The 113,509-nt window shown below is 59.2% G+C and carries 111 protein-coding genes and 11 pseudogenes (1 of these 122 only partly in view); 63 read left to right on the top strand and 59 right to left on the bottom strand.

Annotated features, from left to right (window positions below):
• Positions 1-42: 42 nt before the first annotated feature.
• Positions 43-837, bottom strand: a complete 795-nt coding sequence (locus tag MUN84_RS15950; protein WP_244695021.1) for a DUF3050 domain-containing protein — start codon at positions 835-837, stop codon at positions 43-45.
• Positions 838-1,011: 174 nt separating this feature from the next.
• The gene (msrB, locus tag MUN84_RS15945; RefSeq protein WP_244695019.1) at positions 1,012-1,584 is read right to left on the bottom strand and encodes a peptide-methionine (R)-S-oxide reductase MsrB; all 573 of its coding nucleotides are present in this window, start codon (positions 1,582-1,584) and stop codon (positions 1,012-1,014) included.
• Between the two features lie 252 nt (positions 1,585-1,836).
• On the opposite strand from msrB, the gene typA reads away from it, so the two are divergent.
• Both typA and MUN84_RS15935 read left to right on the top strand, forming a co-directional pair.
• Positions 1,837-3,645, top strand: coding sequence for a translational GTPase TypA (typA, locus tag MUN84_RS15940; RefSeq protein ID WP_244695018.1), 1,809 nt, complete (start codon positions 1,837-1,839; stop codon positions 3,643-3,645).
• A gap of 164 nt (positions 3,646-3,809) precedes the next feature.
• A complete protein-coding gene (locus tag MUN84_RS15935) occupies positions 3,810-4,190 on the top strand; it encodes a hypothetical protein (RefSeq protein ID WP_244695017.1) in 381 nt (126 codons plus the stop codon).
• A 123-nt stretch (positions 4,191-4,313) separates the two neighbouring features.
• Here MUN84_RS15935 and MUN84_RS15930 read toward each other — a convergent pair.
• Positions 4,314-4,645 (bottom strand): annotated as a pseudogene (locus MUN84_RS15930) (DMT family transporter).
• A gap of 2 nt (positions 4,646-4,647) precedes the next feature.
• A complete protein-coding gene (locus MUN84_RS15925) occupies positions 4,648-4,929 on the bottom strand; it encodes an acylphosphatase (RefSeq protein ID WP_244695016.1) in 282 nt (93 codons plus the stop codon).
• 365 nt (positions 4,930-5,294) lie between these two features.
• Here MUN84_RS15925 and nagA point away from each other — a divergent pair, with 365 nt between their 5' ends.
• Both nagA and MUN84_RS15915 read left to right on the top strand, forming a co-directional pair.
• Positions 5,295-6,425 carry an N-acetylglucosamine-6-phosphate deacetylase gene (nagA, locus tag MUN84_RS15920; RefSeq protein ID WP_244695015.1) on the top strand — a complete coding sequence of 377 codons (1,131 nt, stop codon included), beginning with the start codon at positions 5,295-5,297 and terminating at the stop codon, positions 6,423-6,425.
• A 249-nt stretch (positions 6,426-6,674) separates the two neighbouring features.
• Positions 6,675-7,241 (top strand): hypothetical protein, encoded by a 567-nt coding sequence (locus MUN84_RS15915; protein WP_244695014.1) that lies wholly within the window; start codon positions 6,675-6,677, stop codon positions 7,239-7,241.
• Here the strand turns inward: MUN84_RS15915 and MUN84_RS15910 are convergent.
• Together MUN84_RS15910 and MUN84_RS15905 are read right to left on the bottom strand one after the other, a co-directional pair.
• The gene (locus MUN84_RS15910; RefSeq protein ID WP_244695013.1) at positions 7,207-7,758 is read right to left on the bottom strand and encodes an RNA methyltransferase; all 552 of its coding nucleotides are present in this window, start codon (positions 7,756-7,758) and stop codon (positions 7,207-7,209) included. The genes MUN84_RS15915 and MUN84_RS15910 overlap by 35 nt on opposite strands.
• Entirely contained in the window at positions 7,743-8,012 is a 270-nt protein-coding gene (locus tag MUN84_RS15905; protein ID WP_244695012.1) for a hypothetical protein, read from the bottom strand. Before MUN84_RS15905 ends, MUN84_RS15910 begins: the two co-directional genes overlap by 16 nt.
• 147 nt (positions 8,013-8,159) lie before the next feature.
• Between MUN84_RS15905 and MUN84_RS15900 the strand changes: the two genes are divergently transcribed.
• The 15 genes from MUN84_RS15900 (at position 8,160) to MUN84_RS15830 (ending at position 18,242) form a co-directional block, all read left to right on the top strand.
• Entirely contained in the window at positions 8,160-9,644 is a 1,485-nt protein-coding gene (locus tag MUN84_RS15900; RefSeq protein ID WP_244695010.1) for a sensor histidine kinase, read from the top strand.
• Between the two features lie 250 nt (positions 9,645-9,894).
• Positions 9,895-10,305, top strand: a complete 411-nt coding sequence (locus MUN84_RS15895) for a response regulator (protein WP_244695009.1) — start codon at positions 9,895-9,897, stop codon at positions 10,303-10,305.
• A gap of 29 nt (positions 10,306-10,334) precedes the next feature.
• Entirely contained in the window at positions 10,335-10,736 is a 402-nt protein-coding gene (locus tag MUN84_RS15890; protein ID WP_244695007.1) for a hypothetical protein, read from the top strand.
• A gap of 294 nt (positions 10,737-11,030) precedes the next feature.
• Positions 11,031-11,672 carry a hypothetical protein gene (locus MUN84_RS15885; protein ID WP_244699113.1) on the top strand — a complete coding sequence of 214 codons (642 nt, stop codon included), beginning with the start codon at positions 11,031-11,033 and terminating at the stop codon, positions 11,670-11,672.
• Positions 11,624-11,950: a hypothetical protein gene (locus MUN84_RS15880; protein ID WP_244695005.1), complete on the top strand. Its 327-nt coding sequence runs from the start codon at positions 11,624-11,626 to the stop codon at positions 11,948-11,950. The genes MUN84_RS15885 and MUN84_RS15880 overlap by 49 nt, the downstream gene beginning before the upstream one ends.
• 326 nt (positions 11,951-12,276) lie before the next feature.
• The gene (locus tag MUN84_RS15875) at positions 12,277-12,792 is read left to right on the top strand and encodes an endonuclease III domain-containing protein (protein ID WP_244695004.1); all 516 of its coding nucleotides are present in this window, start codon (positions 12,277-12,279) and stop codon (positions 12,790-12,792) included.
• 95 nt (positions 12,793-12,887) lie between these two features.
• Positions 12,888-13,055 carry a hypothetical protein gene (locus tag MUN84_RS15870; protein ID WP_244695003.1) on the top strand — a complete coding sequence of 56 codons (168 nt, stop codon included), beginning with the start codon at positions 12,888-12,890 and terminating at the stop codon, positions 13,053-13,055.
• Between the two features lie 36 nt (positions 13,056-13,091).
• Positions 13,092-13,370: a DUF167 domain-containing protein gene (locus MUN84_RS15865; RefSeq protein WP_244695002.1), complete on the top strand. Its 279-nt coding sequence runs from the start codon at positions 13,092-13,094 to the stop codon at positions 13,368-13,370.
• 106 nt (positions 13,371-13,476) lie between these two features.
• Complete coding sequence (locus MUN84_RS15860) at positions 13,477-14,277, top strand: ZIP family metal transporter (RefSeq protein ID WP_244695001.1); 801 nt, start codon at positions 13,477-13,479, stop codon at positions 14,275-14,277.
• 92 nt (positions 14,278-14,369) lie between these two features.
• Positions 14,370-14,582 (top strand): tetratricopeptide repeat protein, encoded by a 213-nt coding sequence (locus tag MUN84_RS15855; protein WP_244695000.1) that lies wholly within the window; start codon positions 14,370-14,372, stop codon positions 14,580-14,582.
• Complete coding sequence (locus MUN84_RS15850; protein WP_244694999.1) at positions 14,546-14,962, top strand: tetratricopeptide repeat protein; 417 nt, start codon at positions 14,546-14,548, stop codon at positions 14,960-14,962. The genes MUN84_RS15855 and MUN84_RS15850 overlap by 37 nt, the downstream gene beginning before the upstream one ends.
• Positions 14,932-15,480, top strand: coding sequence for an ATP-binding protein (locus MUN84_RS15845; protein WP_244698957.1), 549 nt, complete (start codon positions 14,932-14,934; stop codon positions 15,478-15,480). Before MUN84_RS15850 ends, MUN84_RS15845 begins: the two co-directional genes overlap by 31 nt.
• Positions 15,447-15,767, top strand: a complete 321-nt coding sequence (locus MUN84_RS15840; RefSeq protein WP_244694998.1) for a hypothetical protein — start codon at positions 15,447-15,449, stop codon at positions 15,765-15,767. The genes MUN84_RS15845 and MUN84_RS15840 overlap by 34 nt, the downstream gene beginning before the upstream one ends.
• Positions 15,768-15,785: 18 nt before the next feature.
• Positions 15,786-16,991, top strand: coding sequence for a tetratricopeptide repeat protein (locus MUN84_RS15835; RefSeq protein ID WP_244694997.1), 1,206 nt, complete (start codon positions 15,786-15,788; stop codon positions 16,989-16,991).
• 42 nt (positions 16,992-17,033) lie between these two features.
• On the top strand, positions 17,034-18,242 hold the full coding sequence (locus MUN84_RS15830; protein ID WP_244694996.1) for a tetratricopeptide repeat protein: 1,209 nt from the start codon (positions 17,034-17,036) through the stop codon (positions 18,240-18,242).
• A gap of 144 nt (positions 18,243-18,386) precedes the next feature.
• Here the strand turns inward: MUN84_RS15830 and MUN84_RS15825 are convergent, their stop codons facing one another.
• From MUN84_RS15825 to MUN84_RS15815, 4 genes are all read right to left on the bottom strand, one after another.
• Positions 18,387-19,559 (bottom strand): ammonium transporter, encoded by a 1,173-nt coding sequence (locus MUN84_RS15825; protein WP_317238971.1) that lies wholly within the window; start codon positions 19,557-19,559, stop codon positions 18,387-18,389.
• On the bottom strand, positions 19,475-19,768 hold the full coding sequence (locus MUN84_RS24015; RefSeq protein WP_317238970.1) for a hypothetical protein: 294 nt from the start codon (positions 19,766-19,768) through the stop codon (positions 19,475-19,477). The genes MUN84_RS15825 and MUN84_RS24015 overlap by 85 nt, the downstream gene beginning before the upstream one ends.
• Positions 19,769-20,252: 484 nt before the next feature.
• Positions 20,253-21,398, bottom strand: a complete 1,146-nt coding sequence (locus tag MUN84_RS15820; protein ID WP_244694994.1) for a threonine synthase — start codon at positions 21,396-21,398, stop codon at positions 20,253-20,255.
• A 65-nt stretch (positions 21,399-21,463) separates the two neighbouring features.
• A complete protein-coding gene (locus MUN84_RS15815) occupies positions 21,464-22,369 on the bottom strand; it encodes a LysR family transcriptional regulator (protein WP_244694992.1) in 906 nt (301 codons plus the stop codon).
• Between the two features lie 260 nt (positions 22,370-22,629).
• Between MUN84_RS15815 and MUN84_RS15810 the strand changes: the two genes are divergently transcribed.
• A complete protein-coding gene (locus tag MUN84_RS15810) occupies positions 22,630-22,935 on the top strand; it encodes a hypothetical protein (RefSeq protein ID WP_244694990.1) in 306 nt (101 codons plus the stop codon).
• Between the two features lie 240 nt (positions 22,936-23,175).
• On the opposite strand, the gene MUN84_RS24660 is transcribed toward MUN84_RS15810, so the two are convergent.
• Complete coding sequence (locus tag MUN84_RS24660; RefSeq protein ID WP_410780106.1) at positions 23,176-23,256, bottom strand: hypothetical protein; 81 nt, start codon at positions 23,254-23,256, stop codon at positions 23,176-23,178.
• Between the two features lie 56 nt (positions 23,257-23,312).
• On the opposite strand from MUN84_RS24660, the gene MUN84_RS15805 reads away from it, so the two are divergent.
• Entirely contained in the window at positions 23,313-27,134 is a 3,822-nt protein-coding gene (locus MUN84_RS15805) for a DUF2339 domain-containing protein (RefSeq protein ID WP_244699110.1), read from the top strand.
• 325 nt (positions 27,135-27,459) lie between these two features.
• On the top strand, positions 27,460-27,762 hold the full coding sequence (locus MUN84_RS15800) for a hypothetical protein (protein WP_244694989.1): 303 nt from the start codon (positions 27,460-27,462) through the stop codon (positions 27,760-27,762).
• 122 nt (positions 27,763-27,884) lie between these two features.
• Here the strand turns inward: MUN84_RS15800 and MUN84_RS15795 are convergent, their stop codons facing one another.
• Complete coding sequence (locus MUN84_RS15795; protein ID WP_244694987.1) at positions 27,885-28,865, bottom strand: M28 family peptidase; 981 nt, start codon at positions 28,863-28,865, stop codon at positions 27,885-27,887.
• Positions 28,866-28,957: 92 nt separating this feature from the next.
• A pseudogene (locus MUN84_RS15790) lies at positions 28,958-29,481 on the bottom strand (RBBP9/YdeN family alpha/beta hydrolase).
• A gap of 62 nt (positions 29,482-29,543) precedes the next feature.
• Between MUN84_RS15790 and MUN84_RS23115 the strand changes: the two are divergent.
• Positions 29,544-29,672 carry a hypothetical protein gene (locus tag MUN84_RS23115; RefSeq protein ID WP_262920546.1) on the top strand — a complete coding sequence of 43 codons (129 nt, stop codon included), beginning with the start codon at positions 29,544-29,546 and terminating at the stop codon, positions 29,670-29,672.
• A gap of 3 nt (positions 29,673-29,675) precedes the next feature.
• Here the strand turns inward: MUN84_RS23115 and MUN84_RS15785 are convergent, their stop codons facing one another.
• Positions 29,676-30,125, bottom strand: coding sequence for a hypothetical protein (locus MUN84_RS15785; protein ID WP_244694985.1), 450 nt, complete (start codon positions 30,123-30,125; stop codon positions 29,676-29,678).
• Positions 30,126-30,270: 145 nt separating this feature from the next.
• On the opposite strand from MUN84_RS15785, the gene MUN84_RS15780 reads away from it, so the two are divergent.
• The 4 genes from MUN84_RS15780 to MUN84_RS15765 all read left to right on the top strand — a co-directional run bounded on the left by MUN84_RS15780 (position 30,271) and on the right by MUN84_RS15765 (position 36,807).
• Complete coding sequence (locus tag MUN84_RS15780; RefSeq protein ID WP_244694983.1) at positions 30,271-30,879, top strand: hypothetical protein; 609 nt, start codon at positions 30,271-30,273, stop codon at positions 30,877-30,879.
• 2 nt (positions 30,880-30,881) lie between these two features.
• Positions 30,882-32,228, top strand: coding sequence for an MG2 domain-containing protein (locus tag MUN84_RS15775; RefSeq protein ID WP_244694982.1), 1,347 nt, complete (start codon positions 30,882-30,884; stop codon positions 32,226-32,228).
• A complete protein-coding gene (locus tag MUN84_RS15770) occupies positions 32,228-35,806 on the top strand; it encodes an alpha-2-macroglobulin family protein (RefSeq protein WP_244698955.1) in 3,579 nt (1,192 codons plus the stop codon). Before MUN84_RS15775 ends, MUN84_RS15770 begins: the two co-directional genes overlap by 1 nt.
• A gap of 224 nt (positions 35,807-36,030) precedes the next feature.
• Positions 36,031-36,807, top strand: a complete 777-nt coding sequence (locus tag MUN84_RS15765; RefSeq protein ID WP_244694980.1) for a protease inhibitor I42 family protein — start codon at positions 36,031-36,033, stop codon at positions 36,805-36,807.
• 98 nt (positions 36,808-36,905) lie between these two features.
• On the opposite strand, the gene MUN84_RS15760 is transcribed toward MUN84_RS15765, so the two are convergent.
• Entirely contained in the window at positions 36,906-39,653 is a 2,748-nt protein-coding gene (locus MUN84_RS15760; RefSeq protein WP_244694979.1) for a S8 family serine peptidase, read from the bottom strand.
• A gap of 392 nt (positions 39,654-40,045) precedes the next feature.
• On the opposite strand from MUN84_RS15760, the gene pbpC reads away from it, so the two are divergent.
• The 11 genes and pseudogenes from pbpC to MUN84_RS15715 all read left to right on the top strand — a co-directional run bounded on the left by pbpC (position 40,046) and on the right by MUN84_RS15715 (position 53,084).
• Positions 40,046-41,410 carry a penicillin-binding protein 1C gene (gene pbpC / locus MUN84_RS24010; protein ID WP_317239224.1) on the top strand — a complete coding sequence of 455 codons (1,365 nt, stop codon included), beginning with the start codon at positions 40,046-40,048 and terminating at the stop codon, positions 41,408-41,410.
• A gap of 81 nt (positions 41,411-41,491) precedes the next feature.
• Positions 41,492-42,175 carry a hypothetical protein gene (locus MUN84_RS24005; RefSeq protein ID WP_317238969.1) on the top strand — a complete coding sequence of 228 codons (684 nt, stop codon included), beginning with the start codon at positions 41,492-41,494 and terminating at the stop codon, positions 42,173-42,175.
• A 10-nt stretch (positions 42,176-42,185) separates the two neighbouring features.
• The gene (locus MUN84_RS24000) at positions 42,186-42,311 is read left to right on the top strand and encodes a hypothetical protein (RefSeq protein WP_317238968.1); all 126 of its coding nucleotides are present in this window, start codon (positions 42,186-42,188) and stop codon (positions 42,309-42,311) included.
• A gap of 356 nt (positions 42,312-42,667) precedes the next feature.
• Positions 42,668-44,020 (top strand): TolC family protein, encoded by a 1,353-nt coding sequence (locus MUN84_RS15750; protein ID WP_244694977.1) that lies wholly within the window; start codon positions 42,668-42,670, stop codon positions 44,018-44,020.
• 119 nt (positions 44,021-44,139) lie between these two features.
• A complete protein-coding gene (locus MUN84_RS15745; protein ID WP_244694975.1) occupies positions 44,140-45,291 on the top strand; it encodes an efflux RND transporter periplasmic adaptor subunit in 1,152 nt (383 codons plus the stop codon).
• Between the two features lie 170 nt (positions 45,292-45,461).
• Positions 45,462-48,681, top strand: a pseudogene (locus tag MUN84_RS15740) (efflux RND transporter permease subunit).
• Between the two features lie 119 nt (positions 48,682-48,800).
• A complete protein-coding gene (locus MUN84_RS15735) occupies positions 48,801-49,796 on the top strand; it encodes an alpha/beta hydrolase (protein WP_244694973.1) in 996 nt (331 codons plus the stop codon).
• A 420-nt stretch (positions 49,797-50,216) separates the two neighbouring features.
• Positions 50,217-50,747, top strand: coding sequence for a glycine zipper 2TM domain-containing protein (locus tag MUN84_RS15730; protein ID WP_244694971.1), 531 nt, complete (start codon positions 50,217-50,219; stop codon positions 50,745-50,747).
• Between the two features lie 97 nt (positions 50,748-50,844).
• Positions 50,845-51,321, top strand: a complete 477-nt coding sequence (locus MUN84_RS15725) for a DUF4440 domain-containing protein (protein ID WP_244694970.1) — start codon at positions 50,845-50,847, stop codon at positions 51,319-51,321.
• Between the two features lie 528 nt (positions 51,322-51,849).
• Entirely contained in the window at positions 51,850-52,644 is a 795-nt protein-coding gene (locus MUN84_RS15720) for an MFS transporter (protein ID WP_244694968.1), read from the top strand.
• Complete coding sequence (locus tag MUN84_RS15715) at positions 52,599-53,084, top strand: hypothetical protein (RefSeq protein WP_244694967.1); 486 nt, start codon at positions 52,599-52,601, stop codon at positions 53,082-53,084. Before MUN84_RS15720 ends, MUN84_RS15715 begins: the two co-directional genes overlap by 46 nt.
• 162 nt (positions 53,085-53,246) lie before the next feature.
• Here the strand turns inward: MUN84_RS15715 and rfbD are convergent, their stop codons facing one another.
• The 5 genes from rfbD to MUN84_RS15690 all read right to left on the bottom strand — a co-directional run bounded on the left by rfbD (position 53,247) and on the right by MUN84_RS15690 (position 57,773).
• Complete coding sequence (gene rfbD, locus MUN84_RS15710) at positions 53,247-54,107, bottom strand: dTDP-4-dehydrorhamnose reductase (protein ID WP_244694965.1); 861 nt, start codon at positions 54,105-54,107, stop codon at positions 53,247-53,249.
• Between the two features lie 79 nt (positions 54,108-54,186).
• Positions 54,187-55,155, bottom strand: a complete 969-nt coding sequence (locus MUN84_RS15705) for a TIGR03915 family putative DNA repair protein (protein ID WP_244694963.1) — start codon at positions 55,153-55,155, stop codon at positions 54,187-54,189.
• A 147-nt stretch (positions 55,156-55,302) separates the two neighbouring features.
• Entirely contained in the window at positions 55,303-56,169 is an 867-nt protein-coding gene (locus MUN84_RS15700; RefSeq protein ID WP_244694962.1) for an alpha/beta fold hydrolase, read from the bottom strand.
• Between the two features lie 56 nt (positions 56,170-56,225).
• Positions 56,226-56,411 (bottom strand): hypothetical protein, encoded by a 186-nt coding sequence (locus MUN84_RS15695; RefSeq protein WP_244694960.1) that lies wholly within the window; start codon positions 56,409-56,411, stop codon positions 56,226-56,228.
• Between the two features lie 93 nt (positions 56,412-56,504).
• On the bottom strand, positions 56,505-57,773 hold the full coding sequence (locus MUN84_RS15690; protein ID WP_244694959.1) for a putative DNA modification/repair radical SAM protein: 1,269 nt from the start codon (positions 57,771-57,773) through the stop codon (positions 56,505-56,507).
• Between the two features lie 271 nt (positions 57,774-58,044).
• Between MUN84_RS15690 and MUN84_RS15685 the strand changes: the two genes are divergently transcribed.
• From MUN84_RS15685 to MUN84_RS15665, 5 genes are all read left to right on the top strand, one after another.
• Positions 58,045-59,562, top strand: a complete 1,518-nt coding sequence (locus tag MUN84_RS15685; RefSeq protein WP_244694957.1) for a hypothetical protein — start codon at positions 58,045-58,047, stop codon at positions 59,560-59,562.
• Complete coding sequence (locus MUN84_RS15680; protein WP_244694956.1) at positions 59,559-59,888, top strand: hypothetical protein; 330 nt, start codon at positions 59,559-59,561, stop codon at positions 59,886-59,888. The genes MUN84_RS15685 and MUN84_RS15680 overlap by 4 nt, the downstream gene beginning before the upstream one ends.
• Before the next feature lie 279 nt (positions 59,889-60,167).
• Positions 60,168-61,001 carry a S1 RNA-binding domain-containing protein gene (locus MUN84_RS15675; protein ID WP_244694954.1) on the top strand — a complete coding sequence of 278 codons (834 nt, stop codon included), beginning with the start codon at positions 60,168-60,170 and terminating at the stop codon, positions 60,999-61,001.
• A gap of 251 nt (positions 61,002-61,252) precedes the next feature.
• A complete protein-coding gene (locus MUN84_RS15670) occupies positions 61,253-61,924 on the top strand; it encodes an NAD-dependent epimerase/dehydratase family protein (RefSeq protein ID WP_244694952.1) in 672 nt (223 codons plus the stop codon).
• A gap of 58 nt (positions 61,925-61,982) precedes the next feature.
• Positions 61,983-62,552 carry a hypothetical protein gene (locus MUN84_RS15665; RefSeq protein WP_244694950.1) on the top strand — a complete coding sequence of 190 codons (570 nt, stop codon included), beginning with the start codon at positions 61,983-61,985 and terminating at the stop codon, positions 62,550-62,552.
• Positions 62,553-62,717: 165 nt separating this feature from the next.
• Here MUN84_RS15665 and MUN84_RS15660 read toward each other — a convergent pair whose 3' ends face one another.
• The 8 genes from MUN84_RS15660 to MUN84_RS15625 form a co-directional block, all read right to left on the bottom strand.
• Positions 62,718-63,002, bottom strand: a complete 285-nt coding sequence (locus MUN84_RS15660; RefSeq protein ID WP_244694948.1) for a hypothetical protein — start codon at positions 63,000-63,002, stop codon at positions 62,718-62,720.
• Positions 63,003-63,357: 355 nt separating this feature from the next.
• Positions 63,358-63,840: an OmpH family outer membrane protein gene (locus MUN84_RS15655; RefSeq protein ID WP_244694947.1), complete on the bottom strand. Its 483-nt coding sequence runs from the start codon at positions 63,838-63,840 to the stop codon at positions 63,358-63,360.
• Positions 63,834-64,013, bottom strand: coding sequence for a hypothetical protein (locus tag MUN84_RS15650; protein WP_244694945.1), 180 nt, complete (start codon positions 64,011-64,013; stop codon positions 63,834-63,836). Before MUN84_RS15650 ends, MUN84_RS15655 begins: the two co-directional genes overlap by 7 nt.
• Before the next feature lie 116 nt (positions 64,014-64,129).
• A complete protein-coding gene (locus tag MUN84_RS15645) occupies positions 64,130-65,212 on the bottom strand; it encodes a succinylglutamate desuccinylase/aspartoacylase family protein (protein ID WP_244694943.1) in 1,083 nt (360 codons plus the stop codon).
• 174 nt (positions 65,213-65,386) lie between these two features.
• Positions 65,387-66,331: a 30S ribosomal protein S6--L-glutamate ligase gene (gene rimK / locus MUN84_RS15640; protein WP_244694942.1), complete on the bottom strand. Its 945-nt coding sequence runs from the start codon at positions 66,329-66,331 to the stop codon at positions 65,387-65,389.
• Between the two features lie 80 nt (positions 66,332-66,411).
• Positions 66,412-66,873, bottom strand: coding sequence for an ATP-dependent zinc protease (locus MUN84_RS15635; protein WP_244694941.1), 462 nt, complete (start codon positions 66,871-66,873; stop codon positions 66,412-66,414).
• Positions 66,874-66,997: 124 nt separating this feature from the next.
• The gene (locus tag MUN84_RS15630; RefSeq protein ID WP_244694939.1) at positions 66,998-68,125 is read right to left on the bottom strand and encodes a PQQ-dependent sugar dehydrogenase; all 1,128 of its coding nucleotides are present in this window, start codon (positions 68,123-68,125) and stop codon (positions 66,998-67,000) included.
• 62 nt (positions 68,126-68,187) lie between these two features.
• The gene (locus MUN84_RS15625) at positions 68,188-68,472 is read right to left on the bottom strand and encodes a 2TM domain-containing protein (RefSeq protein ID WP_244694938.1); all 285 of its coding nucleotides are present in this window, start codon (positions 68,470-68,472) and stop codon (positions 68,188-68,190) included.
• A 211-nt stretch (positions 68,473-68,683) separates the two neighbouring features.
• Here MUN84_RS15625 and MUN84_RS24655 point away from each other — a divergent pair.
• Positions 68,684-69,252 (top strand): annotated as a pseudogene (locus tag MUN84_RS24655) (O-acetyl-ADP-ribose deacetylase).
• Here MUN84_RS24655 and MUN84_RS15615 read toward each other — a convergent pair.
• From MUN84_RS15615 to MUN84_RS15590, 6 genes and pseudogenes are all read right to left on the bottom strand, one after another.
• Positions 69,244-70,038 (bottom strand): alpha/beta fold hydrolase, encoded by a 795-nt coding sequence (locus MUN84_RS15615; protein ID WP_244694936.1) that lies wholly within the window; start codon positions 70,036-70,038, stop codon positions 69,244-69,246. The pseudogene MUN84_RS24655 and the gene MUN84_RS15615 overlap by 9 nt on opposite strands.
• Before the next feature lie 155 nt (positions 70,039-70,193).
• Positions 70,194-70,748, bottom strand: coding sequence for a DUF502 domain-containing protein (locus MUN84_RS15610; protein ID WP_244694934.1), 555 nt, complete (start codon positions 70,746-70,748; stop codon positions 70,194-70,196).
• 145 nt (positions 70,749-70,893) lie between these two features.
• Positions 70,894-71,778 carry a 4-hydroxy-3-methylbut-2-enyl diphosphate reductase gene (locus MUN84_RS15605; protein WP_244698953.1) on the bottom strand — a complete coding sequence of 295 codons (885 nt, stop codon included), beginning with the start codon at positions 71,776-71,778 and terminating at the stop codon, positions 70,894-70,896.
• A gap of 135 nt (positions 71,779-71,913) precedes the next feature.
• Positions 71,914-72,628 (bottom strand): annotated as a pseudogene (cmk, locus tag MUN84_RS15600) ((d)CMP kinase).
• Positions 72,629-72,669: 41 nt separating this feature from the next.
• Entirely contained in the window at positions 72,670-73,062 is a 393-nt protein-coding gene (locus MUN84_RS15595; RefSeq protein ID WP_244694933.1) for a hypothetical protein, read from the bottom strand.
• Between the two features lie 10 nt (positions 73,063-73,072).
• A complete protein-coding gene (locus tag MUN84_RS15590) occupies positions 73,073-73,525 on the bottom strand; it encodes a hypothetical protein (RefSeq protein WP_244694931.1) in 453 nt (150 codons plus the stop codon).
• A 494-nt stretch (positions 73,526-74,019) separates the two neighbouring features.
• Between MUN84_RS15590 and ade the strand changes: the two are divergent.
• Positions 74,020-75,673, top strand: a pseudogene (gene ade, locus MUN84_RS15585) (adenine deaminase).
• Positions 75,674-75,901: 228 nt separating this feature from the next.
• On the opposite strand, the gene MUN84_RS15580 reads toward ade, so the two are convergent.
• From MUN84_RS15580 to MUN84_RS15570, 3 genes and pseudogenes are all read right to left on the bottom strand, one after another.
• On the bottom strand, positions 75,902-76,132 hold the full coding sequence (locus tag MUN84_RS15580; protein WP_244698950.1) for a response regulator: 231 nt from the start codon (positions 76,130-76,132) through the stop codon (positions 75,902-75,904).
• Positions 76,117-76,320 carry a hypothetical protein gene (locus tag MUN84_RS15575; protein ID WP_244694930.1) on the bottom strand — a complete coding sequence of 68 codons (204 nt, stop codon included), beginning with the start codon at positions 76,318-76,320 and terminating at the stop codon, positions 76,117-76,119. The genes MUN84_RS15580 and MUN84_RS15575 overlap by 16 nt, the downstream gene beginning before the upstream one ends.
• A gap of 52 nt (positions 76,321-76,372) precedes the next feature.
• Positions 76,373-77,347 (bottom strand): annotated as a pseudogene (locus MUN84_RS15570) (PLP-dependent cysteine synthase family protein); the annotation flags it as partial.
• 488 nt (positions 77,348-77,835) lie between these two features.
• On the opposite strand from MUN84_RS15570, the gene sucD reads away from it, so the two are divergent.
• Positions 77,836-78,717, top strand: a complete 882-nt coding sequence (gene sucD / locus MUN84_RS15565; protein WP_244694929.1) for a succinate--CoA ligase subunit alpha — start codon at positions 77,836-77,838, stop codon at positions 78,715-78,717.
• Positions 78,718-78,890: 173 nt separating this feature from the next.
• On the opposite strand, the gene MUN84_RS15560 is transcribed toward sucD, so the two are convergent.
• Positions 78,891-79,508, bottom strand: coding sequence for a hypothetical protein (locus MUN84_RS15560; protein ID WP_244694928.1), 618 nt, complete (start codon positions 79,506-79,508; stop codon positions 78,891-78,893).
• A gap of 251 nt (positions 79,509-79,759) precedes the next feature.
• Here MUN84_RS15560 and MUN84_RS15555 point away from each other — a divergent pair, with 251 nt between their 5' ends.
• On the top strand, positions 79,760-80,254 hold the full coding sequence (locus MUN84_RS15555) for an FAD-dependent oxidoreductase (protein WP_244694927.1): 495 nt from the start codon (positions 79,760-79,762) through the stop codon (positions 80,252-80,254).
• An 85-nt stretch (positions 80,255-80,339) separates the two neighbouring features.
• Complete coding sequence (locus MUN84_RS15550; protein WP_244694926.1) at positions 80,340-81,158, top strand: FAD-dependent oxidoreductase; 819 nt, start codon at positions 80,340-80,342, stop codon at positions 81,156-81,158.
• 9 nt (positions 81,159-81,167) lie between these two features.
• On the opposite strand, the gene MUN84_RS15545 is transcribed toward MUN84_RS15550, so the two are convergent.
• From MUN84_RS15545 to radC, 8 genes and pseudogenes are all read right to left on the bottom strand, one after another.
• A complete protein-coding gene (locus MUN84_RS15545) occupies positions 81,168-81,371 on the bottom strand; it encodes a hypothetical protein (RefSeq protein WP_244694925.1) in 204 nt (67 codons plus the stop codon).
• 227 nt (positions 81,372-81,598) lie between these two features.
• The gene (locus tag MUN84_RS15540; protein ID WP_244694924.1) at positions 81,599-81,850 is read right to left on the bottom strand and encodes a hypothetical protein; all 252 of its coding nucleotides are present in this window, start codon (positions 81,848-81,850) and stop codon (positions 81,599-81,601) included.
• Positions 81,851-82,061: 211 nt separating this feature from the next.
• On the bottom strand, positions 82,062-83,759 hold the full coding sequence (gene rny / locus MUN84_RS15535; RefSeq protein ID WP_244694923.1) for a ribonuclease Y: 1,698 nt from the start codon (positions 83,757-83,759) through the stop codon (positions 82,062-82,064).
• Between the two features lie 134 nt (positions 83,760-83,893).
• A complete protein-coding gene (locus tag MUN84_RS15530; protein WP_244698949.1) occupies positions 83,894-84,073 on the bottom strand; it encodes a cell division protein ZapA in 180 nt (59 codons plus the stop codon).
• Positions 84,074-84,215: 142 nt separating this feature from the next.
• Complete coding sequence (locus tag MUN84_RS15525) at positions 84,216-84,515, bottom strand: hypothetical protein (RefSeq protein WP_139924494.1); 300 nt, start codon at positions 84,513-84,515, stop codon at positions 84,216-84,218.
• Positions 84,516-84,629: 114 nt separating this feature from the next.
• Positions 84,630-87,050: pseudogene (gene pheT, locus MUN84_RS15520) on the bottom strand (phenylalanine--tRNA ligase subunit beta).
• A gap of 145 nt (positions 87,051-87,195) precedes the next feature.
• Positions 87,196-87,837, bottom strand: coding sequence for a DUF1684 domain-containing protein (locus MUN84_RS15515; RefSeq protein WP_244694921.1), 642 nt, complete (start codon positions 87,835-87,837; stop codon positions 87,196-87,198).
• Between the two features lie 47 nt (positions 87,838-87,884).
• A pseudogene (radC, locus tag MUN84_RS15510) lies at positions 87,885-88,636 on the bottom strand (RadC family protein).
• Between the two features lie 113 nt (positions 88,637-88,749).
• Between radC and MUN84_RS15505 the strand changes: the two are divergent.
• The 6 genes from MUN84_RS15505 (at position 88,750) to MUN84_RS15480 (ending at position 93,084) form a co-directional block, all read left to right on the top strand.
• Positions 88,750-89,784, top strand: a complete 1,035-nt coding sequence (locus MUN84_RS15505; protein WP_244694920.1) for a metallophosphoesterase — start codon at positions 88,750-88,752, stop codon at positions 89,782-89,784.
• Positions 89,706-89,996, top strand: coding sequence for a metallophosphoesterase (locus MUN84_RS15500; RefSeq protein ID WP_244694918.1), 291 nt, complete (start codon positions 89,706-89,708; stop codon positions 89,994-89,996). The genes MUN84_RS15505 and MUN84_RS15500 overlap by 79 nt, the downstream gene beginning before the upstream one ends.
• Positions 89,997-90,158: 162 nt before the next feature.
• On the top strand, positions 90,159-90,824 hold the full coding sequence (locus MUN84_RS15495; RefSeq protein ID WP_244694917.1) for a hypothetical protein: 666 nt from the start codon (positions 90,159-90,161) through the stop codon (positions 90,822-90,824).
• Between the two features lie 152 nt (positions 90,825-90,976).
• Complete coding sequence (locus tag MUN84_RS15490; RefSeq protein ID WP_244694915.1) at positions 90,977-91,648, top strand: carboxypeptidase-like regulatory domain-containing protein; 672 nt, start codon at positions 90,977-90,979, stop codon at positions 91,646-91,648.
• A gap of 152 nt (positions 91,649-91,800) precedes the next feature.
• On the top strand, positions 91,801-92,709 hold the full coding sequence (gene uvsE, locus MUN84_RS15485; RefSeq protein ID WP_244694913.1) for a UV DNA damage repair endonuclease UvsE: 909 nt from the start codon (positions 91,801-91,803) through the stop codon (positions 92,707-92,709).
• Between the two features lie 24 nt (positions 92,710-92,733).
• Positions 92,734-93,084: a hypothetical protein gene (locus MUN84_RS15480; protein ID WP_244694912.1), complete on the top strand. Its 351-nt coding sequence runs from the start codon at positions 92,734-92,736 to the stop codon at positions 93,082-93,084.
• Between the two features lie 69 nt (positions 93,085-93,153).
• On the opposite strand, the gene MUN84_RS15475 is transcribed toward MUN84_RS15480, so the two are convergent.
• The 9 genes and pseudogenes from MUN84_RS15475 to MUN84_RS15440 form a co-directional block, all read right to left on the bottom strand.
• Complete coding sequence (locus MUN84_RS15475) at positions 93,154-93,531, bottom strand: hypothetical protein (RefSeq protein WP_244694910.1); 378 nt, start codon at positions 93,529-93,531, stop codon at positions 93,154-93,156.
• Between the two features lie 337 nt (positions 93,532-93,868).
• Entirely contained in the window at positions 93,869-94,540 is a 672-nt protein-coding gene (locus MUN84_RS24650; protein WP_410780105.1) for an aldose epimerase family protein, read from the bottom strand.
• Between the two features lie 41 nt (positions 94,541-94,581).
• Positions 94,582-95,082, bottom strand: coding sequence for a hypothetical protein (locus tag MUN84_RS24645; RefSeq protein WP_410780054.1), 501 nt, complete (start codon positions 95,080-95,082; stop codon positions 94,582-94,584).
• Between the two features lie 72 nt (positions 95,083-95,154).
• Positions 95,155-96,810, bottom strand: coding sequence for a family 43 glycosylhydrolase (locus MUN84_RS15465; protein WP_244694908.1), 1,656 nt, complete (start codon positions 96,808-96,810; stop codon positions 95,155-95,157).
• A gap of 53 nt (positions 96,811-96,863) precedes the next feature.
• Positions 96,864-97,928, bottom strand: a complete 1,065-nt coding sequence (locus MUN84_RS15460) for a family 43 glycosylhydrolase (protein ID WP_244694907.1) — start codon at positions 97,926-97,928, stop codon at positions 96,864-96,866.
• Positions 97,929-98,137: 209 nt separating this feature from the next.
• Entirely contained in the window at positions 98,138-99,691 is a 1,554-nt protein-coding gene (locus MUN84_RS15455) for a RagB/SusD family nutrient uptake outer membrane protein (RefSeq protein WP_244694906.1), read from the bottom strand.
• Between the two features lie 36 nt (positions 99,692-99,727).
• Positions 99,728-101,785: pseudogene (locus tag MUN84_RS15450) on the bottom strand (SusC/RagA family TonB-linked outer membrane protein); the annotation flags it as partial.
• 36 nt (positions 101,786-101,821) lie between these two features.
• Complete coding sequence (locus MUN84_RS15445) at positions 101,822-102,700, bottom strand: TonB-dependent receptor plug domain-containing protein (protein ID WP_244694904.1); 879 nt, start codon at positions 102,698-102,700, stop codon at positions 101,822-101,824.
• A complete protein-coding gene (locus tag MUN84_RS15440; protein ID WP_244694903.1) occupies positions 102,619-102,882 on the bottom strand; it encodes a hypothetical protein in 264 nt (87 codons plus the stop codon). Before MUN84_RS15440 ends, MUN84_RS15445 begins: the two co-directional genes overlap by 82 nt.
• Positions 102,883-103,349: 467 nt before the next feature.
• On the opposite strand from MUN84_RS15440, the pseudogene MUN84_RS15435 reads away from it, so the two are divergent.
• Positions 103,350-103,820: pseudogene (locus MUN84_RS15435) on the top strand (galactokinase); the annotation flags it as partial.
• Positions 103,821-103,918: 98 nt separating this feature from the next.
• Here the strand turns inward: MUN84_RS15435 and MUN84_RS15430 are convergent.
• On the bottom strand, positions 103,919-104,056 hold the full coding sequence (locus tag MUN84_RS15430; protein WP_244694902.1) for a hypothetical protein: 138 nt from the start codon (positions 104,054-104,056) through the stop codon (positions 103,919-103,921).
• Between the two features lie 41 nt (positions 104,057-104,097).
• Between MUN84_RS15430 and MUN84_RS15425 the strand changes: the two genes are divergently transcribed.
• Together MUN84_RS15425 and MUN84_RS15420 are read left to right on the top strand one after the other, a co-directional pair.
• Positions 104,098-104,514 (top strand): hypothetical protein, encoded by a 417-nt coding sequence (locus tag MUN84_RS15425; protein WP_244694901.1) that lies wholly within the window; start codon positions 104,098-104,100, stop codon positions 104,512-104,514.
• Positions 104,515-104,717: 203 nt separating this feature from the next.
• On the top strand, positions 104,718-105,761 hold the full coding sequence (locus MUN84_RS15420) for a UDP-glucose--hexose-1-phosphate uridylyltransferase (RefSeq protein ID WP_244694900.1): 1,044 nt from the start codon (positions 104,718-104,720) through the stop codon (positions 105,759-105,761).
• 173 nt (positions 105,762-105,934) lie between these two features.
• Here MUN84_RS15420 and MUN84_RS15415 read toward each other — a convergent pair whose 3' ends face one another.
• The 3 genes from MUN84_RS15415 to MUN84_RS15405 all read right to left on the bottom strand — a co-directional run bounded on the left by MUN84_RS15415 (position 105,935) and on the right by MUN84_RS15405 (position 108,116).
• Entirely contained in the window at positions 105,935-107,062 is a 1,128-nt protein-coding gene (locus tag MUN84_RS15415) for a family 43 glycosylhydrolase (RefSeq protein WP_244694899.1), read from the bottom strand.
• A gap of 167 nt (positions 107,063-107,229) precedes the next feature.
• Positions 107,230-107,466, bottom strand: coding sequence for a hypothetical protein (locus MUN84_RS15410; RefSeq protein WP_244694898.1), 237 nt, complete (start codon positions 107,464-107,466; stop codon positions 107,230-107,232).
• Positions 107,436-108,116: a cellulase family glycosylhydrolase gene (locus tag MUN84_RS15405; RefSeq protein WP_244694897.1), complete on the bottom strand. Its 681-nt coding sequence runs from the start codon at positions 108,114-108,116 to the stop codon at positions 107,436-107,438. The genes MUN84_RS15410 and MUN84_RS15405 overlap by 31 nt, the downstream gene beginning before the upstream one ends.
• A 1,063-nt stretch (positions 108,117-109,179) precedes the next feature.
• On the opposite strand from MUN84_RS15405, the gene MUN84_RS15400 reads away from it, so the two are divergent.
• From MUN84_RS15400 to MUN84_RS15375, 6 genes are all read left to right on the top strand, one after another.
• A complete protein-coding gene (locus tag MUN84_RS15400) occupies positions 109,180-109,338 on the top strand; it encodes a hypothetical protein (protein ID WP_244694896.1) in 159 nt (52 codons plus the stop codon).
• Between the two features lie 297 nt (positions 109,339-109,635).
• Positions 109,636-110,418, top strand: coding sequence for a family 43 glycosylhydrolase (locus tag MUN84_RS15395; RefSeq protein ID WP_244694894.1), 783 nt, complete (start codon positions 109,636-109,638; stop codon positions 110,416-110,418).
• Positions 110,364-110,708 (top strand): family 43 glycosylhydrolase, encoded by a 345-nt coding sequence (locus MUN84_RS15390; protein ID WP_244694893.1) that lies wholly within the window; start codon positions 110,364-110,366, stop codon positions 110,706-110,708. The genes MUN84_RS15395 and MUN84_RS15390 overlap by 55 nt, the downstream gene beginning before the upstream one ends.
• Before the next feature lie 84 nt (positions 110,709-110,792).
• Positions 110,793-111,152: a LacI family DNA-binding transcriptional regulator gene (locus MUN84_RS15385; RefSeq protein WP_244694891.1), complete on the top strand. Its 360-nt coding sequence runs from the start codon at positions 110,793-110,795 to the stop codon at positions 111,150-111,152.
• Positions 111,104-111,970, top strand: a complete 867-nt coding sequence (locus MUN84_RS15380; protein WP_244694890.1) for a substrate-binding domain-containing protein — start codon at positions 111,104-111,106, stop codon at positions 111,968-111,970. Before MUN84_RS15385 ends, MUN84_RS15380 begins: the two co-directional genes overlap by 49 nt.
• 168 nt (positions 111,971-112,138) lie before the next feature.
• A protein-coding gene (locus MUN84_RS15375; protein ID WP_244694889.1) for a PAS domain-containing protein crosses the window boundary here: on the top strand, positions 112,139-113,509 show its 5' portion. Its footprint extends 1,218 nt past the window's final position; the window shows 1,371 of its 2,589 coding nt (coding positions 1-1,371); it begins with the start codon at positions 112,139-112,141; the stop codon falls past the right edge of the window.

Genomic DNA, 113,509 nt, shown 5'->3' with positions numbered 1-113,509 from the left:
GGGCTTCTTTGCTAACGAACTAGCGGCCGGGAAGTTGACCCGCTACCCCTGAGTTGCCGCCAAGTCGGCCTGAATTCCGTTCCAGAGGGCCACGCGGGCCTGCATACAGCGCGTAGCCACCGTGGCAGCCTCCTGCCAGCGTTGGGCATCATCACCGCACAGCTCGCGCACCATCTGTTGGGCCAGTGGAGTGTGCACTTCCTCGTCAAGCTGAATATGACGGTCGAGGTAGTAGGTGAAGGTATCGAGCTGACCGGGGAAGCGCTGGCGCAAATCGTGCACGAGATGACGGAACATATCCGGAATTACATCCTCGCGGCCAAACGTGAAGGCGGCCGCCACCGCGTGAGGCTGGCCCGAACTGATAATGCGGAAAGTGTCCAGCACAAACTCCCGAACCGAAGAGGGCGCCTGAGCCTGCTCTAGGGCCGCCGCCACGGAAGCTCCCTGGGCCAACGCCGCCAGCAGCCGTTCAATTGGGGCCATATCGGCGCCACATTCACGCATGGAGCGCAAGTACAGCTCAAAGTGGCTGGCCGGGTTGCCCTCGGGGTCCACGTCAGTTTCTTCCTCCAATACAATGTCGTTGATCAGCCGACGGGTAGCGGGGTTGCCGCGCGGTACCCACGGCACGTCCACGCAGGTCAGCTCCCGCTGCAGGGCCTTCAGTAACGACATGAAATCCCACACGGCAAATACGTGGTGCTGCATAAACACGCGCAAGTCGCTTAGGGAGTGCAGCGACTGGTAGACGCCGTGTGCAACAAGCTGCGCGCGGACCGGGGCCAAAGTCTGCTGCAAATCAGCAATGGAATCAGAGGAAAGTTGAGTTGACATGCGTAGAAGAAATTGGGCGGAGCTGCCGCCTTGGCGCCCAAACAAACGAAATGGCCCGCTGGCTTGGATTGCCAACGGGCCACTACAAAAGTACCGGAAGCGGCAGCTTTGTGATATAAGGATGGGTAGTCGGCCGTTCTGCAGTCTTGCCGACTGCCAGCCCGGGTTCATTTTTTACTTCGTCTTTTCGAACACCATGCCGTCGGAGTCCATGCAGTAGCGCTGGCCGGTGGGCTTAGGGCCGTCGTCGAACACGTGGCCTAGGTGGCCGCCGCACTTGGCGCATACCAACTCGTCGCGGCTCATGCCCAGGGTGTTATCGGCGGTTACTTTCAGGCTATTTTCGGTGGCGGGGGCCCAGAAGCTCGGCCAGCCCGTGCCCGATTCGAACTTGGTTTCTGACGAGAACAGCAGGTTGTGGTCGGCGGCGCAGTAGTAGTTGCCCTTCTCGTGGTTGTTGGCATACTTATTCACGAACGGCCGCTCCGTACCCTGCTGGCGCAGAATAAAGTATTGGGCCGGCGTGAGTTGGGCCTTCCACTGTGCATCGGTTTTCCGAATGGGAAACTCATCGGGCTTGCCGGTTACGAGCCGAGGTTTGGGGTAGGCTTTACCGGCTGCGGAGGCCGTGGTAACGGGCCGAGAAGAGTCAGCTAAGTCCATTTTCGCGTCGCGGCTTTTTTTCTGGGAACAAGCCGAGTTCAGCGTCAGGAAGGACAACAGCACAATTAAAAGGGAGGAGCGCATTGGCAAAACAAAGTGAGGTATAAGCAAGCCGCCTACCCCCGTGGGCAGGCTGACAACACAACATACGCAGCTAGCCTACGGTTCGGTCTTACGGCTGGGGCAAGCGGATGAAGTAAGCCGGGGCGGAACCTCAGCAGCCCAAGGAGTTGTCTGTCTTCTCACCACCAGTTTCTTCCCCTCTCAGTAACAATTAATTACTGTCAGTTTTTTGCGCTAAACATTCCGTACCTTTGCGCCCGGAAAAACCTTTGTATGCAGAACATTCGGAATATCGCCATCATCGCGCACGTTGACCACGGCAAGACTACGCTCGTGGACAAGATCATTCACGCCTCGAAGCTTTTCGACGAGCACCAGCAGTTCGACGACCTGATCCTCGACAACAATGATCTGGAGCGTGAGCGGGGCATTACTATCGTTTCCAAGAACGTATCCGTACGTTACAAGGACGTAAAAATCAACATCATCGACACGCCTGGTCACGCCGACTTCGGCGGTGAGGTGGAGCGGGTACTGAAGATGGCCGACGGCGTATTGCTGCTCGTTGACGCCTTCGAAGGTGCCATGCCCCAGACCCGCTTCGTACTGGGCAAAGCCATTGACCTGGGCCTGAAGCCCATCGTGGTAGTCAACAAGGTAGACAAGGAAAACTGCCGCCCCGACGAGGTGCACGAGCAGGTGTTCGACCTTATGTTCAACCTGGGCGCTAACGAAGACCAGCTGGACTTTGTGACCCTGTACGGCTCCTCGAAGCAGGGCTGGATGAGCACCGACTGGAAGGAAAAAACCGACAGCATTATTCCGCTGCTCGACGCTGTAGTGGCTTCCATTCCGCCCGCTCCCCAGCTGGAAGGCACCCCGCAAATGCAGGTTACCTCCCTGGACTACTCCTCGTTCGTAGGTCGTATCGCCATCGGCCGTGTGCACCGCGGTACGCTGAAGGAAGGCGCCAACATGAGCTTGATTAAGCGCGACGGCACCATCAAGAAGGTGAAGATCAAGGAGCTGCAGGTGTTCGAAGGCCTCGGTAAAAACAAGGTTTCGGAGGTTAGCTCCGGCGAAATCTGCGCCGTAACCGGCATCGAAGGCTTCGACATTGGCGACACCCTCGCCGACGCCGAAAACCCCGAGGCGCTGGCTACCATCAGCATCGATGAGCCGACGATGAACATGCTGTTCACCATCAACAACTCGCCCTTCTTCGGTAAGGAAGGCAAGTTCGTGACCTCGCGCCACCTGCGCGACCGTCTGTTCAAGGAAACTGAGAAAAACCTAGCCCTGCGCGTAAAGGAAACTGACCGTGAAGACACCTTCCTGGTGTACGGCCGCGGCATTCTGCACTTGTCGGTACTCATCGAGACCATGCGTCGCGAAGGGTTCGAGTTGCAGGTAGGCCAACCCCAGGTTCTGTTCCGCGAAGACGAGAACGGCAACCGTCTGGAGCCCATTGAGCACTTGGTAGTTGACGTGCCGGAGGAAACGGCTGGTAAGGTTATCGAGCTGGTGACCATGCGCAAGGGTGAGCTGACCATCATGGAGCCCAAGGGCGACCTGCAGCACCTGGAGTTCAACATCCCGGCCCGCGGCCTGATCGGCCTGCGCAACAACGTGCTGACCGCCACCGCTGGTGAGGCCATCATGAACCACCGCTTCTCGGCCTACGAGCCCTACAAAGGCGTGATTCCGGGCCGTATCTCTGGTTCGCTGATTTCGATGGACACCGGTGCCGGTACCGCCTACACCATCGACAAGATGCAGGACCGCGGCGAGTTCTTCGTGGATCCGGGCGAGGAAGTGTACGCTGGCCAGGTTATCGGCGAGCACACCCGTCCTAATGACCTGACCATCAACATCCAGAAGGGCAAGAAACTGACAAACATGCGCGCTTCGGGCTCGGATGAGAACGTGAAGATTGTGCCCAAGCGTCAGTTCTCGCTGGAGGAAGCCATGGAATACATCCAGAAGGATGAGTACCTGGAAGTAACCCCGAAATCGGTGCGGATGCGCAAGATCCTACTCGACGAAAACGAGCGTCTGCGCTCAGCCAAGAAAGTCGACTAAACTCGCGGATGCTAACGGGTGGCTCGCCGCTTAAAATGGGAGCCATTTGTCGAATCACGTACGGAAAAAGGCGCGGCCCCAGGGTCGCGCCTTTTTGCTTATGGGCCTCATCGAATGCTAAGCCGGTTCCGTATCTTCGCTAACTGACTATCTATCTACTCCCTATGGATTCTGAAAACCGCAATAAGCGCGACATACCCGAAGTAGTAGCCGACATCCTGATTACGTTGGACAAGATTTCCGTGCGTCAGGATAGAATGGAACAAGAACTAGGCGGCCTGCGCCAAGAAGTGGGCGGTCTGCGCCAGGAAGTAGGCGGCTTGCGCCAGGAAGTGGGTGGCCTGCGCCAAGAGATGAACCACGGCTTCACGCGCATGGAGAGTGCCTTCAACAACATGACGACGGCCGTGCTGGATGCCATGAACCGGCAGACCGACCGTTACGACCAAGTGCAGACCACGCAGGGCACCCAAGAGGCCGAGGTACGGGAGTTGCGGCAGCGGTTAGAAAACCTGGAAAAGGTGGTATACAATAAAGCTAGATAGAGGAACAATTACCGAATTCAATGAGCAGGGCGCGGTGCAAGCTGCGCCTTTGTGCTTTTGGCCAGTATCGGATGACAAGTAACGCTAAATTGCCAGGCGCCCGATGTGGTAGGGGTAGTACAACTAGTGCGCCGAGGTTTTGGAGAAGAGGTTGATTATAATAACGCCAGCTAAAATCAGCCCGAGCCCTAACAGGGCGGGGCATCCGGAATCTGCTTATAAAATACTACCCCGGCTAGAGTAATCAGCACGACACCAATACCTGACCACACGGCGTAAGCAACGCCCACCGGAATGCTTTTCAACGTCAGGCTCAGAAAGTAGAATGCTACCCCATACCCTACCACAACCACTACGCTCGGCCAGAACTTCGTGAATTGGGCCGAGGCCTTAAGCGCCGTAGTAGCTGCCGTTTCAGCCAAGATAGCCAACAACAGAAAACCCCAGTATTTCATGGCTAGCCGCGTTGAATAGCAAATTCCTGATAGCCCTGCACCGAGCCGGTGCTGACTACTACCTGCTCCACCCGCGCTGCTGGCGGCCCCTGTCGGCACCACGCTTCCAGCGCATCTAAGGCGGCGGCTGGCCCTTCGGCTTCGATGGTTACGGTGCCGTCCTTGTTGTTACGGACGCAGCCCGTCAGTCCTAGCCGGCAGGCTTCTGTGTAAGTACTTTGCCGGTAAAAAACGCCCTGTACTACCCCAGAAACTTGAAAAGTTCGGTGTTCACTAGCTGACATAGAAGAGTACGGTTGTAAGGTTTGGCAGCAGATTTCAATGTCCCACGCCGGGCAGTTTTATCAGGCCCCTCCTGCATACGCCCGCCTTTGGTAGGCGTTGCTGCTAACGGCTGGTTAGGCCCTATAAGCGAGAAGATAACGGCGGCACTCTGCCCTACTCATCATTGCCCAGGTCAGGGTAGCAAAATGGGGTAGCACTACAAACAAAACTGCCTCGCAGGTGGCCGCCGGGGCAACTTGTACCAGCAGGCAGGGTCTAAGCCGCTTCTGCAGGTGCTTACGACAACAGAAGTCGGTGTGCGTACCCTGAGCGGGCCAGCTGCCGTACCTTAGCGTCCTTTCACGCCTCATTACTCCCCTGCTTCGTGCGTTATCTGCTCCGCAATTGCATTATCCACACCGGTCTTACCTTGTTGCGTCATCATGCACTACTCGTGGCCGATGGCCGTATTGAAGCCGTTGTCCCTGAAGTAGTTGCTCCCGACGATGTGCCCGTTGTAGATGGAAAGGGACTGAACGTGGCGCCGGGGCTGCTGGATCTGCAGGTGTATGGGACCGCCGGTAAGCTTTTTTCGGTAGAGCCCAGTCTGGAAGCCCTGCACGCCCTGACGGACCACGCGTTTCGGCAAGGTACCACGGGCATACTGGCCACCATGCCAACTAACTCCCTCGGCATGATGCGGGCCGCTTTGGAGGCGGGCCGGGAGTTTCAGCGGCAGCGGCCGGGCCTGCTGGGCATTCACCTGGAAGGCCCCTACATCAACCCCGCCAAGAAAGGGGCGCACCAGCAGGAGTTTATTCACGCGCCCTCGGTAGCGGAGATTGACACACTGCTTAAGGTGGCCGATGGGGTGTTGAAAATGATGACGCTGGCTCCCGAGGTAGCCACGCCCGCTGTGGTAGCGCGGCTGCGCGAGGCGGGCGTGGTGCTGTCGGCGGGGCACTCCAACGCTACCTACTCGCAGGCAGCCGAAGGTTTCCGCGGGGGCTTCGCGGCGGCAACCCATTTGTTTAACGCTATGTCGGCGCTGCAGGGGCGCGAGCCGGGCCTAGTAGGCGCCATTTACGACGATTCAGCGGCCCAGGCCAGCATTATTGCCGATGGCGTGCACTGCAGTTTTGCCGCCGTGCGCATCAGCAAAAAGCTGCTGGCGGAACGGCTGTTTCTGATTACGGATGCCGTAACGGAAAGCCAGCAGGGCGCCTACCAGTTCCGACGGCAAGACAACCATTTCGTGGACGAGCAGGGCACGTTGGCGGGCTCGGCTCTTACCCTACCCCTGGCTGTGCGTAACTGCGTGGAGCAGGTGGGAATTCCTTTAGCCGAGGCCCTACGCATGGCCTCCCTCTACCCCGCCCGCGTGCTAGGCCTTGACGACCAACTGGGGTACTTGGAAGCCGGCTACACGGCTGATTTCTGGCTGTTTGATGACCACCTAACCCCAATGGCTACGGCTCGGGCCGGGGAACTAGTTTGGCACCTGGAAGGCCAATAATTATTGGCAGCCTCCTCAGGTTCAGCCCAGCATCCACATGCTTCCTACTCTTACCTACTACCCAATTTTTACGGTTTGCAGAGTGGCCCTACCCCAACTTCAGCTTCTTGGCCAGTTGGTGACATGCTGAGTTGACGAGCATATTGTACAACAGCAAGCAGTCTGGTACTTTTGAAGGAAGAGTTCGGTTCAGCAGTCCACGAGGAAGCTGGCTGAACTCACTTTTTTATACCTACTACTGAATTGCCGGTGCTACAACGTGTACTCGCTAGTGCTACCCTTAGCTTTCTAATCAGCCTGACGGCCGCTCAGGCCCAAGATGCCGCTGCTACGGCCGCGGCCATGACGGACAAACCTGGACAGTACGAATATCGGCTTTCGGAGCTGGGTTTCGAGGAAACCTTTGGCTTCAACGATACGGCCCGGGCGGTTATTCGACTCTACTACGCCAAGTGGAAAACCGGCCGCCAGATTATGCAGTTTGCTGGCGCGCCGATACCCATTGTAAGCGTGCTGGGCAAGCACTACAACCCCGATCCGCGCACGGGCGGCGTGGCCCCCAACTACAGCTCCTACTACTACGACCCCTGGGTAGCGCCGGTAGCGTACAGCCTGTTGGGCGTATCGGCTTTTGGGCTGGTGAAGGCTACCGTCTGGAACCGCAAGCAACTCTACCACACCATTCGCCAGTACCGGGCCAGCCGGCAGCTACCCTCGCAGGTGACGCCCGCTTTGCTCGCGCCCTACCTACGGGCCGTAGCTGAGGAAGATAACCGCCGCCTTACGCCTCCCGTTGCCGTACCGCCTCAAAAGTAAGAATGGCTGTGGCCGTGCTTACGTTCAGTGAGTCAATGGCCCCGCGCATGGGAATAATGATGGTTTGGTCGCAGGCCTGCAGCAGGGCGGGAGTCAGCCCATCGGCCTCGGTGCCCATTACCAGCGCGGTAGGCCCCCGGAAGTCGCAGGTGGTGTAGGCCACGGCCCGCTCAGTCAGAGCCGCAGCGTAGGTCCGGATACCGTGGCGGCGGCACCAGCCCAATAGCTCGTCGCGGGTGGTGGCAATGGTAGGCACCGTAAACGAGCAGCCAATACTGCTGCGAATGGCATTGGGGTTGAACAGGTCCGTACGCGGGTCGCAGACGATAACGGCCGTAGCCTGGGCCGCGTCGGCAGTGCGTAGAATGGCGCCCAGGTTGCCAGGTTTCTCCACGGCCTCCAGCACCAGCAAAAGGGGAGCGGCGGGCAGGGGTAGCTCTTCCAGGGTCAGGCGCGGGGGCACGGCCAAGGCCAATACTCCGTCGGAACCTTCGCGGTAAGCTACCTTCTCGAACACGGCCTTCGATACCTCAAACCACTCCGTAGCCCCGCCCCAAACAAGGTGCGCAGCTCCTGCTGCCGCCCGGCGCCGGCTAGCTCGGGGCACACAAACAGCGCCGGCACGGCTACCCCCGCACCGTGGGCAATGGTCAGCTCCCGCAGGCCTTCAATAATGGTCAGCCCCTGCGCGCGCCGCTCCGAGGATTTTTGCTGGAGCTTAAGCAGGTTTTTGATGCGCGGATTCTGGGGGCTGGTTATCAGGTCGGGCATGAGTGCAGGGTAAGGACGAGCGGAAAGCTGGGCCCACCGGGGAACCGGTCTTTCGCCGCGAAGATACGCACCGAACCCACCGCGGGCTGCGTACCGGCAGAGCCCGTACCTTGCAAGCCCCTACCCTTCCCCGCCGAATCAGTCTTTATGAGGCTTAAGCTAAATACCAAAATTGTTCTGGGCTTTATCATTGCCGTGGGCGTGCTGCTGCTCACCTCCGCTGCCTCCTGGTACTGTATCCAGCAGCTGGCTTACTACACCCAGCGCGTAGAGCATACCTACCAGGTGCTGCAGGGCACGGCCAACATGCGCTCCAACATCCGCGACGCGCAGAGCCACATCCGCAGCTACCTGCTGCTTAACGATACGGCCGCCCTAACCAGCTTCCGCAGGACGTTGCCCGAAATTCATACCAACTTCGAGTTGCTGCGGCAGCTTACCCTCGACAACCTCAACCAGCAAAGTCGCCTCGATACGCTGGAGCTGGCCACGGAAAACGAAATTGCCTACCTCACTACCTGGACGAAGCGCCTGCCCGGCACGGCGGCGGTGCGGGAGTTGATTCTCGGCGACCGGGACCGGCAGTTGCAAGTACGGGCCCTGCTAGAGCGGGTGCGCCAGGAGGAAGAAACGCTGCTGCTGGAACGGCGCCGCCGCCAGGATTTCTTTGAAACCACTACCCCGGCCGCCATAGTGGTATCGGCGGTGCTAGCGGCTATTATTGTGCTGTGGCTGTTCACCAAAATCACGCGGGAAGTGCGGGCCAACGAGGAGTTGCAGCGCGAGCTGGCCTACAACAACGAGCAGGTCGCGCACCGCATCCGCATCATTGAGTCGTTGGCTAATAAGGTAGTGCAGGGCGACTACACGGTGAAAATATCTGACCAGGAGCAGGACAGCCTGGGCAACCTGGCTACGGCGCTCAACCACATGACCCAAACCCTAGACACCAGCTTCACGGCCCTGGAAAACCGCAACCGGGAGCTTGACCAGTTCGCTTACGTGGCTTCCCACGATTTGAAAGCGCCCCTGCGCGGGGTTGTTACGGTGGTTAAATGGATTGAGGACGAGCTCAGCCAGGAGCTCAGCCCCCAGATGCGCCAGTACTTGGAAATGATTAAGGGCCGGCTGAACCGACTCGAGGACCTGATTAATGGCCTGCTGGCCTACGCCCGCGCCGGTCGCACAGAGCAAAAGCTGGAAGAAGTGTCCGTCGGTCAGCTGGTGCAGGACATCACGGAGCTGGTTGTGCCGCCTACCTTCCGGGTAGAAACGCCTACTCCACTGCCCACCTTTGTTACCGACCGCCTGAGCCTGCAGCAGGTATTCACGAACCTGATGGGCAATGCCGCCAAGTACCACCACCGCCCCGACGGCCTGCTGCGCATCAGCTGCCGCGACTTGGGTGAGTGCTACGAGTTTCGGGTGCAGGACGATGGCCCGGGCATTGCGCCCCAGTTTCACCAAAAGGTGTTTCTGATGTTCCAGACCTTGCGCGACCGAAACTCGGCCGAGAGCACCGGTATTGGGCTCAGCATCGTAAAGCGAATCGTCGAAGAAAAGAAAGGCACCATTCACATCGAGTCTGAGGAAGGCAAAGGAGCCGCCTTCATCTTCACCTGGCCCAAGTAAGTGAATGAGTAATTGAGTGAATGAGCGAGGGGTTATAGCGAGGTGAAGTGTAGGCCATGCTTCTTTTCTTTTGCCTCAACGCTCACTAACCCAACACGCCCTTACGCCAGCACGGACGGTAAAGGCGTGTCACATGCCAGAGGGTAGCACGTTGGTCAGGAAGGATGGCGGCGTGCCTCCTCACTATGACAGTTCACTCAATCCGTCATCCACCAACTCACTAGTTCACCGTCTTACCATTACCTTCCTTATGCGTTCTGTACTGCTCGTTGAAGACGACTTTTTTGATACCATGACGGCCCAGAAGGCTTTCGAGAAATTCAGTGTGCCACACAAGCTCTACACGGCCTTTAATGGGCTAGAGGCGCTGGATTTGCTGCTGGGCACGAATGGTGTGGAGCCCATTCGGCCGCTGCCCGAAGTGATTCTGCTGGATTTGAACATGCCCAAGATGAACGGCCACGAGTTTCTGGCCGAAATCCAGAATTTCCCCGAGCTACGCGCAATTCCCGTGTTCGTCACAACCACCTCGGGCATGGACGTCGACCGGCTGAATGTCCAGCATTTGGGCGTGCGCGGCTACATTCTCAAGCCCCTGGACTTTGAAACCAGCCCGGATATGGTAGACAGCATGAATCTGCTGGAGAAGCTTTTGCGTTAGCTTTCTTTTACTACCCCTTGAGCTTGCGCATGGAACTGGCTTTTGAGAATCCTTACTGCCACATCTATTTTGATCCGGCCGGTCCCATGCTGGTCCAGACCTGGAAGGGCTTTGTGGCGGGGGAGCCCCTGCGGGAAGCGCACGAGGCCACGCTCCGGCTACTCCAGCAGCACGGGGTCGGGAAGGTGCTGGCCGATACCCGGCTCATGCGCGTCATTCCGCCCGCCGACCAGCGCTGGATTGCCGACAGCTTTCTGCCACGGGCCCGGGCGCTGGGGTATCGGCTGGTGGCCGTAGTACTTTCCGCGGACATGTTTAACCAGATTTCTGTGCAGAACATCCTGGCCCCGCTGGCCGAGGAAAACACCCTAACAGTGGAATATTTCGGCAACCTGGAAACGGCCCGCGCCTGGTTGCTTAAGGCGCGGTAGCGTAGTGGTTGCTTGGGGGCGTGCAACCAAAAATAAGCGGGCGGAATCAACAGTAGTAGCGCAAGACTTTTCCCTTCCCGTGGCAGCCCAGAGCCGATCTATACGGGCGAAACGGATTATTTCGTTTGCTTAGCAGGCCGGGCACCTTCAGGGGGTTTCCCCTGTTGGCAAATCCGGGCACTACCCGGCGCGAGACGGACCTTTCACGGCCTGCTCACGCCCAGAAACTGCTCTTCCCGACCACTCTGCTTTACTAGCCTATATGCTGATTCGTTCTCTCTCCCTTTTTCTACTTTGCGCGGTAGCCGCTCCCAGTCTGGCCCAACAAACGCCGCGGGAGCTAAACACCCTGCCCGGCGCACCTGCTCCCACACCGGCGCCCGCTCCTGCTACCCCCCCGCCCCGGCCGCGGTAGTACCTGCCAGCCCTGCCGATACTACCCGGCGCGCGCCCCGGGCCCTGGCCGCCCCGCCTACCGTCCCTGACTCAGCCCGACGGCGGCCGGCGCAAGCCCAGCTGCCACCCGCCAACACCACCCGCTATGCCGTGGGCCTGAAAAGCGGCCAGGTAGTGCGCGGCTACGATGTGGAGCTGAAGCAGCCCCTGCTGGGGCGCACCTTTGTGCTGGTAGATGGGCAGCAGCGCTTCGAGCTAAACGACGTGCGGTACTACGAGGACGAAACCGGCTTTTATGTGCGCACTACCCTGCCGGGCCGCTCCAAGCGCGAAAGTACCCTGCGCCGCGACCGGGTAGGCCGCATCAGCCTGTACTCCATCACCAATCAGCAGTACGTGAACAACCCCTACGGCTACAGCCCCTTCGGTTACGGCCGGTACGGGTACGGCAACCCTTACGGGGCTACGGGGGGTATGGCGGCTACCGCACGGTGCGCCAGGAGTATTTCAGCAAGGACAATGGCCCCATCGAGGACCTGAGCATCCGCAACTTGCAACTGGCCACCACGGACAGCCCCGGGGCCCAACAGCTCCTGGCTAACGCCCGCCGCTACCAAACCTTTACTACCCTGAGCTACGTGGGTGCCGGGGGCCTGCTGCTGGCCGGGGTGCTGTCCAGCTTCAGTGGTAACAATAGCTTTTCCGTCTCGCCCCTGATGTACGCCGCTATTCCCCTGGCCATTGTGCCGCTGGTTATTGGCGGTAAGCAGCAGAACAACATCAAGCAGGCCATTCTACTCTACAACCGCGGGCAATAGCCTTTTGCTTGGCTGCTCTCATACAAAGCCCTGACCGGTCTGGTCGGGGCTTTTTCGTGGGCCAACTCAACCTCGGCAGCGGCAAGTTGCGTAGGCGTAAGCGTGACTGCTTCCCTCCTACCTCCCGCTCCCGACCCTAGCCTGGCTGCCCGCCGGGAGCTGGCGTTGTGGGCGCACGAACGCCTCTGCGCTGAATACGGGGCTCCTTTCCCGTTCTTCAGTTCCAAAGATCCGCTCAGTGAGCTTATTAGCTCCATGCTTTCCCACCGCACCCGTAACCAAGACTCGCACCGCGCCTACCAGCAGCTGCGGGCCCGCTTCCCGACGTGGACCAAGTGCGCGAGGCCCCTACCGCCGAGGTGGAAGCTGCCATCAGCCCGTGTACCTGGCCCGAGCAGAAGGCCCCGCGCCTGCAACAAGTGTTGCAGGAGGTAAGCCAGCGCTGCGGTGGCCCCTGCGACCTGCAGTTCCTGGCTGAAATGCCAATTCCGGAAGCCCGGGCCTGGCTGGAGCAGTTGCCGGGGGTAGGCCGCAAAACCAGCGCCGCCGTGCTGCTGTTCAGCACCCTACGCCGCCCCGCCATGCCCGTCGACAGCCACCACCACCGGGTAGCCCAGCGTCTGGGATTGATTGGCCCAAAGGTAGGCGAGGCTGCCGCCCATGCTTTGCTGGAGGATTTATTGCCGCTTGGCTGGGATGCCCAGCAGGTATACGACCACCACGAGGCCCTGATGTTTCACGGGCAGAAGTGCTGCTACTTTCACACCCCAGCCTGCGGGCGGTGCGTGGTACTGGCGCGGTGCCCCTTCGGGCAAGCCCGCGTGGGAAAAGTAGCGGAGTAACACAGGGGCTGAATAACCGTTTTGGCAGGGCTGAAGGTAGCCGCTCTGCTAGCTGCTTTTTTGCCATCTTACCGGCCTACCCTTATTGCTTTGCTATGAAAATGACGTACGGTTTGCCCGCTTTGCTTTCCGCCTTCTTTCCCGGCCTGGGCCAATTAGTGAAAGGCCAAATTCTGAAAGCCATTGTGATTTGGATTGTGGGCGGAGCCATTGGCTTTTTACTAGGCTGGACGATTATTGTGCCCGTAGCCCTCTGGGCTTAGAATGTGTACGATGCCTACAACGACCCCGCCTAAGCCGTGCCCGTTCTTCACCTGAAAGCCAAGCCCAGTGGCCGACGCAATCAGCTGGAACTAGCCCCCGACAGCAGCGTGACCGTCCGGCTGAACGCGCCCGCCCAAGATGGCAAGGCCAATGCTTGCCTGCTCAGCTACTTGGCCGAGGTGTTTGGGGTAGCAAAATCCAGCCTAACGCTGCTGAGTGGGCACGCGACGCCTTTCAAAAAAGTAGACGTAGGTGGCCTTTCGCCGCAAGCATTCCACATGGTACTGGAGCGGTTTCGGGTTACGAAGGAGTAGCCCGGAGAGGTAGCAAGCACATCCTTCAACAGGGAGGTTGCGTTGGGCAGTTTAGCCCTAGCGTTGCATTAGCGCCGACTGCTTCAGCTCTTTTCTTTACCTCTATATGATGCATTTTCCTACCTGGGCCGTAGCTGGCTTTTGGGGGCTGGTATCGGGCTCCGCCCTGCTGCTGGGTGCCGCCGTAGGCTACTTTGCCCACGTTCCGCAACGCCTGATTGCCGCCGTTATGGCCTTTGGCAGCGGCGTCCTGATTTCTACGCTCTCCTTCGAGTTGATGGCGGAGGCGTACGAAAAAGGCGGCTTCGACTCCACGGCCATCGGCTTTGTGGGCGGCGCAGCGGTATACACGCTGGCCAATTGGCTGCTGGCCCGCCACGGAGCCAAACACCGCAAGCGCTCCGGTGAGCACCAGAGCCAGGAGCGGGCCGCCGTGCAACAGGGCCAGAAGGAAGCCAGCAGCGCCGGCGACGATAACGGCATGGCCCTAGCCATCGGGGCCCTGCTCGATGGCATACCGGAAAGTATCGTCATTGGTCTGAGCATGCTGGCCGGGGGCGGCGTAAGCGTGGCGGCGGTGGTAGCCATTTTTATGAGCAACTTACCTGAGGGCCTGAGCAGCGCCGCCGGCATGCGTAAGGCCGGCCGCACGCCCACCTACGTGCTGGGCCTTTGGGCCGGCATTGCCCTTATTTCGGGCCTGGCTTCCCTGGCGGGCTACTCCCTGTTCAGCGGCTTTTCGGCGGAGGTAGTGGCCGCTACCACGGCCGTGTCGGCGGGGGCAGTACTGGCCATGATTGCCGACACCATGATTCCGGAAGCGTTTGAGGTAGCCCACAATTTCACGGGCCTTATTACCGTACTCGGCTTTTTGGTATCGTTTGTACTGAGCAAAATGGGTGGGTAACACTGTGGATTTTCGGCAAGAATCAAGGCCTATACGTCTGCTACGCGCGGTAAATCTGCGTAGCTTGCAGCTACCGTCTACTTCGCTTGCTTATGTCCGCTACCCCCAACTCGTCCGCTATTCAACCGCTACTGGAAGCCCTATCCTTCTCGCCCGATAACCTCCCCTTGCGCAAGCACGTGGCCAGCCTGCTCACCCAGGCCGGGCGCTTTGCCGAGGCCGAAGAACTATACCGCACCGGCCTGCGCCAAGCCCCAACGACGCCGAGTTGCAGTTGGGTCTGGCCGAAGCATACGCCGAGCTAGGCAAATCCTCGGCCGCCTTTGTGGTAGTAGAGGAGCTGTTGGGCACCCACCCGGAGCACGCCCGAGCCCACCTACTCCACGCCCGCCTGCTACTAGCCGCCGACCAGCTGCCGGCAGCCCGCGAGGCCTACGCTACCGCCCTTACCTACAACCCCACCCTGGAAGACGCCGAGCTAGCCAGCCGCTTGCGGGGGGCCAAACGGCCCAGCCGGCCCACGGCGGTGCACCCGCTACTTTTCCGGGCGGCCTGGGCAGTACTACCTCTGAAGACGACGACTTCAGTGCCATTGAGCACACCCTGTTCAGCGGACTGGAGCGGCCCAAAATTACGTTTGCCGACGTGGGCGGCATGGAAAGCATCAAGGAGGAAATCCGGCTGAAAATCATTCATCCGCTGCAGTTTCCCGAACTGTACAAAGCCTACGGCAAGGCGGCCGGCGGCGGTATGCTCCTGTACGGCCCGCCCGGCTGCGGCAAAACCTACCTGGCCCGGGCCACGGCCGGCGAGGTGCAGGCCAGCTTTATCCACGTCGGTATCAACGACATTCTGGATATGTGGCTGGGCAATAGTGAGCGAAACCTGCACCAACTATTTGAGCAGGCTCGCTTGCAAGCGCCGTGCGTGCTGTTTTTCGACGAAGTGGACGCCCTAGCCGCCAACCGCCACGATTTGCGCCAGAGTGCGGGCCGCACCGTCATCAACCAGTTTCTTTCGGAGCTGGACGGGGCTACCCGCTCCAATGAGGGCGTCCTGATTCTGGCCGCTACTAACGCCCCCTGGCACCTCGATTCTGCCTTCCGCCGCCCCGGCCGCTTCGACCGGATTCTGCTGGTTACGCCCCCGATGAGGCGGCCCGCGAGGCTGTGCTGGGCGTATTGTTGCAGGGTAAGCCGGTAGCGCCATCCATAAACCTGCGCAAGCTGGCGGGCCAAACCGCTGGCTTTTCCGGCGCCGACTTGCAGGCCGTAGTAGACGTAGCCATTGAAACCCGCCTGCGCGAATCGATGAAGGCCGGCAAGCCCCTACCCCTGGAGCACGCAACCTTAGCTGAGGCAGCCGGCAAAGTGAAGCCCAGCACCCGCGAGTGGTTTGCCACGGCCAAAAACTACGCGCTGTACTCCAACGAAGGTGGCATTTATGACGACATTCTGGTGTATTTGGGCATCAAAAAGCCCTCGGCATAGCTGCAGGACCAGAAAGCCATGAAGCACGCCGAGCAAACCCGGTGGCAGGAAACCGTACAGCACCTACTAGCCGTGCGCCGGCCGGAGCAAGCGGAGCAACTCTTGCGGCACCGGCTGGCTATCAACCCCCAGGAAGCTGCCGCGCATGAGTTGTTGGGCCTAGTGCTACTCAACCAGCGTAACCGCAACGTGGAGGCCCTGGCCGCTATTCGGGAGGCTATTGCGCTTGACCCGCAACAACCCGACGCGCATTACTTCCACAGCGTCTGGTTGCTGCGTAACGAGCAACCATTCGAAGCCTTGCGGGCTATTGAGGAAGCACTGCGGCTTAATGCCCGCAATGCCACCTATTTAGGGTACAAGGCAGTTATTCTGAATGCAAGGCAGCACCCAGAAGCGGCGCTTGAAACAACTGCCCAAGGCTTATTCCTAGATCCGGGCCACGTTGAATGCCTCTACCAACGCATCCGGGCGCTCAAAGACCTGGGTCGTTATGAATTAGCCGTTGTTACGTTACAGCAACTAGTGCGCTGGCATCCTAACCTAGCAGTAGCTCACGCACAGCTCGGCGAGGAGGCGCTTCGGACCCACCAATTAAAGGTAGCAGAGGGCCATTTTCGCGAAGCCATTCGCTTGAATCCTACCAATGAACGCACTCAGCGGAAGCTACTGCCGCTACTAGCACAACTAGGCCAGGAAGCTCAGCGGCAGCGGAAGCCAGATGAAGCGCGCCGGTATTTTCTGGAGTTATGGCAGCTTGCGCCCCATGAGCCAGCTGCCCACCACGGCTTGGAGCAACTGGCGAAGGAAAGCTTTTGGCTGAAACGGCAGCTGCTGCGCCTTGATGCGTGGTCGGAAGCGGTGCAGCAAGACCTGAAAAAGGGCCAGCTGCGCGCGTTTCTGCAGCTGTATCTGGTCATGGTACCGCTGATGGCCCTGTTTTGCCTACCCTTGCTCCTGGTTATGCTTTATGCCACCCTGCAGTGGCGTCTGCATCCTGACGTACAGCGGCTGCGGCAGCACTCGCGCCAGGCAACTATTGGCCGGGTGGCTGTGGAGGTGGGAGTAGGACTACTTGGGCTAGGGCTGATTGTGGCATTACGGCTGTGGCTTAATACCGTATCGGATGAGGTTATCCTGGTTCTGCTGGGACTGCTGGCCGTTAGCGTAGGCGTCAACGTGTTCCGCCAGCGGAGAAAAGCTTCTTCCTCTCTGCCCAAATAACGTTTCTCATTTTTATTACTCCCGACGCTCCCTACTCTTCCCATGGAACAAGCCAACTGGCCCGACCGGATTTTACTGCTACTGCGCCAGGGCCGGGCGGCCCAGGCTGAGCAGGAGCTGCGCCGCATTCTGCACCAGGAGCCCAATGATGCCCTGGCCCACGCTTGGCTCGGCATGGCCTTGCTAGATTTGGGACGACTGCCGGAGGGGCAAGAACACATTGAAACAGCCATTGGCCTGGCTCCCGAGTTCGACTTTGCCTACTACCTGCTGAGTTTGGCTCACCAGCGCCAGCAGCGCCTACCGGAAGCGCTGACGGCCATTGAGCAAGCCCTGGCCCTCGACCCAACCGACCCAAATTACCACCACACCCTGGGCCTGATCCGGTTTCAGCGCGGCCAGTGGGAAGGTGCCCTGCGCTCCGCCGAGCTAGGCCTGGCCTACGACCCCGAGCATGTTGATTGCCTGGGGCTGCGGGGCCGTTGCCTGGCTCGCCTCGGGCGCGCTCAGGATGCGGCCGATTCGCTGGAAACCGCCCTGCGCCACGACCCCGACGATGCCGGCACCCACGCCGACGCCGGCTGGGTGGCCCTGGAAGCCGGCCGGCACCAACAAGCCCTCCACCACTTCCGCGACGCCCTGCGCCGACAGCCTACCTCCAACTACGCCCGCGAAGGACTGGTAGAATCATTGAAGGCTCAGTACTGGCTGTACCGCGCCTTTCTGCGCTTTACCGTCTGGACGGAAAAGCTGGGCGGGGCCACCCGGCGCCTGCTCTTCATTGGGCTGTACGTGCTGGTGCGGTTCGTACCCGTGCTATTACCCATTTACCTGCCTCTGGTGTTTATGAGCTGGTTTTCTGACCCCATGTTCAACGGCTTGCTGCTGCTGAACCCCTACGGTCGGCATGCTCTTTCAGCAGCCCAGCGGCGGCAGGCCCTGGTTTTTGCCGGCGTTCTGCTAGCCGCTACCCTCCTGCTGACTGCGGCAACTTTCGCCCACCTGGCGGGGGTAGGCGTGTTAGGCGGCAGCTTGCTGGCGGCCTTATTTCCGGTTACGGTAGCCCTTCGGCCCTACAGCACCCGCAAAGCCCGTGGGTGGGCCGTGGCAGCCACCGTGGTGCTAGTAGGGCTAGGGCTGGCCGGATTGGTGGCGGGGTTGTTTCTTCCGGTAGAAAACCTGCAAAAGGGAATTGTGGGGGCGCTGTTCATTGCCTGGCTAGCCTACCTCTGGTCTACAGCCCTGCTGTAAACCTTGCCGCCGAAAAGCAAAAAGGCCACCGGATTCCCCGCCGGTGGCCTTCACGTAGTTGCCTCTCATTCCTTCTAAACTCACCTGCTACTTGAGAGGCACCCCGGGGTTTTCAGGCCCGAAGCACGAATAGCAGGTGTTGCTCTACGCATTTTCCGGGGCAAACTCCCGCCGGTACGTGCGTTCAAATTCCTCGTCGATGTGGTAGGTTGATTCCTCGTGCTGGCTTAAATCGAGCCCCAATTCTTCTTCTTGAATTTTTACGCGCAAGCCGAAGATGCGGTCGGTAATTTTCAGCAGAATCCAGGCGCCCACGAAAGAATAGGTAATAACAATCAGCAGGCCCAGCAGGTGGTAGCCGAAGGTGGTGAAAGTGCCGTGGATTAGCCCAACCTTATCAGCAAACACGCCCGTCAGGAGCATGCCCACAATGCCGCCCAGGCCGTGGCAGGGAAATACATCCAGGGTATCGTCGATGGTGGTGCGGGAGTTTTGCCAGTGCACGGCGGCGTGGCTGATCAGGGCGGCCAGCACCCCGAACAGGATGCTTTGCCCGTACCCGATGTAGCCGGCGGCCGGGGTAATGGCCACCAGGCCCACCACAGCACCGGTGCAGGCACCCACGGCAGTGGGCTTGCCGCCCCGGGCTACCTCAATGAGGACCCAGGCAATAAGAGCCGCTGCCGAGGCCAGGTTGGTGTTCACGAAGGACAAGGCTGCCAGCTCGTTAGCTCCCAGGGCCGAACCCGCGTTGAAGCCAAACCATCCAAACCACAGCAAGCCCGTGCCGAGTAGTACGTAAGGCACGTTCGGGGTTGAAAAGGAGGAGGTACGCAGATTGGCCGAGCGGCGCCCCAGCACCATGGCCCCGGCCAGGGCGGCCACGCCCGCCGAAATATGGACCACGGTACCGCCCGCAAAATCAAGCACGCCCCATTTGCGCAGGAAACCTTCGGGGTGCCAGGTCCAGTGGGCCAGGGGGCAGTAGATAAACAGGCTAAACAGCACCATGAACGCCAGATACCCCTTAAAGCGGACCCGCTCGGCGAAGGAGCCGGTAATTAGGGCCGGGGTGATAATGGCAAACTTAAGCTGAAAGGCGAAGTAGAGGATGAAAGGAATGGTGGCAGCAAAAGCTGGGTTGGGCGCCGTGCCTACGTTGCGCAGAAGGGCAAACGTGAACGGGTTACCAATTAGTCCGTGCCAGGAGTCGCCGTAGCAGAGCGAGAAACCTACGAAATAGAACAGTACAGAAATAACGCCCAGGGCCACAAAGCTTTGCAGCATGGTACTGATAACGTTTTTGGGCCGCACCATACCCCCGTAAAAAAACGACAGGCCCGGGTCATAATCAGCACGAAGGCCGTGGCCGTGAGCATCCAAGCTACATCGGCGCCGTTGAGCGAGCCAGGAGTGGCGGCGGGGTGTGGCACGTCCACAAAAGCGGCAACAAGGGCCAGCACCAGCAGTACACCTAGCGTGAACAGGCTGAAACCAGGATGAAAGGGAGCTACTTTAGAAGTCATATTGTCTTTTTCAGTATACCGCTGTTATTTCTAGGGTCAATATACTGAAAACATGTACTTATTTTCAAATCATACCTCTACACGGATAGTCTTTTTCAATTTACAAACATGTTTTATCATAAAATGACATCCAAAGCTACAGTCTAGCATAACATCAGTTTACTGCATAATAAACCCTTCGATTTCCTTCACTATCGGTGGGAGAAATCGAAGAGCATAAGACAAGCACCAATGCGAATCGACGTTGGGCAACTGCGGGGCAGTGACTATTAAGCCGTCATTCCGAGCGAAGCGAGGAATCTGGGTTAGCCTCTCGTGAGTGGCCCAGATTCCTCGCTTCGCTCGGAATGACAGCTGTTTCTTAATTGTTTTTCTGAGGCAGCTTAGCCGGTTAGCTGCGCTGGCATGCGTAGCAGGCGCAAGCGCCTTGCTGTTTAGGCTAGGCCAACGATGTTTTCGAGGTACTTCTGGGCGGAGCCGGTATTCAGCAGGAGCACCTGCTCCTCCGGGCGAATCCAGCCGGTGCGTAGCAGCTGGCGGGCGGCCATCCAAACGGCGGCACCTTCCGGGCCACAAACAGCCCTTCTTCCTTGCCCAGCTCCCGGAGCCCTTCCAGCATCTGCTCATCGGTAATTGCCAGGGCTAACCCTTCCGATTCATCCAGCACGTCCAGCATTAATGGCTCGCCGAGGGGGCGGGGTACAGCCAAGCCGTTGGCAATGGTGGGCTTGCCTAGGTAGGCCTGGCAGTTAAGCTGGCGGCCTTCCCGCGTTTCAACCAAGGGGCAGCAGTTGGCAGCTTGCACAGCCACCATGCGTGGAAGCTGGGCCGTAGCAGGCAGCCACCCCAAGGCCTGCATTTCGCGCAGGGCTTTCCAGATGCCGATGAGGCCGGTGCCGCCGCCAGCGGGGTACAGCAGCACGTCGGGCAGGCGCCAGTTGAGCTGTTCGGCCAGTTCGTAGCCCATGGTTTTCTTGCCTTCGAGACGGTAGGGCTCCTTTAGGGTAGAAACATCGAGCAGCTCTCCGGCCGCATTCAGCTCCCGCACCCGAGCGGCGCAGTCGTTGATAAGGCCATCCACGAGGTGCACCTCGGCCCCGTACCAGTAGCACTCCTCCCGAAAGGCCTGGGGCGTGTGGCGCGGCATAACCACTACTGCCCGCAACCCGGCCCGCGCGCAGTAGGCAGCCATAGCTACCCCAGCATTGCCGGCGGTGGGAATAATGCAGCCTGTAACGCCCAGCTCCTTGGCCTTAGAAATGGCCATGCTCAGCCCACGGGCCTTAAACGAGCCAGTTGGGTTCTGACCTTCATCCTTGAGCCGCAGGTCCTGGAAACCGTAATGGGCCGCCAGCCGGGGCAGAGCCAGCATCGGGGTCCAGCCCTCGCCCAGACTGACGCGGTTAGCCTCGTCGAGCAGGGGTAGCAAGGAGGCGTAGCGCCACATGGAGTTTTCCGTGGTTTGAATGCCGGCGGCACGGGTGAGCGGCTCGCGTAGGTCGTAGTCGGCTACGAGGGGCTGGGCGCAGCAGCTAGAAACTCGCTGCAGCGAGAAGGCCGAGTACGGGGCGTGGCAAGCGGCACAATGCAGCTGCTGAAGACAGGAGGCGGTAGCGAGGAGGGTTGACATAGTGCGGAGTTCAACGCAAAACTCCCCGTCAGCTATTCCAAACCCAAACGGCCATTTGGAATAGGCTATTCCGTTTTGGAATAATGGCGCCGGGCAAACTGCACAAAACTCTTATAAGGCATGTTGTTTTCGGTGCCTTTGCGCTGCACGAAATCGAAGTGGCGGACCAGGTTTAGGCCGTGTACGGGCACTTCTACCAGCTCGCCAGCCGCCAGCTCTTTCATTACGGACTGTCGGGGTAGGAAGGCCAGGCAGGTATCTACTCGCACAAAGTTTTTGAGGGCTTCGGTGCCGCCCAGTCGCACTTTTACGGGCAGGTCAGCGAGGCGAATTCCTTTCGCAGCCAGGGCTTCTTCCAGCACGGCCAGCGTGCCGGAGCCAGCTTCGCGCAAAGCCACTGGAATCCGGCGCAGGTCCTGGGCTGCTAGCTCCTGCCGGTGCAGGGGGTTGCGCCCGGAGCAGACGGCCACTACCTCGTCGGTTAGGAGGGGCGTGTAGGTAACGTTGCTGACTTTGTGAATTCCCTCAATGATGCCCAAATCAATTTCGTGCTCCAGCAAAGCTTTGAGGATGTTCTCACTGTTGCGGTTTTTGAGCGTCAGTTGGGTATGCGGGTACTGGCCGAGGTAGGCGGAAAGCACCGGCGGAATAACATAGAGCGAAATGGTAGTGCTGGCCCCGATGACCATGCGCACCTGGGGCGAAAAATCGGGGCTGAGGGCCGTGAATTCCTGGTGCAGCTCGTGCTGGAGCTGGCGGGCCACGAGCAGCTTCTGATAGAGCAGTTCCCCGGCCGGCGTGAGCTGAATGCTGTTGCCCAGGCGCTCAAACAAGCCCGTTTTGTAGTGCTCCTCTAAGGCCTTTACCTGCTTGCTCACCGCCGATTGGCTCAGAAACAACGTGTGGGCAGCCTTGGTGAAGCTAAGCTGCCGGGCAACTTCCAGAAATACTTCGTGCGGGTGGGAAAGCATGCCGACAAGGTAACGAGGTAGGCGGTTAGGGCAAGCAGGCAAAACAGCTTGTAGGGCCTGAAAAACGCCAATAATAAAAATATGTGTAAAATTTTGTCATTCATTTGGTAGTTATCCGCCGAGCAATCTGTATGTTTCGGTCCCTATGCTACTGTGGGCTAGGGGCAGCGGCCTGTGGGTTATCCGCCGCGCCCCGCCCACGCCATTATGGGTCGCTTGCCGGCGGCCGGTTGTGTTTTATCACTTAATCAATCATCTCTATGGGTACTTCCCTGTTGGTGCTGGTCGTCGTTGTGGTGGCCATGCTGTACCAGGACCTTACCAAGCGCGTGCGGGAGCTTAGCCAGCGCCTGCAGCAGCGCGAGGACGAGCACCAAGCGCTTCAGGCTACCGTGGAACGCCTGCGGCAGGAACTGCAGCTACCACATCCTGACTCACCGCCTGCAGCCGCTGCTCCTGCCCCACCTCCGGTAGCCGCGCCGGTACCAGCAGCACCACCTACGCCACGAGAGTGGTACCGAGCATCGGCCCCGGCTGTTCCCCGGCGGCGGCCGTACCGCCACTAGCCCCAGCTAGTGCTTCGCCGGCGGTAATTCTACCGGCTCCAGCGCCGGCCGCTTCTCCAGCCCAGACCGAAGCTGCTTTACCTACACCGGCGTCACCCCTACCGCCCGTGGCCGCTCCCGCTGCTACCCCGGAGGCAACCCCAACAACGCCGGAAACAGCGCCAGTCCCGCAGCCAGTCCAAGCCCCGATAGCGCCAGAGCCAAGGCTAGTTGCACCGCCCACAACCTCAGCTGCTTCAACTACCCATTCTCAGCCTGCAAGCCAAGCTCCGGTCCGGGCCACTTCGGTGCCGGCGGAGTCTGCACCGGTAGGTTCCTCACCGGTAGCCACTTTCACTACGCCTGCTGAACCGAAGGTAGGGCCAGTTAACCCGCCCGTGCCACCGCGGCGGCCGCCGTTGCCCCATGAGACGGAGCCCAGCGGCCCTACCTGGTGGGACCGGGCCGAACAAGTGATTCTGGATAACTGGACCGGTATTCTAGGGGCCGTGGTGCTCGTAACGGGTATTGGTTTTCTGGGCGTTTATGCCGCTTTGCGGGTAAGCGCGCCGCTTCGCTTCGGCATGATAACGTCCTTTGCGGGGCTGTTGCTGGGGCTGCATTATTACCTGCGGCCTAAGCCTTTTGCGGCCCGGTTGCACGTGTGGCTGCAAAGCAGCGCGGCGGCGGTTTTTCTGTTTGCTTGCGTGGGCTCCGTGAGCGTGCCGGGCCTGCAGTGGGCCGAAGCGCCGCTCAGCTACCTGCTGTTGCTGGCCGGCGTGGCGGCCAACCTGTGGCTGGCCTGGGACGCCAGCCGCGAATCGGTGGCGACCTTGCACGGGGTGCTGAGCTTGGTAGCCCTGGCGGTACTGCCGCCTACCCTACTCCCCCTGGCAGCGGCGGCGGGCGTAACTGCGTTCAGCATCGGTATTACCTACCGGCAGCGCTGGAAGTATCAATTGCTGCTGAGCATTCTCAGCTTTTTCGTTTTTCACCAGTACTGGCATTACTCCCTGGCAGCTACAAGCCCGCTCGGCAACAGTCTGCGGCTGAGCGCTATGGCCCTGGTATTGCTGACAGGAGTAGCCGCCGCCGTGGTGCAGTACCGCAAGGTGTACGCCACTACTCGTTTTGATGGGCTACTGTTCTCGGCGCACGTGTTGAACTGGACCTGCCTGGGCATCAACCTCTACCAGTACAGTACTGGCTCGCCCTGGAAAACTGTACCGCTGGGGCTAGGAGCCCTACTAACGTTCGGGGTGGCCCGCCGGGCCCGGCAGCTTGGTATTCCGTGGCTCTTCCGCACCGATAGTATCATTTCCCTGGCTCTGGCGCTGTTTGCAACCTTCTCCTTGCAAGGCTGGCACGCCTCGGGCAGCCTGATTCTGCTCTTTATGCTACTGGAAACCCTACTCGTGGCCTTTATCATGACGCGGGAGCAGGAAAAAATTGTGTCGCAGGTGGCAATGGTTGGGGCGCTAGTGGCGGCGGGGTGCCTGTTAGCCCTCAATATCGGTCAAATCACGGTATATTCACCCGCTGAGCTGCACCGTAACGCCTTTCTGCTGCTGCTTTCCGGTTTGCTGGGCGCGGGCTATTTCTACCTGGTGGGGCAGCAGCTTCGCCCCGATGAGGAGGGTAGCTTCGCTGGCCGAGAGTTGCACCAGGGCTTTGGCGGCATGGTGGGGGGCCTGTATGCTGGGGCGGCGCTGCTGCTGTTGCGGGCCTTATTTGGAGTTCTGAATCCGCCGGTAGCGGCGCTGCTAAGTGGCACGCTGGCGGCGTCGGGCGCCTTGTTCGGGGTAGCCTGGTGGCTGCGCCGCTCTCCGGGCTGGTTTCGCAGTCTGCACTTTCTTAGCGGGCAAGCGCTGCTCATAGTTACCATCGTAGGGTTACATAAGGCCGGTTTGGGCTGGCCCGCTACCACGGCCCTGCTGTACCTAGAAACCCTGCTGCTGGCCGGGGCGCTGGGCTGGCTTGGCGAGCTACTGCTTTACCGGGTGCTGGTCAGCGTTTCTCTGGTGGGAGGAGGCTGGTTTCTGCTCGTCACTACCCACGCGTTTCGCCTACTGCTGGCGCCGGAGCTACACGGGCGGCTACTGCTACTGGTAGTGCTGGGTGTAAGTAGTAGCGGCCTGCTGAGCCTACCGGCGCGACTGGCCCGCTTCACTGCGCTGCTGGCTACAACTTCCCAGCGGGGTTTGCACACCGCTTTGCAGCTGTTCACGGTGCTGGTATACCTGACCGGGACCGGGCTGCTCGCTCAGGCTTTGTTTGGGCTGGCGCAGCCGCCGGTGGGCCTCTTACTTGCTGGCGCTGTGGGAACGGCAGCCGCACTGGGTAGCCTAGCAACGGGGCTGCTGGGTAGGGCCGGCTGGTTTAGGGTGGCTCATCTTCTACTGAGCCAACTGCTGCTGCTGGTCGCCATACTCGGGCTGCACGAAGCGGGCGTATCATGGCCCGCAGTTAGCACGCTACTATACGCGGAAGTGCTGGCATTTGCCTTGTGGCTGGCGTGGCAGTCCGAATCGGGGCTGTACCGGGGGCTGGTGTACTTCGCCCTGGCGTTGGGGGCCGCCTTGCCGGCAGTTGTGTACCAGACTGGCTACCTGCCAGATTCGTGGCGGGCAGCGCTGCTCGTAGGAGCCGCACTAGCCTCCCTTGGAACTCAACTGCTCCTGAGCTGGCGCCAGGCTCCGGCCCACGATGTTCTTCCCCTTTCCTACGTTGCCATTTACCGGGTGCGCTTGCTGAGTTTGCTGGTAGGCGTGCAGATGCTGGCCGCGGGTGGGCTGGTGTATGAGCATACCTGGGCTGGGTGGCTGGCGGCCGGCTTAGGCGGGGCCCTGCTGCTGGCGCGGCGGACGCTGAAAGTTCCGGGCCTGTGGTTAGGAGTGGTAGTGGCCGCCGTGGGGTATCAGGGGTTGCAGTGGAGCCAGGTGCTACCAGCGGGCAATGCGTTCCGGCCAGGCTCGGTGCTTGTATACTTGCTACCCTTGTTGGCGTTGCCCATAATGGGCCTGTTCTGCTCCTGGTGGGAAGGGCGGCAGCAACACGTGCGCTGGCCGTGGCTGTATTTAGGCGGCGCCCAGTTGCTGGTAGCCGCTTGGGCAGCACTGGGCCCGCGCTCCGAAGCCCTCCCCATGCTGGCCTGGACACTGCTAGCCGCCGGGCTAGCCTGGGCGGCGCAGGTAGTGCGAGGTCGTTTTGCCAGCGCCGAAGCCCTCATCCGGGCCGGCTCGCCCGACCGATTCCTGCTTCACCTGACCTACGGGTTGCTTTCCCCGGCTTTACTGGGGCACTTCACGCTATTGGCGACTGATTCCGTTAATCTGCTGGTGGGCATCCCGGCGCGCTGGTTCACGGCGGGGGCGCTGCTGCTAGTGCTGGCTGGCTGGGCCGCACTCCGCCCGCCCGCTACGGCTCCCGTGTACACTTCTTGGCGTTACCTGCACCCGCTGCTGCCGGAAGTTACCCTGCTTTTTGGCAGCTTCACGGTGTGGGATGAGGTGCAGCTGGAGTGGCACTCCCTGCTCTGGATTGCGGCGGCTTTCACGCTCACACTGGCGGGCCGAACACTGCCGTTGCGCCTACGACGGCTGCGGGTGTACGGGCTGCTGTTTTTCGGGGCGGCCGTGGTAGCAGGCAGTTACGTGGCCCTCACCCGCCTCGCGGAAGGACAACTGCTCACGCTGGCAGGCCTCACAACAATGGCCACAACCATTGGGCTTTTTGCGTACTCAGCGGTAGCCCTGCAGCACTTCCCTAGCAACCAAGCCGCTACCTGGCCGCGCCTGCTGGCCCCACTAGCCGCCCTGGGCCGCCTACCGGCTCGAGTACTTATCCCTGTGCTGCTGTACCCGTCCTTTACTCTGCTGACCCTGCTGCTGCTACAATCCTTCGACCGGTCGGTGCTTACCGTGCTGCTGATGCTGGAAGTAGTGGCCGCCTTTATCAGTAGTCTGCTGCTACGGCGCCAAGATTTGCGCTATGCGGCTCTGGCGGGCACGGCGCTATGCTTCGGCCGCCTGCTGCTAGTTGATTTAAAGCAGCACGGCACCATTACCCGGGCCATTGTTTTCATTCTGATGGGGGTGCTACTGCTGGGTATGAATGCCCTGTATGCGCGCTTTAAAAGCCGCTTCGCGCCCTTGCCTCCCGATGAGGAGGAGCCGGAACCCACGGCCTCAGAAGAGAACATAGCGGATTCACTGACTTAGCGCGGGCCGTTACCACAGTAGTAGCCGGGGCGGAAAAGCAGCTTGCTTTTCCGCCCCGGTGTGCTGGCTGGGTTTAACCTTTTGTTCACGATGCGCACCCAGTATGGTAGAACAACGTCGTGCGGAGTTCATTTTGGCAGCTTACTTACGGTGGGCTCCAACGGGTGCGGGTATACTCGCTTAATTTTTCTCACCCCGAAAAGTGCAAACATGCGGCAACTTTTCGGAACCTGCTTATCTTAGCCACAACCTATATTCTTCACGATTTATGGAAGTTACCGAACAGCACTCTGTTGACTAGGTGTACGAATATGCAGCTAAACTTATGGCGCAGGGAAAAACCGACAAGGTTATTCAGGCGGAGCTTATCGACCAGGGTCTTGATTCGGAAAGTGCAACTATCGTCACGCAAAACCTCCGCGACCAGTTCCAGCACCTGCACCGGGAGGTAGCCAAGAAGAGCATGCTCCACGGCGGCCTCTGGTTGCTAGGCGGCTGCGCTGTCACGGGAATTACCTTCGCCCTGGCCTCCGCCGGAGGAGGTGGGTACATCATGACCTGGGGCGCCATCATTTTTGGTGGTTTTCAGCTACTGAAGGGCATCTACCAATATTACCGCCTCAGCTAACACCTACTTCTCCGCTCCTCTTTCAGCCCACTAGCGCCCCGCGCTACTTCACTGTTCCTAATGGCGGGGGCACGAGGTAGCACGGGGCGCTAATAGTTTCCCGACGGCGTACCCTGGCCGCGCTACAATCCTAGCAGCACGGCGTACACCCCGTTCACTACCTCAGCCATGCGCCGGAAGTCCAGGGTGTCGATGGTGTCGGAGGGTAGGTGGTAGTTAGGGTTGCGCAGGAAGGCCGTGTCGTTGATCATCAGGGCTTCGTAGCCGTATTTCCAGTAGCTGCGGTGGTCCGAAAGACCGGCCAGGCCCATTTCCGCGGGCAGGTTGATGCGCTGCACATCTACGTCAGCCTTGGTTTGCATAAGCGCTTGCACCTGCTGGGTGAAGGCTTCCTGACCAGTGCGGCCTACTACCGTAATAAAGTTGCCGGTGTTGGGGTAGCGCGCCGCCAGCTGCTCGTTGGGGAAGCGTTGCGAGCCTGGCTCGTCGCGGAAGTAGCCAATCATTTCGTAGCAGAGCATGGCCCGCACCGGCACCTTGGCTTCATACAACGACTTGGCGTGCACGGCGCTACCCATGTACTCGGTGGCGAAGTACGGCGGCTCCTCGTTGGGGTAGGCCACCAGTTCCACCCGGTACTTGAGGTTGGAGCCGAGCTGCTGCAACAGGCGCGCGGTTTCCAGCAGCCCCGCCACGGCGCTGGCGTTATCATCGGCCCCGGGCGTATCGCCGCACACATCGTAATGCGCGCCCACAATTAGCCGGGGCGCATCAACGGAGCCGAAGGATACAATAATATTGCGGTACTGCCGGCCATCGGCGCGGAAGGGCTGTTCTTCCACCCGGCCGTCATCCAGCTTCTCAAATTCGGTTTTGATATAGTCCGCCGCTTCGTTCAACGACTTCAGGTTGCGGTAGTGGCGCGCGGGCTGCAGCGAGGTCAGAAACTTTACGTCGGCGTAGAGGCGGTTTTGGTCGGCACCCATGGGAGCAGTAGCGTTAGAAGGGGAAGCAGCCGGCGGCGCAGCGCGGCGGGTATCGCAGGCCCCCAGGCTTAGCAGGCCCAACAGCATCCACCTCGTACTGCTTCGGAACAAAGACATAGCTTCCTAAACGGCTCCGCGCCCCGGAGGGTCATCGGATACTGACTTTCTTTCCATCACTCTACGAGCCGTTCCGGTGCCAGCTCAGCCCTCTAGATCAGCTCCCGCAACAGTTCTTGCCCCTGTGGCCACTGCCCCAGCCCAGAGGCCGAGTTGATATGCCCCGCGGCCCCATATTCACCAGCCGGCTACCCCAGGCCTGGGCAAATTGCTGGGCCCGCGCCAAGGTCACGTACGCATCATCGGTACTCGCTACCACGATGCTCAGAAACGGCAGGCGCGCCAGCGGCATGGGCGCAAAGCCCGTCACTTCGGGCGGAAAGTCGGGCCGGTCCACGTCGGCGGGAGCTACCAGCAAGGCCCCTTTGATAGGGTGCTGCGTGGTGCTGGCCCAGTGTGCAATGGTAGCGCAAGCCAAACTATGCCCTACCAGTACCACCTCCGGACCCGCCGCAGCCACGGCCGCTTCAAGTGCTGCTATCCACTCCGAGCACACCGGGTTATCCCAGTTGCGCTGCTCTACGCGCCGGTAGCCGTACTGCTGTTCCCAGCGGGTTTGCCAGTGCTCCGGGCCGGAGCTGCCCAGGCCGGGCACGGTGAGGATGGTAGGAGGCATAGAGCAAATGGTTATCCGGCGAAAGTAGCACCGGCACGTATCTTTACTACTGCGAGAAGAGCGTGACGGTGTACGTGCTGCAGGATGGCCGCTACCAAGTGCGCGGCGAGTTCTACACGCCCGGCCTCATCCCGGTGCATACGCTGCCGGAGTTCAGTATTGAGTGGGTGGAGGTGTTTGAGGGAGTGTAGGAGCTACTTATATCTATTGAAAAAATCTTGACCATCTAAAAAATCAGGTGGATTAATGTGACTAATTACCCCTACCTCTGAGTTCAGACAAGCTTTTAATCTGCTCAGGAAGTGCTGTGCATCCGCCTCACTTCCATCGATGGTTACACTCATTATTAGAAATCCATCTGAGGTAAAAAATGCCCCAACCGTAGGATTATAAGCCCAATCCTTTTTTGATTCCCAGAAGAAAGAGCATGTTGCTATAGGATGCCAGACGTAATATCCCAGCATTGCATCCTCCGAAATAAATTCGTAATCGAGATTATTAAAGGGAACATGCAGACATCCATAGTCACCACGTAAGGGCGTGTGATTTGGCGTGAATTCATTCAATACTGAATAGATTACCTCCTTGGTGCGAACTTTAGCTAAAGCGCAACAACAGATATCTAAATGTATCTCCTTTTCCATATGTGAGCATTGTAAAGATGCTGCAAGAAACTAGGCATACTATGGGCCGAGAGCAAACAATTATCTCTCCCCAAACCTATACATAACATAGCAGAAACGCCGTTTTTCTATACCTTCCGACGTCCCTTTTAGCTCCTCCCTATCCATGTTACTCCGCACTCTTTCCCGCCTGCCGTTGCTGGTGTTGCTGGCCTTGCTATGCGCTTGTTCTAAGTCGGGCTCCGATGCCGGCCCGGACCCCAACGGCGAGGAAATTGACCTCTACCAGAATCTGGTGTTTCAGTTTGCAGATGCCGTGGCCAGCCCGGAGCAGCAGGACCGTTGGGATACGGTGCAAGTGGTGAAGTTCGAGCCGGCCGTGCGCGGCAAGTTCAAATGGACTTCGGATCGGGAGTTGATTTTCTCGCCCAGCACGCCCTTCCGGCCCAGCACCGCTTTCAAGGCCACGCTACATAAAGAGGCGCTACCGGAAAGCAAACGCAACGTAGAGCTGCCCGAGAACCGGCAGAAATTCCACACGCCCTACTTGCAGCTGCAAGAGCCGCAGGCCTTCTGGGGCCGCTCGGAGCGCGCGGCAGGCACGGCCGAAATGCGCGTGGAGCTACCCTTCAACTACCCGGTAAAGCCCGCTGACGTAAAGCCCCTGCTGCGCGTGACCCAGAACGGGCAGCCCGTAGCCTTCGAGGTGAGCGGGGAGCCGGGCCAAGTGGTGCGCGTGAGCCTCAACCAGCAGGTACGCCCCGGCTCCCCCTGACGGTGGCGCTGGGCCAGGGCCTGCGCGCCCAGGGCAGCGACCAAGCCTCGACTTCCGACTACGAAAAGCAGGTGCAGGTTCCCGACCCGGAGGCCCTGGAAGTGCGCTCCATCACCGGCACCCTGCAATCGGCCGACCCTGTCGTGACCATCCTGACCAACCAGCCGGTCACCACTACCGATTTGCAGAGCGCCTTATCGGTGTCGCCGCAGGTGGCCTACGAGGTGGAGGAACTGGAAAGCGGTTTCCGCCTTAAGGGTGGTTTTGAGGTAGGAAAAAGCTACCAGGTGAGCTTGCGCCAGGGGCTGCGCGGCAGCTTAGGCGGGCACTTAAACGAGAACTTCACCCAGACGGTGAGCTTCTCCGATGAGCGGCCGACCATCAGCTTCGCCAGCGCCGAGAAGGCCATGTACCTTGATGCGCTGGGTGGGCGCAACCTGGGCGTGCGCATCAACGAGGTAGGCCAGGTGAAAGTGACCATTGCCAAAGTCTACGCCAACAACATCCAGCAGCTCTTGCGCAGCGGCACCCAGTACGGCTACCCCAGCTACGACGGCGAAGATTCCGGCGAGGAAGAGCAGGACGAAAACGGCGAATACGTGGACCGCTCCTACCAATATTACGACGTAGAAAACCTGGGCAACGTGCTCACGGAGCGCACCTACACTGTGTCGGGCTTGCCGAAGGCGCAGGGGCTGCGGCTGCTGAATCTGAACCTGAAAGACCTGGAATTTGCGGGTGGGTTGAAGGGTCTGTACATCGTGAAAGTGCAGGACACGGAGCGCCAGTGGCTGCAGGTGAGCAAGCTGGTGGCCGTGTCGGATATCGGGCTGATTGTAAAGCAGGGCAAGGCCGGCAGCACGCTGGTATTCGCCAACTCCATCCGCAACGCCAAGGCCCTGAGCGGCGTGGAAATGCGCTTTATCAGCACCAACAACCAGGTGATGGGCACTGGCCTGACCAACGGGGATGGGGTAGCAAAATTCGACAGCACCGCCCAAAATGGCCGCTTCCGCCTGGGCATGGTGATGGCCCAGCAAGGCAACGATTTCACCTTCCTCGACCTGAGCCGCAGCCGCGTGGAAACCTCCCGCTTCGAGGTGGGTGGCCTCCAAAGCAACGCCGCCCGCTACCAAGCCTTCCTCTACGGCGACCGGGACCTGTACCGCCCCGGCGACACCATCCAGACTAACACCGTCATCCGGACCGAAGATTGGCAGGCGCCCCCCAAGGGCTTGCCGGTGAAAATTCGGTTGCTGCTGCCCACTGGCAAGGAGTACGCCAGCTTCCAAAAAAACCTGAACGCGGCCGGCTCTTTCGAGGCGCGCTTCCTCCTACCCCGGCTGTGATGACCGGCCTCTACACGATGGAAGTACTCACCGGCAATGATGTACTACTGACCTCACGCCAGATTTCGGTGGAGGAATTCATTCCGGACCGCATGAAGGTGACCGTGAAGGCGTCTAGGCCAGTCGTGAAGCCCGGCCAGACTATTTCGGCGCAGATTACGGCCCAAAACCTCTTTGGTCCACCGGCCACCGACCGCAAGTTTGAGGTCGAGTTTTCGCTCAAGGAAAAGCCCTTCACCCCGAAAAACTACGCCGATTACACCTTCGCCATCAATAGCGGCGACAAGCAGCGCGGCCAGTACGGCGACCAAGTTTCCACACCCATTTCTGACCGTTTCGAGAAGACCACTCGCGAAGGCACCACCGACGCCGCCGGCCGCGGCACCGCCACCTACGAGGTACCCGATTACAGTGACCTGGGCATCCTGGAAGGCACGGCTTTCACGACGGTATTTGATGAGACCGGCCGCCCGGTGAACCGCCTGGCTACCTTCGAGGTGCAGACCCAGCCGGTGCTGTTTGGGGTGAAGAATATGGACGAGCTGGTGCAAACCCGCCAAGCCCTGCCGGTGCGGCTGGTGGCCCTCACGCCTGCCGGTACACCCACCTCGGCCCAGGCCACGGTGCGCGTGGTGCGCCTGCTCTGGGAAACCGTGATTGAGCGCCAGGGCGGCCGCTACATCTATAACTCGCAGAAGCGGGAACAGGTAGTGCTAAGCCGCACCGTGACGGTAGCTAGCGGTGGCTCTGATGCTGGCCTGGGCTTCACGCCTACCTACTCTGGCGAGTATGAAATACGGGTTTCCAGGCCCGGAGCCGTTACCTACGTGGCCCAGCGCGTGTACGCCTACGGCTACGGCGACACCCAGAGCAACTCCTTCGAGGTAAACAATGAGGGCGAGGTGACTATCGAGGCCGACAAGGCCAAGTATGAGCCCGGCGAAACTGCCAACCTCCTGCTGAAAACGCCCTTCCCTGGCCGTGTGCTCGTGACGGTGGAGCGGAACCGGGTGCTAGACCATTTTTACGTAAACACCGACGAAAAATCGGCCCGCGTGAGCATTCCCATCCGTACCGGCCACGTGCCCAACGTGTACGTAACGGCCACCGCCATCCGCGAAATCAAGGACAACCGCCTACCCCTCACGGTGGCCCGAGGCTTTGTGCCGCTCACGGTGGAGAAGCCCGGCACCAAGCTGCAAGTAGCCATTAAGGCGCCCGCGCAAAGCCGCTCCCAAACTGCCCAAACCATTGAGGTAACCACCGCCCCCGGCGCCCAGGTGACGCTGGCTATGGTGGACGAAGGCATCTTGCAGATGAAGGACTACCGCACGCCCGACCCCTACGGCTACTTCTACCAGAAGCGCGCCCTGGAAGTACAGGCCTATGATGTGTACCCCTTCCTGCTACCCGAACTTGGGACCAGCTCCACCGGCGGCGACGGCTACGACCTCTCGCGCCGCACCACGCCCGTGCCCAACCGCCGCGTAAAGCTGCTCGCTAAATGGAGCGGCGTGCTCACCGCCGATGCCAGCGGCAAGGTGCGCTATAAGCTGCAAGTGCCCCCGTTCAGCGGAGCCGTGCGCATCATGGCCGTAGCATACAAGAACGACGCCTTCGGTTCCGCCGAGCACACCATGCGCGTCGCCGACCCGGTAGTCATCAGCACCGCCCTCCCCCGCTTCCTCAGCCCCGGCGATATGATTGACGTGCCCGTAACGCTAACGAATACAACAGGAAAAGAGCTTACGGGAATAGCCAACCTAATGCTGTCACTTAACGACAGGCTACTAGAGGTAGTAAATGGCGTAGAAATGGATAAATCATTATCGTGGAGTAAGTCACAGAGTGTTAGGCTTCCAGCAGGTGCGGAAAAACGCGTTCTATTTCAAATAGTTGCAGGGAATCAAATTGGTAGTACACCTATTAAAGTAAGCTTTTCGACTCAAAATGAAACCGTCACTTTCACCGAAACCATTGAGCTACCCATCCGTCCGGCTTCGCCGCTGCAGAAGCGCGCGGGGGCGGGCGTGGTGGCGGGCGGCGCGGCCCAGCAGCTGAACCTGCGGACCGACTTTCTGCCTTCCTCGCTGCGGAGCCAGTTAGTGGTGAGTCGCTCCCCGATGACGGAGTTTGCCAAAGACCTGCGCTACCTGTTGCAATACCCCTACGGCTGCCTGGAACAAACCGTGTCGGCCGCTTTTCCGCAGCTGTATTACGTTGATTTGGCAGCTACGCTAGGCCAGAAAACTGGCAAAACCGGTAAAGCGGGCCTGTTCAACCCCAACTACCACGTGCAGGAAGCCATCCGGAAGGTGGAAGCCCAGCAGATGTACAACGGCTCCCTCAGCTACTGGCCCGGCGGCGACTACGACAACTGGTGGTCCACCGCCTACGCCGCCCACTTCCTGCTGGAAGCCCAGCAAGCTGGCTTCGATGTGAACAAGAACGTGCTAGACCGGGTACTGCGCTACCTGCAAGCCCGCGTACGCAAGCGCGAAATCGACACCTACAACATCATCCAGACCGGCGGCGTGATTCAGCCCGTAACGCTGGCCAAGAAGGAGGTAGCCTACTCCCTCTACGTGCTGGCCTTGGCCGGCCGTCCCGATGCCGTCGGCCTAAACTACTACAAAGCCAACCGCTCCCAGCTGGCCGAGGATTCGCGCTACCTGCTGGCGGCGGCCTTCGCGCTGAGCGGCAACCAGCGCGGCTACCAGAGCACCGTGCCCACTCGTTTCGGCGCCGCGCCCCGCATCGCCAGCCGCCAGCTCGACGGCGCTTTCTCCTCCCCCATCCGCGACGAGGCCCTGGTGCTCAACGCCCTGCTCGCCGCCGACCCCGCCAACCCGCAGGTAACCACCCTGGCCCGCCAGCTCAGCCGCCAAGTGAAACAAGCTGGGTGGCTCAACACCCAGGAACGGTCATTCGCGCTGTTGGCCCTGGGCAAGCTGGCGAAGAAAAATGCCGGTAGCACGGTAGTAGCTAGCCTGTTGGCTGATGGCAAGGTTATCGGTAACTTCTCGGGCAAAGACCTCACTGTAAGCAACGTAGCCAACCGCCAGCTGCAGCTACGCACCAGTGGCAAAGGCAGCCTGTACTACTTCTGGGAAACCGAGGGTATTTCGCCCACCGGCCAAGTGCGCGAGGAAGACGCTTACCTGCAAGTCCGCCGCCAGTTTCTGGACCGCAACGGCGCGCCCGTAGGCAGCACCAGCTTCAAGCAAAACGACCTAGTAGTAGTGCGCATCACCATCCAGTCAGCTGAAAGCGCGGGTGAAGTCAAGAACGTGGCTATTACGGACCTGCTTCCGGCTGGGCTGGAAATCGAAAACCCGCGCATCGGGGCCGTGCGCGACCTGACCTGGGCCAAAGACGCCGCCCAACCCGACTACCTCGACGTGCGCGACGACCGGATCAACCTGTTCACTACCGTCACGCCCCAGCCCAAATCGTTCTACTACCTCTGCCGCGCCGTGAGCAAAGGCACCTTCAAGCTCGGTCCCGTCAGCGCCGATGCCATGTACAACGCCGAGTACCATAGCTACGCCGGCAGCGGCGTAGTGCGGGTGCGGTAGAGGCACCAATTTGTTTCTCTCGTTGCTGAGGTTGTTTGTGGGGTGCTGTGCTAGGCCAGTAGTTCTCGGCCAGTGGTTCGTCGAAGAGACACAAGCAGGTGGCTCTATAGCTCAACCGCAGCTTTTCCCTTGTCACCTCGTACACTTCCTTTACCGCTTTTGGCGCAGCCGGCACTTGTTAAGTAGCCGGCTGCGTTGCTATTACACACTTCCGTTACGAGACGATGAAACTGACTTTACTGACTGCTGCCGTATTGCTGCGCTTTTCCATACTACTGCTGCTTGGGGTAACTTTCTTAAGCCCTACTTCCGCCCGCGCCGATATCGTTACGCTCACTGCTAATGACAACGGCAAGCAGGTACAGCTCAATGTGGGTGACCAGCTCACCATCCGCTTGCCTACCATCTCGCCGCGCTTTGGCTGGCGTCTAACCCAATCGTATCCGGGGCAGCTAACGGTGACGACTACCAACGTGCTGCCCGGCATCAGCAGCGGCGTACCGGGTGCGCCAGCTACCTTCGAAATTCACTTTCAGGCCACGGGTACAGGTGGGCTAGACCTTGCCTTGGTATCGGCACAACCGGGCACGGGCTATTCCACGCTCGGCGGCTTTTTTCATGTATTTGTTACCATCGACAAGCCCGGCGTAGCCAAGAACGTGAACATCACGGAGTACGGCAACCACAGCCGGGTGAAGGTAAACCAAGGCGACCAGCTGCAAATCCGGCTCGACAACACGGCTGGCTCGCAGTACACCTGGGAGGTTATGCCCATAGCCAACAATGTAGTTCAGTTGGTAACGCCCTCCCCCACCCAGCCCGCCAAGAAGGCGAAGAGGAAAGCTAAAGCGGGTAGCGACGAAGACATTACGTTTCAATTTCAGGCGCTGAACCCTGGCAAAACCACGCTCCGCTTCCTCTACCGCAACGCCGCCAACAACGAAGCCCCGCCCAAACGCGACTTTGAGCTGGAAGTAGAAGTGCCTGAGCCTCCCAGATAAGCAGTAGATGGCATGCCTCCGTTACTCAAGCCACCCAACAACAAGGGGCCTGCTCTATAGAGCAGGCCCCTTGTTGTTGGGTGCCAAATAAGCTCGGCTTATTGCAGCATGAGGCGCTGCGTGGTGACGGCTGCACCGCTTTTTATTTTGAACAGGTACGCGCCACGGGCCAGGTTACCGGCTTCAAAACGCACCTGATGCAGGCCAGCTTCTTCCGTGCCAGCTACTAAAGTGCGCACTTTCACGCCCATTGTATTATACACCTCCACGCTCACTGGGCCGGCCTGGTTTAGGTGGTAACTGATGGTGGTAGCGCCGCTGAAGGGGTTGGGGTAAGCCACGGTGCTGCGGTCCAGCAGGGCGGCAGTAGCTGGGGCGGCGGTGGCAGCAGTAGCGGCGGCGGTGCTAGTAGCGGTGGGCTGGGTTACAGCGTCGTACTGCGGGAAAGTGCGGCTCACGATGACGGCAAAATCAGCCCGGGTTACATTCTGGGTAGGCTTGAAGGTGGCGTGCAGAGTGGGTTGCAGGTCGTATGGCCCCTGCTTCAGGGTGTAGTAAGCGTTGATGAGGTTCAGCTCCAGGGCAATGCTCACGTAGCCCTTCAGAGCCGCCGGAATGCTGGCAGCATCATCTACCGGAAGGGTCTGTCCATTCACCTGCACCGTAAGCGGCTGGTTGTTGCGGGCCAGAGCCTGCCGCTCGAAGCCCAGGCTTTGCACCAGCGAATAAGCCAGCGAAGTGCGGTTTACCAGGCCACTAGGCGAGAAGGTGCCCGAAGCGGTGGGCAGCATCACGCCGCCGGCCTGATGGAACCGGTCGCGCTGAGCCGCACCCTTTGCCACTACTGATTCCGTCAGGAGCACCTCGGCGGCCGAGGATACGTCGGAGAAGGAACGGGCGCCGCTGAAGGGCAGCAACTGCCGGATACCCTGGCCCATGAGCAAGTAGTCGGCCAGCTGAATGCGGGTAAGCGGGGCATCGGGGCGGAAGCCGTTGCTCAGGCCATCAACCAGGCGGTTGGTCACGGCCAGCTTAATGGAGGCTTCAGCCGGATGGCCTACAATGTCGCTGAGGTTGGTAGTACCGGCGGCCGTCAGCGCGGAAATGTTGCCGGCAATGGTTTCGGGTAGGGCTACTCCTTGCAGGCCTTCCACTTTCAGCGTCCAGGTGCCGGCTACCGGCGCGGCTACCGCCACGCTACGGTCCGTGGTGAGCGTGAACGTAACGGGAGTACCTGAGCGGTACTGGGTGCCGTTGGGGTCAATCAGGATGAGATTGGTGGGGTTGCCGGTTTCACCCAGCAGGCCCCGGGAGGAAATTTTCACCTCCAGGCTGTTGGTGCCGGCGCTTACCGGGAAGGTAAACTGGTTGCCGGCGGCCAGCGCGGGGTTGTAGTTGATGGTGAAGGGCACCGTAGTGGTTTGCGCATTCACGCTGCTATTGAAGCGGCGGCTGGCGTTTAGCGTGGAGCCGTAGGTGGTGGAGCGGAATGCCTGATCTACGGCGGCGTAGGCATTTACGTAGCCGGCTCCTACCTCCCACGACTCGCGGCCGGGCATGTTGGTAGCGGTTCTCTGCAACAGCTCTTTCACCTGCGCCGGGTTCAGCGTTGGTTTGGCCTCCAGCAACAAGGCCACAATGCCGGCTACGTGCGGCGTCGCCATGGAGGTGCCGCTGCTGTGGGTGTAAAACGGAACCTCGCCGGGCTGCAGCAATTCAATATCCTGCTGGGCTCCCAACGATGATACCGGGGCAATGGCGCGGGTAGAAACGACATCTACGCCGGGCGCCACAATAACGGGTTCATTCTTATAGGTCCAGGTTTCGCCATCCACGGTGAAGGTACCCTGCTCGCCGCGTACGCCGCGCGAGGAGAAGTCAGCCAGCAGCCCGTTCCGGTCGCCGGCACCCACCGAAATAGTCCAGGGCGCAATAGCGTAGGGATTGTGCGTGTCGGCGCCGGGGCCTTCGTTGCCGGCCGCAAATACCACTACCATGCCCCGGTCGTAGCACTTTTTAGTGGCCACGTTCAACGGGTCGTTGGGGTCGAAGTCGCCGCTGCTGCCAAACGAGTTGCTAATAACCCGGATGTTGTATTGGAACTGGTGGGTAAGGGCGTAGTCAAAACCACCTATGGCATCGAGCACCAGCAAGGCGCCGCCCGAGCCGTAGCCCAGCAACGAGGCACCGGGGGCTACCCCCTCATACTTGCCGCCGGAGCGGGCCCCAGTGCCTCCTACCGTGCCGGCGCAATGGGTACCGTGCCCGGAGTTGGTATCCGTGTTCGGCACGCCCTCTAGGTACGTTACTGGCAGCAGGGCGCTAAGCGAGTTTAGATTGGTGGAACCCAGCGTGTTCTGTACTAGGTGCGAGCCAAACTTGATGTCCTCGTGGGTGCCATCCACGCCACTGTCATTGATGAGCACGCCCACTCCCTTGCCCGAAACTGGCAGGCCGCCGTTACGGGCCGTCATCTGCTGATCGGTGCGCAGGCGCTTTACGCCCGTCAGGTGCGTATCGTCGAAGTTGTAATAATCCAGCCGCTTATTAATGTAGAGGGAGCGGACTTCCGGATTCTGCGCCAGTGAATTTACCTGCGCGGCCGTGGCAATAACGCCGGCTACTGGCAGGGCCCGCAGCGTGATGCCGCGCGTAATGCCTAGGCGCTGCAATAGCCCTAGTTGGGCCAGACCGGGCGCCCCATTCCCCTTGAAGGTGACAATGACCTGAGCCGTTGGGTTGGTGCTCAGGGCCTTGCGCAATTCGGGGTCAACGGTAGCTTGCCCAAACGACACACTGATGCTAGCACCAGCCAGCGCAAGCGTGAGAATAAATTTGCTTTTCATGTAGCGGTTGTGAAATAAGGAAGGGATTAGGATGAGGTCGGCAGCGGAGTGTACTTGTCGGGGAGAGAGTGGCCAGCTACAATCCACGACGGTTACCGCTCCTGCTGCTTGGTTTACCTACTTACGCACACCAGAAGCCAGCAGATTTACCCATTTTGAAATAATTGCAACCAAATTTGGAATATGTTGCCAGTTCTTTATTTAAATCATTCATATACCACCATTTAGGCAATTATATTTTCTTTTACTGTAAACCTTAGCATAGTGGCACGCCCACAGGAAGCGGTTATTCCTGCCCATGGGGTAGGCGGCAGAATCTGTTAGCAGCCGGTATATTTGAGTACATGAACCGGCGTGTTGTCTTGCGTATTCTAGGGGCTGTGGGGCTGGTGATGCTGCTTTTCACTGGCCTTGACCTCGCCTTTCCGCTGCCGCCTACCCCGCAGTACTCGCCCATTGTGCTGGCCCAGGATGGCTCCGTGCTGCACGCCTACCTCAATCCGACCCAGAAATGGCGGATGAAAACAGAACTGCGCGAAATCACGCCGGTGCTGCGTAAGGCTATTATGGCAAAAGAAGACCGGTGGTTCCGGTGGCATTTTGGGGTGAACCCCGTGGCGCTGGTGCAGGCCGCGGGGCGCAACGTGTTTGGTGAGGGCCGCACCACTGGCGCCAGCACGATTACGATGCAGGTGGCGCGGCTGCTGGAGCCCAAAGAGCGCACATTGAGCAACAAGCTGCTGGAAATGCTGCGGGCCACGCAGCTTGAGCTGCACTATAGCAAGGATGAGATTCTGCAGCTGTACTTGAACCTAGTGCCCTACGGCGGCAACGTAGAAGGCGTGAAGTCGGCTGCTCTGCTCTACTTCCAGCAAACGCCCGACTACCTTTCCCTGGCCCAGACTGTGACGCTGGCCATCATCCCGAACCGGCCGCGCGGACTAGTGCTGGGTAAGAACAACGCGGCCGTGCTGCAGGAGCGCAACCGGTGGCTGCGGCGTTTCGGGGCCGCGGGCCTCTTTCCGAAGCAGGATGTGGAAGATGCCCTGCTGGAACCGCTGGACGTGCAGCGCCACGCCGCGCCCACCTTGGCTCCGCACCTCGCGCGCCGATTGGTACGGCAGTTTCCGCGGCAGGCCATTATCCGCAGCAGCTTGCAGCGCAGCAAACAAAGCAAAACTGAAGACCTCACCCGCAACTACGTGCGCCGCCTGCATGAACTGGGCATCACGCAGGCCGCCGTACTGGTAGTCAACAACCGCACTCGGCAGGTGGAGGCCTACGTCGGCTCGGCTGATTTTCGCGACTTCGGCAGCCAGGGCCAGAACGACGGCGTGACGGCCGTTCGCTCGCCGGGTAGCACGCTCAAGCCCTTTCTGTACGCGCTGGCCATGGACCGGGGCCTGGTCACACCCAAGCTGCTACTGCCCGATGTGCCCACCAACTTCCAGGGCTACCGCCCCGAGAACTTCGACAAGCACTGCAACGGCGAAGTGACCCTGGAGCGGGCCCTGGCTTACTCGCTCAACATTCCGGCCGTGCGCGTGCTTAACCAGCTCGGTGTGCCCACCTTCACCGACAAGCTTCGTCAAGCCGGCTTCCAAAACGTGACGCGCAACCGCTCCCGGCTGGGTTTGAGTAGCATTCTGGGCGGCTGCGGGGCTACTTTGGAGGAACTGACAAACCTCTACGCAACGCTGGCCGACGGGGGCCGGTACGCGGGGCTGCAGTTTGCTTCACGCCCAGAGAGGGGGTAGGGGTGAGGCCCCACCGCCCTCATTTCGGAAGCAGCTGCTTTTCTTACCACCGACATCCTGTCTCAACTCACCCGCCCCGATTTGCCACTTGGCGCGGCCAGCAGCCTGCGCCTGCCCAAGATTGCCTGGAAAACTGGCACCAGCTACGGCCGCCGCGACGCCTGGAGCATTGGCTACAACCGGGAGTATACCATAGGCGTGTGGGTAGGCAACTTCAGCGGCCAGGGCAGCCCGGCTCTTACCGGCGCCGATGTGGCCACTCCCCTGCTGTTCGACCTGTTCAACGCCCTGGCTTATAACTCGCCTAATAAGTGGTTTGCCCCACCGGCCACCCTGGATTTCCGTTTGGTATGCGCCGAAACTGGGTTAGTACCGGGCGAAAACTGTCCCAATCAAATTATCGACTATTTCCTGCCTACCGTGAGCAGCGGGCAGCGCTGCCAGCATCAGCGCGAGGTGTTGGTAGCAGCCGATGGCGGCTTCACGTACTGTCGGGCCTGCGCGCCGGCGGCGGGGTTTCGGCGGGAGCTGTACCCGAACCTGCTGCCGGAGGTGGCGGCCTATAAGGAAGCCCAGGGCATCCCGTACCGTCGCCTACCCCCGCACAACCCCAATGCCAATTGGTACGCACTGATGCGGAGCGGGCCCCCAGTATTACCTCTCCTACCGCCAACACCGAGTACGTTCTTAACCGCCGCGAAAAGCAACAGCTGCTGCTCAGTTGCACAACCCCAGCGAAGTACGCCAGGTGTATTGGTACGTTAATGATACGTTCTTGCGGGCCGCAGCCGCTACGGAGCGGGTGTTTTTTCAGCCCACGCCCGGGCCACTTAAAATCTCCTGCGCCGATGACCACGGGCGCAACACCGATGTGCTGGTAACCGTGACGGAGCTGGAATAAGCCTTTCTGCCTCTGCCGCCTGGGCAAGCTACACACCAGCAAAAAGGCAGAACGTTGAGGGGTATGGAGAGCAGGCGGCAAACTTTCTTTTGCTTCTACGCTAACATTTCTGTCAGGGCCCGGTTTACCTGCCTTGGAATCTCCGGACAAGACTCAGGTTCAGCCTGAATCGTCCGGGCCGGGTACCAAGCTGACGGCCAGCCGGTCAGTCTTTTTTCACGAATAGCGCACCTGACAGGCAGCGCGAGCCAGGATGAACGTGTCCTTGCGCCTGATGTCGGAACCAGTGACTGGTAGTCCGGAGGGTAGCCAGTGGTGCTTTAGTTACCGGGTGTGGTAGCTGCTTTTACTAGGATATGAAACAGATAAAACGGGTGCTACGGCTGCTTCTCAGTCTTACCCTGCTTGCTCCTGCGTGGGCACAGGCCCAGCCCACAACTCCTCCCCCACCTAGCAGTCAGCTAACCCTGGAGCAGTGCCTGCAGTACGCGCTGCAAAACCAGCCAGTGCTGCGGCAGGCCCGCCTTGATGAGGAAACCAACGAGGCTACCATTCGCATTGGGCTGGCCGGCTGGCTGCCCCAAGTCAACCTCAACGCCACGGGCCAGCACTATTTCCAGCTACCCTACACCGTGTTTCCGAATGCGGAAGGCGTGAACGTGCCCCGTCAAATCGGCCTGAAAAACACCTCCACTGTGGGCTTGGCCGGCACCCAGGCCTTGTACAACAACGATGTGATGCTGGCCCTGCGTAGCGCCCGTCCGTCGCGCCAGTTTTACCAGCAAAACACCATTGGGGTGCGCATTGACGTGGTGACCGACGTGAGCAAGGCCTTTTACGACGTGCTGCTTTCCCAGCGCCAGCTGGATGTGCTAAACGAGGACATTGTGCGGCTCCAGCGCAGCCTCAAGGACGCGCGCGCCCGCTACGACGCCGGTATCGTCGACAAAACCGACTACAAGCAGGCCGAGATTCTGCTCAACAACTCCGTTGTAGCGCGCAAGCAAGCCCTTGAGGCCATCAAGGCGAAGTCGGCGTACTTGCGGGAGCTGATGGGGGTAGCCGGCCAGCATCCTCTCACGCTCCAGTACGACACGCTACGCCTCATGCAGGATGCCTTCGTGGATACCACCGTCACCCTGGACCCCACCAACCGCATCGAGTTTCAGCAGCTCCAGACCCAGAAGGCCCTGCAATCGGCCCAGATTAGCTACTACCGCTGGGGCTTTTTACCGGCGGTTTCGGCCTTTGGCAACTACAACGCGGTATTTCAAAATAACAACTTCGGCGACCTTTACGGCCAGCGTTTTCCCAACTCCTTTGCCGGTTTGCAGCTGAGCCTGCCCATTTTTCAGGGCACACGCCGCCTGCAAAACCTGCGGCGCGAGCGGCTCACCGACCAGCGCATCGACCAGGATATTCTGGCCACCCGCAACCGCATCAACACCGAGTTTGAGCAGGCGTTGGCTACCTACAAAGGCTATTACACCGACTACCTTTTCGGGCAGCGCAACCTGGCCCTTTCCAAGGAAGTGTACTCGGTGGTAAACCTGCAGTACCGGGAAGGTATCAAAACTTACCTCGATGTGATTGTGGCCCAAACCACCCTGCGCACGGCCCAGCTCAACTACTACAGCGCCCTGTTTCAGGTGCTCAGCAGCAAGGTTGATCTGCTCCGCGCCCAAGGCAACCTGCCCGTTTCCTACTGATCATTTGAGAGTGGCCCCAACTCTCAGCCCGTCATTCCGAGTGCCGCGAGGAATGACGGGATAGGGTAGCCCGCTCTGCCTTCAACACTCCTTTCCTTCCGCCGCTCTGCTACCTTAATATGAAAAAAACGATTCTTGTGCTTTCTTACGCTGCCAGCCTGTTTGCCTGGGCCAGCTGCGGCAAAAAAGAAGAGGAAAAAGCGGCCGGTCCGCCACCCGCCACGCCCGTTACGCTCGTCGCCGCCCAAGCTACTGAGGCCGTGTACTACGACGAGTATCCGGCTACCGCAGTAGCCATCAACAACGTGGAGCTGCGCAGCCAGGTAGCCGGCTTTATCACCCAAATCTTCTTCAAGGAAGGCGAGGTAGTAACCAAAGGCAAGCCGCTCTATGAAATCGACCGGCGCAAGTACCAGGCGGCCTATCAGCAGGCCCTAGCCAACCTGAGCGCCACCCGCGCCACCGCCCAAAACGCCCAAATAAACCTGAACCGCTACGAGCGGCTGCTGGAGCAGGATGCCGTGGCCCGCCAGCTTGTCGACAACGCCCGCACCAGCTACGCCACGGCCCAAAGCCAGATTGCCGTGGCCCAGGCGGGGGTAGCCGCCGCCCGCACCGACCTGGATTACTCCCTGATAAAAGCGCCATTCACGGGCCGTATTGGCATTTCGCAGGTGCGCCTGGGCTCTCAGGTCAGCCCCGGTTCTACCCTGCTCAACACCATCAGCGGCGAGGACCCCATGGGCGTTGATTTCGTTATCAGTGAAGCCAACCTAGGCTTGTTTCGGGACATACAGCGCACCGCCGGCGGCGCAGAAGACTCCACGTTTATGCTCGAGTTGCCCGACGGCACGCGCTACAACCAGCCGGGCAAAATCCTGGCTATTGATCGGGGCGTGAGCCAGGGCACCGGTACCGTCCAGATTCGGGTGCAGTTCGCTAACCCCCAGCGCGAACTGAAGGATGGCATGAGTACCGTGCTGCACGTGCTCAACCGGCAATCGGGCCACCGCATTGTGGTGCCTTACAAGGCTATTGTGGAGCAAATGGGCGAAAACTTCGTCTTCGTGGCCGGCGACAGCAGCAAGGCCTACCAGCGCAAAGTGCAGCTAGGTCCCCGCCTTCGCGACCGAATTGTGGTGATGGAAGGTATTAAAGCCGGCGACCAGATAGTGACCGAAGGCCTGCAGCGCCTCCGCGACGGCGGCAAGATTCAAACCGGTACGCCCGCCCAGGCCAGCAGCCCGACCCAAGGAAGCGCCGCGAAGTAAGCAGCAAAAGAATACGAAAGGTCGTCATGTCGAGCTTGTCGAGACATCTCGCGTGTTGACGGCAAAATAGTACGCCATAGTCAGCACGCGAGATTCCTCGCGGGGCCCGGAATGACACGTCATGAACAATAGCTAACGGCCACTGGCTAGCAGCTAATAGCTATAACCCGATGATTGCAGAAACCTTTATCCGGCGCCCCGTCACGGCCATTGTCACCTCTCTGGTGATTGTGATGGTGGGGTGCTGGCCATCCTGAACTTGCCCGTGGGGCAGTATCCGGAAATCACGCCGCCTACTGTATCGGTGAGCGGGACCTACACCGGCGCCGACGCCCAAACCGTGGAGCAGACCGTAGCCACGCCCGTGGAAGTGCAGGTAAACGGCACGCCCGGCATGACCTACCTGCAAAGCAACAGCACCAGCAACGGGCAGATGAGCATGACGGTCAACTTCGAGGTAGGCACCGACATTAACATTGCCGCCCTCGACGTGCAAAACCGCGTGGGCATTGCCCAGCCTACCCTGCCGCAAGAGGTGCAACGTCTGGGCCTGGTAGTGCGCAAGCGGAACCCCAGCATCCTGATGCTAGTGGCCCTGTACGCGCCCAAAGGCTCGCACAATACCACCTTCCTCGACAACTACGCCAACGTGTTCATCAAGGACGCCTTGCTGCGCACCAAGGGAGTAGGCGACATCGTGAGCCGCGCCGATGACTTCTCCATGCGCGTGTGGCTCAACCCCGATAAACTCTCCCAACTGGGCGTAACGGCCCAGGAAGTAACGGCCGCTATTCAGGAGCAAAACGCCCAGATTGCGGCCGGCTCTATTGGCGCGCCCCCGGCCCAAACCGGCCAGACCTTCGAATACATCGTCTTCGTAAAAGGCCGCCTCACCAACACCGAGGAGTTCGGCAACGTCATCGTGAAAACCCGGCCCGAAGATGGCTCGGTGGTGTATCTGAAGGACGTGGCGCGGCTGGAGCTGGGCAAGTTCAACTACGCCAACAACTCCTTTGTCGATGGCAAGCGCGCCGCCTACCTGCTCGTGTACCAGGCCCCGGCGCCAACGCCCTCGAAACCTACGAGAACGTGAATGCCACCATGGAACAGCTCAAAAAGCAGTTCCCCGCCGACCTTGACTACGTGGTACCGTTCGAGGCGGCCTCGGTGGTAAAAGTGTCCATTGAGGAGGTGCTGCACACGCTGGTAGAAGCCCTGCTGCTGGTGATTGTGGTGGTGTACTTGTTCCTGCAAAGCTGGCGCTCTACGCTCATTCCGGTGCTGGCAATTCCGGTGTCCATCATCGGTACCTTCATCCTGTTTATCCCGCTGGGCTTCACGATTAACACGCTTACCATGTTCGGCTTCGTGCTGGCCATTGGTATTGTGGTCGATGACGCCATTGTGGTGGTAGAAGCCGTGGAGCACAACATGAACGAGCGAAACATGAACCCCCTGGACGCTACCCTGGCGGCCATGCGTGAAATTTCGGCCCCGGTTATTGCCATTGCCCTGATTCTGGCGGCCGTGTTCGTGCCGGTGGGTTTCATTCCGGGCATCACGGGCCGCTTGTATCAACAGTTCGCCATTACCATTGCTATTTCGGTGCTTATCTCGGCCTTTGTGGCGCTTTCGCTGACGCCGGCCTTATGCGTGCTACTGCTCAAGCCCCACAAGCGCGACGAGAACTCCAAGGGTCTCGATAAGCTGTTTTTCAAGTTCAACACCTGGTTTGACAAGGTGACGAGCAAGTACGGTAACGGCGTGCAGCGCGGCATAAAGCACTCCCGCTTCGTGGTGGTGATTCTGGTGTGCATTGTGGCCGGTACGGGGTTGCTGTTTGCCAAAAAGCCCTCCAGCTTTATTCCTACCGAAGACGAGGGCCGGATTATCGTGACCTTCAACTTGCCCGAGGCGTCCTCCACGGAGCGCACGGTCAGCACCCTGCACGAGATTATGAAGGAGCTAGGCCAGATCAAGGGTATCCGGCACTACGCGGGTCTGGGTGGTCTGAACGCCGTAAACTTCTCCTCCAAATCGAGCAGCGGCACGGTGTTTTGCCAGCTGGAGCCCTGGGAGGAGCGCAAAGACAAGGAAGTGCAGTTGCAGGGCCTGATTGCAACCGTGCAAAAGCGCCTGAGCCGCCTCAAGGAAGCTAACATCGTGGTGATTTCGCCACCCGCTATTCCGGGCCTTGGCAACACCGGCGGCTTCAGCTTTATCCTGCAGGAGCGCGAAGCCGGCGGCGACATCAAGAACTTCGACGCCCAGCTCCAAAACTTCCTCGGTGCCCTGCGCAAGCGCCCCGAAATTGCCGCGCCCTTCTCCTTCTTCACGGCCAATACGCCCGGTTATCAGCTAACTATCGACCGTGAAAAAGCTAAGAAGCTAGGCGTGTCCATCTCCGATATTGGCACCGCCCTGCGCACCTACTTGGGCTCGGCCTACGTGAACGACTTTACGGTGTACGGCCGCAACTTTAGGGTAGTAACCCAGGCCGACTCCATGTACCGCGGCGACATTTCGAACCTGGGGCAGTACTACGTGCGCAACAGCCAGGGCGGCATGGTGCCCCTGAGCACGCTCACCAGCTACCAGCGCACCGAGTCGGCCCCGCTGATTTCGCACTACAACCTGTTCCGCTCCGCCGAAATCAACGGCAATGCGGCCCCCGGCTACTCCTCCGGCGACGCTATTAAGGCTCTGCAAGAAACGGCGGCCCAATCCCTACCCCAAGGCTACGGTTTCGAGTTTTCGGGTCTGACCCGGGAAGAACTGCTGGCCGGCGGGCAGACGGTGTACATTTTTGCCTTGTCCTTGGCTTTCGTGTTTCTGTTTCTGGCGGCGCTGTACGAAAGCTGGTCGGTGCCGTTCTCGGTGCTGCTGGCCGTACCGGTGGGCGCTTTCGGTGCCATCCTGGCCCTGACCTTCCTGCCCAAGCTCACCAACAACGTCTACGCCCAGATTGGCTTAATTACCCTGATTGGTTTGTCGGCCAAAAATGCCATTCTCATTATCGAATTTGCCAAGGAACGGGTTGATAAAGGCATGCCGCTGGTGGATGCCACCCTGGAAGCTGTGCGCCTGCGCCTACGTCCCATCGTCATGACCTCGCTAGCCTTTATCCTGGGTGTGCTGCCGCTAGTGTTTGCCTCCGGCGCCGGCGCCCAGAGCCGCCAGACCATCGGCTGGACGGTACTCGGCGGTATGCTCTCGGCTACCTTGCTGGCTATCTTCATCGTGCCGGTGCTGTATGTGCTCATCACCCGCTTCGCCTACGGCAAAGAGAAGCTGGCCGAATTGGAAGCCAACTACCAACCCGACGAGGAGCACGGCGGCCACCCAGATGCACCCGGTCAGGGTCAGCACCCCGCGCCCAGCCCAGCGTAGGTAGCTAAATCAGGTTGCGTGAACAGGTAAGAACAGGAACATCATGCAGAGCGGCGCTCTGCATGATGTTCCTGTTCTTACCTGCTCCATCCTAGTGGCTTCTCCCCTACCTTCCCACTATGCGCAAACTTCTCTTCTTACTAGTCTGCCTTCTTATTGTGACGTTCGCTCAGGCCCAAAACCAGCCGGTCATTCCGCTTTACTCCGGCGCTGTTCCCAATTTCAAGGCCAGTAGCATCCAGGAAGTAGTGGATAAGCAAGCCAACGGCAGAATCCGGATTTCTCAGGTGGTACAGCCGACGCTGACGGTATATAAGTCTGCCAAAGCCAACGGCACGGCCGTTATTATTTGTCCGGGTGGAGGATACGCGCGTTTGGCCATGGACCACGAGGGCTACGATGTGGCCCGGCGGCTCAACGAAATGGGCATCACGGCATTTGTGCTAAAATACCGCCTACCGAATGCCCAGAGCCAGACCGATAAATCTGTGGTACCCCTGCTTGATGCCCAGCAGGCTATCCGGCTGGTGCGGCAGCGCGCCGCCGAGTTCGGCGTAAACCCCAGCCGGGTTGGGCTGATGGGCTTTTCGGCGGGCGGACACCTGGCTTCTACGGCCGGCACGCACTTCGCTACCCCCGTCGGCGATACTAAGGATAAAACCTCCGTGCGGCCCGATTTTCTGATGCTGCTGTACCCGGTTATCAGCTTCTCCGACGAGCTCATGCACGCTGGCTCCCGCACTAACCTTATCGGCGAGAAGCCTGCTACAGACCAAATCAGGCTATATTCCAACGAATTGCAGGTAACCGCCCAAACGCCGCCTACCTTCCTGGTACACGCTGCCGATGACCAGACGGTGAAAGTGCAGAACAGCCTAGCTTTCTACGAGGCCTGCCTGCAGCACCAAGTACCCGCTGAAATGCACCTCTACCCCAAGGCGGCCACGGCTTTGGCATGCTCAACAAAACCACCAAAGACAACTGGACCGACCGCCTCCAGAATTGGCTGGATGCCGGCGGCTGGCTGCGCTAAAGCAGCTCTTCCCAGCCTACCTCCTCCCCGCCCCACCATACTTCGGTGCCCACTGGCACGGGCGCGGCACCTTCTTGGGTAAGTAGCAGGGCGCGCATGGCGGACTCCTCGGCACGGGCTATTTCCTCTACCATCGCCACGGCGGACTCCCGATGGCCGGCGGGGTAGTGCAGCAGAAGCCGCAGAGACGTGTGCAAGGCGAGTTTCTGGAGTTTGGGCACCTGCTTTTCAGGTAGTAGCAGTATGCCCAGCCCAGGTAGTGAAATTTTTTTATCAACCCGGAATAATAACGTTTGTTTCATACCTGGCTGTACGCAAAAACCTTGATAACGAAGAAATAAAGCACATTTTCAGCAAATAACTCAGGGTAGAAAAAAGCGCCGTCTTCGCCTACTGTTGGGCTAAACCTGGGGTTGATTCGGTTCGTATTGGCATGGTGCTTGTAAAACTGAGTTCAGGGCTACTGCTTAACCAGCCCACTGAACCTTAAACTTCTCTCGCCATGAAAAAGGTAAGTTTGCTTCTCGCCCTCGTGATGTTCTTCACTACCATCGCCTCCAGCTTTGCCCAGGACCGCAAGGTTAGCTCCAGCGCCAAAGGTGCCATTATTGGTGGTCTGGGTGGTGCCGCAGCCGGTGCGCTTATTAACAAGCGGAACCGCGTAGTGGGTGGTGCCGTGGGTGGTGCCGCTGGTGCCGGTCTGGGCTACAGCATCGGTCGGACCGCCGACAACAAACGCCGCGCCGAGGCAGCCCGCGTAGCCGCCGCCAACCGTGCTGAGCAGCGCCGCGCTGCCGCTTACCGCGCTGGCATTGCCCGCGGCGAAGCTAAAGCTCGCGCCAATAACAACGCCGCGCTGGCTGCTGCCGCCGCTGCCCCAGCTGCCGCTCCGGCCATGATGAACAGCTTCGGCGCTCCGGCCGCTGGTGCTCCTACCTCGCTGGCTATGAGCTCGGCCTACCTGCCTAACAACAACTACGGTGCCCGCGACGCCGCTTATCCGACCTCGGAAGTACGTCGTAAGAGCTGGTAGTCCCGCTTTTTCCTGTAGCTTCAACGCCCAGGCCCCGGGCCTGGGCGTTTTGTTTCCTTCTTTTCTCCCCGTTCTGCCTCACCTAACCTCTGTTCCCATGAAACCTCTTGTTGGTTTTCTGCTTGGGAGTGCCGCACTGCTGGCCTCCTCCTGCTCGGCGCCTAAGCCTGATGACGCCGCTACTGCTGTTGATGTGAAAAGCCTCAACCAGCAATTTATCGGCGCCTGGAACGCCAAAAACACGGCCGCTCTCGATACGCTGCTAGCCGACGACGTGCAGTACGCCCAAGGCGCTACCCGCTTTAATGGCAAATCAGAAGTATCGGATAAGTGGGTGCGCGCTACCATGGGCACGATTGCCGACCTGAAACTCTACGGTACTAGCGCCGGCACCGACGCTAATACGGCTTACGAGGCCGGCACTTTCTCCACGGAGGTGCTACCCGAAGCTCCTGGCCAGCCCAGCGGCGAAGGCGAAGGCAACTTCATTCTGCTCTGGAAGAAAAACAAGAAAAACGCCTGGAAGCTCAGCTACGTGCAGCTCGAAGGCCTCCCTGTGAAAGTCAGCAACTAGCCTTAGCCTAACAAGGCTTCTTTAGCATTGCTAGATAAAGCCTGTCTTTAACTCCTCCTTAAAAACAGCAACAAGCTCTGACCAGTAGGCCAGAGCTTGTTGCTGTTTGTGTTATTATTACACAAACAGCACGCCCCGCTGCACGTGCTCAAGCCTTTTGCCTGCCACCTACGGCACCTAGCTTCGAGCACCGCAAAGAACTTTTGCCCCTAATCACAGCCTTGCTATAAGACTTATTTCCGCATGATGAAGTCTGCTGCTTTGCGCTGGAGATTGAGCTTGAATGGCTATAATCGGCAACTGTCTCCGTGCGGGTTCCAACAATGCTTCTCTGTTTTAGAAGCTGTCCTGCCAACCGAAGGCTTTGCGCCGGACCTATACAAAAAGCAGTACGCGGCAGGCTAAGTTAGCTTCGCTGTTTGGGGGTAGCTGCCAGTCCCTCTTAAAAGTAATACAACCTTCCGCTCCGGAAAGCTGTTAGCTGAGGCCACCCTAGCGGCCTTAGTTAAGCCGCCGCGCGTTACCCGTATGAGAGAAGCAGTAGCGGCTGAAGCTCAGCCCGTGATAGAGGACGCTCGTCCTACCCCTTCCCACCCTCTGGCCCCGGCCCTGGTTTGGCTGATGGCCATTACCTGCGGGCTGGTAGTGGCTAACATCTACTACAACCAACCGCTGCTGGCCGAAATCGGGCGCACGTTTGGGGTGGCCGAAAGCCGGGTGAGCCTGGTGGCTACCATTACCCAAGTGGGCTACACCCTAGGCCTACTGCTGGTAGTGCCCCTGGGCGACAAGCGGGAGCGAAAAAGCCTGATTCTGACCCTGCTACTGTGCGCCGCCGGGTGCATGGCCGGGGCTGCCTCTGCGCCTACCTTTGCTTTGCTGGCCACTGCCAGCTTGCTGATCGGCATTTTCTCGGCCGTGCCACAGCTGCTGATTCCCATGGCGGCCTCCCTGGCCAGCGACGAAGAGCGCGGCCGCGTGGTGGGCAAGGTGATGAGTGGGCTGCTGATTGGCATTCTGCTCTCACGCACCATCAGTGGCTACGTGGGGCTGCACTTTGGCTGGCGCACCATGTTTTGGGTTGGTGCCGGGGTAATGGTGGTACTCACGGGTATTCTGGCCCGCATGCTGCCACGCAACCAGCCCCAGTTTGCGGGTAGCTACGGCAGTCTGCTCCGGTCATTGGGCACGCTCACGCGGGAGCTGCCGGTGCTGCGGCGCTCGGCGCTGGTGGGGCCTGCATGTTTGCCGGCTTCAGTGCATTCTGGACTACCCTCGTGTTCTTCCTGGAAAGCGACGCCTACCACTACCACGCCGACGTAGCTGGTCTGTTTGGCCTTATTGGCGCCAGTGGGGCCTTTGCCGCTTCCTTCGCCGGTAAATCAGCCGATAGCAAAGGCGCCGACTACGCCCTCAACCTCGGCATACTGTTGTTTCTGGGTGCCTACCTGCTGCTGGGCTTTGGGGGTTATTACTTACTTGGGCTTATCATCGGGGTCGTGATTCTGGATGTGGGCCAGCAGATGACCCACATTTCCAACCAAGCCCGCATCTTCACGCTCCGCCCCGAAGCCCGCAGCCGCCTTAACACCGTGTATATGACGGCCTGCTTTATTGGGGCCTCCGCCGGTTCCTTAATCGGCGGTATAGCCTGGTCCCATGTTGCGTGGCCGGGCGTGTGCGGCGTTGGGCTGGGGTTTGTGGCGCTGGCGTACGTACTGAATCGGTTTTATGAGCGGGGCACAGCACCAGTTTCGCGCTAGTTTGCGGGCCGTTTGCTCTTTCAATTCGTAGCCGGCCCTCCTGTTCTCTTCCTGCTCACCATCATCCAGACAATTCTGTCGGTTGTCTACTACAGCAAAAAGGCCCTGCGACGCGCAATACGTGTCGCGGGGCCTTTTTCGGCTCAGTATATTAGGATAAATCTATGCCTCTAGACGGCTCAGACACACCTTCAAACTCTCGCGCCAGTGCGGAATGGCCACGCCAAGCTGGGTTTTGGCCTTGGTCTTGTCCATGACGGAATAGGCAGGGCGGGTGGCCTTGGTAGGGTATTCGGCGGTACGGATGGGAAGGGTGCGCACCGGCGTATTGCTCAGCTCGAAAATGGCCACGGCGAAATCGTACCAGGAGGTCAGGCCCTCGTTGCTGTAGTGGTAGATGCCGTACTGCTGGCTCTGGCTTTCGATAATGGTGAGGATGCAGCCGGCCAAGTCAATGGCGTAAGTAGGCGTGCCGGCTTGGTCCCAGATAACATTCATTTCTTCCCGCTCCCGACCAAACCGAAGCATCGTTTTTACGAAGTTACCGGCGTATTCTGAGTACAACCAGCTGGTACGCAGGATGAAGTATTGGCTGGTGTGGGCCGGAATTACCTGTTCCCCTTCCAGCTTGGTAAGGCCATACACACTAATGGGCGTAGCCTCGTCGGTTTCCAGTAGGGGCGTGTTGCCAGTGCCAGCAAACACGAAATCGGTGGAAATGTGGATGAACGTGGTGCCATGCTCGCCGCACAGCCGGGCCAAGTTCTCGGCCCCGTCGCGGTTTACTTTGCGGGCAATATCCACCTCGTCCTCGGCCTTGTCCACGGCGGTGTAGGCAGCGCAGTTGATGATATAAGCCGGCTGGTACTGGGCAAACACGGCCTGCAGGGCCTCCACGTTCAGGATGTTGGCTTGGTCCTCGGGTAGGAAAACCAAGTTGGTTAGGTTGCGCTCCTTGGCAACGTGTTGCAGGCATTGGCCTAATTGCCCGGAGGCTCCAAAAACGAGCGTAGTAGAACCCATAGAATAGGTAGTAAGGCGGAGGAAAGGCGAAGAATTTCAGAGCCCAAAAACGACAACTTGGGTCTGGAATGGGTGCAAATTAGCCTTTTTCCTCCTGCGGCGCACTACTCCCACTGCCTAGGACTGGCCCACCGGGCTGCACTGGCCGCTTGTTCTTGATGGGCTCGAAGCGCTGCTCCCGGGGCTGCTTTTCGCTGAGGTAGCGCCAGTAACGCAAGGGTATATGGCGCCGGTGCAGCTTCATGTTTTTGCGCTCCGGAATGTTCACGTGGTCAAAGTACGACTGCCACAGAAGCTTGAACAGGGGCTCCCGCTCGTCCAGGACGGTAGCGGAAATGTCGGTGGTCCGCTGCGGGGTAGTCGTTTCAAATTGCACCACATCGGTGCGGGTCAGGTCGTAATACAAACCGTAGCGGCGGCGGCGGTCAAAAATCAGCCAGCGCTGGTCGGCGTAGCGCTTGGTAAAATGAGGGGCAATCAGCGGCAGCACATCAAAGTCGGGGTCGATGGTGGCGTGAAACAGTCCGTCGGAGGTTTTTTCGAAGCGCACGAAGGCTTCCATACGGTGCTTTTCGCGGTACATCTGCTGGGCAATACCGGCAATGCGGCGCACGTTGTCGTCGGCGTAGTTGTCGGAAATGTCGCGGCCGGCGCGCATGGCCAAGTCGGCGTAGCGGAAGATGAGTAGCTCCCGATCAGGCTGTTCACTTAAAAACGTGTGAAACAAGCGGGTGCGCGCTTCCTGGTCCATGTGGCGTAGCAGGCCTTCCCATACCCGCGCCGCCGTGGCCTCGTGGGTATCAATCTGGACGGGCTGGGCAAACAAGCCACCCTGCACTGCCCCCAACGGCTGAATGCTATTGGGCGCCGCCTTCCGGTCGTAGATGTTAAATAGCACCGTCAGCAACCCCTCAAACGAGCCATCATAGGCGTAATCTAGCGGCGGGTTAGTCAGCTGCACCACGGCGCGGCGCGGTGCTACCGAGGCCGGCGCTTTCGTAGCTGGAACACCTTTGCGAGGACGAATGGGCTGAAGCGAACGGCTCATGGCAAGATGAATGGGATTGGAAGTAATAGCGTACGCGCGGGCGTCTTGTCGTAGTCAGAGATATTGCTGCAGGTGCCTCAGCAGTCAGGCTAAGAATACAGCGCCATACGGCCTATAATGCCTCGGCGCCGACGGTAGGCTGCGCTTCTACGGCCGCTGCAGAAACTCTAATAGCAGCTTATTTACTGCTGCGGGCTCTTCTTGGTGCAGCCAGTGGGTAGCGCGGTCGAAGTACGTCAGCTCGCCTTGCTCGCACATTTCCAGGCTTAACTGAGCTAGCCCAGGTTCCAGGAAGGCGTCTTGCTTACCCCAGAGCAGCCGAACAGGAATGGCAATGCGGCCCGGCCGGCCCGTTTGGCGAGCGTTACGAAATGCGGCGCGGTACCAATTAATCATGCCAGTAACGGCCCCCGGCTGGGCCCAGGCCTCCGTGTACATGCGCAGGTCCGCGGTAGTGAACGTACCCGGCCAACTCGTGCCGCGCACCGCACCGCGGCCAAACCGAAACCCGCGCCGCCGGAATAGCTGCTCCGGTAGCCAGGGCAGTTGAAAAAAGAAGATGTACCAGCTTTTCACCACTTGGCGGGGTGTGCGGCGCAGAGCCCGACCGAGTACGGCCGGATGAGGAACGTTGAGGATGGCTACCCGGTGTAGGCGCTCGGGGTAGTGGGCCGCCAGCCACCACGTTACGGCCGCGCCCCAATCGTGCCCTATTACTACGGCTTTTTCCTGGCCGGCTACATCCAGAAGGCCCAGCATGTCGGCTCCTAGTTGCCCGATGCGGTAATCGGCCACGCGGGTTGGTTTGTCGCTGAGGTTGTAGCCGCGCTGATCGGGGGCCCACACGCGGTAGCCAGCCGCCGCCAGGGCCTGAAGCTGATGGCGCCACCCGTACCAGAACTCCGGAAACCCGTGCAGCAGCAAAACCAGAGGTCCACTGACGGGGCCACACTGCACCACGTGTAGCCTAATGCCATTGGTTGAAACGTGGTGGTGTTCAAGGGTGAAAGTCATACGCTTCCTACCCCGCCCACCGCCGCAAGGTTACCGCTTCAACTTTCACATGTTGCTTACGCCGCCTCTGAACGTCGCCCGCTGCGGGCGGCATTGGTGCGGGCTACCTCGCGGTGAAGCTGCTGCACCAGCGGCAACAAATCCGAGAGCTTACAGCAGCAGGCAATACGGGCAACTTTCATGGATTTGGCGGTTTCAGCGGAGGCGGCCGACGCGACGGCGGCGCGGTGAGAAATAGTCATGAGGCTTGGAGTTGAGCTATCAGGTAGTAGCTGCTAATAGTTCGAAGAAAGGTTCATCATCTTGACAGTCAGCAGCTAATACCTAACCGCTACTTAAGACGCTTGCGCGAAAAGGTCGAGCTGCTGGGTAACCAGGGCCGAGCGCACGGAACCGGCCCCGAACAGAATCTGGCGGCGAATGGTCTGCTCGTCGTAGTCGCGTTTTTCCAGAGCCTGCCCCCGACAGGTCAGGAAGAACTTGGCCCGCTTGAGCACCACCCCAAACTTGTGCAGGTGGTCCAGCGTGACGGGCGCGAACCGGCGGGCGGCCACAATGCGCTTGGCCGAGCGGGCCCCTACCCCCGGAATGCGCAGAATCATTTCGTAGTCGGCCGTATTCACGTCCACCGGAAACACGTGGCGGTTGCGTAGGGCCCAAGCCAGCTTCGGGTCAATTTCCAGGTCGAGGAAAGGGTGCGCGGGGTCCAAGATTTCATCGGCCTGGAAGCCGTAAAAGCGCATCAGCCAGTCGGTTTGGTAGAGGCGGTGCTCCCGGATCAGGGGCGGCTGCGTGACCTGGGGCAGGCGGGCGTCGTCGGTGACGGGAATGTAGCCCGAGTAGTACACGCGCTTCAGCCCGTAGCCTTTGTAGAGCGAGTCGGTGAGGCTGATGATCTGCAGGTCGTTTTCCGCCGACGCGCCCACAATGAGTTGGGTGCTTTGGCCGGCGGTGGCAAACTGTGGCACTTTCTTAAACAGGGCCTTTTCGTCCTTATTCTGCTGAATACCGTCCCGAATCTGGGCCATTGGCGTCAGAATCTCCTGGTAGTTTTTCTCCGGGGCCAGGTTCTGCAGGGCCATTTCCGAGGGCAGCTCAATATTCACGCTCAGACGGTCGGCGTACAGGCCAGCCTCCTGAATCAGCTCTTCGGAAGCGCCGGGAATGGCCTTCACGTGAATGTAGCCGTTGAACTTGTGCTCCGTGCGCAGCTTTTTAATAATGCGCACCAGCCGCTCCATGGTATAGTCGGGCGAGGAGAAAATACCGGAACTCAAGAACAGCCCTTCGATGTAGTTACGACGGTAGAAGTTCATGGTCAAGTCCACGACTTCGTCCACGGTGAAGGCGGCGCGCTTCACGTCGTTGCTGCGGCGCGAGACGCAGTAGGCGCAGTCGAAAATGCAGTGGTTGGTCAGCAGAATCTTGAGCAGGCTCACGCAACGGCCGTCTTCGGTGTAGCTGTGGCAGATGCCCATGCCTTCGGCGTTGCCTAAGCCTTTGTCCTCATTTTTGCGCTTGCCGCCGCTGCTGGAGCACGATACGTCGTACTTCGCGGCATCTGCCAAAATACTTAGCTTTTCCTGAATACGCTGGTCGTTCATCGGGCCGGTTTCTTGGCTTAAAAATAGAATATTACGCGCGAATACGCATCATCTTATAAGGCTAATTTCTTTGGAAATGTTCCTTCACTAGAGATTTTCACTCGGCCAGTAATCCGCTCGTTTGCTCCTTATTTCCTTGCCGTTTACCCCCCACTACACGCCGCGCGAAATGCATTTGCGCTGTATCTTGCCAAGACTGGCTAATCGTAATTATGAAGTACCTGGTGTGGATGTGGGTAGTAGTGCTGGGGCTTGCTCTGGCCTCCTCGGCATGGGCCCAAACGCCGGCCCTCCCCTCCCCGATACGACCCGTTTGCCGGGCGCCCGCCCCGATTCCCTGCGCCGCCGCTTCGACCAGGAGCGCATGCTCAACAGCCTCAAGGCGTACACCAAGCGCAAGACCATAGCGGGAAAAGCCGCTTCAGCTCTGTTCAACTTTACCGAGCGGCGCGAAGACCAGGCCGGGCTGGATGCTACCCTGCTCGACCGGCAGTATGACCGGCACAACTACAAGGTCATTCGGCGCATCGACGTGCGCACGCTGGATGCCTTTGGGTACAGCATTTCCGACTCTACCCGCATTCCGCGCAACATTCTGGAAAAAGCAGGCAACACCTTCCACATCAAAACCAACAAGGCGCGGGTGCGCCAGGTGCTGCTGTTCCGGGAAGGCGACGAGTTGGAGCCCCAGGACTTGGCCGAATCGGAGCGCCTGTTGCGCCAGACCTCCGAGATTCTTGACGCCCGCGTGTTTGTGAATGAGCGCACCAGCTCGGCTGACAGCGTAGATGTGCTGGTCATCACCAAAGACGTTTTCAGCCTTAGCGGCACGTTTCAGCTGCGCGATGTGGAAGCCGGCATCATTGGCTTGCGCGACGTGAACTTCCTGGGTCTGGGCCACCAGTTCCGGAACCGTTATGAGTACGGCCGCAGCTTCAACGGGCCTGGGGGCCAAACCTGGCGCTACGACGGTAGTTACTTGGTGCCGTTCCGCAACTTCGTGTACGGGCAGGCGCGCTACCGCAACGAAACCCGCAACCGGGAAGCCGGCGTGCGGTTCAGCCGCGACTTTTACTCCGTGAATACCCAGTACGCCGGGGCGCTGAGCTACGATTTCGTGGACCGGCTGGTAGCTACGCGGGGAAGCGGCACGGCCGAGGACCCATACGTTTTCGATCCGCTGCGCTACAACATGCAAGATGCGTGGCTGGGTAGGGCCCTGCGGTTGAAAAGCTACGATTTGGGGTACGAAAACCCGGGCCGCGTCATTGTGTCGGGCCGGGTTATTCGCACCAACTACGCCCAGAAACCCACGGTTGATTATTTCAACGCCAATCTGGTGCTGGGCACCGTGGGCTATAGCATACGGCGTTACTATAAGGATAAGTACTTGTTTGGCTTTGGGCGCACCGAGGACATCCCGACGGGCACGCTGCTGAGCTTAACTACCGGCTACGAGTTTAATGAGGTGGCCAACCGCCGCTACTACGGCCTGCGGATGGCCTACGCCGGCTACCACCCGCAACGGGGCTACCTGTACCTGAACGGGGAATTTGGCTCCTACCTGCGCGGGCGCGACAACGACTGGCAACAGGGCTTGGTGAGCGGGGAGCTGCTGTATTTCACGCGTCTCTACCACACGGGCAACTACCAGTGGCGGCACTTCTTTTGGCAGCGCAGCAGCCTGGGGCTGAACCGGCGGCCGGGGAGCAGCCGCTCAGCATTGATGGTGAAAACGGCCTGCGCGGTTTTCAGCCCCAGGGCCTGCTACTGGGTACCAGCCGCGTGACGCTCAACTACGAGGCTACCCTGTTCACGCCCGTCTCGTTTTTGGGCTTCCGGATGGCGGGGGTGGCCTTTGCCGACGTGGCCTGGCTGAACGCCCGCACGCCCCGCCAGGTGCTCCCCTTCCAGGAGGCGCCCTACACTGGCTTCGGGCTGGGCCTGCGCTTCCGCAACGAGTACGCGGCCCTGCGCACCTTCCAAATTACCTTCGGCTTTTACCCCCGGGGCATGAGCGCGCCCAATGGTATCCGCGTGTTTGAAAACTCCCGGCCCTACTACGACTTCAGCGACTTTAGCTTCGGGCAGCCCGGGGTAGTGCGCTATCAGTAGTGAGGAATTGGGAATGAAGAACGAGGAACGAAGAATTAAAAATTGTTGGCCAGTAGCTTCTTCGGACCTTTACCGCGCGTAGAACCTGTTGCCTTTCCTACCAAGCCAAGCGAAAGAACGTTGCTTTTAACCTTGAACTCCTCTTTTCCTTTGTTGGAGGAAGGGGCCGGGAGTGAGGCAACCCGCTTAGACAACTCCCCTACAAGAGGACAGGATATTGCCCCTAGGCCTTGGGCCAGCGTTATTCCTCACTCTTTATTTCTCATTCTTCATTGACATATGAATCTTGGTGATTTCAACGAGCTGGAAGTAGCCCGCGAGGTAGACTTTGGCATGTACCTGACCTCCGACGACGGCGACCTGCTGCTCCCGCGCAAGTACATTCCGGCTGGTACGCACGTAGGCGACGTGGTGCGCGTGTTCGTGTACCGCGACTCGGAGGACCGGCTGATTGCCACCAACCTGGAGCCCTACGCGCGGGTAGGCCAGTTTGCCGCTCTCACCGTGCGCGACGTGACGCCCACCGGCGCCTTTCTGGATTGGGGCCTGGAGAAAGACCTGCTCCTGCCCTACCGCAACCTGCGCCGCACCCTGCGCCCCGGCGAGCGGGCCACCGTGTTCGTGTACTTGGATGAAGCTACCGACCGGATTGTGGCCTCGGCTAAGTGGGAGTGGTTTCTGAGCTCCGACCCGTTCCCGGGCAAAGCCGGCGACGCGGCCGACCTGTTCGTGGCCGAGGAAACAGACATGGGCTACAAGGTAATTGTGGATGGCACCCACCAGGGCCTGCTCTACCACAATGAGGTTTTCAAGCCCCTGCGCCTCGGCGACGTGCACACGGGCTACATCCGGCAGGTGCGGCCCGATGGCAAGCTCGACCTCAGCCTGCAGCGCCCCGGCTACGACGAAGCCGTGGCCGCCGCCGAAACCCTCCTGGCGGCCTTACGCCAGGCCGGCGGCACCCTACCCCTCGGCGACAAAAGTGAGCCGGATGATATTTACCGCCGGCTGGGCATGAGCAAGAAAATCTTTAAAAAGGCCCTGGGCTCTTTGTACAAGCAAGGAATGGTGGAGTTGGAGCCCGAGCAAACCCGGCTGGTGCCGGGCAAGTAAGTCACCTTGTTTCGCCTTTGCCCTGGTTTTCCTGGTGCTGCTCTAGCTAGCAGTGCCGGGAAAACTAGGGCATTGTTTTTCCCGGCACTGCCAGTAGGCCCTTGCGCATGCGAGGTTCTTGGTAACGGGCAACCCGGGGCGCGACCCGCGCATCTGCGCTCAGGAAAGGCAGCGTTTCAGCCAGCGGCACGTACCAGAAAAGGCGCCTTTTTTATTGCTCTCATTTTTTGCTGGCCCGTGACCCTCACCTTATGCAAAAAACTGCACTCATAGTCGGGGCCAGTGGCCTGGTGGGTAGCCAGTTGCTACCCTTGCTCCTCGCTTCGGGGCGGTACAACCGGGTTATTGCAATTGGCCGGCGGCCACTCCCGATCATGCACCCCAAACTGGAGCAGCGAATAGTAGATTTTGACCACTTAGAAGACCACCGCCTGCAGCTTATTGCCGACGACGTGTTCTGCTGCCTGGGCACGACGATGCGTCAGGCGGGCTCCAAGGAGGCATTTTACCGCGTCGACTACCTGTACGTGGCGAAGCTGGCGGCCCTGACGGCGGCCAACTTTGCGGCCCAGCTGCTAGTTGTTTCGGCCATGGGAGCCGACTCCCGTTCGCGCTTCTACTATAACCGGGTGAAAGGCGAAATGGAGGAAGCCGTGCGGCAGTTGCCGTTCCGTGCCATTCATTTCTTCCGGCCCTCCTTGCTGCTGGGCCCCCGCCCCGAAAAGCGCACGGGTGAGCAGTTTGGGGCGCTACTGCTGCGCCTGCTACGGCCGGTGCTGGTAGGGCGCCTACGCAGCTACCGAGCCGTGCCAGCTAGTGCCGTGGCCCAGGCCATGCTAAAAGCTGCCCAGCAGGAGGGCCACGGCCCGTACGTGCATCTTTCTGATGCCATTGCCGAAGATGGCTACGCAAGGCCGGTTTAATCCGGTCAATCTTGTACTTTTGCGGGACGTTTAACTATTTACTAGTTTCTTTTTCCGCATGAAGCGTTTCATTTTTGGTTTAGTAGCCCTAGGGCTGTTGGTAACTTCGGGAGGAGCCCAGGCGCAGAGCAAGAAGAAAAGTGGCGGCAGCGGCGCCGGCTACGAAACGGCCATTGGCCTGCGCGGCGGCGGCTGGTCGTCGGGCCTCACGTTCAAGCACTTCTTGAGCGGCAAGAACAACGTAGCCTTCGAAGGGCTGCTCACACGCGAATACCAAGCCCGGGGCGGCCGGCTCACGCTGCTGCTGGAAAAGCACCTTCCCGTCTCCGATTTTAAGGGCCTGCAGTTTTACTATGGCGCGGGCGGCCACATTGGCTCCTACGCCGGCCGCTACTACGTGCTGGATGGGCGCTACGTTCGAGGCAAGAAAAACGACTTCTACTACGCCTACTACCGCGACGACCGGAACTACATCGTAGGCGGGGCCGACCTGATTCTGGGCTTGGAGTACAAAATGGAAGATTTGCCCTTCACCGTGGGCGTCGACTATAAGCCCTTCTTCGAAGTATTTGATGGCTACACCGGTTTCTATAATGATGCGGCCCTGAGCCTGCGCTTCGCTTTTTAAGCACTACCGACATCGTTAGGGCTATAGTTAACCCGGTTCCGCTGATGGTGGGGCCGGGTTTTTCTGTACCCAGTCCTTTGCCAGCCCCCATATGCGGTAGTGTTTGCACAGCAACGCCCCACCAGTACGTTGGCAGGGCGTTGCTGGAAAGGAAAGCGGAGCCGGTTACCGCACCCAGATGTAGCGGTGCGGGCGCACGTTGTAGTACGGACGGGGCGCCGGTACTACCACCCTTCGGCGCGGCTCTACTACTACCACGCGAGGCGGTACCGGGCGGTAATAAGGACGCGGACGGTAGTACGGGCGGGGCCGGTAGCCAGGGCCATAATAAGGTCCCGGCCCGGTAGCAACTACTACTCCCGGCTGAGCGGTAGCCACGCAGCTTGGCAGCGCAGCAGCGGCCAGCAGCAGGACCAGGAATAAGGCAGAGAATTTCAGGAGCTTCTTCATAAGAACGAAATGCCACTTATCAGCGGCTGGTTTCCTCTTAGAAAGGCGTCAGTACCAAAGGTTTAATCCAGCACCGACGCCCTGCCGCTGTTTACGGTGCGGCTGCTTTCTATTTCATGCGCGCCACATGCAGCCAGAGCCTCTGCAAAAGACCATCATGCCAGGCATTCTGCGCATCAAGCAGAGCCGAAATGCGACGGTCAGTATTGTACTGAAAACAACCTCTTTTTCCTGTGCATGGCCAAGCACAACTGCCACGCCGAGCAAACTAGCTTATAGCAAAAACGCCGGCTTCCTTTTCGGGAAAGCCGGCGTTTCAAGATTTATATTCGCCTTGCGACGGGTAGCAGGCTGCTTACTTTTTAGCGCCGCGGTACTCGTCGTTGAGGTGCTTGAGGACCGGGGCGGTGATGTCGAGGTCTTCGCGGCCGTAGGCAATGGTGCCGCTGGGCGCAGCAATGAGAATCAGGCGGTAGCCATTTTGCTTACCGTATTTCTCTACTTGCTTGTTGATGCGCTCCAGCACTTGCTGAGTCATTTTGGCTTCCTCCTCCTGGGCTTGGCGCTGTAGCTTTTCTTGCTCTTGTGCAACCTGAACCTGGCGGCCCTGCAACTGCTGCTCCGTGGAAGCGCGCTGTTCCTGGGTCATACCCTCGGCCTTTTGTTGGTACTGCTGCACGGCCGTCTGGAAGCCTCGCACCAGCGTTTGGTTCTGAGCTTCCCAGCGGCGGGCTTTGGTTTCGAAGCTCTTGCGGGCGTCCTTCATGCCCTGGTAGCCATCCAGCAGCTTACCCGATTCTACGTAGGCCACTTTGTTAGTATCGGCTACGGCTACCACGTCGGCGGGCTCATCCGTGACGGTGGCGGCGCTGGTGGTATCGGTGGGGTAGCAACTACGGCCACTGGTTTCTTGCCGGCCGCGGCAGGTTTGCTGGCAAAATGCAGGTAGAACAGCACGGCCACTGCCAGGGCCAATACCACGTTGATGATAAGTTGAACGGAGTTTTTCATTCAAATAAAAAGGAAGAAGACAAAGCACCGCAGTACGGCCAGTCAAAGTAAAGCAAAATGCCGGGAGATACCGGAACAAGCCTTACCGGGTAGTTGGCATGCAGAAACTACAGGCCCTACTCCCCGTCACGCAACATCTCCTCCCCGGCTTCCTCGTCCTCTTCTTCCGTTTCGAGCGGATTCATGGGCTTTTCCTCAAATGGAGCGCCCAAATCAACCCGGCTCGGCGACAAATCGGTACGGCCTACGTGCACCAAGGCGTCGCCCTGATTGACCACGGGCATATGATTTACCCCAATGATGTAGCCCGCCACCGGCGACTCCAGCCGCACAGAATTTTCCCCATAGGGGTCAGCCACGGAGCCAAACACCTCGCCTTTCTCAATGTACTGGCCCAGATGCACCAGGCTGCGGAACAGCCCCGCGTACTTGGCCCGCAGCCAGGTAGAGCGCATGCACACCACCGAGGGCCGGGCCGGCGGCGGTACGCTAGGCACCATGCCCAAGTGGTGCAACACCCGCAACGTACCAGCAATGCCCAGGTCAATGCCTTCCTCATCGAGGCGCAACGACTCACCGGTTTCGTACACGATAATGCGGCGCCCTTCCTGCATGGCGGTTTCGCGCAGGGAACCGGGGCGCAGGCCGGCGTGCAACGTGAATGGGGCTCCAAACGCTTCCGCCAGCGCATCGGTTTCCGCATCCTGGTGCAGTAGGCATCGAATCTGCGGAATGTTGGCCCGGGCTGCCCCGCCCGTGTGGAAATCAATACCGTAGTCAATCAGGGGCATGATTTCGCGCATGAAACGGTGGGCTACGCGGCTAGCCAGGGAGCCGCGCGGATTGCCCGGAAATGAGCGGTTCACGTCTTTGCCGTCGGGCACCTCTCGCGAGAAGTTCAGGAAGCCGTAAATATTGAGGATAGGAATGGCCAGAATGGTACCGCGCTGGGGCTGCAGCATCCGCCGCCGAATCAGACGCCGAATGGTTTCAATGCCGTTCACCTCGTCGCCGTGCAGACCCGCCATCAGCAGCACCGTGGGCCCCGCCTCAGTAGCCCGGAACACGTGCACCGGAATGTCAATTACGGTCCCGGAAGGCAGGCGCGAAATCACAAGCCGCGTCAGGACTTGCTCGCCGGGGGCAATGGTTAAGCCGTTCAGGTATAAGTCGACGGGTGCGGTGGTGTAGGTAGGCAAGGCAGTGCGGAATAACTTGATTTCTACGGGTCTACAAAAACCCGGCCGACCCTGCTTCGGCGTAAAACAAACAACCAGACTCCCCTAAGGAAACCTGGTCGTTTGCGCTGCCTTCAGGCCCTAGCTACCAGAGCAAGCCGCCTAAGCAGTGAAGCTAAAAATGAAGTTGAGGTGCTAGCCCGGCTGATTATCGGGTAGGGCTTCGGGCTCGGCGGGCTTGACCACGGGTTTCGGCCGCTTTTTCTTTTCCGACAGTTGCTCGGTGTACTCAATGATTTTGCCGGCAATGTTCAGGCCGGTGGCTTTTTCAATGCCTTCCAAGCCGGGCGAAGAGTTAACTTCCAGCACCAGGGGGCCGCGCTTGCTCTGGAGCATGTCCACGCCGGCAATGCCCAGGCCTAGGGCCTTGGTAGCCAGTAGGGCGGCGGCTTTTTCGGCGCGGGTCAGCTTGACGAGGGTGCCGGAGCCGCCACGGTGCAGGTTGGAGCGAAACTCACCCTCCTTGCCCTGGCGCTTCATGGCCCCTACTACCTCGCCGTTTACCACGAAAGCGCGCAAATCGGCGCCCTTGCTTTCGGCAATGAACTCCTGCACAATGATGCGGGCCTTCAGGTTGTGAAACGCCTCGATGACGGACTGGGCCGCCTTAGCCGACTCGGCCAGCACCACACCCAGGCCCTGAGTACCTTCCAGCAGCTTAATGATGACGGGCGCCCCGCCTACCTGCTGAATCATTTCGGGTACTTCGTCGGAGTAATTGGTGAAGGCGGTTTTCGGCATGCCTACCCCGGCCCGACTCAAAATCTGCATGGAGCGGAGCTTGTCGCGGCTGCGCACAATGGCCTGGCTTTCCACGGCCGTGCGCACCTTCATCATCTCAAACTGCCGCACCACGGCGCAGCCATAAAACGTCACGGAAGCCCCAATGCGAGGAATAATGGCGTCGAAGCCTTCCAGCCTCTGGCCTTCGTAGATGATGCCAGGCTTGCCCTTCTCCAGCACCAAATTGCAGTGCAAATGATCCACTACCACGGCCTCATGCCCACGCTGTTCGGCGGCTTCTACGAGGCGGGTGGTAGAGTATAGCTTTGGCTCACGCGACAGAATCGCCAGTTTCATTGGATGCAGGATAGGTATGAAAGAATAGGGGCAGACGCGCCGGGCAAAGATAGGCGACCTAAACCGCAAGCCGGCCCGGGTTAGCGGGCGGCCAGCTTATTTTTATACGACAGGTTGCGCCGGGCCACATCTACCACCAACCGGGCCTCGCGCAACAGTACCCGGCCGATTAGTACGGGATATTTCATGTCGGAGCGGTCAGAAAGCGAAAATTCTGTTTCGAAATCTTCCCCAAACAGCCGCACCGCCGCCCGGATAACGTACCGCTCCTGCACCTCCCCATTGGAGCTGCGAATGTCGCGCAGCGTGAACTCATCAAACTGCAGGGGCAGGCCATTAAAATCGGGGTGCGGCGCGTCCAGGAGCTGCACGTGCAGGCGCGGCCGGCCATCGGTGCCGGTTTCCACGCGAATGTTAGAGCAGTGAATGGCGCCGGTGTAGGCCCCGGTATCCACCTTGGCTTCCACTCCCCACACCTGGAAATGCGGAAAGTCTACTAGTTCCCGCCGCCCCACTGTCCGCTTCGGTCCGCGCTGCTTCATAAGTGGTGAAATTGTGAACTTGTGAAATGGTGAATTAGCCATTCTTTGCCCTGCAAGCGCAATATGCGCTATAAAGCCATTTCGAACACTAACTCACCATTTCACAAGTTCACAATTTCACCACTTAACCCTTGTAGCTAATGCGGTACACAGCATCATTCTGGTCGTCGGAAACCAGCAAGGAGCCGTCGGGTAGCACCAGCAGGCAGACGGGGCGGCCCCAAGGCGTTTGGCCTTGCAGCCAGCCCTCGGCAAAGGTTTCGTAGCTGCGAGCTTGCTTGCCGGTGGCATCGAGGCGCACGAGGCTGATGCGGTAGCCGATTTTGTTGCTCCGGTTCCAAGAGCCGTGCTCCGGAATGAAAATCTGGTTGCGGTACTGGGCCGGAAACTGCTTGCCGGTGTAAAACTTCATACCCAACGCCGCCACGTGCGCCCCCAGCTTGCGGGCGGGTTTGATGTAGGTACTAGCCGATTTGCCTTTGCCAAACTCGGGGTCGGGCACGTCGCCGGCAAAAAAGTACGGGAAGCCAAAATGCTGACCGGGGCCGGCCGAGCGGTTCAGCTCATCAGCGGGCAGATTGTCGCCGAGCTGGTCGCGGCCGTTATCCGTGAACCACAGGGCTTTGTCCTGAGGGCTCCAGTCGAAACCGACCGTGTTGCGCACCCCGTAGGCGTACGTTTCCAGCCCCGTGCCGTCGGGGTTCATGCGGTTGATAGTGGCGTAAATCGGTTCTTCGGGCAGGCAAGTGTTGCAGGGCGCTCCTACCGGCACGTAGAGCTTGCCATCGGGGCCGAAGGCAATGTAGCGGTAGCCGTGCCACTCCTTGGTTGGGAGCTTGCCATATACCACCACGGGCTTGGGCTTTTGCTTTAGGCGGGCCGCAATGTTGTCGTAGCGCAGAATTCTGTTGATTTCGCCCACGTACAGGGCGCCGTTGCGCACGGCTACCCCGTTAGGCGCGTTCAAGCCGGTGGCCACGGTAACCACTTCATCGGCCCGACCATCCTTGTTGCGGTCGGGCAGGGCAAATACCTTGTCGTCTTTGGTGCCCACGTATACCGTACCGTCGGGGCCTACGGCCAGCTCCCGGGCGCTTTTCACACCTTTGGCAAAGTAGCTGATGGTAAAGCCAGCCGGCAGCTTAATTTTACTCAGATTGACATCCGGAGCCGCGGCAACTGGTGCGGGCTTGGGTGCCGAAGAGGTCAGAGCCAGCGGGGCTAGGGCCAGCAAGGGAAGGAAGTGGCGCATATTCATACTGCCACAAACCCCGGGCCCGGCGGTAAGGTTGCAGTTTCGGCCTTTGCCCGCTTTTACACCCGATTGGCCCGCTCGCGCACCAGCCGCTCATATTCCCGCTCCGAAAGCTGCGCCCGTCCCATGCTGCCGTAAGTAGAGAAGCCCTGGATGGCAACCCCAATGCCCCAGAACACGGTGGGCCACACGGGCCAGGGCAGCGGCGTAGCGGGTCGGCCGGTCAGGAGCCAAATGGTCCAGAGCAGGGCGTTGACGGTGATGTAGGTGAACAGGTGAGATTTGAACTTGGCGCGGTCTTTCGCCATGCGCCATAGTTGAGGGTCGCGCTGGGAGGTTTCCATGAGTGCGTAAGGTTTCGGGTTGTTGGATGCTCAAACGTAGGACGCCGATCAATATACGCAAATTCATATCTACTCAAACCGACATTTTCGGGGGCTGAACCGTAAAAAAAGACTCCCGAGCCGATAGCACGCCAGCGTCGCTGAGCCCTTCAAAGCAGCAACGGTTGCCGCGCCGAGGCCGTACCTGTGCCGAACCCCTACCCCCACGGCCATGCCCGGTACCTCCCCTCCCCCGAACTGGCGCGCGGAAGCGCAGCGCTTCGGCCGCATTCTACTTTACCGCGGCAACATTACGCACCTGGATACTGACGCCGTGGTAAACGCCGCCAATTCCAGCCTGCTGGGCGGGGGCGGCGTTGATGGGGCCATTCACCGCGCCGGCGGACCCGAAATTCTGGCTGCCTGCCGGGCCCTGCGCGCTAGCCACTACGGCAGCGGGCTTGCCACCGGCGAGGCCGTCATCACGACGGGGGTAGGCTGCCGGCCCGCCACGTTATTCATACGGTAGGCCCGGTCTGGAACGGCGGCCACAAACACGAGCCGGAGTTGCTGGCCAACTGCTACCGCAACAGCCTGCACTTAGCCGAGCAACACAGCTTGAGCAGTGTAGCTTTTCCGGGCATCAGCACCGGCATTTACGGCTACCCCAAGGCGGAGGCAGCAGAAATTGCCACCCGTGAGGTGCGGCAATTTCTGCAAAAGCATGAGTTTCCGCAGGAGGTCGTTTTCGTGGCCTTCGACGACGAAGGAGTTGAGCTGTTGGCCGGCGCGCTAGGCTAGGCGCAGTTCGGGGTGGCGGCGCAGGTAGGCCGCAACATCATAGATAAGCCCGGCGTGGCCTGCCTCCAGCACCACCGTATGGGCTGCTCGTAGGGAGGCAATAAACCCTTGCAAACCCGCGTGCGGAATCACCCGGTCGTGGCGGCCCAGAAAGAACGTAACGGGCGTGGGCCGGCGGTTTAGGGTAGCCGCCAACTTGCTTAGGTCGAAGGTCAGCTTGCGAAACCCGGTCCAGCTTCGGTACACGCGCAGGCGCTTTTCCCGACTATCAAGTTGCCACTGGGCAAAGCGAATAAGGTTGGCGTCGAGGAGGCGCCGTTGGTGCAGGGTATCGAGGAAGCGAAGGATACGCTGGGGCCGCAGCACCGCCCGGCCCAATACCCCGCGCATCCAGGGCGGGTAAGTGGCCAGGGCGTACCAGAACTGGCGCTGCAGGCCATCGGGCGCAATCAGCCACACCTGCTCTACCTGCTCCGGAGCCCGCTCGGCCAGGGTAAGGGCGAATTTGGCGCCCATGCTGAAGGCCAGCAGGCTAAATTTCTCAATGTTCTGAACCCGCAAAAACTCACTCAGTAGCTCACCGAGGCGCTTTTTGGTAAGCGGCGCATCAGCTTTGGCTAGCTTACTGCGGCCGTGGTAAAACAGGTCGAAGGCGTACACCGTGACATCCGGGCCTAGCGCCTGGATAAACGTGCGCCAGTGGCCTTCTCCCTGCCCGTACCCATGAAATGCCAACACTACCTGCGGCCCTGCGCCATACTTCTGAACATGCAGGTGGGTTTTCATAGTGAATCGGTGAGTGAATTGACATAGTACGTCATCCTGAGCGCAACGAAGGACGTCGTCACGTCAGCACGAGTCGTTGATTGACTGCCGTTCAGGCGTGATAAGGGCCTTCGGCTACGCCTCAGGATAACGTACTATATCAATTCACTCATCTCTTATCCCAGCCTCGATACGCCGCCCGAGACGATGAACTTCATGACTTCACTGCTGGGTAGGTCGAGGTAGGTAATGTTCTGGACCGGCACCAGCACCAACTCCCCGGAGAAGTTGTAGGAATGGGGAAAGTACACGGCCAGCAAGTCGTCGCGGTGAATGGCAGCCATGGTAAGCTGGGTTACGAAGCCCATCTTGTAGGTCTGCTCGGCGGCACTCATGCGCACCAGCACGGGGCGGTTAAACTTCTGATTATCGCCCACAAAGGCGTCAAACAGGTCCTTGAGGCTGGAGTAGATGATGCTAACCAACGGAGTACGGTGCAGCAGCCGCTCCGTGATAATGAGGAAGGGCCGCACCAGAAACGACTTCGCCACGAACCCCACGGCTGAAATCAGCAGGATGGCTACCACGAGGCCCAGGCCCGGCACATCAAAGCTCAGCCCCGCAAACAAGTCGTTGAGCCAGCGCAGCAGCGCGTACAGGATGTAGATGGTTAGGCCAATCGGGGCAACAATCAGAAACCCACTGAGGAAGTAATTAAGCAAACGGCGCATGGCACGAAGATATGGGCCCATACGGAAGCTACCCTTCCCAAACTATTATTCCGAGCGAAGCGAGGAATCTGAGGTTACCCTTGTACGGATAAGCCAGATTCCTCGCTTCGCTCGGAATGAAAGGTTTAGAAGGATGTGAGGTAAGCTATACCGCGTGGGCGGCTACCTCTTCAATCCGGTCTTTTACCCGCTGCATCAGCCACATAGGCGTGCTGGTTGCCCCGCAGATACCCACGGATTCGGCGCCGTGAAACCACTCTTCATCTAGTTCCTGCTCGTTTTCCACGAAGTAGCTGCGCGGGTTGGTTTTGTTTACTACCGAGAACAGGGCTTTGCCATTAGAGCTTTTGCGGCCGCTCACGAAGATGATAACGTCGTGCTGCACGGCAAACTTAGCCAGCGCCGGCTCCCGGTTGCTCACCTGTCGGCAGATGCTGTCATTGGCATCAAACGCCTCCAACGAGCCGCCAGCCGCGCTGATACGGCGCTCTATCACCTCTTTCATGTGGTAGAAGCCGGCCGTGCTTTTGGTAGTCTGGCTGAACAGGGTCACGGGGCGGGAGAAATCCACCTGGTCGAGGTCTTGCTCCGTCATGACGATGATGGCCTCGTTGCGGGTCTGGCCCGTCAGGCCAATTACCTCGGCGTGGCCGGGCTGACCATATATAACTACCTGCCCGTTCTGGCGGGTAGTGGCGTCAAAAGCGTGCTTCACTCGGTTTTGGAGCTTAAGCACCACGGGGCAGGAAGCATCAATGAGCTCAATGTTGTTGCGTAGGGCCAGCTCGTAGGTTTCCGGCGGCTCGCCATGAGCACGGATGAGCACCTTGGCATTGTGCAGCTCCTCCAGTTGCTCCCGGTCGATGATGCGCAACCCCAACGCGTGCAGGCGCTCTACCTCCATGCGGTTGTGCACAATGTCGCCGAGGCAGTAGAGCGTTTCCTGCTGGCCCAGCTCGTCCTCGGCCATTTGAATGGCAAATTCAACGCCGAAACAGTAGCCGGAATTCTTATCGATGGTGACGTTCATGGACTCTAAAATGTGACGCTCCGGCTTGCGCAGCAGCCAGAGTGTCGGCGCGCACGATTCGCTGACCACGAATCGAATAGCTGGTAGACCTACAACAATTCTGCCGCACTTTTGCTCCTGGCAGCGGCTACCTTCTTATTTCTGCTCGTGGCCCTGCCAACTCGTGGCGGCCAAGGAAAACAACGACGCCGACACCCGCTCCAGCACAAAGTCCACCTGCTCGTCAATCATCATGTGGGTTGTGTCGAGCAGAACGGCGTCGGCGGCGCGGCGCAGGGGCTTTCGGTGCGGGTAGAATCCAGGTGGTCGCGCTTGCGCAGGTTTTCCACAATATCTTCCACCGGCACGTGCTCATCTTTCACGGCCAGCTCTTCTTGCCGGCGTAGGGCCCGGGTCATGACGTCGGCGGTCATGAATATTTTCACTTCGGCATCGGGGAAAACCGTGGTGCCAATGTCGCGCCCGTCCATTACTACCCCCGCTTGCGACCCATACGCTGCTGCTGGCGCACCATGGCGTGGCGCACCGCCGGAATAACCGATACCTCGCTCACGGAGTTGGAAATGCGCATCTGCCGAATTTCATCTTCCCGAATTACGCCATCAAGGCAGAGCTCATTGCGGCCGGTTTTGCGGTTGCGCTTGAAGGCAATGTGCATGTCGTGCAGGGCCTGCTCCACCCGCGGCAGATCGTCGAAGCTGATGTTATGCTCCAACAAGTACAGCGTGACGCCCCGGTACATGGCGCCGGTATCGATGTAGGCGTAGCCCAGCTCCGCGGCCACAGCTTTGGCCGTCGTGCTTTTGCCACAGGAAGAGTAGCCGTCGATGGCAATGACGATTTTTCTCATGGCAAGGTCGGTGCTAGGCTCGAGCGGACTAAAAGGACTCACTAAATCCAGGATTTACGGCCCGGCTTGGCAGCCAGGCGCTCAGGTACACCCGCAAAAAAAGTAGCAACCGACTTGGCTTCTCCCTTGGCCAATTGCTCGCTTACGCGGTAAAAAGGATTGAAAAACGAAGTTTGATTGATGCCCACGCCGGTAGTACCATCGGGGCCCTGGGCCCAGGTGCCGCCGTAGGTGTTTACTAGGCACTGGCCCAAAAAGCACCCCAACGCTGTAATAACGCCCTGGCGGTCGGTTTCTTTTATGGTAGGGCGCTGGCCTTCAATGAACTCAGCCAGGCGCGCAACGGCGGCGGCATCAAAGCTATTCACCTGCAACTGCTGGCGCACGGCTTCGGCGGCAGCTACCAGGGAGGCAAGCGGATTGGAATCAGGCATAAAGGGGTAGTTAGTTAGAAGTTGGCAGCGAATTGAGTTTTTGCCAACTGGCATACGTTTGCAGAATCTGCCGCATATGCTGACGTCCTACTTTTCCTTTTGTGATTTGGGCCGCCAGCTCCGGACAGTCGCCCACCAGTGGCAGCATAGTCCTAATAAATGCCGCGCGCCCAGCCGGTACAACTACCGCGTCGCCGGTAACGGGTTGCAAAACCAAATCCATAGCACCCGTCGGGGCAACGAGTTCATCGCTAAAGCCCGGACCACTCGCGCCCGTGTACCGATGGTCAAGCTTGAAGGCAGCCAGTTGGCCGTACTGATACAGCTTCTGAGCAAATGCAGCCGACAGCCGTTGCGACGGCATGCTTACGTTGCGTACCACCCCAAATGTGTCTGTTTTCAATACGAATGCTTTTAGCTCTCCCGCTTGATAAACATTGGCCTCGCCTCCGGTAGGCTGCACCCGCAGGTGCCCGGATGGCTCCAACCGCAATTTTCCGCTCTGCCAGCTACCATCTAGTAGCTGGTAAGCACCCTGGCCGCGCAGAGCATGAGGGTCACCCGTACTGTACCACACGGGTGCTTGCCCGTACACGGTACCCGCGCTGAACAGTAACCCTGTAAGCAACAGCAGCCCAGGCCAGAGAATGTATTTCACGAGTACAAATAGAACTTGACGTAAAGAAACAAGCTGCTCTTACTGTTGTGCTGCCGGCTAGTGACTATCGCAGGGACAAGGCGCCTTGCCGGATTTGGCTTTGCGCTTGTATGAGGCCGTTTTTTTCTGCTGCGGAGTGCGGGCCGCGCAGCCAGTTGACGCCAGGCCAGTGCCCCAATTAAGGCGGCCAGTAGCAAAGTCACAATCTTTCTCACGGCGCAGATTTTCGGCAAATATACGGTTCTTTACCCGTTAGCTGCCTGCCTACCTCAACTTTACCTTTGCTTTCTTCCTGGCCTATGCCCGCTACTTTTCAGCTCCGAGCCAATGTTATCGACCTGTTTGCCAACACCATACGCCCCGCCACGGTGACGGTAGCAGACGGTCGTATTCAGGCCGTTGAGGCCACCGGGGCTACCTCCCCAGATGCGGCCCTGCCCTACGCCCTACCGGGTTTTGTGGATGCGCACGTGCACGTGGAAAGCTCCCTGCTAGTGCCCTCCGAATTTGCCCGGCTGGCGGTGGTGCACGGCACCGTGGCTACCGTCTCGGACCCGCATGAGATTGGCAATGTGCTGGGCGTGGCCGGCGTGAAGTACATGCTGGAGAATGGGCAGCAGGTGCCATTTAAGTTTTGCTTTGGGGCGCCTTCCTGCGTGCCCGCTACCCCGTTTGAAACCGCCGGGGCCGAAATAACGGCCGCCGATGTTGAGTTGCTTTTCCAGCAGCACCCCGAAATCGGCTACCTCGCAGAAATGATGAACTGGCCCGGCGTGCTCAACCGCGACGAGCTGGTGATGGAGAAAATCCGGCTGGCCCAGCAGTACGGCCGCCCAGTAGATGGCCATGCCCCGGCCTGCGCGGGGCCGATGCCCGTCAGTACGCTGCTGCCGGCATCAGCACCGACCACGAGTGCTTCACGGCCGAAGAAGCCCTGGACAAACTAGCCGTGGGCATGAAGATCCTAATCCGGGAAGGCTCGGCCGCCCGCAACTTCGAGGCCCTGATTGACTTGCTGCCTGAGCACTACGAGCACCTGATGTTTTGCTCCGATGACAAGCACCCCGATACCCTGGTGCTGGGCCACATCAACCAGCTGGTGCAGCGCGCCGTAGCCCGCGGCCAGGATGTGCTAAAAGTACTGCGCGTGGCCTGTCGCAACCCCGTGGAGCACTACACGCTACCCGTAGGCCTGCTGCGCGAAGGCGACCCAGCCGATTTCATTGTGGTTGATAACCTCACAGATTTCACGGTGCAGCGCACCTACCTCAATGGGGAGCTGGTAGCCGAAAACGGCCGTACGCTCATTCCGGCCGTGCCCGTGGCGGTAGTAAATAACTTTGCTACCACCCCCGTCAGCCCCCAGGATTTTCAGCTCCCGGCCCCGCAGCCAGCGGCTACCGTTCGGGTAATGGAGTGCTTCGACGGGCAGCTTATCACGGCCCGCCACGACGTACCGGCCCGCGTAGAAAATGGCCTGGTGCAACCCGATGTGGCCCGAGACATCCTCAAGCTCACGGTAGTAAACCGCTACCACGCAGCCCCACCGGCCGTGGCCTGTATCCAGGGTTTCGGGCTGAAGCAGGGCGCCTTAGCCAGCAGCGTCGGCCACGACTCGCACAACATCACGGCCGTAGGATGCGACGACGAGAGCCTGGCTCGGGCCGTAAATCTGGTAATAGCAGCGCGCGGGGCTTAGCCGTGGTGTCACCCGATGGAGAGGAACTGATTCTGCCCCTACCCGTGGCGGGCCTGATGTCAGACCAGCAGGGTCCGCACGTAGCGGAAGCCTACACGGCCGTGGATGCGCTAGCCAAGCAGCTTGGCTCCCCATTGCAGGCCCCGTTCATGACGCTTTCCTTTATGGCCTTGCTCGTAATTCCCAGCCTGAAGCTCAGCGACAAAGGCCTATTCGATGGCGAAGCCTTCCGCTTCGTAGAGGCAGTCGTGTAGCGCCGTAAGTAAGATTTGCCTAACGCAAAAGCTGCGGTGCTGTCATTCCGAGCCGCGCGAGAAATCTGGATTAGCTTCCAGATTTCAACCCAGATTCCTCGCGCGGCTCGGAATGACAGCAGTTGTGGATAATTACATCAGAAACACTCCGGTTACCCTATCTGGTTAACGCAAAAGCCCGGCATCATATGATGCCGGGCTTCTTGTTGGGGTTAGAGCAAGCTGAACTTACACCGTTACGAAACGCTTTTGCAGCAGCTTCTGCATCTTTTCCTCCGTTAGGGGCTTGGCTAGGTATTCCACGCCTTCGTACTGAGCTACGCGCGCAGTGTCGGCGGCGTGCATGGAGGTAGTCAGCACGGCCATAACGGTCTTTTCCCGGACGGCCTCGGGTAGAGAACTGTAGAGTTTCAGGAACTCGAAGCCATCCATGCCGGGCATTTTCAGGTCCACGAACACCAAGTCGGGGCTTCGTCGCTGGGCTGCTCGCCCTTGCTGCCGCCCCAGATCTGCTGGTAGGCCTGCTCGGCTTTGGAAAAGGTATGCACCTGGTCAGCCACGTCGAGGCGGCTGAGCAGACGGTTATTCAGGAAGCTGGTGGTTTCATTATCATCCACCAACACCACGTTGCGCAACTTCTTTGACATGATACCAGGAGGTTAAGGTTAGAAGTAGGAAGCCAACCGGGCTAACTGATTAAAGCCAGCCCTGCTCGCGCATCCAATCATCATTATAGATTTTGCCGAGGTAGCGGGTGCCATGATCGGGCAGGACGATGACCATTGTATCATCTTCCGTTAGGTGCTCTTTTGCGTACTCCAGGGCTCCGTACACGGCCGAGCCACAGGACCACCCAACAAACAACCCTTCCTCTTTAGCAAGCCGACGAGTCATGATAGCAGCGTCCTTGTCCGTGACTTTGATGAAGAGGTCAATCAAGTCAAAGTTAACATTCTTAGGCAGAATATCTTCGCCGATACCTTCGGTTTTGTAAGGATAGATTTCGTTTTCGTCGAAAATGCCCGTTTCCTTGTACTTCTTGAACACCGAGCCGTACGTGTCCAGGCCTACCGTTACAATGGCCGGGTTCTGCTCCTTAAGGTATTTGGCCGTGCCGCAGATGGTGCCGCCCGTGCCCACCCCGCAGGCGTAGTGAGTGATTTTGCCCTCCGTCTGAGCCCATAGCTCGGGGCCGGTAGTTTCGTAGTGCGCCGCCGAGTTGGAGGGGTTGTCGTACTGGTTGGGGTAAATGGAATTGGGAATTTCCTGGTTGAGCTTCCGGGCCACGGAGTAGTAGCTGCGCGGGTCGTCGGGGGCTACGTTGGTGGGGCACACGATAACCTCCGCGCCTACGGCCCGCAGAATATCCTGCTTTTCCTTGCTCTGCTTGTCGCTCATGGTGAAGATGCATTTGTAGCCCTTCGCAATGGCAGCCAGCGCCAGGCCCATGCCCGTGTTGCCGGAAGTACCCTCTATAATGGTGCCACCGGGCTTAAGCAAGCCCGCCTGCTCGGCATCTTCAACCATTTTCAGCGCCATCCGGTCTTTCACCGAGTTGCCGGGGTTAAAGTATTCCACCTTGGCCAGCACGGTGCCTTTGATGCCATCCGTGACTTTATTGAGTTTTACCAGCGGGGTGTTGCCGATAGCCTCAATGATGTTATTTAGATACATGGGTGAGAGGTAGGTAGTAATGGAGAGAGGACCGCAAAGGTACGGATTTGCCGCCGTAGCCCGAAGGAGCAGGCCATTACCTCTGTAGCGGGCCCGTAAGTCGGGAAAGCAATTCCTTGGTGTGCTGAGGTAGCTTCGGTGTCGGCTGCGAGGTTGCAATTACCCTCATGCACCCGGCGCGGCTGTTTAACCTTGTTCAAGCAGAGCGGAGCCGGCTTGGGGTGCTTTGCAGAAAAGGCTGCCGGCTGCATCGTAGGGGTATTCTGAAGGTGCGGCCCAGGTGGGCATAATTCGGGGGTGACCAGCGCGGGTAGCTGAACTAGTTTCGGCCGGGGCGGCTAGTGGCTGGCTCGGCTGACCTGGTCCTTTGCCCGAATCCGGCAGTAGCTTGCCGCGCCCCCAAAAAAGCCTACTTTTGCACGCCGCTGCCGTATTGGCGGGGGCTAGTTCCCACCCGCAACCCGCATCTTCTTTTTAACCCCGCTTCTATGAGTGTTCTGGTCAACAAGGATTCCAAAGTGATTGTGCAGGGCTTCACCGGCTCCGAGGGCTCATTCCACGCCCAGCAGATGATTGAATACGGCACCAACGTAGTAGGTGGCGTAACGCCTGGCAAAGGCGGTACCCAGCACCTGGACCGGCCGGTGTTCAACACCGTGGCCGAAGCCGTAGCCCAGGCCGGCGCCGATACCAGCATCATCTTCGTGCCCCCGGCTTTTGCCGCCGACGCCATCATGGAAGCCGCCGACGCTGGCATTAAAGTTATCGTGACCATCACTGAGGGCATCCCAACCAAGGACATGATTGCGGTGAAGGAATACCTCAAAGGCCGCGAGGATCTGCGCATGATCGGGCCGAACTGCCCCGGCGTAATGACAGCCGGCGAGTGCAAAGTGGGCATCATGCCGGGCTTTATCTTCCAGAAAGGCCGCGTAGGCATCGTCTCGAAGTCGGGCACGCTGACCTACGAGGCCGTTGATCAGCTAACTAAGGCGGGCCTGGGCCAGACCACGGCCATCGGCATCGGCGGTGACCCCATCATTGGTACTACCACCAAGGAGGCCGTGGAGTTGCTCATGAACGACCCCGAAACGGAGGGCATCGTGATGATTGGCGAAATCGGCGGCGGCATGGAAGCCGAAGCGGCTCGCTGGATCAAAGAAACCGGCAACAAGAAGCCCGTAGTAGGCTTCATTGCCGGCCAAACGGCTCCTCCCGGCCGCCGCATGGGCCACGCCGGTGCCATTGTAGGTGGTGCCGACGACACGGCCGCCGCGAAAATGGCCATCATGCGCGAGTGCGGCATCCACGTAGTAGATTCGCCCGCCGAAATTGGCGACACGATGCTGCGCGTGTTGGGCAACAAGTAATTCCTTCTAGCTACTGATAAATAAAAAGCCCTGGCGCAAGCCAGGGCTTTTTATTTGCGCCAAACCAAACGGTCTGAAAGTTTTAATTTCTATACTTCGTAGCCCTTGGGTAGGATGGGCTTGGATAGTCGCCGAAATTTCCAATGCGGGTATCAGAGCTACTTGCTACATCACTACTTCAAGCCGCTCTGCCCACCCACGTTCACAATCAGCCCGAACTGAAACACCGAGTTGGCAGCCTTCAGGTACTTGCGATGCTTCAGGCCGAAGTTGCTGCCACTGATTAGCTGAAAATCAACGGGGCCTACCAGGTTGATACGGGTGTAGGTAATGGGTTCCAGGAAGATGTTGTCCTCGGAGGCGCGGGCTTGGTTGTCGAGACGGAAGTTGCTGAGGTTGACGTAGCTCAGGCGCAGGGCGGTACCGTAGGTAACGGGCCAGTCGCGGCCGAGCACGTGGTAGGTTTTCTTGTCCTTGGAGGTGTAGTTAGCCTGGGCAAAATACTTGGTCAGGTTACCTTCTAAGGTGCGCGTGATGCCTTCGGCGGGGGTGCGCTCCACCCGCTTGGTGTGGCCCAGCCCGTAGCCGCCGTAGAACTCCAGCACGCGCTTATCCCGAATGCGGGTGAAATATCCGAGGCCCAGCTCCGCGAAATCGTGGTCCTCGGCCCGCTTCTTTTTATCGGTGTGCAGAAAGGATGCCGAGCCCATTACGCCCAGATGGTCAGCAAAGGCGTAAGCACCCTGCACCGACGTGTTCTGGCTGAAATTGGTGTGAATGCCCCACTCCACTCGCCTTTCTGGGTGAGGAGCGGCACCTGAGGCGGCGGCGGAAAATAAAGGGAAGAACAACTTGCCAGGAACGGGAGCAGAAGCGGCAGAAGACAGCGGCGAAGCAAAAGCGGCATAGGCAGCAGAAATGAGCGGTTGGAGGCAGAACGTGGGAACGGCGCTTTCGTTGTGTTAGGCAGCGGGGCGGCGCTTTACCTGGTTGGCGCGTATACCGCTACCGTTGGGCTTTCGGCCCCTTACTCTTGCTTTCTATGGCTACTTCTGTTCGTTACGATGCGCTTATCATTGGCTCCGGCCAGGCCGGCAACCCTTTGGCTACAGCCCTGGCCAAGGCCGGGCGCAAGGTAGCTCTCGTTGAGAAACACTACCTCGGCGGCTCCTGCATCAACTATGGCTGCTCGCCGGTGAAGGCCATGCTCGCTTCTGCCGAACGGATGCAGCAGGTAGCTACGGCCGCCGACTACGGAGTAAAAGCCAGCGCACCCCGGCCCGACTTTCGCGCCATTGTAGCGCGAAAAGATGCCATCATTCAAGCCAAGCGGGAAGGCGTAGAGAAAAATCTGACGGAAGAGCAACCCGGCATTACCGTACTCCACGGCCACGCGGCCTTTACCAGTCCGCGCACCGTGCGCATTGCTTTGCTTACCGGGGAGCAGCAGGTAGTAAAAGCCCCGCTTATCTTCATCAACACGGGCACCCGGGCCGCCGTGCCCCCATTGACGGGCTGGCCGAGAGTGGGTTCATGACCAACGAAGAACTGCTGGACCTCAAGCAATTACCCGAGCACCTGCTGATTTTGGGCGGGGGTACATCGGGCTGGAATTTGGGCAGATGTTCCGCCGCTTTGGCAGCCGCGTTACCATTGTAGATGAGTCTGCTACCCTGCTGGAGCGCGAAGACGATGACGTGTGCGAGGCCCTGCGCGGCCAATTGGAGGCCGATGGGGTTGAGTTTGTTCTCGGTGCCCGGGTTCGGCATGTGTCGCGCAACGCCGATGGTGTGTATACACTCACGGCTACTACTGCTGCCGGCGAGCGGCGCCTACGTGGCTCCCACTTGCTGGTAGCCGTAGGTCGGGAGCCCAACACCGACGACCTAGGCTTGGAGGCGGCCGGCATCGACACCAACGACAAAGGCTACATTCTGGTAAACGAGCGGCTGCAAACCAATGTGCGCGGCGTGTACGCCCTTGGCGACGTCCATCCCGGCCCTCAGTTCACCCACCTCAGCTACGACGACTACCGCGTAGTGCGCGACAACCTGTTGCACCGCAAGCGCCGCTCGGCCAAAGCCCGCCCCCTGCCCTACGTGGTGTTCACCCAACCCCAACTTGGGCGCATCGGCCTTTCCGAAACGCAGGCCCAGGAGCAGCAACTCGACTACCGCGTGGCCACCATGCCCGTGCGCGTAGTGGGGCGCGCTCAGGAAACGGGCCACAGCGCAGGCTTTATGAAGGTGCTGGTGGATGCGCGGGACCACCTCATTGGGGCCACTGTTTTCTGTGAGCAAGGCGGCGAAATCATGTCCATGATTCAGTTAGCTATGGCCGGCAACCTTACCTGCGACCAGCTGCAGAACATGGTATTTGCCCACCCTACCTGGGCCGAATCATTAAACAACCTGTTTGCCAAACTAAAGAAGGCAGATTAACCGGATGTCTTAATCCTTAAACAAGTGCGGGTAGATAACCAGCCCGAAGGAAGTAAAAAGCCGTCCTTCCTTGGTGTCTCTGATAGCCTCATTGGCCGAAAAAATCCGGCCGTTTGTTGGCATTGACAAACTAGTGGCTACCTGCCCTTGCAGCCACGGAATACGCCCTCGCCCACCGAAACGAATAAACAGCATGGGTTCAAGGCGTGTCATGCGCCGCAGTGGTACAGGAACTCCACGGTTTGTAAGAGAGGCGAACCGCACCTGCGAAAAGCGACAGGCTACCCCAAAAGTAGTCCAGCCCGCATCATTCGCCACGTAAGCTTCCGCGAAGAGCTTGCGGAAACGAGCCGCATACTCGTTGCTCAGTACGGAATCCTGGAAGATAGACTCAAAGCCGTCACGGTAACGTCGGCTGCTCTGCCCACTGCCATACCCCATCATTCCCCCAGCAACCACTGCTCATCAATATAGCGGTAAGTGCCGATTCCGGCCTCCAGCTGCCGAATGCGGAAGTAAGTGGAGTCACTGCCGTCGCTGCGTAGGCCGCCGGCTGCGCGCACGATGAGGTGTTTGGCCGGTGAGTAGGCGGCGGAGCCCTCCAGCCTCCCCGTGAGGTAGGCGCTGGCAGCTACTTCGGCCTCACCTTTTTTGTGTACCAGCGGAGCACTGGGCTGCAAGGGAGCGTACACCGAGCAACTCACTAGCAGGCTTCCAATTGCGGCGCTGCCCGCTTTTCTAAGAATAGATAAATAAGCCACCACCGTTTGTATTAGTCTTTTCGATAGGTCAGTTGAATGAAAAGGTTTGCTGCAGGAGCCACACAACACGGCCAGCGTTGCATAACGCATGAAAAAGCCCGCCGCAACAACAGTTGCAGCGGGCTTTTTTTTGCCTAGTTGGCTATTTGGCGTAGGCTACGGCGCGCATCTCCCGGATAACCGTGATTTTGATTTGGCCAGGGTACTGCATTTCCTTCTCAATTTTCTGGGAAATCTCGTAGCTCAGCTCCGCGGCGCGCTCGTCGGTCACGTTCTCGGCGTCTACCATCACGCGCAGCTCGCGGCCGGCCTGAATGGCAAAGCACTGATTCACACCTTTGAAGCCGTTGGCCGTTTCTTCCAGTTGCTTGAGACGCTTGATGTAGCTTTCCATCATCTCGCGGCGGGCACCAGGGCGCGAGCCGCTAATGGCGTCGCAGGCCTGCACCAGGGGCGAAATCATGGCCGTCATCTCAATTTCGTCGTGGTGGGCGCCGATGGCGTTGACTACGTCGGGATGCTCCTTGTACTTCTTGGCCATTTCCATGCCCAGGATGGCGTGGGGCAGCTCGGGTTCCTCGGTGCTTACCTTCCCGATGTCGTGCAAGAGGCCGGCGCGCTTGGCGTGCTTCACGTTCAGGCCCAGCTCGGCGGCCATGGTAGCGCATAGGTTGGCGACCTCGCGGGAGTGCTGCAGCAGGTTCTGCCCGTAAGAGGAGCGGAAACGCATGCGGCCTACCATCTTGATCAGCTCGGGGTGCAAGCCGTGAATGCCCAGGTCGATGATGGTTTTCTCGCCGATTTCGACGATTTCCTCATCAATGTTCTTGCGGGTTTTAGCCACAATTTCTTCGATGCGGGCCGGGTGAATCCGGCCATCCTTCACCAGCAAGTGCAGACTCAGGCGGGCTACCTCGCGGCGCACCGGGTCGAAGCCGGAAATGATGATGGCTTCGGGCGTGTCGTCCACAATGATTTCCACACCAGTAGCTGCTTCCAGGGCCCGGATGTTACGGCCTTCGCGGCCAATAATCTTGCCCTTGACGTCGTCCGACTCGATGTTGAAAATGGACACGCAGTTCTCAATGGCGTGCTCGGCGGCGGTGCGCTGAATAGTTTCCAGTACTACCTTTTTAGCGTCTTTGGTGGCCGTGAGCTTGGCCTGGGCTACTACGTCTTTGATGTAGCTGGAAGCCTGGATCTGAGCTTCGTTTTTCAGCGATTCTACTAGTTGCTCGCGGGCTTCGGCAGCGGTCAGACCCGAAATATTCTCTAGCTGCGTGGTTACTTGGTGCAGCTTGGTGCTCAGCTCCTGGCCGCGCTCCTCCAACTCCTCTTCTACTTCCCGCTCGCGCTGTTCCAGCTTGGCCAGTTGGTTTTCCAGCACCGTGCGGCGCTTTTCCTCCTGGGCATCCAGCTTTTCACGCTGCTGCAGGGCCTGCGTTTCTATTTTTTCGCGGGTTGCTTCCAGCTCTTTTTCCTTGCGCTGAATCTGCTCCAGCTGCTTTTGGGTAGTAAGGGTTAGTTGCTTGATGCTCTGCTCCTGCTCTACTACGGCGGCGCGGCGCTCGGTCAATTCCTGTTCTAAGGCCTGCTTCTGGCGGCGGCTTTCCTGCTCGAATTCCTGCTTAAGGGTGCGAAATTTATCCTTGGACTGCTGAATCCGCTCGTCGCGGGTGCGGGTGGCCTGGGCTTCGGCTTCGGCCAGCAACTGCTGGGCGCGCGCCTTAGCGTCGGCTTCGTGGTCCTGCCGGGCTTTGCCAGCCAGCAGGCGCCCCAGTACCACGCCAACCACAAGGGCCAGCACGGCTGCCAGGACAATATAAAGAGATTCGGACATGAGCTATGAAGGGGTTTTAGGAAGGAAGAAACCCATAGCTCCGGCAGAAACACCAATGTCCGCGCAGGTAGCGGGGCCGATTACCCCGCCCTGCTCGGGCTTACGCTTCGCGCTGCTGCTAACCGCATAACTGGCTAGACCAACACCACTCCCGACAGCAGCTCATCCAAGCGCGCAAGGCGCTCGGTCAGGGCCGCGTCGGTCCCGTCCTTTTCCTTGCTGACCTTGAGTTGGTCAGCCATTGTTGATAATGCAATCATGGCTAGCAAGTCCTGCTTATCCTGAATGCCGTACCGGTCACGAAATTCCTTCAGCCGCTCGTTTAGCAGCCGGCCCGCGAGGCGCAGGCGTTCCTCATCCTGGGGCTTACCCGCATGGGGTAATCCCGGTCAGCAACGCGGATTTTGATGGATAATTCGGACATCAGTAGCCAGTAGGCGGTGGGTTAGGTGGTGGTTACTCCCTCAAATAGGCAAGGCACTTATCTATTTCTCGGATGTATTCGTTGAGGCGAAGTTTCAGCTCGTTAACATTGGCCGGTTCTGCACCAGCTATGGTATTGACAAGTTTAGTGATATTCTCCTGATTCTGGAAATCCTTCAGCTGCCGCTCCCGGTCGCGCACGTCGGCCCGTAGCTGCTGAATGGTGGTGTGGGCATCGGCCAGCTCCTCGCGCAACTGCTGATAGGCAGCCACTAACGTGGTTACCTGCCGCTCCATGCGGTCTAGTTGAGCAAGCTGCTGGGTAGAGGCCATTTTTTGATTTTAGGTTGGTGATGATTGGCTACTTTTAGCAGAACGTCATTTCGGAGTTCTGATTAGCAACCCAATTAGCAAAAACCGCTAACCAAAAACCAAGTTACTTCCGAATCAGGGCCCGGCCTGCTGCTCAAACTGCTGAATCAGGCGCTGCATAACGCCGTCAATAGCTTGGTCGGTGAGGGTTTGGGTAGGGTCCTGGAGGAGGAAGCTCACGGAGTACGATTTTTTATCGGAGCCCAGGTTTTCGCCTTCGTACACGTCGAACACGTTCACCTGCTGAAGGAGTTTCTTTTCGGTGCGGCGGGCAATCTGCTGGAGCTGGTCGAAGGTGATGGTTTTGTCGACTACCAGGCTTAGGTCGCGGCGTACTTCCGGGAACTTGGGTAGCTCGCGGGCCACCAGGTTGTTTTTGTACTTGCGCATCAGCCAGTCCCAGTCCAGCTCGGCGTACCACACCGGCTGCGACACGTCGAGCTTCTTCAGCACGGCGCCCGACACGGCCCCGAGCTGGGCTACCGGCTGGTTTTGAGCCAGCAGCGTGAGGCCACCGGCCAGGTAGGGGTGTTGCACCGGCTGCGAGGTAGGCTGGGGAAGCCCAGGAACGCCAGCACCTGCTGCACTGCACTAGCCAATTGGTGGTAGGTAGCCTTTTCCGACTTCTGCTGCCAGGTTTCAGCGGCTGTATTGCCAGTTAGGTATATGACGAGCTTGTTCTTTTCCTCGTACTGGCCATCGGCCTGCTGGCGGTAAGTTTTGCCGAACTCGTAGAGCTTCAGGTCGCGCTGGCGACGGTTTACGTTGTGGCGCACTACTTCTAGGCCGCTGTGCAGCAGCGTAGGCCGCAGCACGTTCAGCTCAGCGCTATTGTAGTTAAGCAGGCGTACCAGCGCGGCATCCGCTTCTCCTTCCTTCTCGAAGTAAAGCGAGTTGGTAATGGAGTTAGTGATGATTTCCGAGAAGCCCTGCCCGCTCAGCAAGCGCGCCGTATTCTGACGAATAATCTCCGGATCAGGATTCGGGAATTTAGCGAGGTAGGAAGCGGAGTTATGGGGGCGCAGGGCCACGTGGTTGTAGCCGTAGATGCGCAAAATTTCCTCGATGACGTCGGCCTCCCGGGTCACGTCCACCTTGTGCGGGGGCACCGACAGAATCCACTCGGCGTGGCCGGCTTCGTTGGTTAGCTCCTCCGCAATCAGAATATCCAGGTCGGTCAGGATTTGGCGAATCCGCTCGGGCGCAATGAACTGGCCCACTAGCTTCTCCACTCGCGGCAAACGCAAGCGCACCAACGTGTGGCTGATGTGCGTGGGGTACTCATCTACCACCGGGGCGGCCACGGTAGCGCCGGCCAACTCCTGAAGCAGCAGGGCAGCGCGCTTGAGAGCCACCGGCACCATGTGCGGATCAGTACCCCGCTCGAAGCGGAAGGAGGCGTCGGTTTTGAGCTGGTGAGTCTGGCCGGTTTTACGTACCACGGCCGGCGCGAAGTAGGCGCTTTCCAGGAACACGCGGGTAGTAGCTTCCGACACGCCGGAGGTTTTGCCCCCGAACACACCCGCTAGGGCCATGGGCGTGCCGTTGGCATCGGCAATAACCAAGTCTTCGGCGCGTAGGGTGCGCTCTACCCCATCCAACGTGGTGAACTTCTCACCAGCCTCGGCCCGCTTCACCCGGATGTGGCCGCCGGTAATTTGGTCGGCATCGAAGGCGTGCAGGGGCTGGCCCAACTCGTGCAGCACGAAGTTGGTGACGTCTACCACGTTGTTGATGGGCGAGAGGCCAATGCTGCGCAGGCGGCGCTGCAGCCACTCCGGCGAGGGGCCTACCTGCACGTTTTCCAGCAGTAAACCAGCGTAGCGCGGGGCAGCGGTAGCGTCCTCTAAGGTTACCTGGATATTTTGCGCTGCTTCGGCGGGGGCGTGGAAGTGGCTGACGTCGGGTAGGTAGCAAGGCTGGCGCAGCAGGGCGCGCAACTCGCGGGCTACCCCGTAGTGCGAGGCGGCATCGGCCCGGTTCGGAGTCAGGCCAATTTCGAACACGGAGTCGGAGCCCAGGCCGAAGTAATCGGCGGCAGGCGTGCCATTGGGCAAGTCGGTGTCCAGCTCCATGATGCCGGCGTGCGAGGTGCCCAGGCCAATTTCGTCCTCGGCGCAAATCATGCCCTCGGAAGCTGCCCGCGGATTTTGGACTTCTTAATCTTGAACGGCTCGCCTTGGGTGGGATAGAGCATGGCGCCTTCCAGGGCCACGACTACCTTCAGGCCGGCGCGCACGTTGGCGGCGCCGCACACAATCTGACGGGGGTAGCGTCGCCCACGTCCACGGTGGTTAGGCTGAGCTTGTCGGCGTCGGGGTGCTTTTCGCAGGTGAGCACCGTGCCTAGCACCACGCCGCGCAGGCCACCCGGAATGCTTTCCAGCTCCTCAATGCCTTCTACCTCCAGGCCCGAGCCCGTCAGCAGCTGGCCAAGTTCCTCGGCGGGTTTGTCGGTAGGAATGAGCGTGCGGAGCCAGTCGAGGGATATTTTCATCTGTTGCCAGTTGTCGGTTGTCGGTTACCAGTTGCGGCGGTTCTGTTTCAGGTGGCCGCATTACACCGGCAACCAGCAACCAACCACTACCAACTGATTCGCGGCAAAGGTACGGATTCGGGCGGGCGGCGGAAAGCGGCCCGATTTAGTGGTTGTGGCCGGTATGGTCGGTTTCTGGAAAGGCCATTTCCCCGGCCCGAACTTCTACCGCCAGCCGGTTTTCCTGGGGCGGTACGGGGCAGGCATAGGCAGTGCCGTAGGCGCAGAATGGGTTGTAGGCCTGGTTGAAATCGAGGGTAAGCTCGTCGTCGCCCTCGGCCGGCAAGTCTACATCGAGGTAGCGCCCGCCGCCGTAGGTAGTGAAGCCGTTGGTTTTGTCGGCGAAAGCCACGAAGAGCTTGCCGTCTTTCTCATCGGGCCGGAGCAGGAGCACCAACTGCTGGGGCGCATCGGCTAGCTCAAAGGAAGCCCGGCCCCAGCGCAGGTAGGTATCGGCCTTGCCATCGGTCAGCGGAATCTGAACGGTTTCGGGTTTGGCAAACCGCTCTACCTGAGCGCTTACCCGGTAAGTTTTGTCGGGCGCGAAGTAGCGCAGGCTGTCGAACTCGTTGCGCTGCTCGGCGGAAAGCGGCGAATCGGTGGCCCGGCGGAAGGAATCGTTTTTCTCTTTACGAGCCTTGGCCACGCCGGCTACGTACTGGTTGTCGCCCAGCACAAGGTCTTGCAAGGAATAACCTAACACCAGCAGCAGCCCGAGGCCGATAAATAACTTGGGATTGATACGCATACGGCAAAGATACGCCGGCCGCGCCAGCGGCCAGAGTCCGTGGGCTACTACAGCGTGCCTTCGTCGGCGAAGCTGTAGTAGCCCGCATCGGTGTAAATGAGGTGGTCGAGGATGGGTAAATCCAGAAAGTGGCCGGCCTCCTTGAGCTTGCGGGTCAGGGCAACATCGGCGGCGGAGGGGCTGCGGTTGCCGCTGGGTGGTTGTGCACTAGAATGATGGATGAGGCCAGCTGCTCCAGTGCTTCCTTGAAAATCAGCTTCGGATCGGCCACGGTGCCGGCCACGCCGCCCCGACTGACGGCCACGGTGCGCATGACCACGTTGGCCCGGTTCAGGAGCACCACCCAGAACTCTTCGTGGGGCAAATCCTGGAGGTAGGGCCGCACTACGCGGTAAGTGTCGTGGGAGTTGGTGATGGTAGGCCGGGCGGGCACGTCGGCTTCTTTGCGCCGCCGCCCCAGCTCCAGAGCCGCCACAATGGTAATGGCTTTGGCCTCGCCGATGCCTTTTTGGCGCATTAGCTCTTTTACCGAGAAGCGGGCCAGGGCGTTCAGGTCATTGCTGGCGGCATTGAGCACTAGCTTGGCTACATCCACGGCGGAAAGCTTGGTGGTGCCGGAACCGAGTAGAATGGCCAGCAGCTCGGCGTCGGAGAGGGCAGCCCGGCCCTTTTGCAGCAGTTTTTCGCGGGGTCGGTCTTCTTCGGCCCAACTCTTGATGCCGAAGGCCGTTGGAGTTTCGTAGCGGACGGGGGTAGGCAGATTGGATAGATTTTCAGTCAGATTGTCAAACTCTTGCATAGGGCACCGTTGTTGTAACGCCCGGAATTTAAAGCAAAAACCCCGCATCCGCGTCTGTTAGTGCAGCCGCGGCGCCCGAACTAACCTGCCTAGCGCGGGGTAGCCCTTCTACTATGTCAAGATCCGTTCTTCCGTTTATCTTCTTTGCCCTGGTAATTGCCGGGGAGTGGTACGGCTTTCAGGCCGTGCGTACCATGGTGCAGCACGCTTCCCCCGCCACCCGCCGCACTACCCACGCCGTGTACTGGGTCCTGACCGCCCTGATCTGGGGCTTGGGCATCTGGGCCATGAGCAACCGCCGGGAGCATGCTTCCTTCAAGTCCTACTTTGGTGGCCTGCTGCTGGCTATGGTAGCGGCCAAAATCGTCATTATTATTCCGCTGCTGCTAGAAGACGTGGTGCGTGTGGGCCGGTGGGCCGCGCGGGCCATTTCCGGGCCGGCCGGCAGCACGGAGGGCACGGCTATTTCGCGCAGTGAGTTTCTGAGCAAGTTGGCGCTGGTGGCAGGCGCCGTACCCTTTGTGGCCCTGATTTGGGGCATGGTGAAGGGCGGCACCGACTACACCGTGAAGCGCGTGACCTTGCGCTTCCCCAACCTGCCTGCCTCGTTCGACGGTTTCAAAGTGCTCCAGATTTCCGACCTGCACACGGGCTCTTTCCAAAGCAAGGAACCCCTGCAACGGGCCGTGGCCCTGATCAACCAGCAGCAGGCTGACTTGGTATTTATGACCGGCGACCTGGTGAACAACTTCGCGCACGAGGTAGAGGAGCACATCGACACGCTGGCCGGCATCCGGTCCAGCCTGCCCATCTACTCGGTGCTAGGCAACCACGACTACGCCGACTACGTGAATTGGGAAGAGCAGGGCGGGGCGCAAGCTAAAGCGGCCAACCTGGCCCGCATCAAGGTCAACCACGCCAAGATTGGTTGGGAGCTACTCCTGGATGAGGCCCGCACCGTGGAGCGCAACGGCGAGAAAATTGCCATTCTGGGGGTACAGAACTGGGGGCCCGTGGTTTTGCCCAGTACGGCAAGCTCGATAAGGCCCACGCCGCCGCCGACCCTACCGTGCCGTTCAAAATCCTACTTTCCCATGACCCCTCGCACTGGGATGAGCAAGTACACGCCTACGAGGACATCGACCTGACGCTCTCAGGCCACACCCACGGCATGCAGTTCGGCGTGAACCTGCCCTTCCTGAAGTGGAGCCCCGTGCAATACGCCTACAAGCAGTGGGCGGGCCTCTACCAGCGGGGCCGCCAGTACCTCTACGTAAATGCTGGCCTGGGCTTTATCGGCTACCACGGCCGGGTGGGCTTCCTACCGGAAATCACCGTTTTTGAGCTGCGCCGGGCCTAGCAACGGGCACTTGCTACCTACCTGAAAGCCACCGTGAAAACTCGCGGTGGCTTTTTGTTTGCCGACTGGTAACCGCTACAGTAGCAGCGCCGTATAGGTGCCATTAGAATTCTCCAACTCCCCTCTCTCCCATCCATTTTTCTCTCACTGAACTCCTCTCTAATGAAAAAGTCCCTGCTTCTGCTTTCGGCCGCCGCGGCCTTCTCGTTCGCTTCGTGCTCGGAAAATAAAACGGCTGACACCACGGCCACTGACACGACCACCACAACTTCTAGCACCACGACTCCATCCATGGCTACGGCCTACTCGGAGGAAGCAATTCAGCGCCGCGCCGACCGGATTGCCGCTGACATGGCTGCTAAAATGAAGTTCGATGACGCCACCCGCACCAAAATCCGGACGGTGTACCTGACTCGCGGCCAGCGCATTGCTGAGTTGCAAAGCAAGTATGCTACCGATACCGCGGGTATGTCGGCGGCCATGCGCGACGTGTATAACAACTCCGACATGGAGATGAAAACCGTCCTGACTGACCCCACTCAATATTCAGCCTACGAGTCGAGCCGTGTGGAGTACATGGATGACCGCTACATGGAAGACGACACCAACATGGCTACCTCCGACATGAGCTCTTCGGACATGAGCACCTCCAACTCTACGAGCATGGAGTCGGGTAGCGGCTCGGTTGGCACGGATGGCAAAGTGAAGGTAAAGCGTGATGGCGACATCAAAATTAAGGACAGCCAAGGCAACAAGGCCAAGATTGACGCCGATGACGCGACCATGAAAGCCAAGCCCGTAGACGGCGAAAAGATCAAGGTGGAGTAGTCGAACTGCTTACTACCTACTTATTGGAAAGTCCGCACCTGCAACGGTGCGGACTTTTTTTGTCTCTGTTTGGTGTTGTTCCGTCGATAATAACCCGTTGCCGGTAGGTTCTGCTGGCTTTCCACGCCGCTGCTGCGTTAGTTTACCCTGTAATGATTCGTCGCTTCGGTTTTTTGCCGGTTTTCTGGCTGTTGCTCATCGGTGTTCTTTTGGCTGCGGGGGCCGCCACGGCCCAGGTACGCGTAACGGGCAGCATTTCCGATGCCAGCACCCGCAAAGTTATTCCGGGCGCTTCGGTGGTAGTACAGCGCACCCGGCTGGGGGTAGTAGCCAACCAGGAGGGCGACTTCAACATTACGGCGGCCAGCACCGATACGCTGGTTTTTCGGGCCGTGGGTTTCAAGGCTCAGCGCCTACCCCTGGGCGGCTCGGGCCTGTCGCAGCTGATCGTGCACATCAAGCTCCAGCAGGACACCGTGATGCTAGGCGAAGTGCGCGTGACGGAAGGCCGCCCCGACCGGGCCACCATCAACAAGGCCCTGCGCAATATCAAGCGACCCAGCACCGCCCCGAAAAGCTACGTAAAGCGCCCCCCGGCACCTAAACCCCTGTTTGCCGTCGACTCGGCGGCGCCCAAAGCCCCCACGCCTACCCTGGCTAGCCCCGTCAGCCTTATCTACGAGCAGTTTTCACGGGCCGGCAAGGAGCGCCGGAAGATGGAGGAAATTCAGGCTGAGGAAGCCGCTGCCAAAGCGGCGGAGCAAGCTCGCCAAGCCCGCCGCCGCTACAACGCTAACTTCAAGGACAACCGCGGTTATGAATAAGCGGAAGCCCGGTGATTCAGTGAGGTAGCAATTCAGTGAGTGGCAACAGGACGAGCAATTAAGTGTGTAGCAAACAATGCTTGATGAACACACCAAACGCCTGTCATTCATAACTCAATCACCATTTCCCAACTTCTCACGTAAGCTAGTCTATGAGAATAGGCTATCCTTGCGTTAACGAGTCGTTAGACTGTACTTCGACCAGCACTTTCCGGCTGGCTTCTTACTCCGATGAGCGGGTAGAACTGGCCGTAAGCAACAATTTGGCGTGTTTGCAGCGCATTCTGGTGTGGAATGTGGCCCAACACCTGCTGTTTTTCCGGATTGGCTCGGGCATTGTCCCATTCGGTTCCCACCCCGTCAACACCTTTCCCTGGCAGACGCGCTTTGCGGCAGAATTTCGCAGTGTAGGCGACTACATCAAGGCCAACGGCATGCGGGTTTCCTTCCACCCCGACCAGTTTGTGGTGCTGAACTCGCCCGACGCGGGCATTGTAGAGCGCAGCGTGCAGGAACTGGTGTATCAGGGCTCCATGCTGGACTTGATGGGACTAGACAGCACGCATAAGCTACAAATTCATGTGGGCGGCTTGTACGGCGACCGGGAGTTGGCAATTTCCCGCTTCATTGCTACGTATCGTGTTCTGCCCGAAGCCGTGCGAGCCCGCCTTGTCATCGAAAACGACGACCGGCTCTTCAGCCTCCAAGACTGTTTGCGGGTTCATCGGGAGGTAGGAATTCCCATTCTCTTTGACAACTTCCACCACGAGTGCCTAAACCACGGCGAGCCCATGGCGGAAGCCCTACGCCTGGCCGCCGCCACCTGGCACCCTACCCGCGACGGCGTGATGATGATGGACTACAGCTCCCAGGCCCTGGGCGAACGGCGGGGCAAGCACACTACCTCCCTGGAGGAAGACCTGTTCCAAGGCTTCATAGCCGAGCTCGGCGACCTGGACGTGGACATTATGCTTGAAATCAAAGACAAAGAGGCCAGCGCCGGCCGTGCCTGTGGTATTCTGCGCGACCTAGGCCGCATTGTGGCCGCTCAAACCGCATAACCAGCATCTTATTCTTTCCGCTTTATGGCCCTTACTGACCTCCTGAACACCACCACCCAATCTCTGAGCAACGGCATTACCGGTCTGCCCCTGAGCACTGCCATGGACACCACCGAAACCTGGCAGCAACACTTTCTGCAAAGCGGCGACCCCACCCTGCAGAACATTGCCCGCGAAATTGGTAACCTGCAATCCTTGTTGAGCAGCGAAAAAACTGCCGGGCTGGATGGCGCGGCAATTGGCCGCTCGCTCAGCATGCTGGGCTCCCAAACCGCCGAGGTGGCTCGCACGGCTTCTGCCGAAATCCGAAGTGGTCTTACTGCCCTTTCCGATCAACTCCTGAAAGCCGGAGGACAGCTCGAAGACCAATCCTAGATTTCATTTTGGCCAAAAAAAGCCCGCTTAGCATTGCTGAGCGGGCTTCCTTTTTTGATAACAGTAGGCCTAGGGCCGGGTTGTGTTAGCAGGGGTAGCAGAACGGCGGGGCTGCGTAGATTGGGGCGTGGCTCGGCGTTTATTTTCGGGAGTAGCGCGCGAGGCCGGGGTTGTCTGGCGCATGTTCTGCTTGATGGTAGTGGTGGTCTGGGCGGGTAGTGGCCGCTCATCGATGGTCCCTATTACTCGCTGTTGGGGCGGGTTGGCCCGCGTGGGTGTGGTCTGGGAAATGGTGCCGGGGTTATTGGCACTGGCCGGATTAGTTGGCGGCAGGGTAGTTTGGTTTACGCTGCCGCTACGTTGAGGGGCATCGGGGCTGATTTGGGCAGTAGCAACCGTAACAGAACCTAGTAGGAAAGCAGCGGCTAGCAGGAATTTCGTTTTCATGGAAAAGGCAGATTAACAAACGGCACCAACGCAGCGCCCATGCGTTACTATACGCCTTGCCATACTGCCCAGTTGGGGGCGTCACAATTTTATTTGCCAGCAACCTTCTGTTTGACAGTCCTTTACTTGGCGTATAGACGATAAGAACGCCTTCTACCGCTCGTGAACTAAAGCTCACGGGCAGTAGAAGGCGTATTACGGGGCAAGGATTTCTGTACCGAGGCGCAGCTTCACGACCAGCGTTCAACCCACCAGGCCGCAATTAGTGCTTGCCCACTTGAAGTCCTTGTATTTCGCTCGGGTGCAGTATAGCCACTGTCGAAGAGAAGCTAGGCGCCTATTTGCGCACTCCAAACCGGTATTCCGTAGTGGAGTGGAAGGTCTGGCCGGGCTGGAGGATGGTGCTGGGGAACTTGGGCTGGTTGGGTGAGTCAGGGAAGTGCTGGGTTTCCAGGCAGAAGCCGTAGTTCTTCACGTAGGCGGTGTTGCCTTTACCCTTCAGGTTGCCTTTAAGGAAGTTACCGGAGTAAAACTGCACGCCGGGCTGGTCGGTGAGCACCTCCATGGTGCGGCCCGAAACGGGTTCGTACACGGTGGCCGCTACTTCTGGCTTGGTACGCAGCTTATCGGCCAGCACCCAGTTGTGGTCGTAGCCGCCGGGCGCCTTGCCGGGCACCTGGGCAATTCGCTCCCCAATGGCGTGGGGCTGGCGGAAATCCATGGGCGTGCCCTGCACCGGCCGCAGTTCCCCGGTCGGAATCAGGGTAGCATCAACTACCGTGAAGCGGTCGGCATTTAAGGTCAGCACGTGGTCGAGGGCATTTTTGGCCTGGCCGTGGTTGAGGTTGAAATAGCTATGGTTGGTGAGGTTTAGTGGGGTAGCCTTGTCAGAGGTAGCAGTATAGTCGAGGCGCAGCGCGTCGTCGTTGGTGAGCGTGTACACCACCTTCACGGTGAGGTTGCCGGGGTAGCCTTCCTCACCGTCTTTGCTCAGGTAGGTGAGCGTCAGCGTCTGCCCGTCGGCGGACGTACCGGGCTGAGCCTGCCATATTACCTTGTCGAAGCCCTTTTTACCCCGTGCAGGGTGTTTGCGCCGTTGTTCTGAGCCAACGTATATTCTTTGCCATCGAGGGTGAACTTGCCCTTGGCAATGCGGTTGCCGTAGCGCCCGATCAGGGCTCCGAAGTAAGGACCTTCTTTGAGGTAGGAGTCACTGGTGTAGCCTTCCAGGTTGTCGAAGCCCAGCACTACGTCGCCGAGCTGGCCGTTTTTGTCGGGCGTGAGCAGGCTGGTGAGCGTGCCGCCGTAGTTCGTGATGGTGGCTTTCAGGCCGTGGGCATTGGTGAGCGTGTAGAGCTCTACTTCGGTGCCGTCCTGGGTGGTACCGAACGAGGTGGAGGTGGGCATAGCGGTGGTGGTGGCAGCTTGGGTTGAATCGGGGCTGGCAGTGGTACGGGCACTACCGGCGGCCTGTTCAGAAGCAGAGGGCTGATTGCAAGCCGCCAGTAGCAGCAAACCGGCTAGGGCACCGTTCCGGGGGAAATCCATCATAAAACGCAAAAAATAACGGGAGGTAACAGAGAGGGACGTTGGCAGGCAGGGAGGCACACGGTTTACGTCGGGCTACTTGCCCGCTGGCGCATTGCCCCCAGCCTGGGCAGAGAGCAGCTGGTTTTCCAAGCTAAAATCTTCAAAAGCCACGGTAGCCGTAGCGGGCCCTTTGGCTAGCACCCCTACCCGCACGCCCCGGTCCCAGGGTGGCAGGTAAGCGCCGCTGATGGGGCCACTGCCACCCGGCAGGTTCTGCCAGGTTTTTCCTCCATCGGCGCTCCAATCAAAGCGAAACTGCGTGCTGTTCTGCGCCTGCAGGCGCAAGGTCAGGGCTGTGGCGGCTGGCAGCTTTACTTCGCCAATATTCTTCTGCTTGCCTTTCTCGAGCTGCCAGAGCTGGAGCTTGCCGCCGCCGGCCGTGAGGGCCAACGTGTTTTCCGGGTCGCCGTGGGCGGCAATGCCTGCTACGGTGCCCGCAGGCAGTTTGGCGGGGTTCAGCAGGGTAGTCGTGGCGGTGTAGTCGGCGGAAGTGGTGTGCTGGCCGAGCACCGCGCCGCTGTGCTGGGGCCGGGCCGTTAGCTCCAACCGGCCGCTACGCACGGCCACGGTGGGCCGCTCCTCCACTGGCCACTGCCAGGAAGGTAGCAGGGTAGTTTGGTTGAACTCGTCGCGGAAAGTACGGGCCGTGGCCACGGGAGCTTTGGTGGCGGGCATCGAGCTACCCCCCCGGAACTCGGGCCAGCCGCCGGCCGTCCAGGCAAACTCGCTGATAACGCCCTGCCGGCCCACAAACTCGAAACTGCGGGTGTCGTAGGCGTGGTGCAGCATGTACCAGCGGTTGCCGCGGTTGAACACGGTGCCGTGGCCGGGGCAGGTCCACTTCTCGCCCTTGGTCAGAATGGGGTTCTTCTCATACTTTTCCCAGGGGCCCAGCAGGCTTTTGGCGCGAGCTACCCCAATGCCGTAGGTGCAATTATGCCCGCAGCAGCCGTTGCCGGCATAAAAGGCGTAGAAGTAGTCGTTGCGCTTAACCATGCTCACGCCTTCCACCAGGTTGCCTTCCCAAGGGGCCGTGTTGCGAAACAGCTCTTTTTTCTCCCCAAGTAGGGCCGTATGCTCCTCGTTCAGGCGCTGGGCCCAGATGGGCGTCGGCTCGTTCACGCTGTTGCCATCTTCTTTCCAAATTAGGTACAGCTCGCCCTTTTCATCACGCATCGGAAACCCATCGATGGAGCCGTGAGGCTGACCCACCAGCGGCCCCAGGTCGCGGTACGGACCGGCGGGGCTGTCGGCTACTGCAATGCCCACGGCCAGGTTGCCGCCCTTTTTGTGGGCCGTGTAGTAGATGTAGGTTTTGTCGCCTTCCTGGCTGATTTCCGGGGCCCAGAAGTAGTAATCGGCCCAGGCAGGTAGCTCGTTCGGGAATACGTGGCCGGCCAGTTCCCAGTCAGTCAGATTCGTGGATTTGAGCAGGGGAAAGACTGGCCCCCAGTTCGAGGATGTAGCCGTGGCCCAGTACGTGTCGCCTACTTTGGCGATGGACGGGTCGGGAAAGTCGCCGGGTAGCACCGGGTTGGTAATGGAAATAGCTGGGGTTTCCGCCTCCGCCACGGTTTCGGCGGTAGTAGCCGTGGGCGTGCTGACGCTCGTAGTGGTGGCAGACTGGCAGGCGCCCAGCAGGCTCAACGCCAGTCCGGCCACTAGGTGGGTTTTCGTTTTCAGAACCATAGATCAGGAAGCTACAATCGGGTAGGTGGGATACTCAGCGCTAAAGTTGCCGATTATTCGCCGGCGGGTTTCGGCAGGGCCGTGCCTAGGGCCACGGGCGTCCCAAAATCGGGCGTGCCGTCGGCTTTCCAGGTAAACTTCTGCATGCGCGGGCTCCGGTTGTCGCCGCAGCCCTGGCCGGCTTGGGGGTTGGCATGGTAAATAATCCAGTCCTCGGTGCCGTCTTTAGACTGGAAGAAGCCGTTGTGGCCCGGCCCAAAAGCGCGGCCCGCGGGGTTCTTCACGAATACGGGGGTGGGCGTTTTGGTCCAGGAGCTAAGCTTCAGGGGGTCGGCGGTAGCGGAAGCCGTGAGCAGGCCCAGGGCGTAGTCGTCGGTGCTGCAGTGGCTGGCCGAGTACACCACAAAGGTTTTGTCGCCGCGCTTCAGGATTTCCGGCCCCTCGTTCACATCCGGGTCACCGAGCTGCTCCCAGCTGAACTCGGGTTTCGAGAGCTCCACCCGCGACCCCACCAGGGTCCAGGGGTTGCTCATTTCGGCTATGTAAATGCGCTGGGTTTGGGCGCGGGCTACTTCATGGCCCGACCACAGCAGGTAGCGCTTACCGTTCTGCTCCAGTACAGTACCATCAATGGCCCACAAATCCTGACCCGGCACGGCAATGCGGCCCTTATCAACCCAGGTGCCTGTGGTAGGGTCAGCGGAAGAATTTTCCAACACGAAAATACGGTGCCCGTCGCAGCAGAGCGGGTTAGCCGAGTAATAGATGTACCACTTCCCGTTCAGAAAGTGCAGCTCCGGAGCCCAGATTTCAATTTGGTTGATGCCAGCCTGCTGGGGCGTCCAGACTACAGTGCTCACGGCCGAACCCAGCTCCGACATTTTCGCCGTCTTGCGGATAACCAGGTTGCCGCCCGTCGTGCTCATGTAGTAGTACACGTCGCCCCGGCGCACCACCCACGGGTCAGGCCCCACCGATAGCAGTGGGTTCGTGAAAGTGGTAGTGGTAGGCGCGGTTGGCGGGGTCGGGGTGGGCGTTATTGATGGAGAGCTTTTGGAGCAAGCCAGAGTGCCGACCAGCAGCAGGGAAGCCCAGAAGAAGGAACGAAAAAACAACATAACGACAGGCGGGAATGGAAAAGAAAACCGGATAGTAGCAATAAAAGGCCAAGCAGAGAAGCCATAGTAGCGTTACCCTACCCCTTCACTTTAAGCCAAACAGCCGCTGCACCGGAAGGTACAGCGGCTGTGGTACGCTACCCAGTCAGTAAGGTAAGCTTACCATCCGGGGTTTTGCTTTAAGCGACCCAGGTCCACGTCGCTCTGCACTAAGGGAGCAGGCGGGATTTGCCAATCACGAAGTTGTTGAAGTCCGAGTCGCGCGCCTTCAGCAGATTGAGGCCCGTCTGGTTGTCGAGCAGGCCCCAGCGCTGCAAGTCAAACCACCGGACGCCCTCACCCGTCAGCTCCGTTACCCGCTCGTGCATGAGTTGGGTACGCAGGGAGGCCTGGGTAAAGCTACCGGCCGAAAGTGGGGCTAGCCCGGCGCGCTGCCGCACCTGGTTGATCAGCGGGATGGCGGCGGCCATCTGCCCCTGCTCATTCAGGGCTTCGGCTTGCAGCAGGAGCACATCGGCGTAGCGCATTACCCGGTGGTTAATCGGGGAGTCGAAGTCTTCGAAGGTGCGGTAGTAGTCGGTGGCGTATTTGCGCCAGTACACGCGGGCCCGGTTGCGCACGGATACGGCAATTGCCTCTGGCTTGCTGTCAGCCGGCTTGGTACGGTTCAGGAATCCTATTCCATAGGCCAGAGTGTCGGCGTCAACCGGCAGGGTAGTAGAAAATTGGGCTTGGTCGCGGCGGTTGTAGAAGGCCGTTGCCGCCAGCCGAGGGTCGCGCTGTCCGGCGGCAGTGGGCTCTTGCAGCATTTCCCGTACTACCCAGGGCCGAATTTCACCATCGTTGAAGCCGGCACCCGGCACACCCCAGAATTGGGAACGTTGGCCGCCCTGCGAGGAGGTAGCATCGGGGCCGTTGCCAGCATCGTTACCGCCTTTCTTTTCATCCGTAAACTGTACCTCAAAGATGGACTCTGAGTTGTTCTCGGTAGTGTGGCGGAAGTTATCGGTGTAATCGGCAGTTAGCCGGTAGGTGCCGGAACTAATAACCTGGGCAAACTGTGCCTGCGCATCGGCCCACCGCTTGTTCTGCATGTAGGCTTTACCGAGCAGCGTGGTTGCGGCGCCTTTGGTAGCCCGGCCGACATCGTTGCCGGTGTAGGCAGTGGGTAAGTCGGGCTGGGCGGCCTGCAGATCGGCAATTACCTGAGCCCACACTTCAGCCTCCGTGCCCTGCGGATATACCTGGTCCAAACTCGTAGGCGGGGCCAGAGCTAGGGGTACGTTACCATAGAGCGAAACGAGGTTGAAGTAGCTCAGGGCACGCAGAAACCGAGCCTCGGCTAGCACCCGCTTCTGCAAGGTAGCATCCATACCCTGAATGGCGGGCACATAAGCTAGCACCTGGTTGCAGCGGTAAATTGTGCGGTAGTGGTCGCGCCAGATGTTCTGCGATACTTCAAAGTTGTAGTTCGTTTGCACAAAGCGCGTGAAGTCGGCCAGTTCACCCCAGGGGCTTTGGCTGAAACCGGTGTCGTCGCGTAAGTCAAAAGCAAAATTGAGCCAGCGGCGGTACATGCCCAGCCCTTGCAGACCGGCATAAGTGGCCGTGGAAGCCCTCACGGCATCGTCGCTGCTTTTCCAGGATGATTCCGTGGTAGGAAGGTTTGGGTTTACTTGGTCGAGTAAGTCTTTTTCGCAGGCTGTGGCACTAATTAGCAGTGCTCCAGCCAAGCCCAGCCGGGTTAAAAAAGCGGATTTCATATCGGTATGGTATGGAAGTCGGAAAAGAGGAAGGGCCTAGAAACCGGCCTGAATACCTAGCGTGAACGAGCGAAGGTTGGGGTAAGAACCTTCATCAACGCCGCGGGCCAAGTTGTTGCCCAAGGTATTGAAGGCCCCGCTACCCACCGTTTCGGGGTCATAGCCGCTGTAGTCGGTGATGGTGAACAGGTTCTGGCCCGTAGCGAAGATGCGCAGGGAGGCCACGTACTTGGTGCGCTCCAGCAGGGGCTTGGGCACCGTGAAGCCCACTTGCAAATTTTTCAGGCGCAAGTAGGAGCCGTCTTCCAGCCAGCGAGTAGTATTAAACAGGGCGTTATTACCAGGAGCCCTACCCGAATTACCGCCCGCTATCAGGGCACGGGGGGTGGTAGTAGAGGGATTAGTGGGCGTCCAGGGGCTGAAATCAGCCCGGTAGTTTCCGTTGTCGTCGGTCCGGTCCAACCAGTACTTGGTCGTGTTGAACACGTCGTTGCCCTGCACGCCTTGGAAGAAGGCCGTCACATCGAAGCCGCCGTAGCCCAGGTTCAGGTTCAGGCCATACTGGAGTTTTGGGAAGACATTGCCTACGTGGGCTCGGTCGAAGTCATTAATAGTGCCATCGCCGTTGATGTCCTTATAGCGCACATCACCCGCCTGCAAGCCAGCCGGAATATTGGAGTCGCCGCTCTGATAAATGCCATCAAACTGGTAGAGGTAGAAAGAGCCAATCTCGTGACCTACCTCGGTGCGGGTAATACCATTAGGTCCGCCATTGAAGAAGTTGGTAGCTCCCGTAGCTTCGCCGCCTACCGTGCCCAGATCGAGCACTGTATTTTTAATAGTAGTCAGGTTGGCGCTGGCTCCGTAGCGAAACTTCGTGCGGTTTTCGTTATAGCCCAGTTGCAACTCAAAGCCTTTATTTTCCAGCTTACCTAGATTCCGGAACGGATTAGGGCCGGCGTTGCCGAAAGTCAGGGGCAGATCAGGGTTAATCAAGGCGTTGTACGTCTGCGACACGTAGTAATCGGCCGACAGTATCAGGCGGTCTTCCAGGAAGCCCGCGTCGAAGCCAACGTTGGTGGTGCGCCGGTCTTCCCACCGAATATTGTCGCTGGCGTAAGTCGTTTGAATAGCCCCGTTGCCGTTCACTACCGAGCCGTTCAGAGCGTAGTTGGCGTTGGTGTTAATAAAGCCTTGCGATAGGTAGGAACCGCCATACGCCCCGTTTACTAAGTCGTTGCCCAGGCGGCCGTAGGAGGCTCGCAGCTTCAGATCGGAAATAGCAGTTACACCTTGGAAGAAGTTCTCCTTCGAAACGCGCCAGCCCAGGGAGGCCGCGCCAAAATTGCCCCACCGATTATCCGGGTCAAAGCGCGAGGAGCCGTCACGGCGGAAGGCGGCCGTAACCAGGTAGCGCTGGTCGTAGTCGTAGGTGAGCTGCCCGAAGAAGGACTGCTTAGCCCAGACGTAGGACGAGCCGATGGCCTGTGGGGTCTGGCTGCCGGCGTCCAACGCCCAGTAATAAGTAGGTCCGGTGCCGTACCCAAAGTTGACGCCACGAGTAAACTCCTGGCGGAAACGCTGCTGGCTGTAGCCTGCTACGGCCGTCAGGTTGTGCTTGCCAAAGTCCTTGTCGAAGGTAAGCGTGTTTTCGGCCATGCCGAACAGCTCATTGCCCTGGCTTTCGCCGAAGTTGGAAGGGTTAGTGGCGTCGTTGCGGCGCCAAATGCCGAACTGCCGCTTCTGCTGGTCATGGAACCCGTGGTATTCGGTAGCCAAGTTCAGGCGGTAGCGCAGGAAGTCGAAAAGGGATAATTCACCGTACACATTGCCCTGCAGGCGGTTGGAAGTGCCGGTATCGTTGAGCAAGGTTTGCAGCGCAATGGGGTTGGTGCCAAACGTAATGGCGTTATCGTTGCCAATACCAAAGCCTCCGGGCGTGGTAGCATCATACACTGGAATCACCGGCAGCATCCTCACCACATCAATGAAGGGCAGACCGTTGAGGCGGGTTTGGTTGGTACGCGTGAGCAAAGCGTTTTGGCCGAATTTCAGCCGTCCGCGCGTAAAGCCCGTGTTCACGCGCAAGCTGTACCGCTCGAACTTGGGCCCCGCACGGTACCATCTTGCTTAAAGTAGCCCCCGACACGTTGAAGTTCGAATTAGGTCCGCCCCAGAGAAGCCTAAGTTGTAGTCCTGAATGGAGCCGCGCTTGAAGAAGTTCTCATTCTCTTTAAACAGCTCGGCTTGCCAGTCAGTATCAATACCAGCGGGCGGGTTGGCCGCATAGGGCTGAGGTGCAAGACCGGCATTTTGATAGGCCTGCCGGTTGATGGCGGCCCATTCGGCGGCATTCGTCAGGTCCAGCGTGTTCACCAGGCGTTGCACCCCACCGTTGGCACTAAAAGAGATGCTGGGAATCCCGGCCTTGCCCTTTTTGGTCGTAATAATAATTACTCCATTAGCACCCGAAGCGCCATAAGGCGCCAAAGCCGCCGCATCTTTCAATACCTGCACCGATTCCACGTCGGCGGGGTTGAAGTCGCGCTGGCCGCCCTGTCCTTGCACCCACAGTCCGTCAATAACGTAAAGTGGGCCGCTACCACTGGCAATAGTGCCCAGGCCACGAATGTTAATGTTTGGAGCCTGGCCCGGGGCGCCGGAGTTGGTAACAGTTACGCCCGGCAGACGGCCCTGAATGGCCTCCCCTACCGAGGCAACCGGCGCGCGGCGCACTTCTTGGGCGCCTACGCTGGCTACTGAACCGGTTACATTCTGACGTTCTTGGGTGAGGTAGCCGACTACTACTACCTCGTTGAGGGCCTTTGAGTCGGGGGCGAGGCTGATGTTGACGCTAGTGCGGCCACTAACAGGTACCTCTTGGGTGAGGTAGCCGACAAAGGAGAAAGTAAGGGTAGCATTGTCGGCTACGGTGAGGGAGTAGCGGCCATCGGCATCGGTGGTGGCACCGTTGGAAGTGCCTTTTTCCAGCACCGTAACGCCGGGCATCCCTGTCCTTTCTCATCAATAACTCGACCCGTAATGGTTTGGGCAGCAACCCCGTTGCGGCGAATATCAACCTTGGGCAACTCAGCAGCCACCGCCCCGGTGCTGGCCAAAGCCGAAAGAGGCAGAATACAGCGCAACGCCAGCTCGGCTGGTCGGCGCAATCTGAGGTAGGAATTTTTCATGGGAAAATAGTGAGGTGGGAATTTGGTGGAGGTACTCACTGCAAACGTTTGCGCCACTACACGGCAAGCAAACGTTTGCGAGGAAAGTAAAGACCTAGAAACGCAAAAGTCAAAAACCAGTAAATCAGGCTTCCAAGGCGGATTTAGAGCACAACAGGCCGCTATTGCTCTTTACGAAACCCGGAATGGCAGCGTAAGAATAAGCACGATTTCAGGAAATGCCAAGAAATTAATAAGATTAGTTGTCACCATCATGCACATCATATCCAACTACGTACCGTCTAAATTCTATTTTAATCGGGTTATCGTTGAGCCTGGCGCACACCGTTTTTGCGTATTTAGTCAAGTGAAGGTTACTATTTCCAAAAACTAGGCGTATTGTTGCAAACGTTTGCGCAATTGCACAGCAGTTCCAACTCTATGGTTTCTGGCCGGCGCGGCTTATTCTGTTCCTTTTCTTCTACCCTATGCTACCTGATATACTCGCCGCTGCCTTTCAGCAGCAGTTCCATTATGCGCCTCTGGTGGTGCGTGCGCCCGGTCGGGTAAACCTGATTGGCGAGCATACTGATTACAACCACGGGTTTGTGCTGCCCGCAGCCATCAACAAGGCTATTTTCTTTGCGGCGGGGCTGAATGGCACCTCTGCTATTCGCCTTTATTCCCACGATAAGCAGCAGCTCTACACTACGGAAGCCGACTCCATACAACCTTCTACCCTCTTGTGGGCCAACTATTTGCTAGGCGTGGTGGCGCAGTTTCAGAAGCGAGGTATTGCGGTACCGGGCTTCGACTGTGTATTCGGAGGCGACATTCCAATGGGAGCCGGGCTCTCGTCCTCGGCGGCGGTGGAGTGCGGGCTGGCCTTTGCCCTGAACACGCTGCTGCACACCCACCTGGACCGGATGACGCTGGCGCACATGGCCCAGAAAGCCGAGCACGAATTTGCCCTGGTGCAGTGTGGGCTGATGGACCAGTTTGCTAGCTTGTTCGGCCAAGACGGGCAGGTAGTGCGCCTGGACTGCCGTTCCCTGGACTACGAATACTTCCCCTTCGACACCCGCGCGGCCCAGGTTGTGCTCTGCAACTCCGGCGTGAAGCACTCGTTGGCCAGTTCCGAGTACAACACCCGCCGCCAGGAGTGCGAGCAGGGCGTGGCCGTACTGCGGGGCACTACCCCAGCTGCAGAGCCTGCGCGATGCCACGCTAGCGCACGTGCAAACCCACCGGGCTGCATTGGGCGACGTGGTGTACCGGCGCTGCCGCTACGTGGTAGAAGAAAACCTACGAGTAGAAGCAGCCGGCCAGCACTTACTGGCCGGCGACCTGCGTGCCTTCGGCCAGCAGATGTACGCCTCTCACGCCGGGCTGCGCGACGATTACCAGGTAAGCTGCCGCGAGCTGGACGTGCTGGTGGCCGCGGCTCAGCAGGCGCCGGGCGTGTTCGGGGCCCGCATGATGGGCGGCGGCTTCGGCGGCTGCACCATCAACCTGGTAGCCCCGGACCAGGTAGAGCAGTTCATTGCCCACCAAACCGCCGCCTACCAACAGCAGTTAGGCCTACCCCTGGAAACGTACACGGCCACCATTGTCAGTGGAGTAGACACGCTGGAACTGGTAGCGCTCCACTAATATCGGTTGTTTCGGGCCCGGCCGCTGGATGGGGGAGTGGGAACCGCCGCATCTGGCTGGGTCTGGAGCAGCCTTAGCGCGGCGCCCGTAAGGCGGCTGCACGACCAGGAACACCCAAAAACCGTTAGAGTGAGCTGCGAACCTGTTTCGCAGAGAATTTCTCCTGAACTGGCACTCTGGTTTCTCACTTTTTGACTTTTCGCATGGCCTCATTTGACCTCGCCCAGCAGCCCCACCGTCGTTTTAACCCACTTACTGGCGAGTGGCTGCTCGTGTCGCCGCACCGGGCACTGCGGCCCTGGCAGGGCCAGCAGGAAGCGCCCGACCGCACCCAGCGTCCCGCTTACGACCCAACCTGCTACCTCTGCGCCGGCAATACCCGCGCGAACGGGGCAGTGAACCCGGCCTACACGGGCACCTTCGTATTCGACAATGACTTCGCTGCCCTTACCCCGATGCTCCGGCCGGTACAGTGGAGGTTGGGGGCTACTGCGAGCCGAAGCCGAATCAGGGGTAGGACGGGTTATCTGCTTCTCCCGCGCCACGACTTGACCCTGCCGGAAATGAATACGGCTGAAATTCGAGGGGTAGTGGACGTGTGGGCTGAAGAGTTTGCGAGCCTGGGCGCCCGCCCAGATATCAACTACGTACAGATTTTCGAGAACAAGGGTCAGGTGATGGGCTGCTCTAATCCGCACCCGCACGGGCAGATCTGGGCCCAGCGCACCGTGCCCGGCGACCCGGCCAAGGAAACCGTGCAGCAGCACGCTTACTTCCAGCAACATGGCCGCAGTCTGCTTGCCGACTACCTCGACATTGAGCTGAAAGAGCAGCAACGGATAGTGCTGGAAAACGAGCATTTCGTGGTGCTGGTGCCGTTCTGGGCCGCCTGGCCCTTCGAGACGCTGGTGCTGCCGCGCCGCGCTGTACAGGACGTAACTCAGCTCACGGACGCGGAGCGCGACAGTTTCGCGGATGCCATCCGCCGCCTCACCATTCGCTACGACAACCTGTTCCAGACCTCCTTCCCCTACTCAGCGGGCCTGCACCAGCGCCCCACCGACGGGCAGGAGCATCCGGCGTGGCACCTGCACATGCACTTCTTCCCGCCCCTGCTACGCTCGGCCACCGTGCGCAAGTTCATGGTGGGCTACGAGCTGCTGGCCAACCCCCAGCGCGACATCACCCCGAGTACGCCGCCCAGCGCCTACGCGAGCTACCGGAGGTACATTATAAGGAAACAATAGCGCAGGAAGGAGTGTAAACGGGCAGCTCAATTGTACTGACCGCGCCATCTGTTTTGCTCTGGCATTGGAGTACATCTTACGTCATGCTCTTTTGCATAATGCTCGTTTCCCATGATAGCCAAAAGCCTATCATTCTGATTTCATGGAAGATGCTACCACGCCTAATCGAGCTGTTAGTGCAGTGTCGTCCTAACGTGACGAGCAGAACGCGTAGTAGCCCACACGACAACGCCCCGCCAGTTTACATGGCGGGGCGTTGTCGTGTTGCAGGCTTTCTTACTCGCCCGAAGGGCGGGCCAAGAGCTGGCCGGGTGGTACTGGCTTGCCAAAGTTGGGCGTACCATCGGGTTCCAGGTGAAGGGCTGGGCCCGGGGCGAGCGAAACCTGCCGCACCCCTGGCCGGGCTCGTCGTTGGCATGGTAAAGAATCCAGTCCTGCGTGCCATCCGGCGACTTGAAGAAGGAGTTATGACCGGGCGCGTACACCTTAGCCGCCGGGTCCTGCTGAAACACCGGCACCGGCGACTTAGCCCAGGAACCGGGCTGGAGCAGGTCGCTGTCGGCGGAAGCTGTGAGCATGCCCAGGGCGTAGAAATCGGTCCAGCAGCCGCTGGCGGAGTAAATGAGCACCAGTTTGTTGCCGTGGCGCAGTACCTCGGGGCCTTCGTTTACATCGACGTGGGGCGGGTCCTGGGGATTGTTTAAGTCGCCGTTTCGCTCCCAGCTATACACCGGCGTCGAAACCTTGAGGCGCGGGCCGTCCACGGTCCAGGGGTTTTTCAGCCGGGCCAGATAAATGTCCTGGCGACCATTTTCGTCCCCTTCCCACCCCGACCACACGAAATAAAGCTGACCGTTGTTCTCGAACACGGAGCCATCAATAGCCCATTTGTTGGTGATGTCTCGCACTTGGCCTTTGTCAATCCAGGTGCCTTCTAAGGGGTCCGCGGAGCTGTTCTCCAGCACCCAAAGCCGGTGCGTTTGGTTGGTACCCGCGTCGGCGGCGTAGTACAGGTACCACTTGTTACCGATGCGGTGCAACTCCGGAGCCCAGATGTCGCGGGAGTTGGGGCCGGTGGCGGGCGGCGTCCAGACTACTTTGTGCGGGGCCGTTTTCAGCTGGCTTAGAGACGTGGTTTTCCAGAGCGTGATGTTGCGGCCCGTGGTGTGGGTGTAGTAATAGTAGCCCTCGTGGTAGATGCTCCACGGATCGGCCCGGAAGGTAGCAGGGGTTAGAAAAGGCAGTAGCCGAGGTCGTCTGCTGAGCCCAGGCTGGGGCGGCCAGCAGTAGCATGAGGCCAAGCAGCCATCCGAAGTAAGGTTTCTTCATAGAACTCAAAGCAGAAGAGCAGGTCACGTTAGCGCTACGCTGCCAAGGAAGCAAAAGGAACAACGCCCAGCGTTACTAAATAAGCACGTCCTGCTTCGGCGGCGCTCAGCAGCACGTGCTTGTGAAGAGCACAAAAAGCCTACCGGCCATTGAGCTTCTTGATTAAATCGGTTTCGTTTGGGTGGTAGGGCGTGCCGTCGCGACGGAAGACCTCGTGGAACCACTCTACTGGCTCGCCCCCATCGGCAATGGGTACCTCCCACTGGTACTTCGTGTTGGTTTTGCCATCGACGAGGCCCCAGTTGATGGCGCCCACGTTCTGCTTTTTAAGCAGGGGCAGAATGGTCACGAAGCGAGAGTTGCGGGGCCGGGCCATGTACTCGGTGCAAATAAGGGGCGGCCGTGGGTTTCCAGCAGCTCAATCACGCGTTGGTGAGCAGCTACATCGTCGTAGTTATGGTAGGTAATAACGTCAGAGTGCAGGGCTTGGTACTTGTTCAAGGCTTCAAAATCCCAGTTCCAGAGGCCCACACTCAGGGGCTGGGCTGGGTTCACCTCGCGGGCCCAGGCAAACACGTTGCGTACCAAGGGCAGGGAGGAAGTTAGCTTGCCATTGTTGCCGGGCTCATTGTACAAGTCCCAGAGCAGTACCCGCTTATCGGTGGCGAAGCTGCGCATTACATCCTGCACGTAGGGCTTGAGTTTCACGAAAGTAGCCGAGTCGCGGGAGGCGGGGTCGCCGGGGTCCTGCAGCCACCCCGAGTTGTGAATGCCGGGCTTGGGCGCCGGCTGGGGGCCAATTTTCGACTCTTTGTTCCAGCAGTCATCGAAGAACACCAGAATGGTTTGGATACGGTGCTTGTCGGCCAGGCCGAGGTAGGTATTCAGGCGCTCCTTGAAGCCCTTAGGATCCTGCTGCCAGGCCAGGCTGTGCAAAAACACGCGCATGGTATTAAAGCCGATACCCTCAGCCCAGCCCAACTCCCGGTCGATGGTAGTGGGGTCGAAGGTGTCGGCCTGCCACATTTCCAACTGGTTGATGGCGGTGCTGGGGGTGAAGTTGGCCCCGTCATCCAGGGGTGAGCCTTATACCAGGCAGTAGCTTTTTCAGCCGACCAGCGCCGGTCTTGCAGAGCGACCGTGGCGGCCGGTCCCTTGGCCTTGATTTTGGTTTTCTGCGCAAAGGAGCCAGTAGTAGCACCGAGTAGCAGCAGAAAGAGCAACAGCTTCTTCATGCGGAAGTGGGAATTGGGAGAGGAAGTAGAAAGCGAAATGTAAAACGAATGCCCGGCAGCAGATGACCTCGTAAAGCAGCTAGCTTATCACTAGAGAGCTTAAGCTGGAGTTATTGCAAAAACACGGCACCTCGAAGTTGGAGAAGAAGTTGTCGTGGCTCTACACAAAGAGTAGGGCGCGGACTGTACTACTAACACACCTACCGCTGGAAGCTGCTTTAACCTAGCGGCCGGCAGATAGAGTAGCGGCCGTTGATATAGTGCAGCCCTGGTTTGGCGTGTGCTTCATGGGTATAGTGGTAATTAGTTGGAAAGAATTGGACTGGAGAGGTACTTAGGTGTGATAGTAACAAGGCACTTCACAACTCTCAAAACCCGCAGATGCAAACGTTTGCATATGTTGGTTATCATAACCTGAATCATAGGCATAAGCTGATCCGAAGTCATAGGATAACTTATTTGAAAAGAGAAAATAATACAAGCTGACGAAGATTAGCCAGGCGTCATAGTGCTAAGGTATACAGCAATTCTTGTTTACCTCCAATTCTTACGGTTATTTATCTACTTGGTAGCAGGAAAATAGAACTGCAAGAAGTAGTACCTAGCACATATTGGCTAGGACTGGACATTAAACACAATTCACTTTTGTATTCTGTATCATGCAAACGTTTGCAGGTTTATCCGCATCTTGAGACTTGGTTCCTGCGCTACTTACTCCCGCTTCTACTCCTACCCTGCTATGACCCATATCTTATGCCACCTGCTTCTGCTGCTGTTGCTCAGCCTGCCAGGCTCTACCTGAGCCCAAAAATTCAATAACCTCGGTATAGAGCTAGGTAACCCATACCGTTTCTGTGATGCTAAAACCTGGCGCCACAACAGCCGCTATCTGCCCCGGCAAGACGATGTGGCCTCCGTGGCTTACTGGTACCAAACCGAGCCCCACGCCCCTTCCCACTCTACCTTCCAAGGATGACTTGGAAGTAAACCTCGGCCCGGCCCCGCTAGGCTAGTTTGCGGGCCTGCGCCGTGGTAGGCAGCTACTTTGTTATGATACTAACAAAACAACTGAACATGCACTCGAAGCCATGAATAGCAAGCCTGTATTCGTGCTCGACCAAACTTGCAATGTCCCGCAGCATCAAACAGATAATTCGCTTCACTCTGCAAGGTGTTCTCTGTTAGCAATTTAACACCATAGATACTCCGACTCTACGGACATCAAATCAAGCAGAACATGGTCTAGCAAAGTCAGTGCTAATACCTCCTTCTTCTATCTTAGCTTCTACTCAACCTTACTTCTTCCCAGTATGCCCTCCCGTCGTCATTTCCTGCAACAGGCTACCGCTGGCCTGGCTTCCCTCGCGCTGATGCACCAGGCCGCGGCCCAGGCGGCGGCTCGCACGTATACCAATCCGGTGTACGCCGGACAGTTTCCCGACCCATTTGTGCTGCGCCACCAGGGCCGCTACTACGCTTTTGGCACTACGGGCACGGGCCGCACCCCAGACGGCCGCATTTTCACCCTGCTCACCTCCACCAACCTAGTCGATTGGAAACAGGCTGGCGGGGCTCTCACGCCGCCCGCCGGGGCCGAGGGGGCAGATTTTTGGGCGCCCGAGGTAATATTCCACAACGGCACCTTTTACATGTACTACTCCATGGGCGGTGGGGCCATTGGGGCCACGGTGGGCCACCGCTTGCACGTGGCAACCAGCAAAACTCCGCAGGGGCCCTACACGCAAGTGGCCCTGCTGGATGTGCCGGATAGCAAGTTTACCATCGACGCCCACCCGTTTCAGGATACCGACGGGAAGTGGTACCTGTTTTACGCCCGCGACTTTATCGATTCGGACAATGGCTACCGCCCCGGCACTGGCCTAGTAGTCGACCGGCTGCTGGATATGACCCGCTTGGCTGGCGAAAGTCGCACCGTCATGCGCGCCCGTCACGACTGGACGGTGTTCGAGAAAAACCGCACTATGCCGCTGTACGGCGGCAAAACCTTCCCGAGTGGCACACCCTGGAAGGTCCGTTCATGCGCAAACGCAACGGCAAGTACTACTGCTTCTACAGCGGCGCCAACTTCCTGACTTCCCGCTACGGCGTGGATTATTGCGTGGCCGATTCCATCATGGGTCCGTACTCCGACACCGGGGCCGACAAGGGTGCCCGCGTCCTGCACGCGGTAGAGGGCCACGTACGCGGCCCAGGGCACCACTCCCACGTGCTCAGCCCCGATGGCAAAACCGAATACCTCGTTTACCACGCCTGGGACAAGGCCATGAAGGAGCGGCAGTTGTGCATCGATAAACTAGCCTGGACGGCGCAAGGCCCGCGTTGCCAGGGTCCTACCTACACGCCACAGCCCTTGCCGCGCTAAATGGGTGAGCGTGCGGCCCAAGAAAGCTGCCCCGCCTCACGCTGAAGTGGAGAAAGGTTGGATGGGCTTGTGAGTTGCTAGCTTTTGCGCAAAAACTGGATGAGGTTTGCTGCAATTGGTCAAGTATTTGCGTCAAATTTGCGCATATTGTTGTTTACCCATCTCCTTTCATTTCAATACCACGAGATTTTGGCCCGCGCAAAAGCTTCCATTTCTGATCTGGCTCAGCAGCTAGGGGTTTCCGTTTCCACCATTTCCCGGGCCCTCAGCGACCATCCTAGCATCAGCGACGCTACCAAAAAGAGGGTCTGGAAGCTGGCCAAGGAGTTGCATTACCAGCCCAACCATCTGGCCGCGGGCTTGCGCAAAGGACGTAGCAATTTGCTCGGGTTATTGTGCCGCACATTGATGGGCACTTTTTTACGCTGGTGGTTAAAGGCATAGAAACCGTAGCCACCAAGGCGGGCTTCAACGTGCTGATCTGCCAGTCGAACGAAGATGTGGCTCACGAGCGCAAAAATATCGAAACGCTGCTCAGCGCCCAGGTGGAGGGCATTCTGGTGTCATTGGCGCGTACTACCCGCGACTTCAAGCACTTCGAAAAGGTGAATAAACAGGAGATTCCGCTGGTGTTTTTTGACCGGGTGCTGGATGGGCTCAACGTTAGCGCCGTGGTCCTCGACGACCGGGAGGGCGGCTACCAATCTACCAAGCACCTAATTGCGCAAGGCTGCCGCCGGATTGCTCACTTCTGCGGGCCGCTTCATCTGAACATCTACAAGAACCGCCGGCTGGGCTACATTGATGCCCTGCTTGAGCACGGCCTACCCGTGGAAGAAAACCTCATCTTTCACTGCGACATGACGGTGGAGGATGGCGTGCGCGGCATGCAGCAGCTTCTGGCCCTCCGGCAGCGGCCAGACGCCGTGTTTTCGGCCAGCGACTTTTCCATCGTGGGAGCCTTGCAGGAGTTGAAGCGACACAACTTGCGCGTACCCCAAGACCTTGCCCTGGCTGGCTTCAGCAACGAAACCTTTACTTCCCTGACCGAGCCCATGCTGACCTCCGTGGATCAGCGCTGCGAGCAGATGGGCCAGTCAGCGGTGCGCTTGTTTTTGGAAATGCGCGAGGAGCGCGAGGCCAATTTCTCGCCCCGCCGCATTGTGCTGCCCCCGAGTTACTTATCCGGGCCTCCTCCCAGCGCCCCAAATAACGGCTGGGGTGGTTTGCCGGCCGCCATGCAGAAAGTGTTACGCAGTTGATAGCAACCCTTTGTCCTACCCTACTCCAACTGGGTTACTGCCTGAGCAGGACTTTTCCTAGGTTGTTACAGAAAGCACGAATCACGACGACAACTTTTTGCGTAAAGGCACGGTTCGTCCGCTTCCTGCTCTTGGGGCGCAGCTTCCCTTTCCGCCTTTCCCCTGCGTATGCCGCTACCTGACTCCCTGCTGCCCCTCTTTCATGCCTTGCCCGACGCCTATCTGCTGCTCTCCCCCGACCTGCGGATTGAGGCAGCCAGCGACGCCTACCTGGCCGCAGTTCTGATGGAGCGTGGCCGTTTGGTTGGGCAGCCGTTGTTCGACGTTTATCGGGCTACGGCTGATGCGCCGGACGCTGGCTTCGTGCGCGACTTGCAGGCCTCCCTGGCACAGGCCGCCGCCACGGGGCAACCCCACCAGATGGAGCGCCAGCGCTACGACGTACCCGACCCAAACCGCCCCGGCCACTTTGTGGAGCGCCACTGGGCGCCGCGTACTATTCCCATCCTCGATGAGGAAGGCCGGCTGCTGCACCTGCTGCACGTGGCGCAAGACGCAACACCCCAGATACGCCACGAGGCGCAGCTACGCTCCAGCCAGACCCGGGAGCAATCGGCCCGGGATACGGCCGAAGTTCAGGACCAACTCCTGCACAATGTGCTGCACCAGGCCCCCGTTGCCATTGCGTATTTAGAAGGCCCCGGTTACCTAATTACCCTGGCCAACGCCACCGTATGCGAGATTTGGGCCCGTACCCAGCAGCAAGTTATGGGGCTGCCCCTGCTAGAGGCCCTACCCGAGTTGCAAGGTCAAGGAATTGATGAACTGCTGGATGGCGTACGGCGCACGGGCACACCCTACGTTGGCACCGAGCTACCCGTACAGTTGCTGCGCCACGGCCACATCGAAACCATCTACTTCAACTTTGTCTACCAGCCTCAGCGCTCCGGGCAGGGAGAAATAACGGGGGTGTTGGTGGTTGCCAACGACGTCACGGAGCAGGTGATAGCCCGCCAGCAGATGGAGCAGCAGGAGCGGCACACCGCCCACCTCAACGAGGAGCTAGCCTCCATTAATGAAGAGTTGACGGCGGCTAATGAAGAAGTGCTGGCTAACAACAACGAGTTGGTTCGGGCCCAGCTTGAGCTTCAACACCTAAACCAGATACTTGAAGCCCGCGTGGCCGAGCGTACCGCCGCGCTGCTGCGGGCCCAGCAGAAAGCGGAGCATCAACAGCAGCGTCTGGAGCGGCTTTTTCAGCAAGCACCAGCCGCTATTTGCATGCTCAACGGCCCCGAGTTGGTGTACGAGCTAGTGAACCCAGCGTATCAGCAGCTGTTTCCGGGTCGCAGCCTGCTAGGCAAGCCCCTGCTCGAAGCCTTGCCTGAACTGGCGGGCCAGCGGGTTTGGCAAACTCTGCGCAAGGTTTACCAAACGGGCGTATCGCACGCGGAAATGGCCATCCGGATTCCGGTAGCCAAGTACGAAGGAGCCCCGCTGGAGGACTTCTACTTCAACTACATTCAGCAGGCCCGCTTT

The sequence above is a fragment of the Hymenobacter sp. 5516J-16 genome, assembly GCF_022919335.1.
In the GTDB taxonomy this organism is placed as follows: domain Bacteria; phylum Bacteroidota; class Bacteroidia; order Cytophagales; family Hymenobacteraceae; genus Hymenobacter; species Hymenobacter sublimis.
This window is presented reverse-complemented; position numbering and strand designations above follow the sequence as displayed.

Bases quoted from the DNA above. Each gene is read 5' to 3' on its own strand.
- MUN84_RS15845 (WP_244698957.1), top strand. From the start codon at position 14,932: ATGGAAAGCATCAAGGAGGAAATCCGGCTGAAAATCATTCATCCGCTG.
- MUN84_RS15690 (WP_244694959.1), bottom strand. From the start codon at position 57,773: ATGAACGACCAGCGTATTCAGGAAAAGCTAAGTATTTTGGCAGATGCC.
- MUN84_RS15595 (WP_244694933.1), bottom strand. From the start codon at position 73,062: ATGCCTGATTCCAATCCGCTTGCCTCCCTGGTAGCTGCCGCCGAAGCC.
- MUN84_RS15395 (WP_244694894.1), top strand. From the start codon at position 109,636: ATGCCCTCCCGTCGTCATTTCCTGCAACAGGCTACCGCTGGCCTGGCT.
- MUN84_RS15770 (WP_244698955.1), top strand. From the start codon at position 32,228: ATGACCGGCCTCTACACGATGGAAGTACTCACCGGCAATGATGTACTA.
- MUN84_RS15860 (WP_244695001.1), top strand. From the start codon at position 13,477: ATGATGCATTTTCCTACCTGGGCCGTAGCTGGCTTTTGGGGGCTGGTA.
- MUN84_RS15475 (WP_244694910.1), bottom strand. From the start codon at position 93,531: ATGAAAACGAAATTCCTGCTAGCCGCTGCTTTCCTACTAGGTTCTGTT.
- MUN84_RS15835 (WP_244694997.1), top strand. From the start codon at position 15,786: ATGAAGCACGCCGAGCAAACCCGGTGGCAGGAAACCGTACAGCACCTA.
- MUN84_RS15505 (WP_244694920.1), top strand. From the start codon at position 88,750: ATGTCAAGATCCGTTCTTCCGTTTATCTTCTTTGCCCTGGTAATTGCC.
- MUN84_RS15555 (WP_244694927.1), top strand. From the start codon at position 79,760: ATGGCTACTTCTGTTCGTTACGATGCGCTTATCATTGGCTCCGGCCAG.
- MUN84_RS15440 (WP_244694903.1), bottom strand. From the start codon at position 102,882: ATGAAAAATTCCTACCTCAGATTGCGCCGACCAGCCGAGCTGGCGTTG.
- MUN84_RS24645 (WP_410780054.1), bottom strand. From the start codon at position 95,082: ATGATGGATTTCCCCCGGAACGGTGCCCTAGCCGGTTTGCTGCTACTG.
- MUN84_RS15525 (WP_139924494.1), bottom strand. From the start codon at position 84,515: ATGGCCTCTACCCAGCAGCTTGCTCAACTAGACCGCATGGAGCGGCAG.
- MUN84_RS15810 (WP_244694990.1), top strand. From the start codon at position 22,630: ATGGGTACTTCCCTGTTGGTGCTGGTCGTCGTTGTGGTGGCCATGCTG.
- MUN84_RS15670 (WP_244694952.1), top strand. From the start codon at position 61,253: ATGCAAAAAACTGCACTCATAGTCGGGGCCAGTGGCCTGGTGGGTAGC.
- MUN84_RS15490 (WP_244694915.1), top strand. From the start codon at position 90,977: ATGATTCGTCGCTTCGGTTTTTTGCCGGTTTTCTGGCTGTTGCTCATC.
- MUN84_RS15630 (WP_244694939.1), bottom strand. From the start codon at position 68,125: ATGCGCCACTTCCTTCCCTTGCTGGCCCTAGCCCCGCTGGCTCTGACC.
- MUN84_RS15935 (WP_244695017.1), top strand. From the start codon at position 3,810: ATGGATTCTGAAAACCGCAATAAGCGCGACATACCCGAAGTAGTAGCC.
- MUN84_RS15795 (WP_244694987.1), bottom strand. From the start codon at position 28,865: ATGTCTTTGTTCCGAAGCAGTACGAGGTGGATGCTGTTGGGCCTGCTA.
- MUN84_RS15665 (WP_244694950.1), top strand. From the start codon at position 61,983: ATGAAGCGTTTCATTTTTGGTTTAGTAGCCCTAGGGCTGTTGGTAACT.
- MUN84_RS15460 (WP_244694907.1), bottom strand. From the start codon at position 97,928: ATGTTGTTTTTTCGTTCCTTCTTCTGGGCTTCCCTGCTGCTGGTCGGC.
- MUN84_RS15890 (WP_244695007.1), top strand. From the start codon at position 10,335: ATGGAACTGGCTTTTGAGAATCCTTACTGCCACATCTATTTTGATCCG.
- MUN84_RS15745 (WP_244694975.1), top strand. From the start codon at position 44,140: ATGAAAAAAACGATTCTTGTGCTTTCTTACGCTGCCAGCCTGTTTGCC.
- MUN84_RS15390 (WP_244694893.1), top strand. From the start codon at position 110,364: ATGCGCAAACGCAACGGCAAGTACTACTGCTTCTACAGCGGCGCCAAC.
- MUN84_RS15515 (WP_244694921.1), bottom strand. From the start codon at position 87,837: ATGCGTATCAATCCCAAGTTATTTATCGGCCTCGGGCTGCTGCTGGTG.
- MUN84_RS15760 (WP_244694979.1), bottom strand. From the start codon at position 39,653: ATGAAAAGCAAATTTATTCTCACGCTTGCGCTGGCTGGTGCTAGCATC.
- MUN84_RS24015 (WP_317238970.1), bottom strand. From the start codon at position 19,768: ATGACTTCTAAAGTAGCTCCCTTTCATCCTGGTTTCAGCCTGTTCACG.
- MUN84_RS15480 (WP_244694912.1), top strand. From the start codon at position 92,734: ATGGCCCTTACTGACCTCCTGAACACCACCACCCAATCTCTGAGCAAC.
- MUN84_RS15825 (WP_317238971.1), bottom strand. From the start codon at position 19,559: ATGGTGCGGCCCAAAAACGTTATCAGTACCATGCTGCAAAGCTTTGTG.
- MUN84_RS15465 (WP_244694908.1), bottom strand. From the start codon at position 96,810: ATGGTTCTGAAAACGAAAACCCACCTAGTGGCCGGACTGGCGTTGAGC.
- MUN84_RS15650 (WP_244694945.1), bottom strand. From the start codon at position 64,013: ATGAAAAACTCCGTTCAACTTATCATCAACGTGGTATTGGCCCTGGCA.
- MUN84_RS15545 (WP_244694925.1), bottom strand. From the start codon at position 81,371: ATGACACGCCTTGAACCCATGCTGTTTATTCGTTTCGGTGGGCGAGGG.
- MUN84_RS15660 (WP_244694948.1), bottom strand. From the start codon at position 63,002: ATGAAGAAGCTCCTGAAATTCTCTGCCTTATTCCTGGTCCTGCTGCTG.
- typA (WP_244695018.1), top strand. From the start codon at position 1,837: ATGCAGAACATTCGGAATATCGCCATCATCGCGCACGTTGACCACGGC.
- MUN84_RS15905 (WP_244695012.1), bottom strand. From the start codon at position 8,012: ATGCCCGACCTGATAACCAGCCCCCAGAATCCGCGCATCAAAAACCTG.
- MUN84_RS15720 (WP_244694968.1), top strand. From the start codon at position 51,850: ATGAGAGAAGCAGTAGCGGCTGAAGCTCAGCCCGTGATAGAGGACGCT.
- MUN84_RS15605 (WP_244698953.1), bottom strand. From the start codon at position 71,778: ATGAACGTCACCATCGATAAGAATTCCGGCTACTGTTTCGGCGTTGAA.
- MUN84_RS15815 (WP_244694992.1), bottom strand. From the start codon at position 22,369: ATGCTTTCCCACCCGCACGAAGTATTTCTGGAAGTTGCCCGGCAGCTT.
- rimK (WP_244694942.1), bottom strand. From the start codon at position 66,331: ATGAAACTGGCGATTCTGTCGCGTGAGCCAAAGCTATACTCTACCACC.
- pbpC (WP_317239224.1), top strand. From the start codon at position 40,046: ATGCTGCTTTTCACTGGCCTTGACCTCGCCTTTCCGCTGCCGCCTACC.
- MUN84_RS15550 (WP_244694926.1), top strand. From the start codon at position 80,340: ATGTTCCGCCGCTTTGGCAGCCGCGTTACCATTGTAGATGAGTCTGCT.
- MUN84_RS15575 (WP_244694930.1), bottom strand. From the start codon at position 76,320: ATGTCAAAGAAGTTGCGCAACGTGGTGTTGGTGGATGATAATGAAACC.
- MUN84_RS15800 (WP_244694989.1), top strand. From the start codon at position 27,460: ATGGCGCAGGGAAAAACCGACAAGGTTATTCAGGCGGAGCTTATCGAC.
- MUN84_RS15420 (WP_244694900.1), top strand. From the start codon at position 104,718: ATGGCCTCATTTGACCTCGCCCAGCAGCCCCACCGTCGTTTTAACCCA.
- MUN84_RS15405 (WP_244694897.1), bottom strand. From the start codon at position 108,116: ATGTGGCAGGCCGACACCTTCGACCCCACTACCATCGACCGGGAGTTG.
- sucD (WP_244694929.1), top strand. From the start codon at position 77,836: ATGAGTGTTCTGGTCAACAAGGATTCCAAAGTGATTGTGCAGGGCTTC.
- MUN84_RS15855 (WP_244695000.1), top strand. From the start codon at position 14,370: ATGTCCGCTACCCCCAACTCGTCCGCTATTCAACCGCTACTGGAAGCC.
- MUN84_RS15950 (WP_244695021.1), bottom strand. From the start codon at position 837: ATGTCAACTCAACTTTCCTCTGATTCCATTGCTGATTTGCAGCAGACT.
- MUN84_RS15730 (WP_244694971.1), top strand. From the start codon at position 50,217: ATGAAAAAGGTAAGTTTGCTTCTCGCCCTCGTGATGTTCTTCACTACC.
- MUN84_RS15820 (WP_244694994.1), bottom strand. From the start codon at position 21,398: ATGTCAACCCTCCTCGCTACCGCCTCCTGTCTTCAGCAGCTGCATTGT.
- MUN84_RS15675 (WP_244694954.1), top strand. From the start codon at position 60,168: ATGAATCTTGGTGATTTCAACGAGCTGGAAGTAGCCCGCGAGGTAGAC.
- MUN84_RS15705 (WP_244694963.1), bottom strand. From the start codon at position 55,155: ATGAGCCGTTCGCTTCAGCCCATTCGTCCTCGCAAAGGTGTTCCAGCT.
- MUN84_RS15695 (WP_244694960.1), bottom strand. From the start codon at position 56,411: ATGACTATTTCTCACCGCGCCGCCGTCGCGTCGGCCGCCTCCGCTGAA.
- msrB (WP_244695019.1), bottom strand. From the start codon at position 1,584: ATGCGCTCCTCCCTTTTAATTGTGCTGTTGTCCTTCCTGACGCTGAAC.
- MUN84_RS15635 (WP_244694941.1), bottom strand. From the start codon at position 66,873: ATGAAGCAGCGCGGACCGAAGCGGACAGTGGGGCGGCGGGAACTAGTA.
- MUN84_RS15615 (WP_244694936.1), bottom strand. From the start codon at position 70,038: ATGAAAACCCACCTGCATGTTCAGAAGTATGGCGCAGGGCCGCAGGTA.
- MUN84_RS15700 (WP_244694962.1), bottom strand. From the start codon at position 56,169: ATGACTTTCACCCTTGAACACCACCACGTTTCAACCAATGGCATTAGG.
- MUN84_RS15495 (WP_244694917.1), top strand. From the start codon at position 90,159: ATGAAAAAGTCCCTGCTTCTGCTTTCGGCCGCCGCGGCCTTCTCGTTC.
- MUN84_RS15685 (WP_244694957.1), top strand. From the start codon at position 58,045: ATGGGCCCAAACGCCGGCCCTCCCCTCCCCGATACGACCCGTTTGCCG.
- MUN84_RS15445 (WP_244694904.1), bottom strand. From the start codon at position 102,700: ATGCCCGGCGTTACGGTGCTGGAAAAAGGCACTTCCAACGGTGCCACC.
- uvsE (WP_244694913.1), top strand. From the start codon at position 91,801: ATGAGAATAGGCTATCCTTGCGTTAACGAGTCGTTAGACTGTACTTCG.
- MUN84_RS15830 (WP_244694996.1), top strand. From the start codon at position 17,034: ATGGAACAAGCCAACTGGCCCGACCGGATTTTACTGCTACTGCGCCAG.
- MUN84_RS15455 (WP_244694906.1), bottom strand. From the start codon at position 99,691: ATGAAATCCGCTTTTTTAACCCGGCTGGGCTTGGCTGGAGCACTGCTA.
- MUN84_RS15870 (WP_244695003.1), top strand. From the start codon at position 12,888: ATGAAAATGACGTACGGTTTGCCCGCTTTGCTTTCCGCCTTCTTTCCC.
- MUN84_RS15895 (WP_244695009.1), top strand. From the start codon at position 9,895: ATGCGTTCTGTACTGCTCGTTGAAGACGACTTTTTTGATACCATGACG.
- MUN84_RS15925 (WP_244695016.1), bottom strand. From the start codon at position 4,929: ATGTCAGCTAGTGAACACCGAACTTTTCAAGTTTCTGGGGTAGTACAG.
- MUN84_RS15625 (WP_244694938.1), bottom strand. From the start codon at position 68,472: ATGGAAACCTCCCAGCGCGACCCTCAACTATGGCGCATGGCGAAAGAC.
- MUN84_RS15410 (WP_244694898.1), bottom strand. From the start codon at position 107,466: ATGGCCCGGCCCCGCAACTCTCGCTTCGTGACCATTCTGCCCCTGCTT.
- rfbD (WP_244694965.1), bottom strand. From the start codon at position 54,107: ATGGGTTCTACTACGCTCGTTTTTGGAGCCTCCGGGCAATTAGGCCAA.
- rny (WP_244694923.1), bottom strand. From the start codon at position 83,759: ATGTCCGAATCTCTTTATATTGTCCTGGCAGCCGTGCTGGCCCTTGTG.
- MUN84_RS15750 (WP_244694977.1), top strand. From the start codon at position 42,668: ATGAAACAGATAAAACGGGTGCTACGGCTGCTTCTCAGTCTTACCCTG.
- MUN84_RS15765 (WP_244694980.1), top strand. From the start codon at position 36,031: ATGAAACTGACTTTACTGACTGCTGCCGTATTGCTGCGCTTTTCCATA.
- MUN84_RS15735 (WP_244694973.1), top strand. From the start codon at position 48,801: ATGCGCAAACTTCTCTTCTTACTAGTCTGCCTTCTTATTGTGACGTTC.
- MUN84_RS15785 (WP_244694985.1), bottom strand. From the start codon at position 30,125: ATGGAAAAGGAGATACATTTAGATATCTGTTGTTGCGCTTTAGCTAAA.
- MUN84_RS15610 (WP_244694934.1), bottom strand. From the start codon at position 70,748: ATGCGCCGTTTGCTTAATTACTTCCTCAGTGGGTTTCTGATTGTTGCC.
- MUN84_RS15780 (WP_244694983.1), top strand. From the start codon at position 30,271: ATGTTACTCCGCACTCTTTCCCGCCTGCCGTTGCTGGTGTTGCTGGCC.
- MUN84_RS15725 (WP_244694970.1), top strand. From the start codon at position 50,845: ATGAAACCTCTTGTTGGTTTTCTGCTTGGGAGTGCCGCACTGCTGGCC.
- MUN84_RS15900 (WP_244695010.1), top strand. From the start codon at position 8,160: ATGAGGCTTAAGCTAAATACCAAAATTGTTCTGGGCTTTATCATTGCC.